This window comes from Actinosynnema sp. NPDC050801 (assembly GCF_040673975.1).
Lineage (GTDB): Bacteria > Actinomycetota > Actinomycetes > Mycobacteriales > Pseudonocardiaceae > Actinosynnema.
Genome location: NZ_JBFAQZ010000016.1, coordinates 57672 through 173014 on the forward strand (window position 1 = coordinate 57672; position 115343 = coordinate 173014).

Sequence of the window (115343 nt, forward strand, 5' to 3'; positions counted from 1 at the left end):
AACGGGTCGCCGAAGTCGAGCAGGGCTGCCTGGACAGCACTCTGCGGCAGGGCAAGGCCACCCTGTACCAGTACCTCACCGACGAGGTGGGCGCCTTCGCCCTGCTCTACACCGCGAGCGAGCAGCTCAGCTGCACCGTCGACGGGCCGACCACGCCGTACAACGCGAGTTCCGCGCTGGTGTGGGATTCCGGGTGGCTGCCGGGCGCCCTGGCGCTCGACGGCCTGGCCTCGGCCGCCGGCGGCGACGGCGGCAAGGCCGATCACGCGGGCCGGGCGGGGTACGACATGGCGGTGGGCCGGGTGACCGGGCAGGTCGCCAAGGTCGTCTACCTGCACGGCGGGCGGTCGGTGGAGGCGCGGATCGCCAACGGCACGTTCGTGGCCCGCATCGCGCACCCGGCCGACTGGGTGCCGCCGGACGGGTGGGACCGGATGGGGGTCGTGCACGCGTACGACGCGCAGGGCGCCCTGCTCGGCGAGTGGCGCAACGAGTGGGACCCGACCAGGTGCTGGGTGCGCCCGGACGGCGTGGTCGTCGCGGGCGCGCGCGACCTCGACCCGGCGAAGTGCCTGCCCGCCGTGGCCTGGCGGTAGTCGCGACCGGGGTGCGTCCTCAGGTCCGGGACACGCCCCGGTACGGCAGGGTCTGGCTGTAGACGATGTTGGTGGTCGTGCTGCCGAAGCCGGTCAGGTCGTTGACCACCTGCTCCAGGTGCGGCATGGACGTGGCGGCGACCTTGAGCGTGTAGCAGTCGTCGCCGGTGGTGCGCAGGCACTCCAGGATCTCGGGGCGTTCGGCGAGGAGCGCGTGCAGCGGCTCGTGCCGGTTGCCCGGGTACTTCAGGCGGACGACGGCGAGCACCGCGTAGCCGGCCTTGGCCAGGTCGACCTCCGCCCGGTAGCCGGTGATCACGCCGGTGGACTCCAACCGGCGCACGCGTTCGGTGGTCGCCGACGCGCTGAGGTTGACCCGGCGGCCCAGCTCGCTGAGCGCGATCCGACCGTCGCGTTGCAGCTCGTCGAGGATGGCCCAGTCGGTCGGATCGAGGTTCCCGGTCACCGGGGCAGATTACCGGGGAATCCACGGCGACCGGGCCGTTAGACCGCGCGAAGTCTCTTCAGCACGGCGGGGTCGCCGCCTAGTCTTGATCACGTGCAGATCGGTGTGAACGTCCCCAACTTCGGCCCTGGAACCTCGCCGGACGTGCTGCGGAACTGGGCGCGGACGGTCGAGGGCCTGGGTTTCGACCTGTTGATGGTGTCCGACCACGTGGCGGTGACGCCGGACGTGGCCGCGCAGTACCCGGCCCCGTTCTACGAGCCGTTCACCGCGTTGTCGTGGCTGGCGGGGGTGACGTCGCGGATCCGGCTCGGCACCACCGTGCTGGTGCTGCCGTACCGGCACCCGCTGCTGGTGGCGCGGATGGCGGCGAACCTGAACGAGCTGTCCGGCGGGCGGTTCGTGCTCGGGGTCGGGGTGGGGTGGGCGCGGCAGGAGTACGAGGCGCTGGGTGTGCCGTTCGGCGACCGCGGTCGGTTGACCGACGAAGGGCTGCGGGTCGTGCGGGCGGCGTGGCGCGAGGAGTCCGACTACCGGGCCGGGCGGATCCCGATCTGGGTGGGCGGTCACTCCGACGCGGCGCTGCGGCGGGCCGTGCGGCTCGGGGACGCCTGGCACGGGCTGCGGCTGACACCTTCGGGGTTCCGGGAAGCGGTGGGGCGGTTGGAGGTCATCGCGACGGCGGAGGGGAAACCGTTGCCCGCTTTGACCCCTCGGATCCTGCTGAACATCACGCCCGACGAGGTTCCAGGGCCGGAGCGGCGGTTGGGTGAGGGGACCGTCGCGCAGGTCGTGGGTGATCTGGTGGAGTTGCGTTCGCTGGGGGCGCAGGCGGTGGTGCTGGACCCGTTCGTCGGCGATCCACAGGAGACGGTCGAGCCGGAAATCGCGTGGCAGGCATTGGCCACCGTGCGGAAGGAGTTCCGATGAGCTTGCACAGGGCGATCGAACTGGCGGCGGAGGCGCGTGCGGCGGGCAACCCGCCGTTCGGGTCGTTGCTGGTGGGACCGGACGGGGCGGTGCTGGTGGAGGAGCGCAACACCAGCCTCACCGACGACGACATCACCGCGCACCCGGAGTTGAAGCTGGCGCGGTGGGCGGCCCGGTCGCTCACGCCGGAGGTGGCGGCGGGTACGACGATGTTCACCAGCTGCCAGCCGTGCGGGATGTGCGTCGGGGCGATCGAGCGGTCGGGGTTGGGGCGGGTGGTGTTCGCGCTGTCGACCGAGCAGCTGAACGCGCTGAAGCCGGGTGGCGGGTTCGCCCCCGTGCCGCAGGAGGGTCCGGCGCTGCTGGAGGAGGCCTCCGTGCCGGTGGCGGGCTACTACCGCTGATCGCGGCCGTGTTCCGAGCGTTGAACTCGGGTGTTCCGAACGTAGGACACGCGCGTTCTGAACGTAGGACATGCGCGTTCTGAACGTAGGACACGCGGGGGGGTGGAGGTTGGGGCGCGGGGGGTGGGGGCGCGGGGGTGGAGGGTGGGTTCTCGTGTTTGGAGGGGGGTGGGTTGGGCCGGTTGGTGGGCCGGGCGGGGCGAATAACCTTCGTGGCCGGATGGGGTTCACAGATTGTGCCCGGTTCGCTACCTTGAGATCTGGGAGCGCTCCCAGCCCGGTAGTCGGTAAATCCTCAACGTGGAGGACAACAGATGACCTTCAGACTCCGCTCGGTGATCGGCGTCTTCAGCTCGGTCCTGGCGGTCCTCGCCGCCAGTGTCGTGGTCCTGGTGGGAGCATCAGGCGTCGCGAGCGCACACGGCTCGGTCACCGATCCGCCGTCGCGCAACTACGGCTGTTACCAGCGCTGGGGTAGCGACCACCTGAACCCGAACATGGGTCAGACCGACCCCATGTGCGCGCAGGCCTGGAAGGCCGACCCGAACGCGATGTGGAACTGGAACGGCCTGTACCGCAACGGTGTCGGTGGCAACCACCAGGGCGCCCTGGCGAACGGCCAGCTGTGCAGTGGCGGCCTGGCCGAGAGCGGCCGCTACCGCGCGCTCGACACGGTCGGCGCGTGGAACACCGCCACCAAGCCGCGCCAGTTCACCCTCACGATCACGGACCAGGCGAGGCACGGTGCGGACTACCTCCGCATCTACATCACCCGCCAGGGCGTGAACACGGCGACCACGCCGCTGCGCTGGAGCGACCTGGAGCTGGTCACCTCGACCGGTCGCTACGGCACCACGGGCCTGTACCAGGCCCAGGTGAACGCGGGCAGCCGCACGGGCCGCCACGTGGTGTTCACGATCTGGCAGGCCAGCCACATGGACCAGGCCTACTACCTGTGCAGTGACGTGAACTTCCAGTAGTAGCACCACTTCGGGCACACGGGTGCGGCAGGACCTCCGCCGCGCCCGTGTGCTCGTCCACGTCGGGCGTGCGCCGCCTCAGCCGGTGAGGTTCGTGGTGGCCCAGAAGGCCTCGCCGTCGCCGGCGACCTCGGCCGCGTCGGTGCCGTGCGACAGGAACACCGACTCGCCACCGCCCAGCCCGACCTCTTCACCACCACGGCTGACCACGACGTGACCCTTGGTGCACAGCAGGAGTTGCGGTCCCCCGCCGGGCAGCACGGCACCCGGCCGCACGGCGTGCAGGCGGAACTCCGGGTCGGGCGTGCGGTAGGTCCGCAGCGGACCGTCACCCTCGCCGTCGAGCACGGCGGCGGGTCCGGCCTTGTGGTCGACCAGCGTCAGCACGGCGTGCACGTCCACCGGTTTGGTGGTCAGGCCCGCGCGGAGCACGTTGTCGGAGTTGACCATCAGCTCGACGCCCGTGCCGCGCAGGTGCGCGTGCAGGACGCCGGCGCCGACGTGGACGGCCTGGCCCGGCCGCAGCTTCACCGCGTTGAGCAGCAACGCCGCCACCACGCCGGCGTCGCCCGGGTAGGACTCGGCCAGTGCCGCGACGTGCGCCAGCGCGGGCACGCGGGCCGCCGCCGCGGCCACCTCGGCGACCAGGTCCGCGTCGGCCGTGTGCAACGCCCAGCGCAGCGCGCTCCACGTGTCGCAGACCGAGAGCGCGGCCCGCAGCGGCGCCAACGACGGCAGGTCCAGCTCGTCCAGCAGCGCCACCGTCTCGGCGGGCCGGCGGAAGCCGGACAGCGTCTCGAAGTCGGTCAGCGCGACCAGGACCTCCGGCTTGGCCCGGTCGTCGCGGTAGCCGTGCTCGGCGAACCCGACCACCGCCTGCTCGCGGTTCGGGTGCACCTGCAGCGACAGCGGCGCGTCGACGGCCAGCACCTTCAGCAGGAACGGCAGGCGCGGGCCGAACGCGGCCAGGCTGTCCGGTCCGAGCAGCCCGGCGGGGTTGGCGGCCAGGTAGGCGTCCAGCGGCACGTCGCAGTCGGCCAGCCGGGACGGGTCGTCGGGGTGCGCGCCGACCCACAGCTCGGCCTGCGGCCCGGCACTGGGCGACGGCTCGCCGCGCATCTCGGCGAGCGCGGTCCGCGAACCCCAGTGGTACTCCCGGACGATGGTCTCCAACTTGCGCACGGCGATCCCTCAGATTCCCACGGGCACGGACGGGACGCGGTCGCCCGCGAGCAGCGCCGCGGCGCCGATCAGGCCCGAGTCGACGCCCAACGTCGCCGGGCACACCTCGGCCCGGCGCATGAAGTCCAACCCCGCGTAGTCCGCGAGCGGCTCGGTGACGGCCGGTTCGAGCAGGTCCCAGGCCTGCGCCACACCGCCGCCGATGACCACGCGGTCGATCTCGCACAACGCGGAGGCGACCGTGATGACGTGGGCGACGGCCGCGCCGGAACGCCCGAACGCCGCCCGCGCGGTCGGGTCGCCCGCCCGTGCGGCGGCGGCGAGCGCGACGCCGTCCGCCGTGCCGCCCAGGGGTTGCCAGCCCTGGTCCAACGCCCAGCGCACCATGGAGGGGCCGCTGGCGATGGCCTCGGAGCAACCGTTCGCGCCGCAGCCGCACGGCGGACCGGCGGGGTCGACCACGAAGTGACCGACGTGGCCCGCGTTGCCGGTGGTGCCGAAGTGCGGCCGGCCGCCGAAGACGAACCCGCCGCCGATGCCGGTGGACACCACCATGCCGAGCAGGCACTCGCTGCCCCGGCCGTTGCCGTGGTGGTACTCGGCCAGCGCCATGCACAGCGCGTCGCCGCCGAGCCGGACGGGCAGGCCGGGCAGCAGGTCGCCGACCCGTGCGGTGATCGGGAAGTCGCGCCAGCCGGGGATGTTGACGGGGCTGATCGTGCCGGTGCGCAGGTCCATCGGGGCGGCCGAGGCGATGCCCGCGCCCAGCACGGTGCGGTCGGCGGCGAGGCCGAGCAGTTCGTCGAGCAGGCCCGCGAGGCCGCGCCAGACGGTGTCGGCGTCACCGGCGGGCGTCGGCGTGGTGCGGCGGGCCAGGACGGTGCCGTCGGACTCGACCAACGCCGCGGCGAGCTTGGTGCCGCCGATGTCGATGGCGACCGCGACCGGGTCGAGTGCTTGGCCCATGGACTTAGTTAAGCGGTTAAGCAAAGTTTCGTCAAGAGTCGTTGACGCGGCTGATCGGAGCAAGGTGAACCGGTTCACCCGGTGCCCGCGCGCACGACCGCCGCGACCGGTCCGCCACCGTCGACCGGGTGGCGGGCCGGCGTCGGCGGTGGCGGACCTCCGTCACAGGTGGCGTTCGATCTCGGCCAGCTCGTCGGCCTCGAACGCCAGGTTCGCCGTCGCGGCGACGTTGTCCTCCAGCTGCTTCACGCTGGAGGCGCCGATCAGCGCGGACGTGACGTTGCGCAGCACCCACGCGATCGCCAGCTGCGCCAACGTCTGCCCGCGCCGCTTGGCGACGTCGTTCAACGCCCGCACCTTCGCCAGCGTCGCCTCGTCCAGGTTGGCCTCGGACAGGAACGGCGAGGCGCTCGCCGCCCGCGAGCCCGCCGGCACGCCGTCCAGGTAGCGGTCGGTCAGCAGGCCCTGCGCCAGCGGCGAGAACGCGATGCTGCCCGCGCCGACCTCGGCCAGCACGTCGAGCAGGCCGTCCTCGACCCACCGGTTGAACATCGAGTACGACGGCTGGTGGATCAGCAGCGGCGTGCCCAGCTCGCGCAGCACCCGGGCCGCCTGCGCGGTCTGCTCGGCCGAGTAGTTCGAGATGCCGACGTAGAGCGCCTTGCCCGAGCGGACGACGTGGTCCAGCGCGCCCATCGTCTCCTCGATGGGCGTGTCCGGGTCGGGCCGGTGGTGGTAGAAGACGTCGACGTAGTCCAAGCCGAGCCGGGCCAGCGACCGGTCCAGCGAGCCGACCAGGTACTTGCGCGAGCCCCACTCGCCGTACGGGCCGTTCCACATGTGGTAGCCGGCCTTGGTGGACACCAGGATCTCGTCCCGGTAGGACCGGAAGTCCTGCGCGAACAGCCTGCCGAAGTTCTCCTCGGCGGAGCCGGGCGGCGGACCGTAGTTGTTGGCCAGGTCGAAGTGCGTCACGCCCAGGTCGAAGGCGCGGCGCAGGATCGCCCGCTGACCGTCCAGGTGCCGGTCGTGGCCGAAGTTGTGCCACAGGCCGAGCGACACGGCGGGCAGCTTGAGCCCGCTGCGGCCGGACCGGCGGTAGGGCATGGCGTCGTACCGCGACTCGGCGGCGTGGTGGGTCATGTGAATCCTTTACCGGGTGCTCTCCCGCGGGATGAGCGTGGGTTTGGGCGACCAGCGCTCGACGACCTCGACACCCGCGATGAGCTCCAGCACGGACTCGGCGACGGTCACGCCGAACTGGTGCACGTCGACGCTCATCGTGGTCAGCGCGGGCGAGGCGAGCCGGCACAGGGACGAGTCGTCCCACGCGACCAGGCTCAGCCGATCCGGCACGGCGATGCCGAGCTCCTTGGCGACGCTCAGGCCCGCGACGGCCATCACGTCGTTGTCGTAGAGGATCGCGGTGGGCGGCTCGGCCGCGTTGAGCAGCGCGGTGGTGAGCTTCGCCCCGGATTCCTCCGAGTAGTCGCCCTCCACCACCACGGGCTCGACGCCCGCCTCGGCGCAGCCTTCGAGCAGGGCGGCGGTGCGCGCCCTGGTGTGCAGCAGGGTGTCCGGGCCGCTGACCCGGGCGATCCGCCGGTGCCCGAGTTCGAGCAGGTAGGCCAGGGCCTCGCGGACGGGGCCCGCGTCGTCGGTGCGCACCGCGGGCACGGCCAGCTCGTCCGGCTCGCCGACGTACAGCGCGGGCAGCCCCATCTCCCGCAGCACCGCCGGGCGGTGGTCGTCCACGGTGCGGTTCACCACCACGACCGCGTCCACCACACCGCCCGCCGCCCACCGGCGGTAGGCGGCGATCTCGGCGTCCTGGTTGCCCACGATGTGCAGCAGCACCGACCGGTCGTCCTCGGCCAGCCGTTCCTCGATGCCCGCGATGAACTCCATGAAGAACGGCTCCGCGCCCAGCAGCCGCGCGGGGCGGGCCAGGACGAGGCCGACGGAGCCGGTCCAGCCGGTGGTCACGTGCGCACCGCGCTGAGGCTGTTGGCCGATCGCAGCACCAGCGGACCGGCGAGCGCCGACGGGTCGGCGAGCTCGGTCGCGGTCCGGACCAGGAACGAGTGCGCGCCGCCCGCGGCGAGGGTCACCAGGGTGTCGTCCACGACGGCGTCCTCGGCGACCCGGTCGGCCAGCACGGCGACGTCGCGGGCGAAGGAGGACGCGGTGACGTCCACCCGGTAGCCCTCGGCCACCCGGCGCACCTCGGCGGTCAGCGGCGCGGGGTCGTAGGACAGCTCCAGGTCTTCCCGGAACAGGTGCGCGGTGCGCGCGTCGGCCGTGCTCACCACCAGCACCTCCCCCTTCGGGTCGCCCGGCGTGCGGAGTTCGGCCGCCAGGTCGAGCCGCGCCACCGACCGGGCCGGCACGTCGAGCGGGAGTTTAACCGCCGCGAGCACCTCGCCCGCGAACGTCTGGCGTTCCAGCACGACGTCGCCGGTCCAGACCTCGTCGGTGTCGTTGACCGCGATCAGGGCGTCCACGCCGTCGCGCGGCTGGACGGTGAGCAGGCGCGGCGCGAAGGCGTGCTTGAGCGCGTAGTACAGCGGCTTGGGCCGCTCGTCGCCGTCGATCGCGGCCCACGACGTGACCGGCCAGCAGTCGTTGAGCTGCCACACCAGCGCGCCCGCCGTGCGGGGCCAGTGGGAGCGGAAGTGCTCGACGCCGAACGCGACCGCGCGCGCCTGGTTGAGCTGGGTCGCCCAGTGCCAGTCCTCGAACGGCCAGTCCTCGGCCGCGGCGGGCGCGGGCAGGTGCGGCGCGAGGCCGCGGTCGAGCTTGCCGTTGCCGTCCTCGGCCTTCTGGTGCAGCAGGAACGCGGGCGAGGTCGGCGTCATCGGCTCGTCGTGCACCCACTTGGTGAGCGTCGCCCAGGTCGGCGGTCCCTGGAAGCCGAACTCCGAGCAGAACCGCGGCGTGGCGTCGCGGTAGTGGGTGTAGTCGACCCGGTTCCAGACCTCCCACTCGTGGCGGGTGCCGTGGGTGTCCTCGTTGGGGTGCAGGTCGCCGGGGCTGTACGGGCTGCCCGGCGAGTAGTGCCTGGTCGGGTCGAGCTCGGCGACGACCTCCGGCAGCAGTTCGGTGTAGTAGCGCAGGCCCCAGGAGCGGCCCTGCAACTGCTCGCGCCAGCCCCAGTCGGCGAAGCCCCACAGGTTCTCGTTGTTGCCGTTCCACAGCGCCAGGGACGCGTGCGAGGTCAGCCGGGCGACGTTCTCGCGGGCCTCGGCCTCGACCTCCTCCCACAGCGGCGACTCCTCGGCGTAGGCGGCGCAGGCGAACAGGAAGTCCTGCCAGACCAGCACGCCGCGTTCGTCGCAGACGTCGTAGAAGTCCTCGGTCTCGTAGATCCCGCCGCCCCAGATCCGGAGCATGTTCATGTTCGCGTCGATGGCCTGCTCGACCCGGCGGACCAGGCGGTCGCGCGTGACGCGGGTGAGGAAGTGGTCGTCCGGGATCCAGTTGGCGCCCTTGGCGAACACCGGCTTGCCGTTCACCACGAAGGTGAACGGGGTGCCGACCTCGTCGGGCGTGGTGTCGACGATGATCGTGCGGAAGCCGATGCGGCGGTCGACGCGGTCGACGTCCTCGCCGCCGGACCGCAGAATGACGTCCAGGTCGTAGAGGGGGTGGTCGCCGTAGCCCACGGGCCACCACAGGTCGACGTCGGGCACCTCGACGGTCACCACGGCGGCGTCGCCCTCGACCCGCACGTGCCGCTCGACGCCGGCCACGGTCGCGACCGCGGTGAGCTCGGTGTCGCGGGCGCGGTCGACCTCGACGTGCACCTCGACCCGGCCGGTGCCGTCCTCGTCCACCGTGACCAGGGGGCGGACCCGCGCGAGCCGCGCCTCGGTCCAGCGCTCCAGCCGCACGGGCTTCCAGATGCCCGCGGTCTGCAGGTCGGGGCCCCAGTCCCAGCCGAACGAGCAGGCCATCTTGCGCACGGCGTTCATCGGGTGCGGGTAGGCGCGGTCGCGCCAACCCAGCGCCGCCTCCTGCTCCTCGGCGTAGGCGAGGGCGGAGCGGAACGTGACCACGAGCTCGTTCGGGCCGTCCACGAGGTGCTCGCGCACGTCGAAGCGGTACGAGCGGAACATGTTGGCCGTGCGGCCGAGGACGTGGCCGTTGAGGGTGATCGTGGCGACGGTGTCGAGGCCGTCGAAGGCCAGCTCGACCTTCTCGCCCGACTTGGCGGCCTCGGCCTCGAAGGTCAGGGCGTAGCGCCAGTCGGCGCGGTGCATCCAGGCCAGCTCGGCTTCGTTGGTGTCCAGGTACGGCTCGGGGATCAGACCCGCCGCGAGGAGGTCGAGGTGCGTGCTGCCGGGTACGGCGGCGGGCACCAAGCGGTCGGCGACGACCGCCGGGATCGGCCCACCCACCGCGCTCAGGCGCCACCCGTCGTGCAAGGTCGTGCGGATCATCGTTCCTCTTTCCCGGCGGGGGGCGGTGGGTTTCTGCCGTGTGACATCCAAGGTATGGCGATTCTTACGCCAGCAACTAAAGTAAGTCAACGAGGTTCACCACCAGAGAGGAAGACCACAAGTGGCAGACGTGACGCACCTGCGGGCCGCAGGTGTGAGCCTGGTGCTCGACTTCTCCGGGGGCACGCTGCCCCGGGTCCGCCATTGGGGCGCCGACCTGGGCGAGCTCTCCGAGTCCGAACTGGACGCCGTGCTGCTGGCACAGGCACCGCACCCCATCGGCTACTCGGTGGACGGCGCGGTCGACGTGGCGGTGCTCCCCGAGCAGTCGGCAGGCTGGCTGGGCACGCCCGGGGTCATCGGCAACCGGGGCGGACGGGACTTCTCGACCGCGTTCCGGGTCGTGTCGGTCGACGGGCCGGTCGTGCGCGCGGTGGACGAGGTCGCCGGGCTCGGGCTGGAACTGGTCGTCGAGCTGACCCCGTCCGGGCTGGTGCGGCAGCGGGCCGTGCTGTCCAACACCGGCTCCTCGGACTTCACCGTGGACGCGGTCAACCTGACCCTGCCGGTACCGGCGCAGGCGGTCGAGATCCTGGACTTCACCGGTCGGTGGACCCGGGAGCGCAGCCCGCAGCGCACCCAGTGGACGCACGGCCTGCGCGTGCGGGAGAACCGGACCGGTCGGACCGGCTACGACTCCGCGTACCTGTTCGCCGCGGGCACCGCCGGGTTCGGCAACCGCTCGGGCGAGATCTGGGCCGTGCACACGGCCTGGTCGGGCAACCACCGCACGTTCGCCGAGCGCACCTACCACTCGGTGTCGCTGCTCGGGTCCGGTGAGCTGCTGCTGTCCGGCGAGGTCGTGCTGGCGCCCGGCGAGTCCTACTCGTCGCCGTGGCAGTACGCGTCCTACGGGCACGGGTTGGACGAGGTGTCCGCGCGGTTCCACCGGCACCTGCGGTCGCGCCGGTCGCACCCGACGTCGCCGCGCCCGGTCGTGGCGAACACCTGGGAGGCGGTGTACTTCGACCACGACCTGGACCGGCTCAAGGCGCTGGCGGACGCCGCCGCCTCGGTCGGCGCCGAGCGGTTCGTGCTGGACGACGGCTGGTTCGGGTCGCGGCGCGACGACCGGCAGGGCCTGGGCGACTGGTACGTGTCGGACGAGGTGTGGCCCGACGGGCTGGGCCCGCTGACCGACCACGTGACCGGGCTCGGGATGCAGTTCGGCATCTGGGTCGAGCCGGAGATGGTCAACCCCGACTCGGACCTGGCGCGGGCGCACCCGGACTGGATGATGGCCGCGGGCGACCGGCTGCCCGGCTCGGCGCGGCACCAGCAGGTGCTGGACCTGGCCCGGCCGGAGGCGTTCGCGCACATCCTGGAGCGGCTGGACGACCTGCTGACCAAGTACCCGGTGTCGTACCTGAAGTGGGACCACAACCGGGACCTGGTCGACGCGGGGCACCGGCCGACCGGGCGCGCGGGCGTGCACGGGCAGACGCTGGCGGTCTACCGGCTGCTGGACGAGCTGCGGCGGCGCCACCCCGACGTGGAGGTCGAGTCGTGCTCGTCCGGTGGTGCGCGGGTGGACCTGGAGATCCTGGAGCGCACCGACCGGGTGTGGGTGTCGGACTGCATCGACGCGCTGGAGCGGCAGTCGATGCAGCGGTGGACCAACGCGCTGATCCCGTTGGAGCTCATGGGCACGCACGTGGGCGCCGGCGCGTCGCACACCACGCATCGGCAGCACCCGATCGACTTCCGGGCGGGCACGGCGCTGTTCGGGCACTTCGGCATCGAGTGGGACCTCACGGCGGCGTCGGCGGAGGAGTTGGCGCGGCTGACGTCGTGGGTGGCGCTGTACAAGGAGTTGCGCCCCCTGCTGCACACCGGCGTGTCGGTGCACGGCGACCACCCGGACCCGGCGATCGAGGTGCACGGCGTGGTGGCGCAGGACGGTTCGGACGCCGTGTTCGCCATCGTCGCGCTGGCCACGTCGGCGTCGTACCCGCCCGGCGCGGTCCGCCTGCCCGGCCTCTCCCCCGACCGCTCGTACCACGTGCGTCCTTGCGCGCCCGGTGACCTGCCGGACGGCAACGCGCACAACTGGGGCGTGCAGCTGCCGTGGTGGTCGCCGGAGGGCATCACGCTGCCCGGCCGGGTGCTGGACTCGGCCGGCGTGCAAGCCCCGGTCCTCTACCCGGAACGCTTGGTGCTGGTGCGCGCGACGGCGGTGTGATCAGACGGACGAAAAGCGGCGGCCGCGAGTGCTCTCCGGTACTCGCGGCCGCCGCTGGCGGTGGAACGGCCGGTGCGCGGGCTCCCGGCCGGTGTCGGGGCGTGCGACGGCGGTCTAGCGGCGGTCCGGTGCGATTGGTTACCGTCGACGCACGAAGCGTCAGCTGACCGACCAGGAAGAACCCGTGAACCCTCGACTCATCCTGGCCGGTGTCGCTGTCGTGGCGGCGGCCCTGACCGCCTGCGGCGGCCCGGCCGACGGTCCGCTCGGCCAGACCACCGAAGGCACCACACCCCAGAGCACACCCCAGAGCACCGCCACGTCGCAGAGCACCACCGCGCCGCAGGTCGGCCCCAGCAGAGGTGGCCTGCTGGACGGCGCCGACCCGTGCGACCTGCTCACCAAGGCCGAGGCGGAGCAGGTCACCGGCGCGCAGACCGCCGACCCGGTGGTGGAGCAGCTCGGCTCGGCGCGGGTGTGCAACTTCGCGCCGCAGGAGGCGCGGCTCGGCGTCGGTATCCGGACCACCTCCGGCCTGGACCAGGTGCAGTCCAACGGCAACGTGGTGCAGGACCTCGTGATCGGCCGGCACCAGGCCAAGCAGGCCGTCGGCGCCACGGGCAGCTGCGGGATCTTCATCGGCGTCACCGAGTCGTCCCGGGTCGACGTCGTGCTGAACTCGGGCAGCCCCGACGAGGACCCGTGCCCGGCGGCGATGCGGGTCGCCGAACTGGTCGAGCCGAGGCTGCCCTAGCACCGGTGCGGCGGTCAGGCCGCCCGGTGCGGCGGTCAGGCCGTCAAGCGCACCACGACCGCGGCCGGGGTGGCGCCGGTGTGGGTGGCACGCAGCACCGCGCGTTCCGCGTCCCACTCGAAGGCCCACTCCGGCGACGTCACCGGGAACACCGGGGACACCGCCACGTCCCGCCCGCGCAGGTGCGGCACCGGCAGGTCGACGGCCGGTGCGGCGTCGGGCAGGCGCCACACCGTCAGGTAGCCGTTCTCGGCGGCGCGCAGGCCCTGCGCCACCCAGGGACCGGTGCGGCCGGTCAGGCCCAACGGCCAGAACGGCACCGACGCGGCGATCTCCGGTCGCAGTCCCTTGTGGACGGTCACCGCCTCGCGGACCAGCCCCCGCTGCGCCGCGTCCATCAGGTCGACCCGGCCCGCCAGGTACAGCCGACCCAGGATGCCGGTCGCCAGCGTGAACGCGGCTTCCGACGTGGTCATCCCCGGTTGCGCGTAAGCCCAGTTGCCCGCCTGCTCCGGCAGCACGGACGCGGGCGCGGCGGCCGCGATCGGCGGGTACAGCAACGGGTTCTGCTGGTCCGAGGTGGACTGGAGGTGCAGCCGCGACATCATCGCGTAGTCCATCCGCATGGCGCCGGACGCGCAGTTCTCCAGCAACAGCCCGGGATGGCGCGCCAGCACCGCGTCCAGCCACGCCAGGTGCGCCCGGTTGTGCCCGAGCAGCCCGTCGCCCGGCGCGACGCCACCGACGTCGGTCCCGGCGCCGGGCATGATGTTGTAGTCCAGCTTGAGGTAGCCGATGCCGAACTCGCCGACGAGCCGGTCGACGACCTCGTCCACGTGGCGGACCGCCGCGGGGTGGCGGAAGTCCAGGTGGAACCGGCCGTGCTCGCCCACCCGCGCGCCCTGGCGCTGGAAGAAGGCCTCGTTCGGCAGGGACCTCGCCAACGCCGACCGCACGCCGACGACCTCCGGCTCCAGCCAGATCCCGGGCACCATGCCGCGCTCCCGGACGCGGTCGGCGACCTCGCCGAACCCGCCGGGGAACCGGGTCCGCGACGGGCGCCACTCGCCGACGCTGTCCCACCACTTGCCGTCCTCGTCGTACCACCCCGCGTCGACGCAGAAGTAGTCCGCGCCGACGTCGGCGGCGGCGTCGACCAGCGGCAGCAGCTTCTCCGTGGTCGGGTCGCCCATGAGGGTGTTCATGTAGTCGTTGAAGATCACCGGCAGCTCGGGCGCACGGCGGCTGCGGACCGTGGCGCGGCGCTGCCGCGTCAGCGCGGCGAACGCCTCGTCCACGCCGCCCGCCGCCACCGCGACCGACACCGGCACGGTGGTGAAGCCGTGCCCGGCCGACACGACCCGCGACCACTGGTGCTCGGCGTCGGTCGGCCCCAGGACCGCCACGTACGCGCCCGCGACGGTCTCGCCGACCTCCCAGTGCCACGCGCCGTTGTGCTCGACCTGCCACGCCATCGCCCAGCTGTCGTCCCGCGCCACCAGCACACCGGTGGGCAGGTGCTCACCGGTGGACCACGAACTGCGCGACGTCAACGCGAACCTGCTGCGCGACGCGTGGTGGTGCACGGTCGGGTCCATGGACACCAGACCGGCCTCGCGCAGCGGCGTGCGGTGCCAGCGCGACTCGGCGACCCAGTCCGAGTCGCCGTGCACGAGGTCGACCTCGTCCACCGAACGGCCGGCGTCTACCAGGAACGCCCCGGTCGACAGCGAGGTCACGGCTTGCAGGCAGACCTCGCCGTCGCCCTCGACGTCGACCTCGGTCCACGTCCGCACCGCGGGCACGCCGGCCACCCCCTGGAAGACCGACGTCACCACCAGCCCGCTCACCGGGTCGTGCTGCACGACCCGGAGCTCGTCGACCGAGGCGACGTGCGAGCGGTACCGCAGGCGCGCGCCGATCGTGGTGTCGGCGTAGCGGTGGCTGCCGGGGAACCGGCCGTGGCCGAGCGCCTGCACCTCGACCAGCGGCACGCCGACGCCGTCCGGCGGTCCGCCCGGCCGCGTCGAGACCAGGCTGACCGGCCTGTCCTCGGCGTGGCCGAGCACCAACCGGATGGCGCCGGTGGACCAGGTGACCGTCATGTGGCGACTTCCTCCCACACCCCGGTGTTGTGGTCGTACGCGGCGGCGGCGCCCGCCCGTTCCACGTCCGCGGGGTCGATCTCGACGGCCCGGCCGCGCGCCTCCGGGTTCGGTGCGGCGGAGGCGAGGATCTTGGTGTACGGGTGCTGCGGGTTGAGGATCACCTCGTCGGCGGGTCCCCGCTCGACCACGCGCCCCTTGTAGAGCACGAGGATGTCGTCGGAGAAGTGCCGCGCGGTGGCCAGGTCGTGGGTGATGTAGAGGACGGCCAGGTCCTCCTCGCGCTGCAACCGCGACATCAGGTTCAGCACGCCCAGCCGGATCGAGACGTCCAGCATCGACACCGGCTCGTCGGCCACCACGACCTTCGCGCCGGGCGCCAGCGCCCGCGCGATGGCCACCCGCTGCCGCTGACCGCCGGACAGCTCGTGCGGCCGGCGGCCGGCGATCTCGCGGCCGGGCAGCGACACGCGTTCCAGCAGGCGCACCACGTCGTTCCAGCCGTGCGGCTTGCCGTGCAGCTTCAACGGCCGCGCCAGGTGGTGCTCGATGGTGTGGAACGGGTTCAGCGAGGCGAACGGGTCCTGGAACACCATCTGCACGTTGTCCCGGTACTCCCGCTCGGGCACCCGGTCGCCGTCCGGCCCGGTCACCGTGATGGAGCCGGCGCTGGGCTTCTCCAGCCGGGCGATCATCCGGGCGATGGTCGACTTGCCCGAACCGGACTCGCCGACCAGCGCGACCGTGCGGCCGGGCGTGAGGGTGAACGACACGTTGTCCACCGCGCGCAGCCGCACCCGGCGCAGGCCCACCCGCACGTGGAAGTCCTTGACCAGCTCTTTCGCCGCCAACGTGGTCATCGGACGCCTCCGGAGGGGGTGGGCTCGCCGGACCGGTCGACCGGCGTCATCTGCTCGCCGGAGCGGACGAACGAGCCGCGTTCGCCGGTCAGGCTGGGGAACGAGTCGAGCAGCTGGCGGGTGTAGGGGTGCTCGGGCTGCTCGAACATGTCCTGCGCGGGCCGGTACTCGACGACCTCGCCCTCCTTCATCACCGCGATGCGGTCGGCGAGTTCGAGCAGCAGCGGCAGGTCGTGGGTGATGAACAGCACGGCGAAGCCGATCTCGTCGCGCAGCCGGAGGATCTCGCGCAGGATGCCGCGCTGCACGACCACGTCCAGCGCGGTCGTCGGCTCGTCCATGATCATGACCTGCGGGTCGAGCAGCAGCGCCATGGCGATCATCACGCGCTGCCGCATGCCGCCGGACAGCTCGTGCGGGAAGGAGCTGAGCCGGCGCACGTCCACGCCGACCAGCTTGAGCACCTCCTCGCACTTGGCCCTGCGCTGCGCCTTGGTCATCTCCGGCCGGTGCGTGGTGAGCACGTCGTCGAGCTGCGCCCGGACGGTGATGACCGGGTTCAGCGCGTTCATCGCGCCCTGGAACACCATCGACAGCTTCGACCAGCGGAACGCCCGCAGCTCGCCGGGCGTCAGCGCGAGCACGTCGACGTCGCCGCCCTCGCGGTCTTGGCCAGAACGATCGTGGAACGTGACGGAGCCGGTGGTCACCTCCGCGGGCGGCCGGTGCAGCCGGTTGATCGCGTAGGCCAGGGTCGTCTTGCCGCAGCCGGACTCGCCGGCCAGGCCGAGGATCTCGCCGCGCCGCAACGTGATCGACACGTCCTTGACCGCGTGCACCGGGTGCTCCACCTGGTAGACGACGGACAGGCCGTCCACGGTCAGCACCACGTCGTCGTCCGTGCGGTCCGCGGGCTCGGGCGTGCGCACGACCTCGGCCTTGCTGCGCCGGGGGATGTCGCGCAGCTTCGGGTTGATGATCTCGTCGATGCTGAAGTTGACCAGCGCCATGCCGCAGCCGAACAGGGCGATGACCAGGCCCGGCGGTACGAACCACCACCACGCCCCGCGTTGCAGCGCGAAGCTGTTCTGCGCGTAGTAGAGCATCGTGCCCAGCGTGGACGAGTTGGACGCGCCCAGGCCGAGGAACGACAGGCCGGCCTCGCTCAGGATCGCGTAGATCACCGAGAACACGAACTGCGAGGCCAGCAGCGGCAGCAGGTTCGGCAGGATCTCGACGGTGATGACCCGCCACGGCTTCTCGCCGGAGACCTTCGCGGCGGCCACGTAGTCCCGGTTGCGCAACGACAGCGTCTGCGCGCGCAGCACGCGGGCCGACGCGGCCCAGCCGGTGATCGCCAGCACCACCGCGATCGTCCACGTGCCGCGCTGGTCGGCGGGCACGAACGCGGAGATGACGATCACCAGCGGCAGGCCGGGGATCACCAGCATCACGTTGGAGAACAGGTTGAAGCCCTCGTCGACGTACCCGCCGATGTAGCTGCCGACGATGCCGAACAGCGCCGACAGGAAGGTCGCCATCACGCCGACCATCAGGCCGATGTAGAGCGATCCCCTGGTCGCGTGCGCGAGCTGCGCCACGACGTCCTGGCCGGTCCACGTGGTGCCCAGCCAGAACTCGCCGCCCGGCGGGGTCAGGCTGATGTCGCGGATCGCGTTCGGGTCGCCGACCAGCAGCGGGCCGACCACGCCGAGCAGCGTGATCAGCACGATCAGGACCAGGCCGACGCCGAGCTTGGGCGACCAGCGCGGCAGCATGGACCGCCAGCCGGCCCGGCCGCGTGGAGGCTCGACGGCGACAGCACTGAGATTCGTCACGGTGTCCGTTCTCCTTCTCAGCCGCTGACGCGGGTGCGCGGGTCGATGACGGCGTAGAGCAGGTCGACCACGAGGTTCGCGCCGAGCACGGCGACCGTGATCACCAGGAAGATGCCCTGCATGAGGGCGTAGTCGTTGTTCTGCACCGCTTGCAGGAGCTTGGACCCGATGCCGGGGTAGGAGAACACCTGCTCGGTGATGATCGAGCCGGACACCACGAACCCGAGCGAGATCGCGAAACCGGCCACCGACGGCAGCACCGCGTTGCGGGCCGCGTACCTGATCATGATCCGCGAGTCGCGCAGGCCCTTGGCCTTGGCGGTCAGCACGTAGTCCTCGGCGGTGGCCGACACCATCATGTTGCGCATGCCGAGCAGCCAGCCGCCGACGGAGGAGATGACGATGGTCAGCGCGGGCAGCGTGCCGTAGTAGATCGCCGAGCCGATGAAGTCGGCGTTCCAGCCGGGCCACAGCACGACGTCGTAGCCGCCCTGCAGCGGGAACCAGCCCCACGCGGAGGACAGCACCGCGACCAGGATCAGGGCCAGCCAGAAGTACGGCACGGCGGCCAGGACGGTGGTGGCGGGCACGAGGTTGTCCAACCACGTGCCGCGCCGCCACCCGACGAACGTGCCCAGCACGATGCCGAGGGCGAACGACAGGAACGTCGCGATGCCGACGAGCATCAGGGTCCAGGGCAGGGCCTCCGCGATGATCTGGGACACCGGTGTCGGGAACGAGCTCACCGAGATGCCCAGATCACCGCGGAACATGTTGCCCAGGTACGCGATGTACTGCTGGAGGAGCGGCTCGCCGCTGTTCGTGCCGAGCAGCAGCTCGTACGCCCTGCGGGCCGATGGGTCCACGGTGCCGCCGCGTTGCGCCAGCTTCGCCATCAGGATGTCCACCGGGTTGCCCGGCATGAGCCTCGGGATGAAGAAGTTCAGCGTCAGCGCCGCCCAGAGGGCGACCAGGTAGAACGCGAACTTTCGGGCGTAGTACCTCATCGGTCCGCCTATCGCCTCACTCAGTCGTTCACTGGCCGGCCGGCTTGAGCTTCAGGTAGATCTCGGAGTGCTCCGGGCGCGCCCAGACGGCCGGGAACGCGTAGAGGTCGTCCTTGGTGGGCCAACCGGTGAACTTCTTCGCGTTGAACTCGCTGGTGGTGCCGCCGGTCAGGACCGGGATGTACGGGATCGACTCCTCGATCCTGGTCTGGATGGTGTCGAAGTACGGCTGCCGGGCGGCGTCGTCCTCGGGGTCGATCCCCTTCAACGCGGCGAGCGCGGCGTCGACCTCGGGGTCGGAGAACCGGGCGAAGTTCGGGTTCGCCACCTCGCCGACCTTGGCCGTGGTGCCGGTGCTGAAGAAGTAGGAGGCGTTGTAGAACGGGTCGGGCGCGGGGCCCTGGTGCAGCGAGTCGATCAGCAGCTCGAACTCGCCGCGACCGCGCGCGTCGGACCACTCGTTCCAGGACAGCTGCTGCGCGGTGACCTTGATGCCGACCTTCTGCAGTTGCTGGCTCATCGTGTCGACGGCGGTGATGTAGTCGGTCCAGCCGGCGACGACCTTGAGGGTCAGGGCCAGCGGCTTGCCGTCCTTCTCGTAGACGCCGTCGCCGCCCTTGGTGTAGCCGGCGCTCTCCAGCAGCTGCGTGGCCTTGGCCTCGTCCGGCTGCATCGGCGCGGTCTTCTCCTTGAGCTTGCCGGAGATCTGGTCCTTGTCCCGGTCGAGCAGCGCCGCGCCGGGCGAGACCTCGCTGGAGGTGTTCTCGAACGCGAGCGCGTTGACCTGGGTGCGGTTGATCGCGTAGTAGATCGCCTTGCGCACGGCCACGTCGGTCTGCGGGCCCTGGCAGCCGAGGGCGGCGTTGGAGCAGGTGAACAGGGCCGTCTGGTTCATCGGGATGGTGATGGCCTTGTAGCCCGGGTAGTTCTTCTCGACGTTGGCGATGTCGGGCACCGGGCCGGTCTGCCAGTCGATCTGGCCCTGCCGCAGCGCGGCCTCACCGGACTGGTTGCCCGAGAGCGCCAGGTAGCGGACCTTCTTGAGGGCGGGCTCGCCGGAGTGGTAGCCCGGGTTGGCCTTGAGCGTGAAGGCCTGGGCCTTGAACTCGTCGAGCATGAACGGGCCGGTGCCCACGGGCTCCTTGACGACGTCCGCCGACGGGTTCGCGATGTCCTTCCACTTGTGCTCGGGGACCATCCAGATCCGGCCGAGGACCTGCGGACCCTCCATGTAGGACGGCTCGGAGAACTTGACCGACACGTGGGTGTCGTCCACGGCGGTCGCGACGCCCTTGTAGCCCGTGCCGTTCATGGCCGGGTTCTTGGTGATCATGTCGAGGGTGAAGACGACGTCCCTGGCGGTGAACTTCTGCCCGTCGGTCCACTTGGCGTCGTCGCGCAGCACGATGTCGAGCTGGGTGCCGTCGGCGTTCCACTCGAAGCTCTTGCCCAGCCGCGGCCTGGGTTCGACGTCGCGGATGTTGTTGAAGAAGAACAGCGGCTCGAAGATCGTGCCGGGGCCTTCGAGCATCGTCGGCGAGAACGGGTTGAAGTTCAGCTGCCAGTCACCGGACTGCCCGGTGTACACGATCAGCGTGTCCTTGTTCTCGTTACCGCCCGAGCTCGATCCGCCACACGCGGTTGCGAGCATGGCGACCGCGGCCAGTCCGGCCGCCGCCGTGCGCGCCCGTGAGAAGCGCCTTGCCTTCAGGAACATCGTCGATTCCTCTCGTGGCCCGAGACCGGCCGCGGTCCCGCGTTGAGGCAGATTGTTAAGTCATCGAAGAAACGAAGTCAACACCTCGGCGTCATCTACCGGTCAAGTTGCTACCCTTCGTCCAACGAACGAACTAAGACGGACGCGGGGGACCTGGTGAGCGGACCGGCGCGGGCGACGCAACACGCGAGCAGCAAGTCCGCCGTGCTCGACGTGATCCGCGCGGCGGGCACGATCAGCCGCGTAGGCCTGATCAACGCCACGGGTTTCACCGGTGCCACCATCTCGACGGTCGTCCGCAAGCTCATCGACGAGGGCCTGGTCGTGGAGACCGGCCGGGCGGAGTCGACCGGCGGCAAGCGGAGGGTGCTGCTCCAGCTCAACCACTCCTCCCGCTACGCCGTGGGCGTGCACCTGGACCACGCGGGCATCACCTACGTGCTGACCAATCTCGGCGGATCGGTCGTGGCGCGCATTTCGAGGGCGGGCGCGGGCGCGGCCGAACCGCGGACCGTGGTGGCGCGGATGGCCGCCGAGGTGAAGGGCCTGATCGACGGCGTCGGCGTGGACCGCACCACCGTGCTCGGCCTCGGCCTGGTCTCCCCCGGGCCGCTCAGCTCGGACACCGGCATGGGCCTGACCCCGCCGTCCATGCGCAAGTGGGAGGACTTCCCGCTCGACCAGGAGCTGGAGCGGGCCACCAGCCTGCCGGTGGTGCTCGACAACGACGCCACGGCGGCGGCGCTGGGCGAGCACTGGTCGGGCGGCATCGGCGGCACGGCCATCTCGGCGGCGCTGTACATGGGCACGGGCATCGGCGCGGGTCTGATCATCAACGGCATCACCTACCGCGGCAGCAGCGGCAACGCCGGGGAGATCGGGCACATCTGCGTCGACGCGAACGGGCCGCAGTGCTGGTGCGGCGCGCGCGGGTGCGTGGAGGCGCTGGCCGGGCCCGCGGCGGTGGTCGCGGCCGCGCGGGCGGACGCGGCGCTGGCCCGTTCCGCGGGGTTGACCGGTCGGGCGAAGTCGGTGTCGTCGGACTTCGCGGCGGTGAGCCGGGCGGCGCGGCGGGGCGAGCCGTCGGCGTTGGCGATCCTGGAGCGGTCCGCGCGGTACATCGCGGTGGCGGCGCGCACGTTGGCCAACATCATGGACCTGGAGGTCCTGGTGCTGACGGGGCCGAGCTTCGCCATCGCCGGGTCGGTCTACCTGCCGGTCGTGCGCGACGAGCTGGACCGGGCCTTCTTCTCCCGCGCCGCGCACGGCGTCGACGTGCGACTGTCCCGTTCGGCCGCCACGGCGTCCGCGATCGGTGGCGCGGCGCTGGTCCTGCAGTCCGAGCTCGTGCCGCTGCACGAGGGCCTGCGGCTGCCGGACAACCTGGCCGACTCCGAGCCCGCCGCGCTGCCCGCCTCGGGGGCGTGAGCGGGTTCAGCGGTGCGGAGGCGTGAGCGGGTTCGGCGGCGCGCGGGCGTGAGCGGGTTCAGCGGTACGGGGGCGTGAGCGGGTTCGGCGGTGCGGGGGGCTGACCGGCTGCCCGGGCGGGCCCGACGGTTTCCCGCGGTGTCAGTGCGCGGAGCGCGCGGCCCAGAGCAGGCCGCGTTCCACCATCGTGCGGACGGGCGGTAGGGCGAGGTCGGCGGGGAAGTGGCCGATCGTGCAGGCGAAGACCCGGCCCGCGCCCCAGCGGCGCGTCCACACCGCCGGCACGGTCAGCTGCGCGTGCCACGGCGCCTCGGCGGCGAAGGTGGTCGTCGCGTGGACGTCGTTGAGGCCGTCCGACAGCACCCAGTACTGCTCGGTCCGCAACGGGAACCCGGACAGGCCTTCCACCACGGGGTGCGTGGAGGTGATCTCCACCCGGTGGTCCACGAAATCACCCGGGTGGGCGACGAACTGGCCGCCGACCAACTGCATGTACCCGCGGGAGTGGCGGAAGGCGTCGACCAGCCCGCCGTGCCAGCCGGCCAGCCCCGTGCCGCCCCGCACCGCGGCCTCCAGGCAGGCGAACTGGTCGTCGGTCAGCACGCCGTCGCTCCAGCACTGCAGGACCAGGTCGTAGGCGCCGAGCCCGGCGTCGTAGACCTCCAGCGAGTCCGACACGTCGACGGCGAAACCCGAGGACCGCAGGAACGGCAGGAAGGAGTCGGTGGCCTCCACCGGCGAGTGCCCGGCCCAACCACCGCGAACCACGAGTGCCTTCACGGGACCGAACCCTAGGCGATCGACCGGTCGTGGCGGCGGTGCCCGCGTCGTGTTGCGGCGTGGGCGGTCGACCCGGCGCGCCCCGGCCGGGCACCTCGGCCCACCGCCCGGTGGTCACGTCGCGGCGCGGGCGACCAGGCCGACCAGTTGGTTGACCAAGCCCTCGGTCAGGCCGTCGCGGACCAGCTCGGCCGCCGTCGGCCCGCCCATCTCCCGCATCACCTGCGCGACCGCGTCGGTCGGGTTCGCGTGCGGCCACAGGCCGGCCGTCATCACCAGGACCGCACCGGCGAAGTGCCGCGCCGCCGCCTCGTCCAGCACGGGCACGCGTGCCCGCACGAGGTCCGCCAGCCGGGCGGTCCGAGCGTGCGCGCGCCGCTTGAACACCCGCGCGAAGTCGACCCGGATGTTGCGCTCCAGCACCCCTGCCATGCCGCTGACCAGCTCGCACAGCAGCCGCCGGCGCAACAACGACGTCGCGACCGCCGTCGCCACCTCGACCGGGTCGGACACCTCCGCCAGCCGCTCCTGCACCTCGTCCAGCCAGGCGCCCCACTCCTCGTCCAGCACCTCCAGGAAGATCGCCTCCCGGCTGTCGAAGTACCGCAGCACGTTCGACTTCGCGAGGCCCACCCGGTGGCTCAGCTCGCGCAGGCTGATGTCGGCGACGGGCCGCTCCCGCAGCATCGCGCACGCCGTGTCGAGGATCGTCCGCCGCCGCTGCTCCACCTGCTCGGGCCGCCTGGCGCGCTGGAACTCCACCGCAGCAGGCTAACAGCCCACCGGTCTTTTGCCTGCCGTCACCGGGGGTCATCGCCTGCCCGTGGCCCGGGGGCTTCGCCTGCCCGTCGCGGCGTCTCACCCGCCTGTCACCGGGGTCTTCGCCGGGCGGTGCGATTGAGCGCCGTCACGCGGGGTAGGTGCCGGGGGTGCAGACGTTCCTGCCGTGCGCGACCTTCGGCCGCAGCGCCGCCGCCCTCGACTCGCGGCGGTTGGGCAAGCAGCGCGTGGAGACCTTGCAGATCCTGCGGGCCCTGGTCTGGCCCGAGTACGGCTGGAAGAACCACCCGGCCGTGGTGATGTGGCGCGGCTTCACGCCCGCGCTGGTCGCCTACGGCGTGGCGGTGTGCGACGAGTGGCGACGCCGGGGGCACCGGGACGGCGTGCGGGCCGTGCTGCTCGACTACACCGGCGGCCGGGAGCCGTCGTGGTCGTGGTGCCTGGCCGAAGGTCTGCTCCCGCCCTGGCTCGGCGACGACGACCTGCACCGCAGCCACCGGTCGGCCCTGCTGCGCAAGGACCCCGACTTCTACCGCCCGCTGTTCCCCGACGTCCCGGACGACCTCGACTACGTCTGGCCCGGACCGGTGTTCCCGCTGGACCTGCCCGACACGCCCGGCCTGGTCGCGTGCCGGCTCGATCGCCCCGCCCTGCCCGACGAGCACCTCCCGCCGGCGCCACCGCTCGACCACCGACCCGGCCCGTCGGTCGCCCGCGTGCCCACCGAGGCCGACCTGGCGGCCATGCGGGCCGAGGCGACCGACCCGCGTCCGGTCCGGTTCTTCCGCCGCGGCCAACGCCTACCCACCCCGACCAGCCGTTTCACCCTGCGGGTGAATCTCCCGGAAAAAAGTTCGGCGTAGTTGTCGATCCGGTGGGGTCCCCGTTCGTCGCCTTGGTGAGACCACCGAGCAGGGGAGCCCGAGATGACCACCACGAACGACACCCGCGCCGCCGCCCGCACCACCGCCGTGAGCACCGCCACCGGCACCGGCAGGCGCAACGACCTGGTGCTCGCCGCGTTCCGCATCGTCGTGTCGTTCCTGTTCGGCTGCCACGGCCTGCAGGGCCTCGGTTTCCTCGGCGGGATCGACGGCCAGGGCACCGCGGTGCCGTTCGGCTCCTGGCCGGGCTGGTACGGCAGCGTGATCGAGCTGGTCGGCGCGGTCCTGGTGCTCGTCGGCCTGGCCGCGCGCCCGGCGGCGTTCGTGCTCTCCGGCGTGATGGCCTACGCCTACTTCACCGTCCACCAGCCCGAGGCGCTCCTGCCGGCGCACAACACGGGTGAGCTGGCCGCCGTCTACAGCTGGGTGTTCCTGCTGCTCGCCGCCTTCGGCCCCGGCGCCTTCTCGCTCCAGCGCGCCCTGCGCAAGCGGACGCGGACCGGCAGGTAGGCACGGAGCCGGAACGAACGCCCGCCGACGGCGCGCCTCCTCCCGGAGGTGCGCCGTCGGCGTGTTCAGGCCCCACGTGCGTGGGCACCCTGCGGGCATGGCCGAGACTCCGATCAAGTACCCAGGGTTGACCGACGACGTCCGCCCCACGCCGGACCACGGCGAGACGACCTACCGCGGCACGGGACGCCTGACCGACAAGAGGGCCGTGATCACCGGTGGCGACTCCGGCATCGGCCGCGCCGTCGCCCTGGCGTTCGCCCGCGAGGGCGCCGACGTGCTCATCACCTACCTGCCGGAGGAGGAGAAGGACGCCCGCGACACCGCCCGGCTGGTCGAGGAGGCCGGTCGCAAGGCGGTCACCGTCGCCGGCGACCTGACCGAGGAGTCGCACTGCGCGGCCGTCGTGGCCCGCGCCGTCGAGCAGTTCGGCGGCATCGACGTCCTGGTCAGCAACGCCGCCTACCAGATGGCGCAGGACGGCGGCCTGCTCGACATCACCACCGAGCAGTTCGACCGGGTCATGAAGACCAACGTCTACGCGATGTTCTGGCTGTGCAAGGCGGCCGTGCCGCACATGCCCGAAGGCTCCTCGATCATCACCACGTCGTCCATCCAGGGCTTCCAGCCCTCGTTCCAGCTGCTCGACTACGCCACCACCAAGGCCGCGATCGTGAACTTCACCAAGGGCCTGGCGCAGAACCTGGTCGACCGCGGGATCCGGGTGAACTCGGTCGCGCCCGGTCCGGTGTGGACGCCGCTCATCCCGGCGACCATGCCGCCGGAGAAGGTGGAGGGCTTCGGCGAGCAGTCGCCCATGGGCCGGGCCGGGCAGCCCGCCGAGCTCGCGCCGCTGTACGTGTTCCTGGCCTCGGCCGAGTCGAGCTACATCACCGGTGAGGTCATCGGCGTGACCGGCGGCTCGCCGATCACGTAGAACCGCTGGTCAGAGGCTCGTCAAAAAATCTTGGAAGAATTTCGGGCCGCGTGTCGATCCAGCACCCCGTCCGATCGTCGCGTCAGCAGGGCCAGGATGGACCGGCCGACGGACCCGACAGGGAGATCGAAATGCGTTTCATGGTGATCGTGAAGGCGACCGAGGAGACCGAAGCCGGCGCCCAGCCGACCGAGGAGCAGCTCAACGAGATGGGGGCGTTCAACGAGGAGCTGGTCAAGGCGGGCGTGCTGCTGGCGGGCGAGGGTCTGCACCCCAGCGCCAAGGGCGCGCGGGTCTACTTCTCCGGCGACCAGCGCACCGTCGTCGACGGGCCGTTCACCGAGACCAAGGAGCTGATCGCGGGTTTCTGGCTGCTGGAGCTCAAGTCGCTGGAAGAGGCGGTCGAGTGGGTGAAGCGGGTGCCGAACCCCACCGGCTCGGAGTCCCAGATCGAGATCCGGCAGGTCTTCACCGAGGACGACTTCGTCAACGCCTCCGAGGAGCTCAAGGCGCGCGAGCGCGAGCTGCGCGCCGAGCAGGAGGCCCGCGCCAACGGCTGACCCGACCGGCGGCGCGCGTGGCGTCCGCTTGCCGACGCGCATCGGTAGCTGATCTGATCCCGGGTCGTGATGGCTACCGATGCGCGTCGTGCGGTGGAGGCCGTGTGGCGGATCGAGTCCGCCCGCCTGATCGCCGGTCTGGCGCGGATGGTGCGCGACGTCGGCCTGGCCGAGGAACTGGCCCAGGACGCGCTGGTCAGCGCCCTGGAGCAGTGGCCGGAGCACGGCGTGCCGCGCAACCCCGGTGCGTGGCTGATGACGGCGGCGAAGAACCGGGCGGTCGACCAGTTCCGGCGCGGGCGGAACTACCAGCGCAAGCTCGCGGAGATCGGGCGGGACACCGCGTTCGACCACGCGCCGGACGCCGCCGCCGGGGTCGGTGAGATCGACGACGACCTGCTGCGGCTGGTGTTCACCGCGTGCCACCCGGTGCTGTCGACCGAGGCGCAGGTGGCGTTGACCCTGCGCATGTTGGGCGGCCTGACCACGGACGAGATCGCCCGCGCGTTCCTGGTGCCCGAGGCGACCGTGGCGCAGCGGATCGTGCGGGCGAAGAAGGCGCTGGCCAAGGCCGGTGTCCCGTTCGAGGTCCCGGCGGAGGACGAGCGGGACGCCCGGCTGGCGTCCGTGCTCGGCGTCATCTACCTGATCTTCAACGAGGGATACTCGGCCACCGCGGGCGAGGACTGGATGCGCCCGGCGCTGTGCGAGGACGCGCTGCGGCTGGCCCGCGTGCTGTCCGGCCTCATGCCGCGCGAACCCGAGGTGCACGGCCTGGTGGCGTTGCTGGAGGTCCAGGCGTCCCGGGCCAAGGCCCGCGTCGGGCCGGACGGCGAACCCGTGCTGCTGCTGGAGCAGAACCGGGCGCGCTGGGACCAGCTGCTGATCCGGCGCGGTCTGGCGGCGTTGGCGAAGGCCGAGTCGTTGGGCGGCGCGGACGGCCCGTACGCGCTCCAGGCGGCGATCGCCGCGTGCCACGCGCGGGCACGCGTGCCGGAGGACACCGACTGGACCCGCATCGCGGGCCTGTACGAGGCGCTGTCGCTGGTCGCGCCGTCACCGATCGTCGAGCTCAACCACGCGGTGGCGATCGGGATGGCGTTCGGGCCGGCGGTCGGCCTGGAACTGGTGGACGAGTTGGTGGACGAGCCCGCGTTGAAGGGCTACCACCTGCTGCCGAGCGTGCGCGGCGACCTGCTGGCGAAGCTGGGCCGGCACGGTGAGGCGCGGGAGGAGTTCGAGCGGGCGGCCGGGCTCACCCGCAACGAGCGGGAGCGCAAGCTGCTGCTCGACCGCGCGGCCGGCTGTTAGGCGCGATCGGCGGCCCGCGCGACCGGCGGGGGTGCCACCGGCGCCGGGTCAACGGCGGTCGAGGCGGATGCGCACGGCGAAGCCCGCGCAGAGGATGACCGCCAGCCCGCCCAGGGCGGTCGGCCAGGTCAACTGCTCGCGCAGCAGCAGCGCCGCCCACCCGATGGTCAGCACGGGCTGGACCAGCTGCACCTGGCTGACCTGCGCCATCGGGCCGACGGCCAGGCCGCGGTACCAGGCGAAGAAGCCCAGGAACATGCTCACCACGGCCAGGTAGGCGAACGCCGCCCACTGGACCGCGGTCCCCGCCGGCGGCTGCCGGACCGCCGAGACCGCCGCCAAGGTGATCATCACCGGCGAGGACAGCACGAGTGCCCAGGACACCGTCTGCCACGAGCCGAGCTCACGGGCGAGCAGCCCGCCTTCCGCGTAACCGACCGCCGCCGTGGCGACCGCGCCGAACAGCAGCAGGTCCGACCAGCGCGGCGGCCCGAACCCGCCGCCCGACAGCGACGCGAACACGAGCGCGGCGAGCACGCCCGCCGCGGCCGTGCCCCAGAACGCCGACGGCGGCCGTTCCTTGCCGCGCAGCACGGCCATGACCGCGGTCGCCGCCGGCAGCAGCGCGATCACGACGGCGCCGTGCCCGGCCGACGCGGTGGTGAGCGCGTAGGAGCTCAGCAGCGGGAAGCCGACGACGACCCCGCCCGCGACCACGGCCAGCCGCACCCACTGCGCGCCGGTCGGCCGGGGCTGCCGGGTCAGGGCGAGCGCGCCGGCGGCGAGCAGCGACGCGACGACCGCGCGTGCCGAACCGATGAACAGCGGGGACATGCCCACGACGGCGACCTTGGTGAAGGGCAGGGTGAACGAGAACGCCAGCACGCCGAGCAAGCCCCAGCCCAGGCCGTTCACGCGCGCTCGGGGAGTCGATAGCACCGGCGTCGAACGGGCAGTAACGCTATCGTGTGCCGACATGTCCAACGATAGCACCGCGCGCATCGTCGCCGGTCTGCGCGAGTGGGTCGCCCAAGCTCCGCCGGGCGCGCGCATGCCGTCCAACCGGGCGCTGACGGCCGAGTACGGCGCGAGCCCGGTGACGGTCCAGAAAGCGATGCACGCACTGGCCGCGCTGGGGCTCGTCGAGGCCCGTCCCGGCGTGGGGACGTTCGTCCGCGCGGCGCGGGCCGTGCGGCCACCGGACTACGGCTGGCAGACCGGCGCGCTGCGCTCGCCGCCGGCCCGCATCCCGGTCCTGGCCACGCCCCTGCGCGGGAACCCGCCGGACGCGATCGGCCTGCACGCGGGCTACCCCGACCGCGAGCTGCTCCCCGAACGGCTGGTGCGCGCCGCGCTCACGCGGGCCGCCCGCACCGAGGCGGCACTGGTCAAGTCGGACTCCGCCGGGCTGCCGGAGCTGCGGGCGTGGTTCGCGAGCGAACTCGCCCAGGCCACGCCGACCGGTGTCACCCCGCCCGCGCCGCGCGACGTCGTGGTGCTGCCCGGCAGCCAGAGCGGTCTGAGCTCGATCTTCCGCGCCCTGGTGGGTTCCGGGCAGCCGCTGCTCATCGAGTCGCCCGGTTACTGGGGAGCGATCCTGGCCGCGGCGCAGGCCGGCGTGCGGGTGGTCCCGGTGCCCAGCGGAGCGGGCGGACCGGACCCGGGCGAGTTGGCACGTGCCTTCGAGGAGACCGGGGCGCGGGCGTTCTACGCGCAGCCGAACTACGCCAACCCCACCGGCGCGCAGTGGTCCCCGGAACTGGCCGGTCGGGTCCTCGACGTCGTGCGCGCCCACGGGGCGTTCCTGGTGGAGGACGATTGGGCGCACGACTTCGGGATCGACACCAGCGCGCGGCCCGTGGCGGCGCACGACGACGCGGGCCACGTGGTCTACCTGCGCTCGTTGACGAAGAGCGCGTCACCGGCCGTGCGGGTCGCCGCCGTGATCGCCCGCGGCCCCGCGCGCGACCGCGTCCTCGCCGACCGGGGTGCGGAGTCGATGTACGTCAGCGGCGTGCTCCAGGCCGCGGCGCTCGACATCGTCACCCAGCCCGGGTGGCGCACCCACCTGCGCACCCTGCGCCACCGGCTGCGCGCCCGACGTGACCTGCTGGTCGGGAGCCTGGCCGAGCACGTGCCGGACGCGCACCTGGAGCACGTGCCGCCCGGTGGGCTCAACCTCTGGGCCCGGCTGCCCGACGCGACCGACCTGGACCGGCTCGTCCGCGAGTGCGAGGCCGAGGGTGTGGTGATCGCGCCCGGCGGGGAGTGGTTCCCGGCGGAGCCCTCGGGCGCCTTCATCCGCCTCAACTACTCGGGGCCGGACCCGGAGCGCTTCCCCGAGGCGGCCCGCCTCATCGGCCGGGTGCTGGGTCGGTCGTCGGACGGCCGGATCGGTGAGGTCGCTCGTTAGGGTGGCGGTCGGGGTGGCGTTTCCGCACCGCGCTGTGGACCGCCGTGGTCGGCCTGGTCGGGCAGGCGGCCTGGATCACCGGCTCCACCGTCCGCCACGCCCGGCTATAGCCTCGGGGCGGTGGAACCCCGCACCGCCGAGCCCGCCGACCTCGACCGGATCACCGCGCTGGACGACTCGTTCACCACCGACACCGTGTTCGAGGTGGTGGCCACGCCCGAGGGCTTCACCCTGCGCCCCACCCCGGTCGACCCGCCGTTGCACAAGGTGTTCCCGCCGGACGACGACCCGGGCGGCACGGTGTTCGTCGTCGCCGACGGGCCGCGGGTGCACGGGTTCGTCGTGGTCGACCTGGAGCACTGGCACCGGCGCCTGGTGATCCGGCAGGTCACCGTCGCGCCGGAGCAACGCGGGCGCGGCATCGGCCGGGCGCTGGTGGCCCACGCCTGTGCCCACGGCCGCGAGCACGGCGCGGTGACGGCGTGGTTGGAGACGTCGACGGTGAACGTGCCCGCCGTGCGCGCCTACCGCCGGATGGGCTTCTCCTTGTGCGGCCTGGACACCACGTTCTACCGGGGCACGCCCGCCGAGGGTGAGACCGCGTTGTTCTTCGCCCGCGACCTCTAGCAGTAGGTCGCGGCGGGCAGGTTCCCCGCCAGGTAGGCACCGGGCGGCACGCCCATCGTGGCCCGGAACTCGCGGGTCAGGTGCGCCTGGTCGTAGTAGCCGAGCTCGGCCGCCACCCGCGCCCACTCGCCGCGACCGCCCCGCGCCACCACCCGCCGCACCCGGTCGACCCGGGCGAACTGCTTGGGCGACAACCCGACCGCCTTGGTGAACAACGCCCGCAGGTGCCGTTCGCTGACGTCCAGCGCCCGCGCCGTCTCCGCCACGCCCCGCGTCCGCAGCAACCGCACCGCCGCGTGCACCAGGTCCGACCGCTTCGGGTCGGTCGACGTGATCCGGCTCAGCAGTGCCGAACGCAATGCGGCCACGTCGGGCACCGGCCGGCCCCACACCTCGCTCAACGGCACGGCCCGGTCGACCAGCTCGTCCACCGGCACGTCCAGCACCGCCTGCGCCCGCCCCGGCGTCAACCGCACGACCGTCCGCCGCGCCTGCCGCCCGGCGCTGTAGCGGGCCCGGGCGCGCGGCCCGATCACGTAGGCGCCCTCCGACTCCGTGCACAGCACCAGCGTGGTGGCCGCGTCCGGCGCGTGGACGTGCGTGTCGCCGTCGAACGACTGGGTCCCGATCCCGGCGACCCACGGCCGCAAGTGCTCTTCCACGTCCGACGACAACCACCGAAACGTCCAAGACCTTCCCGGCGCCGGGAACCGAGACTCGTCCCATGTTGCTGATCACGGGTGCCACCGGCACCACCGGCCGTGAAGTAGTCCGCCTCCTCACCGACGCCGGGACCGCGTTCCGCGCCATGTCGCGCACGCCGACCGGTGGCCAGGTGCACGGCGACCACACCGACCCGGCGTCCCTCGACCGGGCGGTGGAGGGCGTGGACGCGGTGTTCCTGCTCGGCCCGGGAACCCCCGACCTGCCCGCCTACGACCTGGCCGTGCTCGACGCCGCGAAGCGCGCGGGCGTGCCGAAGGTGGTGAAGCTGTCGTCGATCCCGACGGGCCCGGTCGCCGAGTGGCACCGTCCCGGGGAGGAGGCCACCCGCGCGTTCCCCCGGTGGACGTTGTTGCGCGCGAGCCTGTTCGCGTCGAACTCGCTGCAATGGGCACCGCACATCGCCGCCGGCGAACCGATCCCGAACCCGATGGGCACGACCGCGCTCGGCGTGGTCGACCCACGCGACCTCGCCGAGGTGGCGGTGCGGGCGCTGCTCGCCGACCACCACGGCCGGACCTACACCCTCACCGGCCCGGAACTGCTGAGCACCCCCGACCAGGTGACCGTCCTGTCCCAAGTCCTCGGCCGCCCACTGTCCACCGTGGACGTGCCCCTGGAGTCACTGCCCGAGGCCTACGCGGAGGGCGTGCGTGCCGTACGCCGAGGCGACGCATCCCTGCTGTCGGACGACATCGCCACCATCCTGGGACGCCCCGCCCGCACCTACGCCACCTGGGCCCGCCACCACTACCCAACCCCACCACCAAACCCCACCACCACCTCCTGATCCCTACCCCTTCCCCCAACCCTCCCCCACCCTTTTCCCACCCCAACCGCATCACCTTGACCCGCCCCATCCCCCGCCCTGTTCCATCCCTCGACCAACCGGACCACCACGCGAGGTCGCGTCGATCGCTCGCGCCTGATTTTTCGGCGATCACGCTTTTCGATCGCCGAAAAATCAGGCGCGAGCGATCGACTTCCAGGCGACCGAGCCCGCCGTCTGCGGAGCAGCGGCAAAAGATACAGCTTCCCGGGCGATGTCCGTGCGTGATCGCACGCCCAGTTTCGCGAGCACGTGCGAGACGTGGGTGGCCACCGTGCGGCCGGACAGGAAGAGGCGTTCGCCGATCTGGCGGTTCGACAGGCCGGACGCCACCAGTTCGGTGACCTTCAGCTCCATCGGTGTCAGGCTCTCCCACCCGTGCGTGGCCCGCCGGTGCTTGGCGTGCGGGCCGCGCCGGATGCCGTGCTCACGCAGCCGCGCGAGCAGCCGGGTGGAGTCCCACTCCGCGCCCAGCTCGGCGTGCACGTCGACGGCGTGGCTCAACGCCGCCCGCGCCGACGGCCGGTCGCCCGCCGCGGCGAAGACCTCCGCCGCCCCCGACAAGGCCTTGGCCCGGAACAGCGGCCGTCCCGCCACCCGGTACTCCTCCGCCGCGTGCAGCAACCCGACCGGGTCGGCCGACACCAGCGCCCGGCAGTAGGCGGCGGACGCGCGCCGGTGCGGGACGTCCAGTTCGGCGGCCAACGCCTCGGCGTGCGCGACCGCCGCCGCGGCGTCCTCGCCCAGCTCGACGGCCAGCCGCACGAAGTCGGGCAGCAGGTCCTCCACCGATTCCCACCCGGTCAGCACCGACCACGCCTCGCGCACCCGCCCGGCCTGCTCCAGCTCCAGGCTCACGGCCAGCGCCAACGGCCCGATCACGTGCCCTTCGAGGCGGGGCGCGGCGTCACCGTCGACGGAGTCGACCACCGGACCGAGGTGTCGCCGCGCGCCCGCCGCGTCACCCCGGTGCAGGTGGATCAACGCGGCCACGCCGTGGTCGCAGCGCGACACCATCGGGTGCTTCAGGTCGTCCGCCAGCAGGTCGACGTCGACCAGCGCCTCGTCCCACCGACCGGCGTCGAGCAACAACTGCCCCAGCGCGCTCTGCGCCTGCGCGAGCCGCACGAGGTTGCCGACCTGGTCGGCGGCGTGCCTGACCACCTGCGCGGACGCGATGGCCTCCGCGCCGCGGTCCAGCTCGCCCAACGTCACGGCCTGGTTGATCTGCAGCAGCAGCCGCAGGTCCGACGTCGCGGGCTCGCCCATGGCCACCGCCAGCGCCCGGTCGAACAGCGGCAGCGCCTCGGCCATCTGACCGCGCACCATGGCCACGATCGTGCGCACGTGCAGCGCCCAGCTCGTGGCCCACCGGTCGCCGTCGACCAACGCCGCGCGGGCGAGTCGTTCGGCGTCGTCCAGCTCACCGACGTCCCAGTGCGCGCGGGCGGCCAGCACCAGCAGCCGCGCCCGGTCCGACGAGGTGAGGTCCGGCGCGGCGAGGGCGCGGTCGACCTCGACCAACGTGTCCGCCGAACGCCCGGTCATGCTGCGGCACTGCGCCAACGTCCAGTGCAGGTCGACGAGCGTCCCGTGCTCCAGGCCGGCGAGCGCGACGGCTTCCGCGCCGTGGTGGTCGCCCAGCCGGAACCTGGCCTCGGCCAGGTGCGCCAGCAGCACACCGCGCCGCGCGCCCGCGTTCGGCGCGACCACGACCCGGCCGAACAGGTCGACGGCGGCCTCGGGCGCGTGCGCCACGAGCATCGCGCCGTGCACGACGAGCCAGTCCGTCACCCAGTCGGGCATCCGATCGTCGGCGGCGAGCAGTTGCCGGGTGACCCGGTCGACGCCGGCGCCCGTGTCGACCAGCGCCCGGGCCGCCTCGACGTGCCACGCGCCGCGGGCCGCCTCGGGCACCTCGTCGTACAGCGCGGTGCGCACCAGCGGGTGCCGGAACGACAGGCCGGCGGTGCCGTCCACCAGCACGCCCGCCACGGTCGCCTCCTGCAACGCGGGCAGCAGCTCCACCACGCGCATGCCGAGCACGGCGGCCAGGTCGGCGACCGGGAAGTCCACGCCGAGCAGGGCGGCCGCGACGAGCACCCGGCGCACGTCCGCGCCGAGGAACCCGATCCGGTCCGCGATCGCGGCCGACAGCGACGGCGGCACGCCGGAGTCGACCAGCCGGGCCGTGCCGGTGGCGTCGACCTCGATCGCCGCGCCGCGGGTCAACGCCTCGACCAGTTCGACCAGGTAGAGCGGGTTGCCGCCGGCGTCCTCGGCCAGCCGCGCCAACGCCTCGTCCGGCGTGCCGCCCGCCAGCTGACCGGTCAGCTCGACCACGGCGGTCGGCGCGAGGCGCGGCAGCGGCAGCCGGGCCAGGCCCTTGCGCAGCGCGGCCAGGTCGTCCCGGCGCGGCAACGCCCGCAGCACGCCGATCAGCAGCAGCGGCAGTTGCGGCACCAGGCCCGCCAGCCGGCGCCACACCGCGACGCTCGCCTCGTCCGCCCACTGCAGGTCGTCCAGCACCAGCACCACGGGCCCGATGGCGCACAGGTCGTCCACGCGCGCCAGCAGGCGTTCGGCGGTGACGGCGGCGCTCTCCGACCGGGCCACGGCGAGCGCGTCCAGCAGCGGCAGCAGCGGGAGGGGTCGGCCGAGCTCGTCGCCGGCACCCCGGCACACCCGGAAGCCGCGGGCCGCCGCGACGTCGCACGCGGCTCGGACCAGGGCCGTCTTGCCGATGCCCGGTTCACCCTCGACGAGCAGCGCGCTGCCCCGCCCCTGGGACAGGTCGTCCACCAGCGCCAGGAGGCGGCCCAGTTCACGCTCGCGGCCGGCGAGACGCAGGGTGACCGCACGCACACCGTGAGAATACGGCGCTAAGCCCAGGTTAACAAGATGTTACATTCTTTGCCAATTAACCTGATCGTCGCACAGTTGCCCGTTTGTTCACGCCGATTACGCTCCACGTCCCGTCGACTGCTGCCACGGTAATCGCCGGAATTCCCCGACCCCGTCGACTGGAGAACGCATGCGAATCGGACGAGTGCTCATCGCCACCCTCGTGGTCGCCCTCTTCACGACCGCCGCACAAGTGGCCACCAGCCCGTTCGGCGGAATGCCCTACAACTGACCGGCGATATTCCAACCCGCGCCGCGGGTATTCCACCCGGGTTGGCGAATAGCGACGAATAGGGGACGTCCGGACAACGGAGTCCGGCGCACCCCGTCGCACCCCGGGCATTCGGCCTTCTTCCGCCGTCCTCCCGCCGCTACGCTGCGGAAGCGTGGCACCGGCCCCGACCCGAGGCGCCGCGCGCGTGGTGCGCTGCGGTGCGGTCGGGCTGTCCACCGGTCTGCTCGCCGTGCTGGCCCACGCCGGGGGCGGCGGCCACCTGCCCTCGCTGCCGCACGTGCTGGTGTTCGCGCTGGCCATGGCGTGGACGTGCGTGCCGCTGACCGACCGGCAGCTCGGGTTCGCCGAACTGCTGGGCCTGGTCGGCGTGGTGCAGCTGGCCGCGCACGTGTTCCTGGCCGGGCTGTCCCGGCACCCGCGCGACGTGGTGCCGTCGCCGACGATGCTACTGACCCACCTCGTGGCCACCGCGATCGTCGTCGCGGCCCTGGCGGGCTTCGAGCAGGCCGTGTTCCGGCTGGCGGCCGCCCTGGCCGCGGTGCTGCCGCGCAGGCTCAGCCCGCGGCCCGCGTTCGCGCCGCTGCGCATCCCGATCGCCGCGCACCCGCCACAGCCGTTGGCGGAGGCGCTCCGCCGCCGCACGCTGCCCCGCCGCGGCCCGCCCCACTCCTAGGAACCGCACCTCCCCACCACCGTCCCGCGCTTCGGGGACCGGTGGCACATCCCCATACCTAGGAGTTCCTCGCCATGACCGAGTCCTGGCGCGGCCTCGTGCTGCGCTTCCACTTCTACGCGGGCGTGCTGGTCGGCCCGTTCGTGTTGGTAGCCGCCCTCACCGGCGTGCTCTACGCCGCGACTCCCCAGTTGGAGTCGTGGCTCTACTCCGATCAGCTGCGGGTGCCCGCGTCCACGTCGTCGGTGCCGCTGTCACAGCAGGTGAAGGCGGCGGTGGCGGCCCGACCCGGTGACCGGCTGGTCGCCGTCCGGCCCGCGCCCGAGCCCGGCGCGACGACCCGCGTGCTGTTCGCGAGCGACGGCGACGCGCGCCCCACCGTGTTCGTCGACCCCGCCGACGGCGCGGTGGTCGGCGACCTGATGACCTACGGCACCAGCGGGGTCCTGCCGCTGCGCACCACGATCGACGGCATCCACCGCAACCTGCTGCTCGGCGAACCCGGCCGGCTCTACAGCGAGCTGGCCGCGTCCTGGCTGTGGGTGGTGGCTCTGGGCGGTGTGTTCCTGTGGTTCAGCCGCCGCCGCGCGCAGCGGGTCAGGCCCACCACCAAGCGGCACGCCACGCTGGGCCTGTGGGTGCTGGCGGGCGCGCTGTTCCTGTCCGCGACCGGCCTGACGTGGTCGACCTATGCCGGCGAGAACGTCGCCGCCGTGCGCCAGGCGCTCGACTGGACCACGCCCGCCCTGTCCGGCGGCGGCGACCACGCCGGGCACGACATGACCGACCCGATCCCGGTGTCACCGGGCGAGGTGGACTCCGTGCTCGCCGCCGCCCGGGCGGCGGGCATCGACGCGGGCACCATCGAGATCGCCGTGCCGCCGATGGCGGGGATGCCGTACAACGTCACGGAGATCGAGCGCTCGTGGCCGACCCAGGTGGACGCGGTGGCCATCTCCGGCGGCGAGGTCGTGGACGAGGTGCGGTTCGCCGACTACCCGCTGGCGGCCAAGCTGACCAGGTGGGGCATCGACGCGCACATGGGCGTGCTGTTCGGCTGGCCCAACCAGCTCGTGCTGCTGGCGCTCGGGCTCGGCCTGGTGGCGCTGGTCGTGCTGGGTTACCGGGTGTGGTGGCTGCGCCGCCCGACCACCGGCTTCGGCCGGCCGGTGCCCCGCGGCCAGTGGCGGAAGGTGCCGCGGGCGCAGTTCGTCGCCGTGCTGGTCGTCGCCGCGGGCGTCGGCTGGTTCGTGCCGCTGTTCGGGCTGAGCCTGCTGGCGTTCCTGCTGGTCGACGTGGTGCTGAGCACGCGGGCGCGGCGCAAGGAGGTCACCGGGCCGGTCGAGCGGGTGTCCGGGTAAAACGGCGCGACGGCCGAGCCGGGTGCGGGTTAGCCTCAGCCATGCGCTTTGGTTGACGCCCCGTACCGCCCCCGGCTCGGCCGCTGGCCCGCCTCGCGGTGGGTTGGGCGGTGCTGGCCGACACCGTGCCGATCTACCCGCTGTACGCGCTGCTGTTCGTGTCCACCGGGTTGTCGGACGCCGAGGTCTCGGTGCTGTTCGCGATCTGGTCGACGGTCGCGGTGGTGGCCGAGGTGCCGTTCGGCGCGTTCGCGGACCGGTTCTCCCGGAAGTGGTCGATCGTCGGGGCCGGCGCGTGCCAGGCGGCCGGCTACGCGTTGTGGACCGTGCTGCCCGGGTTCACCGGTTTCGCCGTGGGTTTCGTGCTGTGGGGCGTGGGCGGCGCGATGTCGTCCGGTGCGGTCGAAGCGCTGCTGCACGACGGGTTGGCGGAGGTCGGTGCCGCCTCGCACTTCGGGCGCGTGCTCGGTCGCGTCACGGCGGTCGGGCTGCTGGCCCAGATCCCGGCCGCGCTGCTGGCGGTGGTGCTGTTCTCGTCGGGTGGCTTCGTGCTCGTCGGGTGGGTGAGCGTGGCGACGTGCCTGGGCGCGGCCCTGGTGGCGACCCGGTTGCCCGAGACGCCACGACCGGAACCGTCCGGGTACCTCACCCTGTTGCGGTCCGGCCTGGCGGAGACCGTGCGGGTGCCGGACGTGCGGCTCGCCGTGCTGGTGGTGGCGATGTTGGCGGCGATCGACGCGTTCGAGGAGTACTTCCCGCTGGTCGCGGCGGGTTGGGGCGTGCCGGTGGCGTTGGTGCCCGCGGCGACGTTGGCGATCCCGTTGGCCGGTGCGGCGGGGGCGGCGCTGGGTGGGACGCGGCTGCCGTTGGGCGTGCTGCTGGGTGGTTCGGCGGTGCTGCTGGGCGTGGTGGGCGTGGTCGCGCACCCGTTCGGACTCGCGGGCGTGGCCGTGTTCTACGGCGCGTACCGGCTGGTGTGGGTGAGCGCGGAGGCGCGGTTGCAGTCGCGGATCACGGGTGACGCGCGGGCGACCGTGACGTCGGTGGCGGGTCTGGGCAGCGAGGTGTTCTCGTTCGCCGTGTACGGGGCTTGGGTGTCCGGTGGCGTGGTCGCGGTGGCCGTCGTGGTGCTCGTGCCCGCGTTCGTCCTGCCCAGGGCGTTCTCCAGGCACAGGGTGCTCTCCGGCCGGTCGCGCTCCCGGCCGGAACCGGACGACACGGTCGTTTCACCACCGTGAACCTTGTTGACGAATGTGGTCCAGACCACACAAGCTCGTCGTCATGGTTGGGAAATCGGTCTTCACCGCCGTTCTGGTGGCGGTCGGCTTGGTGGTGGTGCCGTCGCAGTCCCCGGCGGCGCCGGCCACGTTCACCCATCCCGGGGTGTTGGTGAGCAGGGGACAGCTGGACTTCGTGCGGGCGGCGGTGAACGCGGGCACGCAACCGTGGCGCGGTGCGTACGACCAGATGATGGCGCACCCGTTCGCTTCGCTGTCGCGCGTGCCGAAGCCGCGTGCGGTGGTGGAGTGCGGGTCGTACTCCAACCCGAACTACGGGTGCACGGACGAGCGTGAGGACGCGTTGGCGGCGTACACGCTGTCATTGGCGTGGTACGTGACGCGGGACGACCGGTATGCGGCCAAGGCGATCGAGATCATGGACGCGTGGTCGGCCGCGATCCGCGACCACACCAACACCAACGCGCCGTTGCAGACGGCGTGGGCGGGGTCGTCGTGGCCCCGTGCGGCGGAGATCATCAAGCACGTGCGCGGCAACTGGCCGAACTCCGGCCGGTTCGCGACCATGCTGCGGGAGGTCTACCTGCCGGAGATCGTCAACGGCCGTGCGGCGACGAACGGCAACTGGGAACTGTCCATGATGGAGGCGACGCTCGGGATCTCGGTGTTCCTGGAGGACCGGGCGGTGTACGACCGGGCGGTCTCGACCTACCGCACCCGGATGCCCGCGTACGTCTACCTGACCACCGACGGCGCGCTGCCCCGCACGCCGCCGGGCAGCGGCATCGACACCCGGGACGAGATCATCTCGTACTGGCACGGCCAGAGCACGTTCGTCGACGGCCTGTCCCAGGAGACGTGCCGCGACTTCGCCCACACCGGTTTCGGCCTGGCCGCCGCCGCGCACATCGCCGAGACCGCCCGTCACCAGGGCCAGGACCTGTGGTCGGAGGTGCGCGAACGCCTGCGTCACGCCTACGGCCTGCACGCCAAGTACCAGCTGGGCACCGAACCGATGCCGTCCTGGCTGTGCGGCGGCACCCGCAAGCAGGCCCTGGGCCCGACCACCGAGGTCGCGTTCAACGCCCTGCACACCCGCCTGGGCATCGCCATGACCAACACCCAGGCCTTGACCGAACGCCAACGCCCGGCCGGCACCGACCGCCTGTTCGTCGCCTGGGAAACCCTGACCCACGCCACCAACCCCCACTAACCCCGCGAGTCGAACCCTCACGTCCCGCGAGTCGAACACTCGGGCCCCGCGAGTCGAACCTCCAGGACCCACGAGTCGAACCTCCAGGACCCATGAATTCAACGTTCAGCGCGAGCGGACATGTCCTGGGCGTTGAGTTCGGGGGTCCTGAGCGTTCGACTCGCGGGACCTTGAGGTTCGACTCGCGGGGACTGGAGGTTCGACTCACGGGGTGGTGAGGGAGTTGGTTTCGGGGTAGGAAGGGAGGTCGGTGGGGAGCGGGGTGTGGTCGCGGACGGCGTCGGCGGTGCGGACGGTTTCGGCCAGGGCGGCGCGGAAGAGGAGGGAGCCCGTGCTCACGCGGCGGACGCCCAGGTCGCGCAGGGTCGGGGTGGGCAGGTCGGGCAGGACGTTCAGCGGCACGGGCAGGGCGGCCACCGCCTCGGCGATCCCGTGCTCCTGCTTCAGGCCCGGGATGAAGACGCCGTCGGCGCCGGCGTCCACGTAGGCCCGGGCGCGACTCAGGGTGGAGGGCCGGTCCACGGCCAGCCAGTGCGTGTCCACGCGGGAGTTGACGAACAGGCCCGGTGCGGCCTCCTTGAACGCGCGGATGATCCCGACCTGCTCCTCGGGGTCCGCCAGACCGGCGCCACGCCCGTCCTCGACGTTCACGCCCGCCACGCCCAGCTCCCACAGCTCCGCCGCCAACGAACGCACGTCGCCGCCGAACCCCGCCTCCACGTCCACCGTCACCGGCACGGGCAGCCGCACCAGCAGCCGCGCCAACGCCACCGTCGCCTCACGCGCCACCCCCGCCGCGTCCGGCAGACCGTTCGCCACCGCCACGCCCAGGCTCGTCGTCCCGACCGCCGCGTACCCCGCCCGCACCAGCGCCGCCGCCGACGCGAAGTCCCACGCGTTCGGCAGCACGAGGAAGTCCTCGTGCAACCGGTGGAACGCCCGCGCCCCCTCCACCAGCGCCATCGCGTGCGCCTGCCCCGGGCACGCGTGCCGCCCAGCCCCGAACCACGCCTCGCCGAGGTCCACCTCGACCACCGACCCGTCCGGCGCGACCCGCCGCGTCAGCGGCACCGGCGGCTCCACCCCGGCGATCAACGCCCGGGTCGCGTCGCACGCCTGCACCAGCAACCCGATCCGGTTGGCCGTCTCCTCGTCCCACACCCCGCCGCACGCGGAGACCAGCCGTGCCACCGCCTCATCGGCCTCACGCGTCACGGGAACGTGCGGCTGGTAGCACGCGGCCACCACCGCGACGTCCGACGCGACCGACCCCGACAGCCCCGACGCCGAGGCCAGCACCGCCACCGGGTCGCCCGCCCGCCGCAACGACGAAAGATCCACAGTGGACAGCAGCCGCTCCGCCAACGCCCGCCGCCGCACGTGGTCCGCACCCTCGCTGAACCGCACCACGCCGGCCCGCAACCACGCCACCCCGGACGTCGCCGCAGGCACCGGCGTCACCACATATGCCTCATCCGACAGAACACGCATGCGGTCAACGTAAGCCCGGTTCACTTCGGCGGGCACCGAACCGTCCCCGACGCATAATGGCCCACGTGGCAGCGGACGAACTGGCAGACCTGGCCGCGCTGCTCGCCGACCGCAGCCGCGCCCGGTTCCTGCTCGCGCTCATGGACGGCCGCGCGTGGACCTCCGGTGAACTGGCCGCCGCCGCGGCGGTCGCGCCCTCCACGGCCAGCGAGCACCTGACCCGCCTGGTCGAGGGCGGCCTCCTGGTCGAACGCCGCCAGGGCCGCCACCGCTACGTCCAGCTCGCCGGGCCCGAGCAGGCCAGGCTGCTCGAAGACCTGCTCGGCTACCTCGGCCCCACCGCGTCCCCGGAGCGAACGCTCCGCGCGTCCGCCGCCGACCAGGCCCTCCGCCGCGGCCGGACGTGCTACGACCACCTGGCCGGACGCCTGGGCGTGGCCATCACCGACGCCATGGCGGCCCGCGGCCTGCTCACCGACGACCTCGCGGTCACCGACGACGGCCTCGCGTGGCTGGCGGACGAGCTCACCTTCACCCCGCCGTCCTCCCGCCGCCCGTTGGCCAAGGCGTGCCTGGACTGGACCGAGCGCCGTTCGCACCTGGGCGGCGCGGTGGGCGCGCACGTGTCCGCCCACCTGCACGCCCACGACTGGGTGCGCAGGATCGGCACGGGCCGCGCCGTGCGCCTCACCCCGACCGGCGAAGCGGCGCTGCACCGCCTGCTGGGCGTCCCGGCACCCTGAAGCCGGCCGTCAGACTGACCGCGTCAGCCACTTCGGCAGCCACGAGGAGTTCCCCGCCGGCAGCACGTCGACCACCACGCACGTGATGTTGTCCGGCCCGCCACCCGCGTTGGCCGCCTCGATCAACGCGCGCACGGTCTCGTCGCCGTCCGCGGACCCGGCGAGCAGCTCGGCGATCTCCGCCGCGCCCAGCACGTCCGACAGGCCGTCCGAGCAGATCAGGTAGCGGTCCCCCGCCTCGACGTCCTGGAAGAACAGGTCCGGGTCGTGGGCGCTCCCGGCCTGCAACGCGCGCATGAGCATCGAACGGCCGGGGTGCTCGGCGGCCTGCTCGGCGGCCATCCGCCCGTCGTCCACCAACGCCTGGACCATGGTGTGGTCCCGGGTGACCTGGCTCAGCGCGCCCTCGCGGACGACGTAGCAGCGCGAGTCGCCGATGTGCCCGACCGCGAACCGCTCGCCGTCCCACAGCAGCGCGGTGAGCGTGGTGCCCATGCCGCGCATGTCGAAGTTCTCCTCGGCCAGGTCGGTCAGCCGGATCGCGATCTCCCGGGCCGCGCCGGACAGCTCGCCGAGTGGGTCGTCGGCATCCACGTCGAGGTCGGCCAGCACCGCCACCGCGATCGAACTCGCCACTTCGCCGTACGCGTGCCCGCCCATGCCGTCGGCGACGGCGAACAGGCGTTCGCTGAAGTACACGGAGTCCTCGTTCGCTTCACGGCGCAGGCCGGGGTCGGTGCCGACGGCGTACCGGAGCGCATACATGCCGCACAGTGAATCACCCGCACGGGTGCCCGTGAGCAGGGCATGACCAATCCGGTCAGCGAGGACGGCCGTAGAACTCGCTCAGGAGGAGCATCGCCGCCCCCGCGGCGACCACGTCGTCACCCAACGGGGTGATCGACACGTCCACCGGGAGCCACTCGTCCTTCGGCAACCGGGCGCGCACGCCGTCGAGGTACGCGGCGGGTTCGGCGAGCACCGCGCGACCGGCCAGCACCACGTGGTCGATGTCGAGCAGCTGCACGAGGTCGGCCACGGCGACGCCCACGATGGACGTCGCCTCGACCAGGTCGCCGCGCGCGGCGGCGAGGTTGTGCAACGCCTCTATGCACCCGCTGCGCCCGCACACGCACGGCGGGCCGTCGAGCTGGATGGTGGTGTGCCCGTACTCGCCCGCGTTGGTGCGCACGCCCCGGTGCACCCGGCCGTCGAGCAGCATCCCGATGCCCAGGCCGGTGCCGACGAGCACGAGCACCGCGTCGCGCAGCTCCTCGCCGCGTCGCCACGCCTCGGCCACGACCGCCGTGTTGGTGTCCTTGTCGAGCACGACCGGCAGGCCGAGCCGCTGTTCGGCCAACGCGCGCAGCGGCACGTCGTGCCACGCGGTCAGGCCGGTCGGGTAGTGCACGACGCCGGTCCGGTGGTCCAGCGGGCCGACGAACCCGATGCCCACGCCGAGGAGCCGGTCGCTGCGCAGACCGTCGACCAGCCGGTTCAGCTCCTCCACGAACGTCGGCGGGTCGAAGTCGCGCGGCAGCGGCGCCACCGCGCGGTCCAGCACGGTGCCCGCGAGGTCGGTGAGCACGACCCGCAGTTCGTCGCGCTCGACCTGGGCGCCCAGCGCGAGCCGGGAGTCGGCGACGAGCTTGAGCAGGGTGCGCGGCTTGCCGACGCCCACGTTGCGGGTGCCGGACTCGACCAGCAGGCCGTCGTCGATGAGCCTGCTCACGACCTTGGACACCGCCTGCGGGGTGAGCCCGCTGCGGTCGGCCAGCTCGACCCTGGTCACGGCACCGGACCTGGCCAGCCCGAGCACCACCGCGTCGTTGTACCCCCGCAGGAAGCGCAAGTTGGCCACGGGTCCATCATCGCACCTGGCTTTTTACTACACACTGTTGCTTTAATCGGGTCATGCCTCTCCGCACCGGACTGCTCGGCTACGGCATCGCCGGCCGGGTGTTCCACGCACCGCTGATAGCCGCGACGCCCGGCCTGGAGCTGAGCGCCGTCGTCACCGCCGACCGGGCGCGACGAGCGCAGGCCGAGGCCACCTACCCCGGCGTGGCGCTGCCGCGCACGGTCGAGGAGCTGTTCGCGCTCGACCTGGACGTGGTCGTGGTCGCCACCCCCAACCGCACGCACGTGCCGCTGGCGCTGGCGGCGATCGAGGCGGGGCTCGCGGTCGTGGTGGACAAGCCGTTCGCGCCGACGTCGGCCGACGCCCGCCGGGTGCTCCAGGCCGCGCGGTACCGGGACGTGCCGGTGACGGTGTTCCAGAACCGGCGGTGGGACAGCGACTTCCGCACGGTCCGGTCGCTGCTGGCCGAGGGCGCGCTGGGCACCGTGACGCGGTTCGAGTCGCGGTTCGAGCGGTGGACGCCGGAGATCTGGGACAACTGGCGCGAGTTCGGGGACCCCGAGGAGGCCGGCGGGCTGCTCTACGACCTGGGCGCGCACCTGGTCGACCAGGCGTTGGAGCTGTTCGGGCCGGTGTCCTCGGTGTACACCGAGCTGGACCGGCGACGGCCCGGCGTCGAGGTGGACGACGACGTCTTCGTGGCGTTGACGCACGCGAACGGGGTGCGTTCACACCTTTGGGCCAGTTCCGCCGCGTCGCACCACGGGCCGCGGTTGCGCGTGCTGGGCTCGACCGGCGCGTACGTCTCGCACGGCTTGGACCGGCAGGAGGACGCCCTCGCCGCGGGCAAACCGTTTGACGATTTGTCGACAAATGGGCGGTTGGGGTTGCTGGACGACGCCGAGGAGGTCGTCGGGCTGCCCGGCGCGTACTCCGAGTTCTACCGGCTGCTGGTTGCCGCGCTCACCGAGGGCGGTCCGCTGCCGGTCGACCCGGAGTCGGCGGTGCGCGCGCTGGAAGTGATCGAGGCGGCCTTCACCTCCGCCCGGACCGGACAGGTGGTGTCGCTGTGAGCTTGCTGGAGACGTTGGCCGAGCAGGAGTCCCGGCTGGTGTTCACGTCGTTCGACAACGAGGTGGCGCTGGCGCTGGGCGCATTCCTGCTGGAGGCGGCGCGCGAGCGGTCGTTGCCGGTGACGATCTCGGTGCGACGGGGGCAGCAGCGCCTGTTCCACGCGGCGCTGCCGGGCACGTCGGCCGACAACGACGAGTGGATCGACCGCAAGAGCCGGGTGGTCGACCGGTACGGGCAGAGCTCGTTCCGGGTCGGCGAGAGCTTCCGCGCGAACGGCAGGACGTTCGAAGCCGACTCGCGCCTGGACTCCGACCGCTACGCCGCGCACGGCGGCGTGTTCCCCGTGACTGTGGCCGGTGTCGGCGTGGTGGGCACCGTCGGCGTGTCCGGCCTGCCGCAGGCCGACGACCACGCGTTCGTCGTGGAGCAGCTCGAGAAGTTCCTGGCCACCACGTAGACCGCGGGCGCACCGGCTGCCGCCCAGCCGCCGCGCCCCTCCCCACCCGACGGCCCGTCCTGCCCCCGGACGGGCCGTCGGGCGTCTACCCCCGGGCCCGGACGGGACGACGGGCCTGAGCCATCCGAAGCGGTGAGGGCGTCCGACCGGGTGCCCCCACCGCTCTCACCGCGTCACCGCTCTCACCGCGTCATCACCTCAGCGCGTCATCGCCTCAGCAGAACACCTCGTTCATCAGCTCCTCGTAACCCGAGACCGGACCGGGGTCGGGAGCGGAGGTCACCGACACCGTCAGGCGGGTCTTCGTGTCCGCCGTGCTGACCATCAGGCTGGCGTAGCCCGGGATGCCACCGCTGTGGCCCCAGACCTTGACGCCGCAGGGCAGTTCCCGCTCCTCGATGCCCAGCCCGTAGCCCCCGGTGATCGGCAGGACCGACGTCAGCTGCTCCTGCTGCGCCGGGCGGAGCAGCCTGCCGTCCAGCAGCGCGTCCGCGAACCGGTCGAGGTCGGCCGTCGTGGAGATCATCTCGCCCGCCGCGTACGCGACCGACGGGTTGATCTCGGTGATGTCGACGACCTGCCCGCCGGCCCGGATGTAACCGTGCGCGTGCGGGCCGGGGACCTCGGTGCGGGTGCCGGGCACGGACGTCGACCGCAGGCCCAGCGGACGCAGGATGCGCTGCTCCACCGCCGCGCCGTAGGGCTTGCCGGTGACCTTCTCCACCAGCATCCCGGCCACGACGTAGTTGGTGTTCGAGTACCGCCACTCGGTGCCGGGCTGGAAGTCCAGCGGCCGGGCCGTGGACAGGGCGACCAGCTCGGTGGGCGTCCACGCCTTGTACCGGATGGTCAGCAGGCCGTCCGGGGTGAGCGGGAGCGCGGACGTGTAGTTGTAGAGCCCGCTGGTGTGCTGCAGCAAGTGCCGCACGGTGATCCGGTCGCCGTCCGGCAGCAGGCCCGGCAGGTAGCGCTGCACCGGCGCGTCCAGCTCGACCTTGCCCTCGCCGACCAGCTGGAGCACGACGGTCGACACGAACGTCTTGGTGATGCTGCCGACCCGGAACCGGCCGTCGGTCGGCACGGGACGCGGTGAGTCGACCCGCGCCGTGCCGCTGCGGGCGGTGATCTCGCGCCGACCGTCGTTGACGCGGACCTGAACCCCTTGCGCCCCCGTGCGGGCCATGTCGTCCAACGCCCGCTGGACGACCTGGCGGTCGACGCGGCCGGCCTGGTCGACCGACGGCTCGGCCACCGCCGTCCCCCCGATGCCCACGACCGCCAGCCCGACGGCGGCGGCCAGGGCGATTCCCCTCTTGCCCATCAACGTGTTGCCTCCCTCAGTGACGTCGAGACCCCTCTCGACGAGATCGAGTCTTGCCGTCCGGCCGTGCCCCTACGTCCGCCTCTGGTCTTGGAGGTCACGCGACTTTAGGCTCATCCACCCCTAGTGGTCGTCGGGCTTCGGAACCGGTTCCGAAGGGTTCACCACTAGTCCGTTCGAGTGACGACAATGGTCTAGACCTTGACCGTGAAGTGGTCTGAACCACATGGTGACGTCAACCCTGCACTCCTTTCCTGACAAGGAGCACGATGTCCAAGATCCGATGGCATGTCACAGCGTTGTTCGTGGCGGTCGCCACGTTGGTGGTGGGGCTGGTCGTCGCGCCCGCGGCCAGCGGTGCGGGCGGCGTCTCGGCCACCTTCAGCAAGGGCTCGGACTGGGGCACCGGGTACGAGGGCAAGTACACGATCAAGAACGGCGGCACGTCCGCCCTGACCTCGTGGACGGTCGAGTTCGACCTGCCCACCGGACACAAGGTCAGCTCCCTGTGGGACGGCTCGTACACCGCCGCCGGCCAGCACGTGACCGTGAAGAACACGTGGAACGGCAACGTCGGCGTGGGCGGGTCGGTGAGCTTCGGCTTCAACGTGACGTACTCCGGCGCGTTCAGCGGGCCGGCCAACTGCAAGCTGAACGGCGCGTCGTGCGACGCCGGCGGGACCAACCCGACGACGACCACCACGACCACCACGACAACCACGACAACGACCACCACCACGACGACCACGGGTACGACCACGACCACGTCGAACCCGCCGGTCGGCACGCGGAAGAACCTGGGCTACTTCACCCAGTGGGGCGTCTACGGCCGCCAGTACTTCGTGAAGAACATCCACACCTCCGGCTCGGCCGCGAAGCTGACGCACATCAACTACGCGTTCGGCAACGTGCAGAACGGCCAGTGCACCATCGGTGACGCCTACGCCGACTACGACATGGCCTACACCGCCGCGAACTCGGTCGACGGCGTGGCCGACACCTGGGACACCGGTGCCCTGCGCGGTTCGTTCAACCAGCTCCGCAAGCTCAAGAGGATGTACCCGCACATCAAGGTGCTGTGGTCGTTCGGCGGTTGGACCTGGTCGGGCGGCTTCGGCCAGGCGGCGCAGAACCCGGCGGCGTTCGCCGAGTCCTGCCACCGGCTCGTCGAGGACCCGCGCTGGGCGGACGTGTTCGACGGCATCGACATCGACTGGGAGTACCCGAACGCGTGCGGCCTGACCTGCGACACCTCCGGCTTCAGCTCGATGAAGACGGTCTCGCAGGCCTTGCGCACCCGCTTCGGCGCCAACTACCTGGTCACGGCCGCCATCACGGCGGACGGCTCCAACGGCGGCAAGATCGACGCCGCCGACTACGGCGGCGCGGCGCAGTACCTCGACTGGTACAACGTCATGACCTACGACTACTTCGGCGCGTTCAACGCCAAGGGCCCGACCGCTCCGCACTCCCCGCTCACCTCCTACACCGGCATCCCGCAGGCGGGCTTCAACTCCGACGCGGCGATCCAGAAGCTGAAGGGCAAGGGCGTCCCGGCGGCCAAGCTGCTGCTCGGCATCGGCTTCTACGGCCGCGGCTGGTCCGGCGTGACCCAGTCCGCCCCAGGCGGCACGGCGACCGGCGCGGCGCCGGGCACGTACGAGGCGGGCATCGAGGACTACAAGGTCCTCAAGACCAAGTGCCCGGCCACCGGCACGATCGCGGGCACGGCGTACGCGCACTGCGGCGACCAGTGGTGGAGCTACGACACCCCGGCCACCATCGGCGGCAAGATGGGCTACGCCAAGACCCAGGGCCTGGGCGGCGCCTTCTTCTGGTCGCTCGACGGCGACACCTCGAACGGTGAGCTGATCACCGCGATGGGCAACGGCCTGAAGTAACCCGTTCCTGCACCACCCGAAGGGCCCTGCGGGCGTCTCCCCCGCAGGGCCCTTCGCCGTCCTGAACGGTGAACTCGGGTGTTCCGAACGTAGGACACACCTGACCTGAACGTAGGACTCGCGCGACCTGAACGTTCGACTCGCGCGTGTCCTACCTCCAGAACGCGCGTGTCCTACGTTCAGAACGCGCGTGTCCTACGTTCGCGTCGCGCGTGTCCTACGTTCAGGACCCCCGAGTTCAACGTTCAGGACGGCCGAGGTGGGCTTTCCGGTTCACTCGGGCGGTGGTGCCGGCGCCGATCAGCGTCACGGTCCACTGCCCGGAACCGCGCCACGTGACGGGGGCCCGCGTGCCGAGAGACACGCGGGCCCCCGGACGAGCGACTAGACGGTCAGGCTCCAGGAGTTGATGTACCCGGTGTCGGCCGAGTACACGTCCTGCACCTTCAGCTGCCACGCGCCGTTGCGCGCCTCCGAGGAGACGTTCGCCGTGTACGTGGTGTCGATGTTGTCGCCCGAGTCGTTGTTCGACGCCTTCAACCGGTACGACGTGCCGTCCGGCGCGACCAGGTCGATCACCAGGTCACCCCGGTAGGTGTGCACGATGTGCACCTCCACCTGCGACGTCGCCGAGGCGTTGCCCTCGCAGCCGGCGATCGTGATCGTGCTGGTGACGGCCGCACCGTTGTCCGGCACGCTCACGTCCGCGTCGTTGGTCGCCTTGGCGCACCCGACCGGCGGGTTGCCGCCGCCGCCGTAGGGGTTGGCCGCCTTCTTCGCCGCGTACATCAGCATCGGCTTCGTCTTCGGCCAGAACGTCGACGACTGGCACGAGAACGCCGGGAAGAACCCGGAGCACGTGCCCGACGACGGCCCGATCTCCCACACGAACGACGCCACGCCCAGGTCGTCGTACACCCAGTCGTCCGTCGCGCCGGCCGCGTTGTAGAGCACCTCGCCCGGCTGCCCGTACTGCCAACCGCCGGCCAACGTCGCCATGTCCTTGGCCATCCCACGCAGCGCCGCGTCGTTGCCGGTCTTGTACGACGTCGTCCAACCCCACGGGAACAGCACCAGGTTCGAGTAGCTGTGCATGGAGATCACGACACCGGTCGTGTCGGCGGGCGCGGCGTCGGTGTTGCCGGTGCCGCGACGGTCGCGGTAGAGGCTGCGCCACAACCCCTGCAGCGCCTTCGTCTCCACCTCGGAGTTCGCCGACGGGCCCTTGTAGGTCTGGTCGCACGGGTTGGAGGACGTGCCCGCGCCGCCCCAGTGGGAGTCGGTGTTGCGGTTGAGGTCGATGCCGATCTGCGACGACGACGTGCCCGAGCAGTTCGACCCGTTCGTGGTGTTGGCGTTCTTGCGCTGGTAGCGCGGCGAGTTGCCGCCCTGCTGCACGATGTTCACGCCGTCCGGGTTGGCGATCGGCACGACCCACACCTCGGTCGTGTCGAGCAGCGCGGTCACCTCCGCGTCGACGCCGTAACCGGTGGTCAGGTGGTCGATCCACTTCCACGCCGTGTCACCGGTGGTGAGCTCGCGGGCGTGCAGCTGGCCCATCACGAAGAACCGGGGCTTCGGCGCGGACGTGCTCAGCGCGCAGTCGCCGGCGTTCTTCTTGGTGATGCAGACGGCCCGCAGGTCGTACCCGCCCGCGCCCTGGGTCTTCTTCCACGAGTCGCCGTAGTCGACCAGGGTCGTCAGGTTCGGGTACTGCTGGCCGACCAGGTCGAGGTGCGACCAGTGGGCGTTGATGGTGCGGTAGCCGCCGTAGTAGGTCTCGTTGATGTCGGCCGCGTCGAACGTCGGCGACTGCGACTTCTTGGCGGGCGGCTGCCACTGCGGCGCGGGCAGCACCTCGTCGATGACGGCGGTGAAACCGGCCTGCTTGAGGCCTTGGCCGGTGCCGGCGTCGCCGAGCACGAACAGGTAGTCGCCGTCGCGGTCCTCCAGCACGTCGAAGCCGCGCCCGAGCAGGTTCTGGGCGGCGGCGCCGAGCGGCGCGTGGACCTTGTAGACGTAGGTCGGTCCGGCTTGGACCGCGGCGACCTCGGGTGCGGGACCGGCGGTGCCGGGGATGCCCCCGGTGACCACCGCGGCCGCCGCGACACCGGCTATGGCCAGCGTCAGCAGGGAACGTCTGGTCGACTTCACGGTTGTTCCTCCTAGGCAGGGTTGAGCTGGAGGATGCGGGACGAACCGCTGTCTTGCACACCCGCCATCCGGCCATTCCTCTCCGTTATGCCTCGGTGTTTTGACTGGTGGTGCTGAGGTACCCCGGCCCTTGGTCCGGATGGAGGAGGAGTCGTGACGGACGAAGAACTAGTCGAGCGCATCACCCGGCTGGTGGAGGAAGAGCACCGGTTGGAGGGATCCCGCATCGGCGAGGGCCTGAGCGCGGGCGACGCCAGGCGGCTGCGGGACCTCGAAGTCGCCCTGGACCAGACGTGGGACCTCCTGCGTCAGCGCCGCGCCCGCCGGGCCGCCGGCATGGACCCGGACGGCGCCAAGCCCCGCGACCCCGGCACCGTGGAGGGCTACCGGCAGTAGTGCGCGGCAGTCCGTGCTCGGCCGTCGTGCACGGCGGCAGTGCCCGCGCCGGCGCACGGGCTCTTGACCCAGCCCTTGGGGCAGCCCGCAGGGTCCTCGCCATGGAGGATGTGGGGGTGGCACGGCTACTGGGCACCGGTGAGTTCGCCCGCCGGTCACGGCTGTCGGTGAAGGCGCTGCGGCTGTACGAGCGCCAGGGCCTGCTGCGGCCGGCCCAGGTCGACGCGGGCAACGGCTACCGGCGCTACCGGGAGGACCAGCTGGTCGGTGCGCGCCTGGTGGCGCTGCTGCGCAGGCTGGACATGCCGCTGGCCGAGGTGGCGAAGATCGTCGCCGCGCCCGACGGCGAACGGGCCGGCCTGCTCGCCGACTACTGGGCTCGGGTCGAGCACCGGATGGCCGTCCAACGTGGTCTGGCCGCCCACCTCCGCGTCGTGTTGTCCGGAGGGAAGGGTTTGGTGGACATGTACGAGATCAAGCAGCGAGACGTACCCGAACAGGTGGTCCTGACCGAGCAGCGGCACCTGCTCCAGCCCGCGCTGGAGGAGTGGATCGCCGGCTCGATGGCCCGGCTGGTCAAGGCCGCCGAGGGCCACGGAGGCGTGTCCGACGCGCCGTTCGTCGTCTACCACGGCGAGGTGAACGAGGACAGCGACGGACCGGTGGAGTCGTGCGTGCCGATCGGCGCGGACGGGCCGCCGGCGGGGGTGGCGGCCCGGGTCGAGCCCGCGCACCGGGAGGCGTACGTGCGGCTGACCAAGGCGCAGGTGGTGTTCCCGCAGATCCTGTCCGCCTACGACGCCGTGGCCGTGTGGATCAAGGACAACGGGTTCGCGGTGCACGACGCGCCGCGCGAGGTCTACTTCGCGGACTGGGACACCGCGGGCCCGGACGACGAGGTCTGCGACGTGGCGTTCCCCCTGCGCCAGGCGGGTCAGACCAGCTGAGCGAGGCGGTGGTCCAGTGCCGTGTGGCGACGTCCGGCGCCCACGGTGCGGACCGCCTGCCCGATCGCCTTGCGCGACCCGACCAGCACCACCAGCTTCTTCGCCCGCGTCACCGCCGTGTAGAGCAGGTTGCGCTGGAGCATCATCCACGCGCTCGTCGTGATTGGGATGACGACGCACGGGTATTCACTGCCCTGTGAGCGGTGAATCGTCATGGCGTAGGCGTGGGTCAGCTCGTCCAGCTCGCCGAACTCGTAGTCCACGTCCTCTTCCTCGTCGGTCCGAACGGTCAGCTTCTGCTCCACCGCGTCGATCGCCGTGACGATGCCGAGCGTGCCGTTGAAGACGTTCTTGTCGTAGTTGTTGCGCATCTGGGTGACCTTGTCGCCGACGCGGAACACCCGGCCGCCGAAGCGGCGTTCCGGCAGGTCCGGTGTGGACGGTGTCAGGGCCTCCTGCAGCAGGGCGTTCAGCCCGCCCGCACCGGCCGGTCCCCGGTGCATCGGCGCGAGCACCTGCACGTCCGTGCGCGGTTTGAGCCCGAACTTGCGCGGGATGCGGTTGGCGACGACGTCCACCACCAGCGCCGCCGCGTCCTCGGCCTCCTCTGCGGGGAACAGGAAGAAGTCCGGCATCCCCTGCACGACGGGGTAGTCGCCGTTGTTGATCCGGTGCGCGTTGGTCACCACGCCGGACTGCTGCGCCTGCCGGAAGATGTGCGTGAGGCGGACGTTCGGGACGGGGCTGCGGTCGGACAGCACGTCGCGCAGCACCTCGCCCGCGCCGACCGACGGCAGCTGGTCGACGTCACCGACCAGCAGCAGGTGCGCGCCCGGCGCGACGGCCTTCACCAGCTTGTTCGCCAGCAGCAGGTCCAGCATCGAGGCCTCGTCCACGACCACGAGGTCCGCGTCGAGCGGTCGGTCGCGGTCGTAGGCGGCGTCACCTCCGGGCTTGAGCTCCAGCAGCCGGTGCACGGTGCGGGCCTCGTGCCCGGTCAGCTCGGTCAACCGCTTGGCCGCACGGCCGGTCGGCGCGGCCAGCACGACCTTCGCGCCCTTGGCCGTGGCCAGCTTCACGATCGACCGCACGGTGAAGCTCTTGCCGCACCCCGGACCACCCGTCAGCACCGCCACCTTGCGGGTCAGGGCCAGCCGGACGGCGTCGCGCTGCTTGTCCTCCAGTGACGCGCCGAGCCACCCGAACGCCCTGTCCCAGTCGACCTGCTGGAACGCGGGCATCCGCTCGTCGTCGGTCCGGAGCAGCCGCAGCAGCTGGTTGGCCAGGGAGATCTCGGCCCGGTGGAACGCGAGCAGGTAGATGCCCGGCTCGCCGTCCGGCATGATCTCGCGGACCACGCCCTCCTCCGCGACCAGCTCGGCCAGGCACTCGATCACCAGGCCGGCGTCGACCTGGAGGATCTTGATCGCGTCGCCGATGAGCTCGTTCTCCGGCAGGTAGCAGTTGCCGTCGCCGGTCGCCTCGGACAGCGTGAACTGCAACCCCGCCTTCACCCGCTGCGGGCTGTCGTGCGGGATGCCCACGGCTTTCGCGATCACGTCGGCGGTGCGGAACCCGATGCCCCACACGTCGTTGGCCAGGCGGTAGGGCTCCTCCCGCACGACGTCGATCGACTTGTCGTTGTACTGCTTGTAGATGCGCACGGCCAACGACGTCGACACGCCGACGCCCTGGAGGAAGACCATGACCTCCTTGATCGCCTTCTGCTCCTCCCAGGCGGCGGCGATCATCTTGGTGCGCTTCGGGCCGAGCTTGGGCACCTCGACCAGGCGTTGCGGCTCGTGCTCGATGACGTCCAGCGCGTCCACGCCGAAGTGGGTGACGATCCGGTCGGCCAGCACCGGCCCGATGCCCTTGATCAGGCCGGAGCCGAGGTAGCGGCGGATGCCCTGGATGGTGGCGGGCAGCACGGTCGTGTAGTCGTCGACGTGGAACTGCTTGCCGTACTGGGGGTGCGAGCCCCAGCGACCGCGCATCCGGATCGACTCGCCGGGCTGCGCGCCGAGCAGCGAGCCGACCACCGTGACCAGGTCACCGCCGCGACCGGGGTCGACGCGCGCCACCGTGTAGCCGGTCTCCTCGTTGGCGAACGTGATCCGCTCCAGCACCGCTTCCAGGACCGCGTCAGCCACCCGGTCACCCTAGGACGTGCCGCCGACCGGCTGACACCTGGCGCACCGACTTCGGCCCCGGCCACGAGCCGTGCGCGGTCTCCACAGGACGTTCACAAGTCACGCCGACCACCTCCACGGCTCGCACATAGAGTCGGTCGCATGACACGCCGGGTTCTGGTGGTCGAGGACGACCTGACCATCGCCGGGTCCGTGGCCGCGCGGCTGCGGGCCGAGGGGTTCGAGGTCGAGTTGGCGCACGACGGCCCCTCGGCCGTCTCACGTGCCCGTGACGTGCGGCCGGACCTGGTCGTGCTGGACGTGATGCTGCCCGGGTTCGACGGGCTGGAGGTGTGCCGGCGGATCCAGGCCGAGCGGCCGGTGCCGGTGCTCATGCTGACCGCCCGGGGCGACGAGACCGACCTGCTGGTGGGGCTCGCGGTCGGCGCGGACGACTACCTGACCAAGCCGTTCTCGATCCGGGAGCTGGCCGCGCGGGTGCACGCGCTGCTGCGGCGGGTCGAACGGGCCGCGTCGGCCGCGTCGGCCCGGATCGCGGTCGCCGACCTGGAGATCGACCTGGCCGAGCGGCGGGTGGTGCGCGCCGGCGAGGAGGCGCACCTGACGCCGACCGAGTTCGAGCTGCTGGTGCACCTCGCCGAACGGCCGCGCGCCGTGCAGTCGCGGGAGCGGCTGTTGAGCGAGGTGTGGGGTTGGGCCGACGGCACGGGGACGCGGACGGTGGACAGCCACATCAAGGCGTTGCGGCGGAAGTTGGGCACGGACCTGATCCGGACCGTGCACGGCGTCGGCTACGCGTTGGAGGTGCCCCGGTGAGCCTGCGATCGGCGTTCGAGACCACGGTCGAGCTGCTGCCGCGCCCGCTGGACCCGGTGCGGTCGATCAAGTTGAAGCTCGGGATCCTGCTGGTGTCGGCGATGGCGGCGGGGTTCACGTACTTCTGGTACCGCATCCAGTGGCTGGCGCCGGGCACCACGTTCGGCACGATCGCGATCGTGCTGGTGACGTCGCAGATCCTCGCGCACGGGATGACCCGCCCGCTGCGGGAGATGACGGCGGCGGTGCGGGCGATGCGGGCCGGCGACTACAGCAGGCGGGTGCGCGCGACGGCCCGGGACGAGGTCGGCGAGCTGGCCGGCGCGTTCAACCAGATGGCGGCCGACCTCCACGCGGCGGACCAGCAGCGGCGGGAGCTGATCGCGAACGTCTCGCACGAGTTGCGCACGCCGATCACTGCCTTGCAGAACGTGCTGGAGAACGTCGTGGACGGGGTCGCGCAGCCGGATGCGGCGACGATGCGGACGGCGTTGGCGCAGACCGAGCGGCTCGGCCGGTTGGTGACCGAGCTGCTGGACCTCTCGCGGATCGACGCGGGCGCGCACCGGTTGGACAAGGCGGACTTCGTGCTGGCGCCGTTGCTGGCGGACGTCGTGGCCGAGGCGTCGGTGGCCGCCCGGGGGGTGCGGTTCACCGTCGACGTCTCGCCGCCGGGGGCGACGGTCTACGCGGACGAGGCCCGGCTGGCGCAGGTGGTCGCGAACCTGCTGGACAACGCCGCCCGGCACGGCCCGGCGGGTGGCGAGGTGCGGGTGTCCGCGAAGGTGGGCGCGGACCTGGTGCTGGAGGTCGCCGACGACGGGCCGGGCATCGCGCCGCAGGACCGCGACCGGGTCTTCGAGCGCTTCACCCGCGGCGAACGCGCGGGCGGCGGCGGCACCGGCCTCGGCCTCAACATCGCGCGCTGGGTGGTCGACCTGCACGGCGGCACCATCGCCGTGGTCGACGGTCCGGGCTGCCGCATCCGGGCCACCCTGCCCGCCTCTCCCCCCACTACCTGACCCACCCGGCACCCGCGAGTCGAACGCTCAGCACACGCGAGTCGAACGCTCAAGTCCCGCGAGTCCGACGCTCAGGACCCCTGAATTCACCACTCGGAACACCGCCGCGCGTTCGGCGGGCGATGGCGCACGCCCTGGAGGCAACACCCGATGACCCCCACCCGCGCACTGCTCACCGGCGCCGCAGCCGGGATCGCGGCGGCCGTCCTGCTACCCCTGGACGAACCCGGCCTCGGCTGGTCGCTGACCGCCGTCGTCGTCTTCGCGCTGCTGCGCCGGGTCAGACCCGGCTGGGCCGTGCTGTCCGTCGCGCTGTTCGGGGTCGGCGCGTTCGTCGCGGCCGAGTGGTTCTTCACGCTCTGCGCGATCGCCGGTTGCGCCGCCGGATCACTCGCGGTCGTCGGCGGCCGGACCGCGCGCGGCCTGGTGTTCGGCTCCGGCGCCGTGCCGATCGCCGCCATCAGGGCGGTCCCGTGGGTGGCACGAGGCGTGAAGGAACGCGGCACGCCCGCCCTGGTCCGCCCGATCCTCATCACCGTCGGCCTGCTGCTGATCTTCGTCCCGCTGCTGGCGGGCGCCGACGCCGCGTTCGCCGACCTGCTGGGCTCCATCGCACCCGACGAGACCTCCGGTCAGCCGATCGTGCTGTTCCTGACCGTCGGCCTCGGCACGATGGGCGCGGCCTACCTGCTGGTCACCCGACCGGTCCTCGACGAGACCTCCGACCTGCCCCGCACGGTCGCGCGACGTGACTGGGTGCTCCCCGTCGGCGCGTTGGTGCTGCTCTTCGCCACGTTCGTGGCCGTGCAGATCAACACGCTGTTCGCGGGCGACGAGCACGTCATCACCACCCCCGACCTCACCTACGCCGACCACGCCCGGAGCGGCTTCTGGCAGCTGCTCGCCGTCGCCGTGCTCACCCTCGGCGTCATCGCGGTCGTCGCACGCCTCGCCCGGCTCGACTCGCCCGACGACCGCCGGTGGCTGCGCGGCCTGCTGGGCGCACTCAGCGCGCTCACCCTGGTGATCGTCGCCTCCGCCATCGCCCGCATGTGGCTCTACCAGCAGGCCTACGGCTTCACCGTGCTGCGCGTCCTGGTCATCGCCTGCGAGCTGTGGCTCGGCGTCGTCTACCTGATGGTCCTGGCCGCGGGCGTGCGGTTGCGGGCGGGGTGGCTGGCCCGCGCCGTGGTCGCCACCGGTTTCACCGCGCTCGTCGGTCTGGCCGCGCTCAACCCCGAGCGGTTCATCGCCGAGCGCAACGTCGACCGCTACCACGCCACGCAGAAGATCGACGTCCCGTACCTCGCCGGGCTGTCGGAGGACGCCGTGCCCGCGCTCGCCACGCTCCCGGAGGACCTGCGCGCCTGCGCGCTGGAGTTCCGCCGCGTCCAAGGCGACGACTGGCGCTCCTGGAACCTCGGCCGCAGCCAGGCCAGGGAGGCGCTCGCCGAGGTCAGGCGGGACGGCTGTGCGCGGTGACGTGGTCGGTGACGAGGGTCGCCACCTCACCGGCGTGCGTGAGCTGCACCCAGTGCCCGGCGTCGATCTCACGCCGCCGCACGTCCGACGCCCACCGCTCGACGTCCTCGCTCACGCCGGCCGTGACGTACTTGTCCCGCAACGGCTGCACCACCTGCACCGGCACGTCGGTCCGCCGCACGCGCGGTGAGCGCAGTCGCGGGATGAAGTTGGCCCGGTACAGCGCGATGCCCCGCTCGCCGTCCGGCACGATGGTCGGCGGCACGTGCGGCGCGACCCCCTCCAGCCGGCGCGCGATCGCCTCCCAGCGCGGTCCCACGAGGTACCGCCACACCAGGGGCGCGACGAACGGCAGGTGGAACACCACGATGTACCAGGAGTGGAGCAGCTGCTTGAGGTGGCGCGTGGTCGGCCGGCGGCGGATCCAGTGGCCGACGTGGTCCAGGCACGGCCCGGAGATCGAGGTGTACGACGCGATCGGCGCGCCGGGCGTGGTCACCGCCTCCCAGGACTGGATGGATCCCCAGTCGTGCGCGACCACGTGGACGGGCTCGTCCGGGCTGACCGCCGCGATCACCGCGAACAGGTCCCGCGCCAGCACCGGCAGCCGGTAGGCGGCCAACCCGCGCGGCGAGGACGACGCGCCCGCGCCGCGCACGTCGTAGGTGACCACGTGGAACCGCTCGGCCAGAAGCGGCACGACCTCGTCCCACACGCGGTGCGTGTCCGGGTAGCCGTGCACCAGGACGACGGTCGGTGCGGACCGGTCGCCGTGCTCGTACACGGCGAGCCGCACGCCCTCGGACTCCACGAACACCGTTGCCTCCGAGCGCCGTGCCACGCCTGCTTACTACGCCTGCGTAGCTTTGTGAAAGCTACGCCACCGTAGCAATATGGTCCGGTGAGCACAACGCGCCGGAAGTACGCACCGCGCATGCCACCCGGGCAACGGCGCGACCAGCTGCTGGACGGCGCGCTCGACCTCATCGCCGACGGCGGTTTCGACGCGTTGACCATGGAGGCCGTGGCACGGCGGTCGGGCGTGACCAAACCGGTGGTCTACGAGCTGTTCGCCAACCGCGCCGAGGTGATCGCCGCGTTGCTGCGCCGTGAGGCCGACCGCGCCACCGCCCAGGTGCTCGACGCGATCCCGACCGCCGACTTCGGCGACCGCGCACCGGAGGACGTCTACACCGACACCGTCCGCGCGTTCATCAACGCGGTCGTGGCGTCACCGCAGCGGTGGCGGCTGGTGCTGCTGCCGCCCGAGGGCACGCCGGTCGAGTTCCGCCGCCAGGTGGAACTGGTGCGCGCGCAGGTGTCGGAGCAGGTCAACGCCCTGGCGGAGCTGGGGTTGCGGTCGTCGGGCAGCGCCGGGGCGGACGCCGAACTGCTCGGCCACACCATGCTCGCGCTGGCCGAGATGGCGGGTCGGTTGGCCATCACGGACCCGGCGCGGTTCACGCCGGACCGGCTGGTCGGGTTCGTCGGCCAGGTCGCGCACTCCCTGCCGGCGAGCACCCCGCCCGGGTCCTGAGCACGCGTGGGGAATCTCGCAATCGTGCGGCCACCCGCCTGAGTTACTCCGTTCGTGGGTACGGATCACCGGACGTACCCACGCAGAGGAGGTGCCCGTCCATGCTCGCAGCCGTCACCACGTTCGCCGGCTCGCTGCTGGTCGCGCTGCTCGCCGTCGCGCTCGTCCACCGGGTGGTCCGCCGCATCGGCCGCCGGTCGGCCCTGTTCGCCGGGTTGGCGCGGCACGCGCACAAACCCGCGCTGGTGGTGGCGGTGCTGGTGGCGACCCAGTTCTCGCTCGGCGTGGCGGCGCGCGGCGACTGGCGGCCGGTCGCGCTGCACGTGACGGGTATAGCGCTGATCCTCGCCGGCGCGTGGCTGCTCGCCTCGCTGCTGGTGGTGATCGAGGACGCGACGCTGGCGCGCATCCGGGTCGACGTGTCGGACAACCGGCACGCACGCCGCGTGCACACGCAGATCACCCTCGTCCGACGGGTCACCGTGGTGGTGGTGAGCGTCCTGGCGGCGGCCGCGGTGCTGATGACGTTCCCCGGCGCCCGTGCCGCCGGGACGAGCCTGCTGGCCTCGGCCGGTGTGATCGGCGCCATCGCCGCGCTGGCGGCGCAGTCGTTGCTGGGCAACGTGTTCGCGGGCGTGCAGATCGCGTTCAGCGACGCGTTGCGGCTGGACGACGTGGTGGTCGTGGAGAACCAGTGGGGCCGCATCGAGGACATCACCCTGACCTACGTGGTCGTGCACCTGTGGGACGACCGGCGCCTGATCCTGCCCACCGCCTACTTCCTCAAGACGCCGTTCGAGAACTGGACGCGGACCCAGTCGGCGCTGCTGGGCACGGTCGAGCTGGACCTCGACTGGACGGTGCCGGTGGAGGAGCTCAGGCAGGAGCTGCGGCACGCGCTGGAGACGAGCGACCTGTGGGACGGCCGGGTCTGCGTGGTGCAGGTGACCGACGCGGTCGGGTCGTTCGTGCGGATCCGCGCGCTGGTGAGCGCCTCGGACGCCGGGCGGCTCTGGGACCTGCGGTGCGTGGCGCGTGAGCACCTGGTCGGCTGGCTGCGGTCGCGGCACCCCGGCGCGCTGCCGCAGGTGCGGGTGCGCGACCTGCCCCGCGCCGCCGGCCACTCCCCGACGCCGGCGGCGAACGGCTCGTCGGACAACCGGGTGTTCGGCGAGAGCGCGGACGGCCAGGAGCGGGTGCAGGCGTTCAGCGGCCCCGACCAGGTCGTGCAACCTCGCTGACCTCCCGTTCCGTCCTGGTAGCAGAATCGGCCGCAGGAGGGCGCATGCGAAGGATCGCGGTACTGGTGCTGACGGGGTTGGCGCTGGCGGGCTGCGCCGAACGACCGGCGGACACCGGCTCGACCGGCCCGGAGCCCGCGACCACGTCGACCGCCGTACCGTCGGCACCCGTGCACCCGACCAGGCTCAGCCCGCACGGACTGGACGTGCTCAAGGACGCCGAGCGCAACGGCGCGAGCACGATCGGCCTGACCGTCTCCACCGAACCCGGCCGGGCCGCCGAGGTGGCCGCCGCCGTGCAACGGCTCGGCGCGACGGTGGAGACCACCGACCCCGCCATCGGCTACGTCCGCGTCACCGCCCCGGTCGGGGCGGTCGCGGAGCTGGCCGGCATCGAGGGCATCAGCCGGGTCGACGTGGACGAACCGCTGTCCAACGGCGACCCCACCCCCTGACCGGTCCGGGAAAGGCTCAGGGCCACCCCCGCGTTGCGCGGAAGTGGCCCTGAGGTCTCTCGGGTGGCGTCAGGCCACGTTCTTCAGGATCACCGCGCCGCGGCCGACGACCGCGCCTTCCGAGGTCTGCACGGTCAGCTCACCGCGCAGCACCCGACCGGCACCGGCCTGGCCGGCGGCGGTCACCGTGGCGGGGACCGTCCACGTCGCACCGGCGGTGCGCTCGGCGTCCGCGTCGGTCACCGCGACCGTGCCCAGGCCCGCGGCGGTGAACAGGTCGATGTAGTCGTACTCCGTGGTGCCCGCGGGCACCTCGAAGCCGTCGACCTGCACCCGCCACGCACCGGCGGCCGGGTTCGCGATCGTGACCGACTCCTCCGAGTCGCCGTCCGCCGCCTGACCGGCCAGCACGCAGGTGCCGGACGTGCAGTTGTAGACGAACAGGTCGAGGTCGGCGGACACGTCGCTGGTCTTGCCGATCGTCGCGCGCAGCGACGTCGAGCCGGGCGCCACGGTCAGGTCGTAGTTCTGGACCGCGGCGTTCGCGATGGTCGGCCGGTCGATCCTGGCGCTGGCCAGGGAACCGCCGACGAGCTTGCCGGTGAACGCGGCCATCGAGTTGGTCACCGCGTACTCACGGCTGATCGGCGTGCCGATCACGGCCGACTCGATGGTGTCCGGGTTCGGGCTGATCGTCGTGCCCAGCACGGACGCGGTCACCGAGTACGGCGCGGCGTCGGCGTCGGAGGTGCGCCGGGCCTCGACCACGACCTCCCACACGCCCGGCAGCGGGTTGCTGACCGTGCGGCTGGTCGGCGAGCCACCGGCACAGCCGGCGCCCGCGTCGGGGTTGTAGCAGTTGGTCGACGACGTGGTGTCGAACGGCACGCCGTACGGGTCGTAGCGCAGGAACCGCACCTGGCCCTTGCCCGGCTCGGTGCCGCCCGCCGCCAGGTCGATCTTCAGCGCGCTCGTGCCCACGGGCACCCGCACGAAGAAGCTCTTCGACTGGTTGCGCGCGATCGTGCCGGTCTTGGTCACCGCGTACTTGCCCGCCGCGGTGAACTCGTCCGCCGCGAACACGGTGTTCAGGGTGAACACGTCGATGCCGCGGGTGAGCACGTTGTCCAGCCGCAGCACGGCCGAGTGCGCGCCCGCCGCGGTGGGCTTGACCTTGACGTCGAACTTCACCGGCGTGTTCAGCGGCAGCGTGACCGAGGCCTTGGACGAGAACGTGCCGTCGTTGCCCTGCCAGTTCACCACGAAGCTCTGGTTGCGGTTCGGGCCCGTGGTGCGGGTCAGGGTGTAGGTGCGGGTGTACTCCTTGCCCACGACGACGCCCTCGCGGTCGTGGATGCCGACACCCGTGTTGGGGGTGGCCAGCAGGCCCGACAGCGCGGTGTTCACGGTCACCGAGGTGCTGACCGCCTGCGTCTCCGGGTGCGCGTTGAGCTGCGTCCACGCGCGCTTGGTGTCGAACAGGCCCGCGCCCTGCTCGTACGCCTGGAGGGTGGAGACCCACTTGGCGCCGGACTGGATCGCGTTGCGCAGCGCCGCGACGGGCGGGCGCTCGCCGTTGTGCTCGGCCTTGTACGCGCTCACGAGCAGCGCCGCGGCGCCGGTCGCCTGCGGTGCGGCCATCGACGTGCCGTTGAACATCGCGTAGCCGGCGGGCAGGGCGTAGGTGCCGGCCACCGGGCCGGGCGCCTGCCACTGCGGCGTGGTCGAGATCGCCGAGCCGGGCGCGACGATCTGCGGCTTGAACCCGCCGTCCTCACGCGGACCGCGGGAGGAGAAGCCGTGCAGGCCCTCGCGCTGCGCCGTCACCGAGCCGTAGTTGGACAGCCAGGTGTCCTTGGTGATGTACGAGCCGACGCTCACCGCGTCCGTGGTCACCGACGGGTCGCCGACGGTGTTCGCGCCCGCGCCGCTGTTGCCCGCGGAGATGAACACCTGCACGTTGTACTCGGCGATGGTGCGGTTGTAGAGCTCCGAACGCGCGTTGTTGCCGTCGTTGAGCGCCGGCAGGCCGCCGATGGAGATGTTGACCACGTCCGCGCCGTTGCGCGCCGCGTACAGCAGGCCGTCGATCAGACCGCTGTTGGTGCAGGACGGCGTCGACAGGCAGACCTTGATGCCCATCAGCTTCGCGCCGGGCGCGGCGCCCGCCATCTTGCCGCCGAACATCTTGTTGGCGGCGGTGATGCCCGCGACGTGCGTGCCGTGCGCGGCGGCGGAGATGCCGATGTTGACCCACGCGGCACCGGCCGCGTCGTAGATCGACTTGTCGGTCTGCACCACGAACGCCACGGTGTCCAGCACCGGCGTGGCCGGGTTGTCCGCGCCGAAGTGGCCGACGTCCTTCTTGTACTTGTAGTCGATCATCGCGGTCTGGTCGGTGAAGTCACCGTCACCGTCGACGTCGACCCGGACTTCCTTGGTGGTGATGTCCTGGAGCACGCCGAAGGTGTCCACGCGGTCGCCGTCGCGGTTGATGTCACCGCCGGTCTCGCTGTTGGCCAGGCCCAGGTCGCCCGCGGTCTCGCGGAACGAGCCGAAGCTGAACGGGCCGCCGGTGGCCGGGGCGGTGTAGGTCGCGCCGCCCGCGGTGAACGTGCCGTTGTAGCGGCCGGAGACCTGGAGCCAGGTGCCGTCGCCGGAGTTGGTGGCGTTGGCGTTGTACCAGTCGACGATCTTGCGCTCACCGGTCGTGGTGGTCGCCAGCGCCGGGTGGTCCAGGTCGATGCCGGAGTCCATGATGGCGATCGTCGTGCCGCGGCCGTCCCACTTGGGGTGCTCGTCGGTGAAGTGCGCCGCCTTGGTGTCCTGCGTCGGCATGTACGGGTTCTTCTTGGGCGTGGACGCGCCCGGCGCCGGCTGCGGCAGCGGGGTCGTCGCGCCCTCGGGACGCGGGTTGTCGAGGACGACCAGCCCGTCGACGTCCACCGCGTTCACCGAGGCGAGCCCGGCGGCCTTCTCGGCCTTGTCCCGCGGCACCGAGACCTTCAGGTAGTCGACGTCACGCTCGGTGGACTCGACCACGCCACCGAGGGCCTTGAGGTCGTTGGCGGCGGAGTCCAGCTTGCCCTCTTCGGCGGCGACCAGGAGCGTGACGTTCGCCAGACCGGCCTGCTCGGCCTCGACGATGCGCTCCCGGTCCTGCTTGTCGAGCTTGTCGGCGGGCGCGGGCGCGCTCGGCGCCTCCTGCGCGACGGCCGGGGCGGCGGCGAAGCCGAACCCAGTGGTGCCCAGCACGGCGGCCAGCAAGGCCGCGCTGGTGCGGTGTCTCCACCGGCTTGCTGAGTTGATCACGGCGCAAACCCTTCGTGGGGAAAGATTGGCGCAAGCACATCCCCCCGGCACCCGGGTAACAATCGGACGAACAGCCCAACAATAAAGTCCACATTGGACTGAACGGACTATTGCGCAAACGTGCGAGAAGTGCCGCAGAACACCGGAACGGGCGCGACCACTCCAGTCAAGAGCCGACCGGCCGGAATGTCAAACACTGTCAACGGTGAACCGCCCGCGAGCACCGGAAATCGGTAACAAATCGCACATCACCGCGATGGCGAGCACACTGGGCGACATCGTGGACACCGCGCCGATCGACCGGATAGCCGACGAGCTCTACGCCCTGCCGCCGGCGGACTTCGTCGCGGCCCGGGACGCCCACGCCCGCACGGCCGCCGAGCGCGGCGACAAGGCGTTGGCCAAGCAGGTCTCGGCACTGCGCAAGCCGACCTCGTCCGCGTGGGCGTTGAACCGGCTGGCCCGCGAGGACCCGGCCGACCTGGCCGAGGCGCTCGCTCTGGGTGACGAACTGCGCACGGCTCAGGAGGAGTTGCGCGGCGGGGCGCTGCGGCAGTTGAGCGCGCGCCGGCGGGCCGTGCTGAGCGCGCTCGTGCGTCGGGTGGAAGTGCTGGCGAGCCACGCCGGTCAGCCACTCGGACCGGACGCCGTGCAGCAGGTGCGCACCACGTTGACCGCGGCCCTGGCCGACGCCGTGCTGGCCGCGCGGATCAGGGCGGGGCGGCTGGTCAAGCCGGTCGAGCAGTCCGGCTTCGGGCCGCTGAGCGAGACCGCCACCCCGGTGCGCGACGACCTGGCCCCGCGCCGCGAGCAGCGGCGGGAACGGCAGCTGGCGCAGGCGCGTGAGGACATCGACGCGGCGCAGGAGGAGGTGCGCAAGGCGGACGCCGTCGTGACCGAGGCCGAGCAGACCCTGGCCGAGCGCGAGGAGCACACCGCCACGCTGCACGCCGAGCTGCGGCGGGCCCAGCAGGCCGAGCAGGAGGCGACCACCAGGCTGGCGCGGGCCAAGCGCCGCGCCGAGACCGCGCGGGGCAAGCTCGCGGGCGCCGAAGCCAGGATGACCGAGCTGCGCGGGGATGCCTGAGACCGCGCGACCCGGCCGTTCCAGAGCTTCGCGATGACGCCCGACGCCGCCTCTTCGACACTCTGCGTGACGCCCGACACCCCCGGTCGATCCGGGGAACACCCGCCCGACACCACCCGTTCTACTGCTGGTCGGCGCGATGGACGCCGCACCGGACGTCAGCCCCGCGGGCACGACCCCCAGGCCCGTGCGGCACCCCTCCCCGAGGCGTTGCAGGTGCGCCCACGCATGCCCGACCGCCGCCGGCCGAACGGTCACCCCCCACCGAACGGCCGGCGGCCTGCCACCTCTCCACCGTGGCCGCTCACCCCCTGTCGCCGCAGCTCAGACCATGTACTGGTCGTGCCTGGCGAACAGCTCGGTCCACTCCTGCGGGCTCAACTGCCGGCCCGATTCCCCGATCTCGGCCAGTTCCCGGAAGTACTCCTCGCGCGGCGGCGCGGGCGCGAAGAGGATCAACATCGACGCGGGCTCGTCGGCGTCGTTGCGGAAAGCGTGGACACCGCCCTCCGGCACGTAGAGGAAATCGCCCGCCACGGCGTTCACCCACGTCTCGCCGTTGAACAACCGGACCGTTCCGGAGATCACGTAGAACGACTCCGAGAACGTCTTGTGGAAGTGCGCCGCCGGACCGCCCGCGTGCGGCTTCATCCGCCACTCGAACAATCCGAACTGCTTGCGCGTGACGTCACCGGTCCCCACCAACCTGGCCTGGGTCAGCGGCCGGTCGATGGTCGGCACCTCCGCCACCGGCCGCCACACCGCGTTGACCTCGCCGACGTCCCCCGTGTACGACACCGTCACCACTCCCTAAAGTGAACTTTCTTCAACTCTCGTCCATCCTGGCACTTCGATCTAGACTCGCCCGATGGCACATCACGACGCGGATGTCATCGTCGTCGGCGCGGGTTTGGCAGGCCTGGTGGCCACCGCCGAGCTCGTCGACGCCGGCCGCAAGGTCATCCTGCTCGACCAGGAGCCCGAGGCCTCGCTCGGCGGTCAGGCGTTCTGGTCGTTCGGCGGGTTGTTCCTGGTCGACAGCCCCGAGCAGCGGCGGTTGAAGGTCAAGGACTCGGCGGAGCTGGCCCTGCAGGACTGGCTGGGTTCGGCCGCGTTCGACCGGGACGCCGACCACTGGCCGCGTCGGTGGGCCGAGGCGTACGTGGACTTCGCGGCGGGCGAGAAGCGGTCGTGGCTGCACGCGATGGGCGTGCGCTGGTTCCCGCTCGTGCAGTGGGCCGAGCGCGGCGGGTACCTCGCCGACGGCCACGGCAACTCCGTGCCGCGCTTCCACGTGACGTGGGGCACCGGGCCGGGCATCGTGGCGCCGTTCGAGCGGCGGGTGCGCGAGGGCGTGGCGCGCGGGCTCGTGCAGCTGAAGTTCCGGCACCGCGTGACCGGGCTGACCACGACCGGCGGTGCGGTGGACGGCGTGCGCGGCGAGGTGCTGGAGATCAGCACGGCCGGTCGGGGCGAGCCGAGCTCGCGGGCCGTGTCCGGTGACTTCGAGCTGCGCGCGCAGGCCGTCGTGGTCACGTCCGGCGGCATCGGCGCGAACCACGACATGGTGCGCCGCAACTGGCCGTCGCGCCTGGGCACGCCACCCGAGCACATGCTGTCCGGGGTGCCCGACCACGTGGACGGCGAGATGCTCAAGGTCGTGCAGGACACCGGCGGCGAGATCATCAACGAAGACCGGATGTGGCACTACCCCGAGGGCATCGCCAACTACGCGCCGATCTGGAACCGGCACGGCATCCGCATCCTGCCCGGACCGTCGTCGCTGTGGCTGGACGCGACCGGTTCCCGGCTGCCGATCCCGCTGTTCCCGGGGTTCGACGCGCTGGGTGCGTTGGAGCACATCGTGAAGACGGGGCACGGCTACTCGTGGTTCGTGCTCAACCAGAGGATCATCGGCAAGGAGTTCGCGCTGTCCGGGTCGGAGCAGAACCCCGACCTGACCGGCAAGGACGTCAAGGCGGTGCTGAAGCGCGCGATGCCGGGTGCCGTGGCGCCGGTGGAGGAGTTCGCCAAGCGGTCCGAGGAGTTCATCTTCGGCCGCACGCCCGAGGAGCTGGCGGCCGGCATGAACAAGCTGACCGGCACGTCGTTGATCGACGCGGGAGCGTTGCGGCGCACGATCGTGCAGCGCGACCGGCAGGTGATCTCGGGGCTGGGCAAGGACATGCAGATCAACGCCATGCGCGAGGCCCGGAAGTTCATCACCGACAAGCTGATCCGCGTGGTGGAACCCCACCCGTTGCTGGACCCGAAAGCCGGCCCGCTGATCGCCGTGCGCCTGTCCGTCCTCACCCGCAAGACCCTGGGCGGCCTGCACACCGACCTCTCCGCCCGGGTCCTGAAGGACGACGGCACTCCGCTGGAGGGCGTCTACGCGGCCGGTGAGGCGTCCGGCTTCGGCGGGGGCGGCGTGCACGGCTACCGCGCCCTGGAGGGCACGTTCCTGGGCGGCTGCATCTTCTCCGGCCGGGTGGCCGGCCGTGCGGCGGCCGAAGCGACCGGCTGAGGCTGGACAACAAGCGGCCAGAAAGTGGCCAATCGCCGCACCGGGTGCCGCGGCGACGAGGCCGGGGCTAGCGTGGTCTGTCTTCTCGCCACGACCACGGCAGGGACACCCCATGAACGTCTGCGGCAGGTGCGGCGCCGGTCGGATCCCCGACCACCGGTACTGCACGGCCTGCGGCGCGGACCTGGAGGCCTGGTCCACGCGGGTGGGGCCGGACGGTCCGCGCCTGCCGCTGCCGCTCGTGGTCACCGCGGCGGTGGTGCTCGCGATCACGGTGGCGGTCGCGTCCACGGCCGCGGTGCGCTACTCGAACCGACACGTCACCGGTGTCGCCGCCGCGGCGGAGGTGAGCACCGCGACCGTCCAGCCGCCGACGTGGACGCCCGCGCCGAACCCCACCACCACCACCACCACCCAGCGGCCCACCACCAACGCGATCCCGCCCGACGAGGTCGCGCGCGGACGCCTGGACGCACAGGTCGCGGCCGACCGGGCGGCGGTCGAGGCCCTCGTGGACCGGTGGGTGCCGCAGCTGTCGTCGAAGCGTTTCGGGCTCGTGGTCCACGGGGTCCGGTTCACCCACGAGGACATCTGGTGGGACTTCCAGCTCACCCGGGCGCGGTACCCGGGGGCGCTGCTGCTGTCCTCCGCGCACTTCGTCAGCTTCGACAGCGACGACTTCTGGGTCACCGTGGTGCCCTACACCTACGCCACCGGGGCGGAGGCCAACGCGTGGTGCGACCGGGAACTCATCGGTCCGGACGACTGCTTCGCCAAGCGCCTCACCCACACCGGGACGTCCGCCGGCACCACGGTGCCGCGCCGCTGACCGCGTCACCCGCCGGGCACCTCCGGCCGCCAGCGGATCCCGTAGACGTGGCCGGCGCGCAGGTCCTCGAAAGCGGCGTGCGCCTCGCGCACCGCGTCGACCACCACCTCCTCGCCGCCGGTCGCCCAGTCGTCGGCCGCCCAGTCGTCGGCCGCCCAGTCGTCGGCCGCCCAGTCGTCGGCCGCCCAGTCGTCGGCCGCCCAGTCGTCGGCCGCGAGTGATCCCCGGACGGGGCTGATCTCGGTGGGCACGTGCGCACCCGGGAACCGGACCGTCAGCTCGAAGGACTCGCACCGCCGCTGCGGGCGGTAGAGGTGCTGCGAGCGCGCGCCACCACCGGCCGCGGTGACGACCAGGCCGCACTCGTGCCGCTGACCCGCGTGCAGGGTGCGCGGCAGGCGCAGGTCCAGCAGCAGGCGACCGTTCGGCGCGCGCTGCTCACCGGCCACCTCGACGCCGAAGAACGGGACGGCGCGCAAGCCGTGGCCGTCGGGGGCCGGCCCGCACGGCGGGGTCACCGCGACCCGGACGTGGTCACCGATGTCGCGATCGGCCACGATCGTCCAGCGCTCGACGCACTGCGGCTCGGGCACGTCGAGACGGACCAGCGCCTCCAGCCGCTCGACGTGCCAGTGGTCGACCTCGCCACCGGGCGGTGGGCGGGCCCCGGCCGCGGCGTCCTCCGCGACCAGGTCGATCGCCTCTTCGACGCGCCGCCGGATGGTGCGGACGTCGCGGTGGCACGCGACCGCCAGCGACCGCTCCCGCTCGCCCAGGAACTTGCCGGCCACGTCGACGTCCAGCGCGAGCGCGGCGGCGAACACCGCCCGCAGGTCGACCGGCAACCTCGCGCCCCACCCGCGCAGCGTCGTGCGGACCTTCTCCCGGACCGCGGCGTGCGAGTCGGTCTCGCGGACACCGCACAGCGCCCGCAACGCCGGACCGACCTCGTCGCCGAGGCGCGCCGCCTGGGCCCCGCGACCGCGGCGGAGCCTGCGCAAGTCGGCCGCGAGTTCGGCCGGGGAGACTTCCACGCGACTCTCCATCCGGTCCACCGAACCGACCTCCAGTGTCGGCACGTCCCACCGGCCGCGCCGATCCGTCACCGGATCGAGTGACCACCCCAACCACCCAACCCTCGCGTGTCCTACCTCCAAAACCCGCGTGTCCTACCTCCAGAACCCGCGAGTCCTACGTTCAAAACGCGCGTGTCCTACCTTCAGAACGCGCGTGTCCTACGTTCAGAACACGTGAGTTCAACGCTCAGGGCGTGGGGCAGGTGGTCCGGTCGAGCTTGCGGGCCCGAAGGCCGGCCCGCTGATCGCCGTGCGGCGGCCGACTCGGCCGCGGACTCGGCGATCGACTCGGTGGTCGGCCGGTGGCACACCACGGTGTCGTCCCCCGGCAAGCCGCCGACCAGGGTCGTCATCGTGTTCCGCACCGACCACCGGGTCGAGATCACCGGCCAGACCAGCATCGCCGGCGCGCCGGCCTGCGTCGGCGGAGGCAGTTGGTGGACCACGTCGGCGGACGGGCTCGGCTTCGAGGTCACCCACCCGTTGCCCTCACCCGGTGGCGGCGTGCTGGGCACCGTTCGCAGCCACCAGGAGGGCGCGTTGTCGGCCGACCGCTTCAGCACTTCAGGCGAGGCGTTCGTGGACCAGCCGGACGGCTCCACCGCCGGCCCGTACCCCGTCTCGACGGTCGGCACCCCCGCCCGCCGCTGACCTGAGCGTTGAACTCGGGGTACCTGGACGTAGGACACGGTCGTTCCGAACGTAGGACACGCGGGACGCGAACGTACGACTCGCCGGTGTCCTAGGTCGGGCAGGTGGTCAGGTCGAGCTTGCGGGCCAGGTCGTCGGCGTCCGGCAGGCGCAGGTCGCGGTAGAGCTGGTAGGCGGCCAGCCAGTGCGGGCGGGCGGCCGGTGGGCCCTCCGACTGCTCCAGCACGTCACCGATCGCACGGTGGCACAACGCCTCCTGGTAGCGGTCGCCCAGCCGGGCCGCCAGCGCCAACCCCGCCCGGTACGACTCCAGGGCCTCGTCGGCACGGCCCAACTGCTGGGACGCGGTGCCCACGGTGTGCAGCGTCGCCGTGTGGGCCTTGGACGGCGCCGACGGGAACAGGCTCAACGCCTCCCGCGCGTGCCGCAACGCCTCCTCCGGCTGGTGCTTGCGCAGCAGCACGTTGGCCAGGTTGTTCTGGATGCTCGCCTGCGACCGGTCGTCCCCGACCTCGCGCGCCACCTCCAGCGCCTCCAGGATCGTCGCCTGCGCGCGGTCCAGCTGGTCGTCCGCCATCAGGCAGTACCCGAGGTTCGCCAACGCCGCCAGCTCCAGGTGCCGGTCACCGTCGGCCAACGACGCCGCCCGCGTGCACGCCTCGATCGCCTCGTCGATCCGCCCCAGGTCGGCCAACGTCGAACCCAACCGCAGCAGGAACGTCGCCTCCGCGTACCCGTCACCCAGCGCGCGCGTCGCCGCCAACCCGATGCGGCACAACGCCAGCCGGTCCAGCCGGTTGCCCCGGCGGAAGTGGAACGCGTCCAGGCACAGCGCCAGCTGCCACGTCCGCTCCCGCTGCCCGCCGTTCACCGCGATGTCCAGCGCCAGCCCGAGGTTCGCCTCCTCCAGCGTGAACCAGTCCAGCGCCGCCGCGTGCGAAGGCAGCTCCGGGAACGACGCGGGCCGGTGCTCGGCCGGTCCGAACGGCCGCACGTGGTCGGACAGGTGCGCCCGCGCCCGGTCCGCCACGTGCAGGTAGTAGTCCAGCAGCCGGTTGGTCGCCACCTGGTTGTCCACTTCGGACTCCGTGGCCGCCAGGTGGTGGGTGAACAGCCGCACCAGGTCGTGCCGCGAGTACCGGTCGGGCGTCGACTCGTGCAGCAGGTTCGCGTACGCCAACGTGCGCAGGTGCGTGCGCGCGCTGACCACGTTAATGTCCAGCAACGCCGCCGCCGTGTAGCTGTCCAGGTCCGTGCCCGGGTGCAGGCCCAGCCGCCGGAACAGCCGCGCCGCGCCCTCGGGCAGTTCCCGGTAGCTCACCGCCAGCGCCGCGTGCACACCGCGCCCCGCCTCCGGCAGCGACAACGCCGACAGCCGCCCCTGCTCGTCGCGCAGCTCGTCCACCAGCGACTGGATCGTCCACCGCGGCCGTGACGCCAACCGCGCGCCCGCGATCCGCAACGCCAGCGGCAGCCGGTCGCACAGCTCCACCAGCTCCGCCACCGCCTCCGGCTCCTGCTCGATGCGCGGACGGCCCAGCACCGCGGCCAGCAGGTGCTCGGCGCTCTCCTCCGGCAACGTCGGCACGTGCAGCGACGACGCGCCCTCGGTGACCACCAGGTCGTCCAACCGGTGCCTGCTGGTCACCAGCACCAGGCAGCGCGACGAGCCGGGCAGCAGCGGCCGGACCTGCGCGGCCGACCGGGCGTTGTCCAGGAACACCAGCACCCGCCGCCCGGCCAGCAGCGACCGGTACTGCGCGGCCTGGTCCTCCAGGTCCACCGCGATCTGCGAGTCGGCCAGCCCCAGCGCCCGCAGGAAGCCGACCAGGGCCGTGCGCGGGTCGAGCGGCTCGGTCTCGTCGAACCCGCGCAGGTTCACGAACAGCTGCCCGTCCGGGAAGTCGGCGGCCACCCCGTGCGCCCAGCGCAACGCCAACGCGGTCTTGCCCACCCCGGCCGGACCGACCAGCAGCCCGATCGCCGAGTCGTGCCCGGTCAGGCTCGCGCCGAGGTCCGACAGCTCCAGCTCCCGCCCGACGAACCCGCGGTGCTCGCGCGGCAACTGGGCCGGGGCCCGGTGCTCACGGGGCAGCTGCGCGGGCGTGCGGTCCACCGGCGCGGCGTCACCCGCCAGCACGGTCCGGTAGGCCTCGCGCAGCTCCGGCCCGGGGTCGACGCCCAGCTCCTCGGCCAGCCGCTCCCGCGTCCGGTGGAACAACGCCAGCGCCTCGGCCTGCCTTCCGGTCCAGTGCAACGCCAGCACGAGCCGCGACACCAACGCCTCGCGCAGCGGGTTGGCCTCCACCGCGTCACGCAGCCCGGACACCGCCTCGGCCGCCCGGTCCAGCCGCGACAGCCGGGTCGCCAGCTCCTGCACGGCCACCAGCCGCAGCTCCTCCAGCCGCGCCGACACCGCCTCGCGCAGCTGGTCGCCCGGCACGTCGGCCAGCACCGGGCCGCGCCACAACGCCAACGCCTCACCCAGCAGCCGCACCGCGTCCTCGTCCGACGCCTCGCGGGCGGTCACCAACAGGTCCTCGAACCGGAACACGTCGACGGCCGCGCGTTCGCCGGTCAGCACGTAGCCGGGCGCGCGGGTGACGAGCGCTACACCGTGGTCGAGGACCTTGCGGAGCTGGGCGATATGTCCCTGGAGGGCGGCTTTGGCCTGCGGCGGTGGTGAGCCGTCCCACACCAGCTCCAGCAGCCGGTCGCCGGACACCACGCGGTTCAGCTCCAGCGCGAGCGCGGCCAGCACGGTCCGCCGCTTGGCCGCACCCAGGCGGACGGCCTCCCCACCTGGGGAAACAAGCTCAACAGGGCCAAGCAGGTTCACCCGCATCCGCAACCCTTTCGGCGTTGTCACCCTGTAGTCGAAGAGTTTCCCACAGTTGTCACCGCATTCCGGCGGGCCGCGTTGGGCGCGCGTTGGCCGGGCGTTGGAGCGGACCGGGATGGTGGGTTTCGTCCAGCAGGCTGCCTTCGCGAGGGATACCGATGTACATCGCCGAGAACGGGGATGAAGTGGCCCCGCCCCAGGGAGTCCCGACCGCCAGCGGTCAGGTCGTGGCACTCCAGGAGACCGTGAACTCCGGCCGGGTGTCGCTCGATCCCGCCACCGGCGAGGAACTGCGCAAGATGCTCCTGGAGCAGATGGACCAGGTCGACTCGTGGCTGGAGCGCGCCGGTCGGCTCGCCCGTCCCGCGCCGATCGGCGCGAACCCCGTCGGCGACCGGTTGGCGCGCAAGTTCGAGACGCGCGCGGACGGCGACCCGCGGTCGTTCGTGGCCGTGATGACGGCCTACCGCGAGGTGTTGCAGCAGACGCACGACTCGGTGCAGAGCGCGATCCGCAACTTCACCTCGGTCGACGAGGAGAGCGGCGTCGCGTTGACCAGGCTGAGCGGGAACTAGGGGGCGGCGGCGATGGCGGACGAGCAGGTGGCGCAGGTGGCCCGGGCGATGCAGGTGGGCCAGGTGAGGCGGCTGACGCGGGACGAGCGCGAGGTCGACCTGGTGCTGACCGACACCCAGAACTGGGCGTCCCGGTCGCACCGCGAGCTGTACGAGGCGGTGCACAACAACAACGACCCCGGCCAGACGGGCGAGATCGGCGCGGAGTGGGGCCAGTTCGGCACCGAGCTGACCGAGTCCGCGCGGCTGATCAACGAGCGGGTCGCGGTGAGCGAGTCCGGCTGGACCGGTGACGCGGCGGACGCGGCGCGGCTCGCGATCAAGGGCCTGGCGGACTGGGTCACGCACACCGCCGAGACCGCGGTCGAGGTCGGCAAGCGGGTGCAGGACGAGAGCCAGATCATGGAGAACGCCCGGGCCAGCATGCCCGAGCCGGTCGACTTCGACTGGAACCAGGCCACCGGCGTGTTCACCGCGGGCGGCATCCAGGGGTTGGCGAGTTCCGCCGCGGACGTGCAGGCGGCCAACGACCACGCGCGGGCGCTGCACGAGCACGCCGTGACGGTCATGAGCACGATGGAGCGCGAGTCGCAGGCGGTCGACCAGACCACGCCGCAGTTCAGCGCGCCGTTCAACCCGGTCACCGGTCGCACCGAGGAGCCGCAGGTCGCGCTGATGCGGGCGGTGTCGACGGCGACGTTGGCGGGCGCGGCGGCGGACAGCGCCGGTGGCGCGGGCGGCGCCACGGCGCCCTCGGCCTACACGGCGACGCAGCCGGCCCAGCCGATGCAGGCGGCGCAGGCGATGGAGCGTTCGCAGGCCTACCAGCCCGCCCAGACGACCTCGGCCACGCACCCGGCCGGGTACTCGCCCGCCGCGGCCTCGTACCAGACCGCTCCCGGGTCCTACGGTGGCGCGGGCACCGGCACGTACGCCGCCGGCTCGGCCCCGGCCGCGCCGCAGCCGATCTACCGGCCCGAGGGCACCACGGCCGCCGCCGCGGCGGCCCAGGTGCCGGTGGCGAACCCGTACGCGGCGCCCACCAGCCCGGGCTACCAGGGCAGCGGTTACACGCCTCCCGCCGGTGGCGGCTACAACCCGCCCGGCAGCAGCGGTTACGTGCCGCCGTACCAGCCGGCCAACCCGAACACGCCGCCGCGCCAGGGTGGCGGCACCCTGCCGCCGGGCGTGAAGCCGCCGAGCTACATCCCGGCCGGCAGCCCCGGCACGCCCCCGGTGACCGGCATGCCCGGCGGCGGTGGCGGTGGTGGTGCTGCCGGTGGCGGTGGCGGTGGCGGCGCCCGGATGCCCGGTGGTGGCATGCCGCCGGGTGGCTTCGGCGGCGGCGCGGGCGGCTTCGGCGGTGGCGGCGCCGGCGGCTTCGGCGGTGGCGGCGCCGGCGGCTTCGGCCCGACGGGGTCCGGCGGTGCGGGCGGTGGTGGCGGCGGCGCGCTGGCGGCCGGCGGCTCGACCGGCGCGGTCGGCGGTCCCGGCGCGCGTGGCCCGATGCCCGTCGGCGGCTTCGGCCCCGGCGGCGCGGCGGCGGCGTCCCCGATGGCGGGTGGCGCGCCGATGGGTGGCGCACCGGCCGGCGGTCAGCAGGGCGAGGACAAGGAGCACCGGGCCGCGGCGTACATCCGCGGTGAGGACATCTTCGAGGTGCCCGGCGAGAACCTGCCGCCGTCGGTGATCGGTGGCGCCAAGCCGCGCAAGAAGGGCGACCAGTCGTGATCGAGCCCGAGTTCGTGCTCACGCCACGCGAGCTGGACGTGCTGTGGCACCACCTCGGCCTCGGTCGGCTGCCCTACCCGCTGGACGTGCCGAGCCACGGCTCCACCGAGGAGGAGCGCAAGCGCGTGCGGGACGAGGTGCTCGCCGCGTACGGCGAGCCCGACCCCCGGCTGGTGGGCCTGCTCCGGTTGCTCGGCGAGCACGAGGTGGCCGTGGACGCGGTCGCCCAGGTGGACCGGTCGGTGCGCGCGGTGGCCGTGTCCGGCGGCGGGCGGGGCGCGTTGGCGGTGATCGACGGCGGCTCGATCGGGGTGCTGGAGATCCGGCCGACGGCGTTGGCCCGGTCGATCGTGGAGGTGCTGCCGGACGGGTCCGCCGGGCCCGGCGCCGCGCTGTCACTGCGGGTGGAGGCGTTGAACGCGGCCGTGGCGATGCAGGGCGAGCCGCAGGACGCCGAGGACGACGACCCGTGGGGCAGCGGCGAGCTGGACGAGCGGGAGGCGTTGCAGAAGGCCGGGTTGTCGCGGGAGGACGCGACGGTGGTCAGCGAGCTGGCCACGAGCCGGGTCGCGGGCGGCCAGTTCGGCGTCACCGTGGGCGGCGGCTACCGCCGCACCCGGGCGGGCGCGCTGATCACCTGGTTCGACACCCACCAGGGCCGCTACCTGATGGTCAACGAGGACGGCTGGCTCAGCCTCGCCCCGACCGACAACGACCGCATCGCCACCCGGATCGCCTCCGTCCTCGCCACCGTCTCCTGACCACCCGCCCGAGAGTCCAACCCTCACACCGCGCGCGTGTCCTACCTCCAGAACGCGCGAGTCCTACGTTCGCGTCGCGCGAGTCCTACGTTCAGAACGCGCGAGTCCTACGTTCAGGACCCCCGAGTTCAACGCTCAGAACGTCGAGCGGGGCCCCGGGTGCGCTCGCGAAGTGCTGATCGTCTTGCCGAAGGCAGGTCCCAGCCAAGTAAGCTGGCTGGGACCTGCGGTCCCGAGTTGCACCATTCGAGTGACGGTGGGCCGGAAATACCACGTCGGTGCACCACCGTGATCCGTTCACGCGACACGCCGACAACACGGTGCCCTTCGACGACAGGCCCGCAGAGCTGAATGACGATGGCCGAACAGGCAGGCGCGGCGAGACTCGGTGACGAACCCGGGCAAACCCGGGACGCGTTCGCCTGCCGCTGGGCCGACGCCGTCGTCGACACCGTCCCGGCCTCCGCCCTCGCCGACCTGCCGCCGCACCGGCTGCAAGCCCTGCTCACCGAGTACACCGACGAGCTGCGCGCCGCCGTCCGGCCGAACGGGCCGACGTCCGCCGCGCACGCGGTCGGCCGCGGCCTGGTCGAGCACGGCCTGGTGGCCCCCGAGACGCTGGAGCGGACGCTCACGCTCGTCGGTGAACACCTGGACGTCGACCCCACCGACTCGCAGCGCGTGATCGCCGTGCTGGGCGCGGTGGCCGCCGGGTTCGCCGACGCGGTGCGCCGACGCGCGCTGGACGACCAGGAGCAGCGTCACGCCAACGCGTTGAGGTCCACCCGATCAGCCGAATCGGCGGTGCGGGCGGGTGAAGCGAAGTTCCGCGCCGTGTTCCAGACCTCGGCGCTGGCCATCACGGTCTCCGACGTCGACGGCGTGATCCTCGACTGCAACGACGCCATGTTGACCATGCTCGACCGCACCGCCGAGGAGCTGGTCGGGTCGATCAGCCGCGACCTGGTCCACCCGGACGAGCGCGACCTGATCTCACGGGTCGCCCAGCGGTTGCACGCCGGGCAGGAGCACGTGCGGGTGGAGACGCGGCTCGTGCGCGCCGACGGCGAACCGGTCGACGTGCTCGTCGCGCTCGCCCTCCTGCGCGACGACGAGGGCGAACCCGCCTTCTACGTGACCATGATCGAAAGCCTGGACGAGGTCCGGGCGCTCCAGTCGCAGCTGGTCCGGCAGAGCCTGCACGACGTGCAGACCGGGCTGGCGAACCGGGCGCAGTTCGTGGGCTGGCTGGAGGGCGCGGTCGGCCCGCGCGGCCCCGCGGAGCTCGCGCTGGTCGTGTTCGACCTCGACGGGTTCCGAGTGGTCAACGACGCGTTCGGGCACGAGGTCGGCAACCGGGTCCTCACCGCGGTCGCCGGGCACCTGCGGGCGGTGTTCGACGGGATCGGGCGGCTGGCCCGGATCGGACCGGACGAGTTCGGCGTGCTCGTCGACGACCCGCACGACGTGGCGTCCATGGTGGCGCTGGCCGAGTCGGCCCTCGAACGGCTCGTGGAACCGGTGTGGGTCGGTGACGACGGCATCGGCGTGACCGCCAGCGTCGGCATCGTGGTGCGGAAGGCCCGCGGTGCGGACGCGGCCGAGCTGCTGCGGTGCGTCGACCTGACCGTGCGGTGGGCCAAGGACGACGGCAAGGCGCAGTGGGCGCTCTACGACCAGGCGCGCGACGAGCGGGAACGTGCCCGGATGCGGTTGGCCGCGTCGATCTCCGGCGGGTTGGAGCAGGGCGAGTTCCGGGTCGACTACGAGCCGGTGCGCTCGCTGGCCGACGGGTCGCTGCTGGCCGTCGAGGCGCGGGTGCGGTGGGACCACCCGACCGAGGGCGTGCTCGACCCGCAGGAGCTGGTGTCGCTGTCCACGTGCACCGGCATGGCGGCACGGCTGGGCCGGTGGGCCATCGGGCAGGCGTGCGAGGACGCGGGCCGGTGGCACGCCGAGTTCGGCGACGCCGCGCCCGTGGTGAGCATGGACCTGACCGCCCGGCAGTGCCAGGAGCCGGAGCTGGTGGCGACCGTGCGGCAGGCGTTGCGGGAGGCCGGCCTGCCCGCGCGGCTGCTGCAGTTCGAGCTGGGCGAGCAGCTGCCCGCGCTGATCAACGAGGACCAGGTGGAGGAGCTGACGTACCTGGCCGGGCACGGCGTGCGGCTGGTGCTCGACCAGGTCGGCGGCGGCAACCTGCCGCTGGACCGGTTGCGGCGGATCCCGTTGACGGCGGTGAAGTTCCAGGGCTCGCCGGTCTACGGGCTGGCGGAGGGCGCGAACCGGCTCGAGGAGAGCGCGGCCGTGGCGCTGCTCACGTGGACGCGGACGTTGGGCCTGCCCCTGTACGCGGCGGGCGTGCGCACGGAGTTCGAGGCGCGGCGGCTGGTGGAGCTGGGTGTGACGGGGGCGCAGGGCCCGCTGTTCGGCTCGGAGCCGCTCTCGGCCGACGAGGTCGCCGCGATTCTTGGCAAGTCCTGATGGGACGCTCAGCCTGCTCATAGGCTCGGGGTCGACGCTGAGGTCATGACGACACAGGACTTCCCCGCGCTGCGCGGGTCGTTGGAGGAGCGGGCGCCGTTCTGGCGGCGGCGCACCGGCACGGTCGTGACTTCGGCGGCGCTGGTCGCCGCGCTGTTCGGCGGGGTCACCGGCGGTGTGGTCGGCGCGGTGAACGCGTCGGGCGCCGCGGTGGCGACCACGAGCGGCAGCCCGGTGGCGCTCAACGCGACGTCCACTTCGGACGTCTCGGCGATCGCCGCCCGGGTGCTGCCGAGCGTGGTGCAGGTGAACGTCGTGTCGGCACAGGGCCAGGGCCTCGGCTCGGGCGTGGTGCTGACCTCCGACGGGCGGATCCTGACCAACAACCACGTGGTCGCGGGCGCCCAGCAGGTGACCGTGACGTTGAGCGACGGTCGGACCGTCGACGCCACCGTGGTCGGCACCGACCCGTCGAGCGACCTGGCGGTCGTGCAGGCGTCGGGGGTGAGCGGGCTGACGCCCGCGAAGTTCGGCGACTCCGACCAGGTCAAGATCGGTGACCAGGTCGTGGCGATCGGTTCGCCCGAAGGCCTCCAGGGCACCGTGACGTCGGGGATCGTGAGCGCGCTCGACCGCACGGTCACCGTGCCCGGCACGTCGACCGGTCGCCGCGGCTCGTCGTCGGTGAGCTACCAGGCGATCCAGACCGACGCCTCGATCAACCCGGGCAACTCGGGCGGGCCGTTGGTCGACTCGGCCGGCGAGGTCGTGGGCATCAACTCGGCGATCTACTCGCCCGCGTCGGACAGCGGTGCGGCGGGCAGCGTGGGCATCGGCTTCGCGATCCCGGCCAACCAGGTGCGGCAGATCGTCAACGGGCTGTCGTGAGTGGTTGGATCGGGTCGTGGACGTGGGAATCGTGCCGGTCGACGCGGTCGACAAAGTGGTGTTGGCGAACCTCGTCCAGCTCTACCAACACGACTTCTCGGAGATCCGGGACCTGCCGCTCAGCCGGCACGGCACCTTCGGCTACCCGTACCTGGACCACTACTTCACCGAGCCCGCGCGCGAGGCGTACTTCATCGAGGTCGGTGGCGGGCTCGCCGGCTTCGCCCTGGCCCGCGGCGACGTGGACGACGACGGCTCGTGGAACGTCGCCGAGTTCTTCGTCGCCCGCGGCCACCGGCGGCGGGGCGTGGCCCGCGAGGCGGCACGACGGCTGTTCGCCCGGCACCCCGGGCTCTGGACGTTGTCCTTCGACCACGCCAACCCGGTCGCGGCCGCGTTCTGGCGGTCGGTCGTCGCCTCGGTCGCGACCGGCGCCGTCACCGAGGTCGACCGGGTGGAGCCGGTGCCGTCCACGCGGCTGCGGTTCCGGGTGCGGTGAGGGCCGGCGTCGCGCGACGGGGAGCCGCGCGACGCCGACCCGCGTCACCTCACCTCAGCTCAGCCACTCCGGGCGCAACGGCATGTGCGACGTGGTGCCGTCCAGCTTCACGCCCAGCACCTGGTGCAGCTGGATGTTGTTGCGCTCGAAGCCCAACCGGGACGCCGCCAGGTACAGCCGCCATACCCTGGCGCGGCCGAGCCCGACCTCGGTCACCGCGTCGTCCCAGTGCTTCTCCAGGTTCTCGCACCACCCCGCCAGCGTCATGGCGTAGTGCTCGCGCAGGTTCTCCTCGTGCCGCACCTCGAAGCCGGTGTCGTGCATCAACGACACGATGTGCCCCGGCCCGACCAGCTCACCGTCCGGGAACACGTACCGGTCGATGAACCCGCCGGTCCGCGCCCGCTGCTTGTTGTCCGGCCGGGTGATGCAGTGGTTGAGCATCCGCCCGCCGGGCTTCAGCTTCCCGTACAGCGACCGGAAGTACGCGGGCAGCTTGGCCTTGCCGATGTGCTCGGTCAGACCGATCGAGCTGACCGCGTCGAACCCGGTCTCCCGCACGTCCCGGTAGTCGAGGTAGCGCACCTCGGCGAGGTCGGACAGGCCCGCCTCGACGATGGCCTTCTGCGCCCACTCCGCCTGGTTGCGCGACAACGTCACGCCCAGCGCCTTGACGCCGTACTCGCGCGCGGCGTGCATCACCATGCCGCCCCAGCCGCAGCCGACGTCGAGCAGCCGCATCCCCGGCTTCAGCCCCAGCTTGCGCGCCACCAGGTCGTGCTTGGTGAACTGCGCCTCCTCCAGGGTGGACTCCGCGGTCGGGTACACGGCGCACGTGTACGCCATGGACGGTCCGAGGATCCACTCGTAGAACGTGTTCGACACGTCGTAGTGGTGCGCGATCGCCTCGCGGTCGCGCGCCTTCGAGTGCCGCAGGCCGCGCAACCGGCGCTCCTGCGGCGGGACCTCCACCCGCGTACCCAGCCTGGTGCGGCCGAGCGTGGCCAACAGCTCCACCCGCTCGCCCCAGGGCACCTCCCGCAACGACATTTCGGACAGGTGCTTCAACGCCCCGTACACGTCACCGATGATCTCCAGGTGCCCGGTCACGTACGCGCGCGCCAACCCCAGTTCGCCCGGCGCCGACGCCAGGTACGACAACGCCTCCGGTGAACGCACCTCGATGCGCACACCCGCGTCGGCCGGCCCCGCGCGGCTGCCGTCGTACGCGCTGAACCCCACGGACGCGTCGCCTCCGACCGCCCGCTGGAACACCTCCGCCAACCGCATGGCCGCGGCTCCCTTCACCTACGGAGAACACACTTGGCGTACAGATCCGGCAGCCGACCCGCCGGGTCGTACCGCTTCTTCAGGTCGTCGTAGATCGGACCGTTGTAGTTGTCCCAGAACTCCTCCTCGCCGTAGTACGAGTCGGAGTAGAGCGACTTGTGGCCGCCCAGCTCGGTGACCTTGTCCTCGATCAGCCGGTTCCGGCTGCCCAGCTCCTCGTCGGGCCGCAACGACACCGTCGACCAGAAGCCGACGTTGACGTAGAGCACGTCCGGGTCCATGGGGTACAGCGGCCAGCTCGGCGGGCGCCCGTCCTCGCGGCTCCTGAGCCGCACCGGGCACAGCCACACCGGGCTGATCCCGATCTCCCGGTGGAAGAAGTCCAGGAACTCCGCGAGCCGGTCCACCGGGATCTCCACGTCCTGGATCACCGGTTCCTGCACCGCCTTGCTCAACCGGTCCGACAGCTTGTGCCGCCGGTCCCAGGCCACGACCTTGCGGTACACGTCGGACCGCAGGTAGCGCTTGGGCACCAACCGCCGCACCACCGGGTGCTGCACGCCGAACGCGCGCGAGCACCAGAACCAGTCGGTGTCCCACCGCCACAGGTAGTCCCGCACGGTGAGGTAGTCGAAGCTGCGCTGCTGCACGGACCGGTAGTAGATGTGGTTGCCGGTGTAGTCCGAGACCCACGGCGCGGTGTCGGCCCAGTTCGCCAGCGTCAGGTACTGCTCGCCACCGGAGAACACCGTCCCGTCCACGAAGTCGACCGGTTCGCCCTGGTAGGAGCCCTCGGCGCAGACCTCGGCGATGGTTCGCGCGCACTCGGCCGCGTCCGCGAACGGCACGTGCCGCAGCCGCACGTACGGTTTGACCGGTTCGAGCTCGATGTCCAGTCGCAACGTGTAGCCGAGCGTGCCGTACGAGTTCGGGAACCCGCGAAAGAGGTCGTCCTCCGGACCCACGACGACGACCTCGCCGTCGCCGGTCATCACCTCCAGCTCGCGCACGGACTCGTGCGGCAGGCCGTTGCGGAACGAGCTGGACTCGATGCCGAGGCCCGCCACCGCGCCGCCCAGCGTGATCGTCTTGAGCTGCGGCACGACCAGTGGCATCAGGCCGTGCGGCAGGGTCGCGTCCACCAGGTTCTCGTAGGTCGTCATGCCCTGGACCTGCGCCGTCCGCGCGGCCGGGTCGACCGAGAGGACCCGGTCGAACCGGGCGACGTCGAGTCCCCCGGACTGGTCGGCGCGGAACCGGAACAGGTTCGACGTCGACTTGGCCAACCGCACGGGTGCGCCCGCCGGGATCGCCGCGTACTGACCGCGCAACGCGGCCACCGCCCGCTCGTGGTCCTGGCTCTGCCGCTGATCCCTCACGGCACCGACGTTAGGCGGCCGGAGCTTGATCAGCACCCCCAAATTTCACGGCTGTCTAAGTTACCGGTGGGTAGTAGTCTACGTGGTTATGACCCACGCCACTCACGAGGTGACCAACCAGGCGCCGCCGCTGGCGGGCCACGACGTCTCCGCCGACCCGGCGTTGCTGGACGGCCTGCGGCGCGGTGGCGCGGAGTGGGCCGAACCCGAGGTCCGCGCGCTCGGCGTGCTCGCCGGCACCGCGCACGTCCAGGACCTGGGACGGCTGGCCAACGTTCACCCGCCCGTGTTGCACACCCACGACCGGTACGGGCACCGGGTGGACGAGGTCGAGTTCCACCCCTCGTGGCACGAGCTGATGCGGACCGCCGTCTCCAACGGCCTGCACGCCGCGCCGTGGCAGGACGACCGGCCGGGCGCGCACGTCGCCCGCGCGGCGAAGTTCTACGTGTGGAGCCAGGCCGAGGCCGGCCACGGGTGCCCGATCTCGATGACGTACGCGGCCGTGCCCGCGTTGCGCGCGACGCCCGAGCTGGCGGCGCGGTACGAGCCGCTGCTGGCGTCGCGCGAGTACGACTTCGGGCTGCGCGCGCCGTCGACCAAGCGCGGCCTCATCGCGGGCATGTCGATGACCGAGAAGCAGGGCGGCTCGGACGTGCGGGCGAACACGACGCGGGCCGTGCCCGTCGGTGACCACTACCTGCTGACCGGGCACAAGTGGTTCACCTCGGCGCCGATGTCGGACCTGTTCCTGACCCTGGCGCAGGCGCCCGGCGGCCTGTCGTGCTTCGTGCTGCCGCGCGTGCTGCCCGACGGGACGCGCAACGCGATGTTCCTCCAGCGGCTCAAGGACAAGCTCGGCAACAAGTCGAACGCGTCCGCGGAGCTGGAGTACGACGGCGCGGTCGGGTGGCTGGTCGGCGAGGAGGGGCGGGGCGTGCGGACCATCATCGAGATGGTCAACACGACCAGGTTGGACTGCGTGCTCGGCTCCGCGTCGGGGATGCGGCTGGGCTTGACCCAGGCCACCCACCACGCGGCGCACCGCAAGGCGTTCGGGTCGTACCTGGTCGACCAGCCCGCGATGCGCAACGTGCTGGCCGACCTGGCGGTGGAGTCGGAGGCGGCGACCACGGTCGCGTTGTGGCTGGCCGGCAACCGCAGCCGGCTCGGCCTCGCGGTGAGCAAGTACTGGGTGTGCAAGCGGGCTCCGACGCACGCCGCCGAGGCGTTGGAGTGCCTGGGCGGCAACGGGTACATCGAGGACTCCGGGATGCCCCGGCTGTTCCGCGAGTCGCCGTTGATGTCCATCTGGGAGGGCTCGGGGAACGTGGCAGCGCTGGACGCGCTGCGCGCCCTCGGGCGTTCGGCGGAGGCGGTGGAGGAGTTCTTCGGCGAGTTGGACGCGGCGCGCGGTGCCGATCGGCGGCTGGACGCAGCGGTCGACGGGATCAAGGATGAGCTGACCGACCTCGCCGACCTGGAAGTGCGGGCGCGGAGGTTGGTGGAGCGGATGGCGCTGGCGTTGCAGGGAGCGTTGCTGGTCCGGTACGGCCACCCGGCGGTGGCGGACGCGTTCTGCGCGTCGCGGCTGTCCGGTGACTGGGGCGTGGCGTTCGGCACCCTGCCGCGCGGTGTCGACTTCGGGGCGATCGTGGAGCGGGGGCGGCCGAAGCCGTGAGCGCGGTGCGGGTGGAGCGGTCGGGGCCGGTGTTCACCGTGCTGCTGAACCGGCCTGCGGTGCGCAACGCGGTGGACGGCCCGACCGCGCACACGTTGACCGAGGTGTTCCGCGAGTTCGACGAGGACCCGACCGCGGCGGTGGCCGTGCTGCACGGGGAAGGCGGCACGTTCTGCTCGGGCGCGGACCTGAAGGCGCTGGGCACCGCCCGGAGCAACGACCCGCGGTCGACGTCCGGTCCGATGGGGCCGACCCGGCTGCGCCTGTCCAAGCCGGTGATCGCCGCCGTCTCCGGGCACGCGGTGGCGGGCGGGTTGGAGCTGGCGCTGTGGTGTGACCTGCGGGTGGCCGACGAGGACGCGGTGTTCGGCGTGTTCTGCCGACGTTGGGGCGTGCCGCTGATCGACGGCGGGACGGTGCGGTTGCCCCGGTTGATCGGTGCGTCGCGGGCGATGGACCTGGTGCTGACCGGCCGTGCGGTGTCGGCCGGGGAAGCGCTGCACATCGGCCTGGCGAACCGGGTGGTGCCGCCGGGGACGTCCCGTTCGGCGGCGGAGGCGCTGGCGCTGGAACTGGCCGCGTTCCCCCAGGTGTGCTTGCGCGAGGACCGCCTGTCCCTGCTCGAACAGGAGGGCCTGTCCGAGCAGGACGCCCTGACCAACGAACTGGACCACGGCCTGACCTCGCTGACCGAGGTCGAACAGGGCCTGCGCCGCTTCCACTCCGGCGAGGGCCGCCACGGCCACTTCTGACCCCCGCGCGTGTCCTACCCTCAGAACGCGCGTGTCCTACGTTCAGAACGCGCGTGTCCTACGTTCGCGTCCCGCGTGTCCTACGTTCAGGACCCCCGAGTTCAACGCTCAGGACAACCGGCCGCCGTTCCGAGCGTTCAACTCGGGTGTTCCGAACGTAGGACACGCGCGTTCCGGACGTAGGACACGCGCGTTCTGGGGGTAGGACACGCGGGTTAGCGGAGGCCCAGTTCGCGGGCGATCAGCATCTTCTGGACCTCGCTGGTGCCCTCGCCGATCTCCAGGATCTTCGCGTCGCGGTAGAAACGGCCCACCGGGTACTCGTTCATGAAGCCGTAGCCGCCGAAGATCTGGGTCGCCTCACGCGCGTTGTCCATCGCCGCCTCCGACGACACCAGCTTGGCGATCGCCGCCTCGCGCTTGAACGGCTCACCGCGCAGCATCTTGGCCGCCGCCTGGTAGTACGCCAACCGCGCGGTGTGCGTGCGCGCCTCCATCTCGGCGATCTTGAACTGGATCGCCTGGTACGCACCGATCTTGTGCCCGAACGCCTCCCGCTCACCCGCGTACCGCACGCACTCGTCCACGCACCCCTGCGCCAGCCCGACGCCGACGGCCGCGATCGCCACCCGACCCTCGTCCAACGTCTGCAGGAACTGCGCGTACCCACGCCCGCGCTCGCCGACCAGGTTCGCCACGGGCACCCGGCAGTCCTGGAACGACAGCTCACGCGTGTCCGACGCGCTCCACCCGACCTTGGAGTACTTGCGCGACACCGAGAAACCGGGCGTCCCCGACGGCACGATGATCGCCGACACCTCCGGCTTGCCGTCCTCACGCCGCCCGGTCACCGCCGCCACCGTCACCAGCCCGGTGATGTCCGTGCCCGAGTTGGTGATGAACGCCTTGGTCCCGTTGATCACCCACTCGTCACCGTCGAGCCGCGCGGTGGTCCGCATCGCGCCCGCGTCCGACCCGCTGCCGGGCTCGGTCAGCCCGAACGCGCCCAGCACCTCGCCCGAGCACAACCGGGGCAACCACTCGGCCTTCTGCTCCGCCGAACCGAACCGGAACAACGGCACCGCACCCAGCGAGACGCCCGCCTCCAGCGTGATCGCCACCGACGAGTCGACCCGCGCCAACTCCTCCAGCGCCAGGCACAACGCGAAGTAGTCGCCGCCCATGCCGCCGAACTCCTCCGGGAACGGCAGCCCGAACAGGCCCATCCGCCCCATCTTGGCGACGATCGCGTACGGGAACTCCTGGCGCTCGTAGAACTCGCCGATCACCGGCGCGACCTCGTCGCGGGCGAACTCCTCGACGGTCTTGCGCAGCGCCTCGTACTCTTCGTCAAGGCGGAAGTCCAACATCGCTCACTCCTGGTGGGGCACGACGACGGCTAGGGTCTGGTCCAGCGCGACCTGTTGGCCTGCCTGGACGTGCACTTCGGCGAGCACGCCGTCCACGGGTGACGTGACGGTGTGCTCCATCTTCATCGCTTCGACCACGAACAACGCCTGTCCGGCGGTCACGTGGGCGCCCTGGGCGGCTCGCGCCACCAGCACCGTGCCGGGCATCGGGCTGGTCACCGGGCCACCGCTGCCGGCCGCCGACGACGACGCGACCTCCGACGGCAACGTCTCGGTCAACGCCCACGCGTGGCCGTCCGCGCCGAGCCACAGCACGTTGCCCGCCCGGGCCATTGCATACCGTCGACCGCCTACGACCAACCACTCGCCGTCGACGGCGGCGGCGAGCCGCATCGGTACTTTGTCTGCAATAGACACTTCGTCGCCGCGGACCCGGACCTCGACCCCGTCGATCAGCCACCTGGTCCACGCGTGCTCGCCGATCCGCCACCCGCCGACGTGCTCCCACGGGTCGTCACCGCGCGCCGCGAGCTGCCGCTCCAACGCCGCCGCGGCCAGCACCTCGTCCGGCACGTCGTGGCGCACCAACGACTCCAGCTTCCGCTCCACCAACCCGGTGTCCAACGCGCCCGCCCGCACGTCCGGGTCGGTCAGCAACGCCCGCAGGAACGGGATGTTGGTCGTCACGCCGAGCAGCACCATCCGCCCCAGCGCGGCGTCCAGCCGGCGCAACGCCTCCTCCCGCGTGGCCCCGTGCGCGATCACCTTGGCCAGCATCGGGTCGTAGTCGCTGCCCACGGTCAGCCCGACGCGCAGCGCCGAGTCCACCCGCACGTCCGACGGCTCGTGCAGCGCCAGCACCGTGCCACCGGTCGGCAGGAAACCGCGCGCCGGGTCCTCCGCGTAGACGCGGGCCTCCACGGCGTGGCGCGACATCGTCACCTCGCCCAGCGCCAGCGGCTCACCCGCGGCCACCCGCAACTGCCACTCGACCAGGTCCACGCCGGTCGCGAGCTCCGTGACCGGGTGCTCGACCTGGAGCCGGGTGTTCATCTCCATGAAGTAGTAGTCGCCGGACGCGCCGTCCACGATGAACTCGACCGTGCCCGCGCCGACGTACCCGACGGCCTTCGCCGCCTCCACCGCGGCCGTGCCCATGGCGTCCCGCATCTGCGGGGAGACCAGCGGCGACGGCGCCTCCTCGATGATCTTCTGGTGCCGCCGCTGGAGGCTGCACTCGCGCTCGCCGAGGTGGACCACCCCGCCGCGAGCGTCGGCCAGCACCTGGATCTCGATGTGCCGCGGGTTGCCGATGAACCGCTCGATCAGCAACGCGTCGTCGCCGAACGACCCGCGCGCCTCACGCCGTGCCGACTCGATGGCGTCCCGCAGGCCGTCGGCGGCCTCGACCAGCCGCATCCCCTTGCCGCCACCGCCGGCGGACGGCTTGAGCAGCACCGGGAAACCGATCTCCGCGGCCGCCTCGACCAGGTCGTCGTCGGTCATGCCGACCTCGGTCCGCCCCGGCACCACCGGCACGCCGGCCGCCGCGACGGTGAGCTTGGCGCGGATCTTGTCGCCCATCGCCTCGATCGCGTCGGCGGGCGGCCCGATGAACACCAGCCCGGCCTTCTCGCACGCCCGCGCGAACTCCGCGTTCTCGGCCAGGAACCCGTAACCGGGGTGCACGGCCTGCGCGCCCGTCGACAGGGCGGCCTCGATGATCCGCTCGATCGACAGGTAGCTCTCCCGGGCCGACGCGGGCCCGATCCGCACCGCCACGTCGGCCTGCCGCACGTGCAGCGCGTCGGCGTCCGCGTCGCTGTAGACGGCCACCGACCGGATGCCGAACCGCCGCAACGCGCGGATCACGCGCACCGCGATCTCGCCCCGGTTGGCGATCAGGACGCTGTCGAACATCCCCCGGCGCGACATCCCCTCGTGGACCATCTCCTGGCGGACCGTCTCCTGGCGCGACATCTCCTGGTGCTCCATCGTCATCACATCCGGAAGACGCCGTAGGAAACCGGCTCGATCGGGGCGTTCGCCGCCGCGGACAGGGCCAGGCCGAGCACCATGCGGGTGTCGAGCGGGTCGATCACACCGTCGTCCCACAGCCGTGCCGTGGAGTAGTACGGGTTGCCCTGGTCCTCGTACTGCTGCCGGATCGGCGCCTTGAACGCCTCTTCCTCCTCGGTCGACCACGCGTCGCCGAGCTGGTCGCGCCGCACCGTCGCCAGCACCGACGCGGCCTGTTCACCGCCCATCACCGAGATCCGGGCGTTGGGCCACATCCACAGGAACCGGGGCGAGTAGGCCCGCCCGCACATCGAGTAGTTGCCCGCGCCGAACGACCCGCCGATGACCACGGTGAACTTCGGCACCCGCGCGCACGCCACCGCCGTCACCATCTTCGCGCCGTGCTTGGCGATGCCCGCCGCCTCGTACTCGCGGCCGACCATGAACCCGCTGATGTTCTGCAGGAACACCAGCGGCACGCGGCGCTGGTCGCACAGCTGGATGAAGTGCGCGCCCTTCAACGCCGACTCGCCGAACAGCACGCCGTTGTTGGCCACGATGCCGACCGGGTGGCCGTGGATCCGGGCGAACCCGGTGACCAGCGTGGCGCCGTACTCCTTCTTGAACTCCTGGAACCGGCTGCCGTCCACGACCCGGGCGATCACCTCGCGCACGTCGTAGGGCGTGCGGCTGTCCGTCGGCACCACGCCGTACAGCTCGGCGGGGTCGACGGCGGGTGCCACGGTCGGCTCGACCTGCCACGGGCGCGGCTCGCGCGGACCCAGCGTGCTGACGATCGAGCGCACGATCCGCAGCGCGTGCGGGTCGTCCTCCGCCAGGTGGTCGGTGACGCCGGACGTGCGCGAGTGCAGCTCACCGCCACCGAGCTCCTCGGCCGTGACGACCTCACCGGTCGCGGCCTTCACCAGCGGCGGGCCGCCGAGGAAGATCGTGCCCTGGCCGCGCACGATCACCGCCTCGTCCGACATCGCGGGCACGTACGCGCCGCCCGCCGTGCACGAGCCGAGCACGGCGGCGATCTGCGGGATGCCGCGGGCGGACATGGTGGCCTGGTTGAAGAAGATCCGGCCGAAGTGGTCGCGGTCCGGGAACACCTCGTCCTGCCTGGGCAGGAACGCGCCGCCGGAGTCCACCAGGTAGACGCACGGCAGGTTGTTCTGCAACGCCACCTCTTGCGCGCGCAGGTGCTTCTTGACCGTCATCGGGTAGTACGTGCCGCCCTTGACCGTGGCGTCGTTGGCGACGACCACGACCTCGCGACCGGACACGCGGCCGACGCCCGTGATGACGCCCGCGGCGGGCGCCTCGTCGCCGTACATGCCGTTCGCGGCCAGCGGCGCGAGTTCGAGGAACGGCGAACCGGGGTCGAGCAGCGTGTCGACGCGGTCGCGGGGCAGCAGCTTCCCGCGCTCGACGTGGCGGGCGCGTGCCCTCTCCGGACCGCCGAGGGCGGCTTGGCCGAGCTTCGCGCGCAGGTCGTGCACGAGGCGCGCGTGCTCGTCGTGGTAGCGCCGGAAGGCGTCGGCCGACTTGTCGGCCGTGCTGCGCAGCACCGGGGCGTCCATCGGGCTCCTCGCGGTTAGCAGTCGTTAACCTGAGGAGATGTTAGCGCTTGTTAACGTCGGTTCACAAGCCGGAGGGGGCCGCGGGTGCGGCCCCCTCCGGGTGGTGCTGCGGTGCGTGTTGCGGGTGCGTGCCGCGGTGCGTCAGCCCGTGACGGCGGTGAGCTGCGGCAGGTAGCCGAGGCGCTGGCCGTTGCGGTTGGGGTGGTAGGACTCCTCCACCGGCCAGGACAGGCTGTTCAACCACCAGTCCGCCGAGCAGATCTCGTGCCCGGTGAACGCCGTGCGCAGGTCGCGGTAGGCGAACGACCTCGCGCCCGCCCGGGCGGAGATGACCTGGTGCAGGGTGTCGGCGGCCGAGTTGATCGCCGCGCGCTTCGTGTCGCTCAGGCCGACCGAGCAGCTGCCGGGCACCTTGTACAGGCGCGGGTAGCCGAGCACGACGACCGTCGCGGACGGCGCGCGGGTGCGGATCTGCGTGTAGACGTTGTCCAGCAGGCCGGGCAGGGTCCCGGTGGCGTAGGCCTTGGCCTGGTTGACCCGGTTCACGCAGGTCGAGTCCGAGCCGAACGTGCAGGTGGTGATCACGTCCGTGAAGCCGGCGTCGTTCCCACCGACCGAGATGCTGACCAGGGAGGTGGTCGCGCTCAGCGCGGCGACCTGGTTGGCGAGCACGTCACCGGTCTTGGCGCCGGAGCAGGCCACGAACTTGAACGACGCGGGCGCGTGCGACGCCGCCCAGAGGGCGGGGTAGCTGTACTGGCTGCGCTTGCAGCTGCCGGAGTCGCTGTAGTACGAGCCGGTGCCCGTTCCGGACGAGTAGGAGTCGCCGAGCGCGACGTAGTTGGCGGCGGCGGCTTGGGCCGGCACGACGAGCGCCAGCGAGGCGACTAATGCCAGCGCGGCGCTGGACAGGGTTCGGACAAGGCGCATCGGAGCCTCCCGGAGGGAAACAACGCAGGGTGTGATGCGGAGCACAACAAGAGTTACCAGCAAGTAGTCCTATATAAAAAGAGTGGGTCAAGAGTTAACTACGCGTTTCGACCGGTGCTCGGTGATCGTTGGCGTACGGCGAGGTTAACGTCCGTTTACGTGCACTGGGCTGGGCGTTTAAGATGGGCGACGTGCCAGACGAGCCAGCGAAGCAATCCCGCCGGGAGCAGATCCTGGCCGCCGCCGCCGAGCTGTTCGCCAGGCACGGCTTCCACGGCGTCGGGATCGACGACATCGGTGCCGCCGTGGGGATTTCCGGGCCGGCGCTGTACCGGCACTTCCGCAGCAAGGACGCGATGCTGGGCGAGATGTTGACGTCCATCAGCGAGCGGCTGCTGGAGGGCGGGGTGAGCCGGGTCGCCGCGTCGCAGGACCCGGAGCACGCGCTGCGGGAATTGATCCGGTGGCACGTCGACTTCGCGTTGGACGACCCCGCGTTGATCACCGTGCAGATCCGCAACCTGGCGAACCTGACCGACCCCGACCGGCGGCGGGTGCGAGCGCTCCAGCGGCGTTACGTCGAGGTGTGGGTGGAGACCATCCGCAAGACGTCGCCGGAGGTGGACGAGCCGACCGCCCGTGCCGCCGCGCACGCGGTGTTCGGTCTGATCAACTCCACGCCGCACAGCGCCCACCTGGACCGCGACCAGATGGCCGCACTGCTCTCGCAGATGGCGCTGGCTTCCCTCTCCGGCGCGCTCCCCGTGTCGTCCCGCTTGCCCTGAGCGTTGAACTCGGGGGTCCTGAACGTAGGACATGCGCGACGCGAACGTAGGACATGCGCGACGCGAACGTAGGACACGCGCGACGCGAACGTAGGACACGCGCGTTCTGAACGTAGGACACGCGCGACGTGGAGGTACGACTCGCGCGGTGTGGGGGTAGGGCGCGGGTGACGCGGATGTGGGGAACGCGCGGGTGTGGAGGTGGGGGTTTCGCGTACGCTGGGCGGCCGATGGGTGACGTGGCGGTGAACACCACCGGGGGGTGGCCGGGGCTCCGGTTGCTCGCCCGCCTGCCCGCCTGGTTCAGGTTCGTCCTGGTGGCGTCAGCCGTGTTCGTGTGCGGGGTGATCGCGTCCCGGCCCGCCGGCGCCACCGACACCACACCGCTCACCGGCGACATCGCCACCGCCGCCAGGGCGGTCGAGGCGATGGCCGACCCGTCCGACGCCAACCCGCTCGTCGCCTTCCCCGCCGACTTCAACGAGGTGACCAACCGCGACCCCGTGGTGGCCACCGGGCCGGACGGGACCACGCGCGCCATCGACCCCAACGGCGGCTGCTCCGGACCCGCGGGCAACACCGAGTGGGACTTCGGCACCGGCTGCAAGGCCCACGACCTGGGCTACGACCTGCTCCGCTACGCCGAGCACAAGGGCCGCCCGCTCGACCAGGACGCCCGCAAGTCCCTCGACGCCCGCCTGGCCCGGGACATGCACGCCCAGTGCGACGTCAACCCGCGCGGCCACGCCACCCGGTGCCACGCCACGGCGCAGCTCTACGCGGCGGGCCTGGAGTTCAACTCGTGGCGGCAGCGCTGGGGCCCGCCCGGTCACGAACCGGTCCTCGCCTGGGGCTTCGGCAGCGCGGTCGTCGTGTTCCTCCTGCTCGCCCGGCTGCCCCGCCGGCAGCAGCCCGACGGGCCGGTCGGCGCACCGCGCCCCCGGGCCACCCACGACCGCTACGCCACGTTCCTGCGGCTGGGCGCGCTCGCCCTGGTGGTCGTCGGGCAGTCCCTGATCACCGTGTTGCACTGGGCGGGCGTGAGCGCGACCTGGCTGTGGCTGCTCACCTGGGCCTTGCAGGCCATCCCCGTCTTCTACTTCGCGGGCGGCCACGCCAACCTGACCAGCTGGTACGCCGTGCAGGCCGACCACGGCGGTTACGGCCGCTACCTCGCCGCCCGCATCTCCTGGCTGCTGCGCCCCGTGCTGGCGTTCGTGCTGGCCTGGCTGGTCCTCCCGCTGCCCCTGGAACTGCTCGACGTGGACAAGTCGCGGGTCGAGATGTTCGGCAGGCTCATCGCGCACCCGCTGTGGTTCCTCGGCCTGTACCTGGTCGCGGTCGCCGCCACCCCGGTCATGGCCTGGCTGCACCGCCACGCCCGCCTGGCCACGCCGGTGGCGCTGGTCGCCCTCATGATCGTGGTCGACCTCGCGCGCATCGGCTTCGGCTGGCGCACCGGCGGCTACCTCAACCTCGTGCTCGGCGCGCTGCTGCTGCAACAACTCGGCTTCTACTACGCCGACGGCAGCCTGCACCGCGTGTCGCGCAAGGTGCTCGGCGCCCTGGCGCTCGCTGCCGTGCCCGTGCTGCTGGCGCTGATCACGTTCGGCGGCTACCCGCGCACCATGATGCCGCTGCCGGGCGAGGGCAGCTCGAACCTCAGCCCGCCCACCGTGTGCCTGCTGGTGCTCGGCCTGGTCCAGATCTGCCTGGTGCTGCTGCTCAAACCCCGCGTCACGGCGTGGCTCGCGGGCGAGCACCGGTGGCGGGTCGTGGAGTTCGCCCGCTCCGCGCCCATGACGGTCTACCTCGGCTACCTGACCGTGCTGGCCGCCGTGGTCGGCGTGCTGGGCCTGCTGGACTCACCGGCCGCGTTCGACTGGGTCACCACCCGACCCCGCTGGCTGGCCGTGCTGGTGGTGCTGCTCCTGCCGGTCCTGCTGGTGTTCCACCGCTTCGAGCGCAACGCCGCGCTCAGCCCCTGCCGCACCCGCGAGACCCACCGCACCCGGCTCGCCGTCACGCTCGGCGCCGGTTACGGCGTGCTGGGCGTCCTCGGGTTCGTGGTGACCGGGTTCGCGGGCGCCGCGGGCACCCTGGTCGTGTTCAAGGTCGACCCGCTGCAGAACCTGATCCACCTGCTGCTCGGCTGGTACCTCCTGCACGCCGCGCACGCCGGCACGTGCGACCGCCGCCGTCCCTGGCTGCTCACCGCGCTGGCCTGCGTCCCACCGCTGCTGGCGCCGGAGCCGACCGGCGCGATGGTCGTCCTGCACGGCGCGACGATCGCGATCGCCCTGCTCGCGGCGATACCGAAGCAGGACCAGGCACACGCCGGTGAACACCGGCAACCACGTCCCGCGCTCCAACACCCATAGCGCGTCCGACGGCACCGTGTTCAGACCGCGCAACGAACCGAACGCCGAGCCGACCAACACCACCACCAGCAACGCGCTCTGGTGCACCAGGAAGATCGGCAGCGCCCGCGCGTTCAGCGCCCGTGCGATCGACCACCGGGCCAGGAACGACGGCCGCACCAGCAGCACCAACCCCACCTGCGCCAACGCCAGCGCGAGCGCGGCGGCCGACGGCGGCGACAGGTTCGACTCCGCCGCACCGGGCACCCCCACCGCGCTGGCCGGGTAACCGGCGCCCAGGAGCACCGCGAACGCACCCGCGCCCGCCACCAGCAACGCCGCACCCCACGAGCGGTGCCGGGCGGGCCCGCCGCGGGCGACGAGCACGCCCACCTGCCACGGCGCCCACCACACCGCGACCACGTTCACCCAGCCGAGGTCCACCAGGGCGGCGTCCACCGCCACCAGCACGACCGGGATCGCCACGCCCCACCACCCCAGCCGGCGCAACAGCGGCGTGAACGCCGACAGCACCACGTACACGGCCAGGAACCACAACGGCGTCACGACGAGGTACCCGACGGTCATCACCGTCTGCTGCGGCAGACCGCGCACCGACAGTCCGAACAGGACCGCGGCCCACGCGCCGAGCAGCACCGCCACCGGCAGCACGAGCTTGCGCGCCCGCGGCCACCACGGCGCGCTCGACCGAGCCGCGCCGAAGCCGCCGGTGAAGAAGAACAGCCCCAACGTCTGCAGCACCCAGCTCGCCGGGGCCAGTTCCGGCACCCACCGCAGCGGGCTGTCCACCACCAGCCCGTCACCGGTCAGCACCACGGCCGTCACCAGCCAGTGCCCCAGCACGACACCGACGATCGCGACGGCCCGCGTCGCGTCGATCACCGGATCCCGGGTCGTCACGGCGTCTCCCCCACCGCGATCCGGGTCAGGGCGCGCAACGACGGCGTGCCCTCCCGGAAGTACTCGTCGTGCCCGATGTCGCCCGCGTCGAACACCCGTGCGCCGAACGCCGGGTCGACCGGGTCCGCCCCGTGCCCCAGGTCGCCCAACCGGACCGCGGGCACCCACCGGGTCCAGTCCCGCCCGCCGCGCGCCGCCCACACCCGCGCACCGGGCTCGACCGAGTCGACCCGAACGCCGGGCGACCCGAGGAACACCACGTCGGCCACGGCGGGCCGGGCCAGCCCGCACACCACCGACCCGTAGCTGTGGCACATCAGGTGCACGTGACCGGGCAACGTCCGCACGTACCCGTCCAGCGCGACCGCACCGGCCCGCGCCAGCCGACCGCCCGCCGCGTCCACCCCGAGCCCGGACGGCGTCCGGTACCCCAGCCACGCGACCACCGCGACGTCGTCGCGGCCGACGGACGCGTGCAGGTCGCGCGCCATCCGCCCGACCGTCGCGCCGAACCGCCGCTCGTCCACATCGGACCCCGGCACCACGACCGCGACGTGCGCGGCGCGCGTCAGGTCGCCGTGGACCTCGATCCGGGGCTTGAACCCGGGCGGGTCGCCACCCGGCGCCGCCAGGACCAGCAGCGCGGCCACCAACGCGATCTTCTTCGACATGACGCCGACGCTAGGAAGACCACGGCGCCGCGATCGTCACCCCGGGGTGCCCATCCGCGGGCCCTACCGGGGTACCACCAGACCGGACTCGTACGCCGCGATCACCGCCTGCGCGCGGTCGCGCAGCCCGAGCTTCATCAGGATCCGGCTCACGTGCGTCTTCACCGTCTGCTCGGCCAGCACGAGGTGACCGGCGATCTCGCCGTTCGACAGGCCCTGCGCGATCAGCAGCAGCACTTCGGTCTCGCGCTCGGTCAACGCGCCCAGCGCGGCCGGTCTCACCACGCGCACCGGCTGGGCCTTCACGAAGTCCTCGATGAGCCGCTTGGTCACCGACGGCGCGAGCAACGCGTCGCCACGCGCCACCACCCGCACCGCGGTCAGCAGCTCGCTCGCGGGCGCGTGCTTGAGCAGGAACCCGCTCGCACCCGCCCGCAGCGCCTCGTACACGTAGTCGTCCAGGTCGAACGTGGTCAGCACGAGCACCTTGACCGGGTCGTCGACCAGCAGCCGGGTGGCGGTCAACCCGTCCATCTCGGGCATCCGCACGTCCATCAGCACCACGTCCGGTCGCAGCCGGCGGACCTCGCCGACGGCCGCGACGCCGTCACCGGCCGACCCCACCACGGTGATGTCGGGCTGGGCGTCCAGCAGCGCGGAGAAGCCCTCCCGCACCATCTCCTGGTCGTCCGCCACCAGCACGCTGATCATCGTCGGCCCACCGGGACCACCGCTCGCACCTCGAACCCCCCGTCCTCGGTCGGTCCGGCGGTCATCGAACCGCCGTGCACCGCCACCCGTTCCCCCATGCCGGTGAGACCGTGCCCGCCGCCACCACCCAGCGACGGCCCGCCCGCCGTGTTGCGCACGACGACCCGCAGCTCCTCGGCCACCAGCTCGACGGCGACCGACGTCGTCGAGCCCGGCGCGTGCCGACCGGCGTTCGTCAGCGCCTCCTGCACGATCCGGTACGCGGTCAACCCGACCGCCTCCGGCACCTCGACGTCCGGCACCGACGCGTCGGGGTGCAGGGACCGGATGTCGGCCAACCCCGGCTGCGGCGTCCGGTCCGCCCGCTGGTCCGAGGCCCGCAGCACGCCCAGCAGCTGCTGCATGTCGGTGATCGCGGACCGCGCCGCAGCGCCGAGCTCGGCGAACTCCTCCTTGGCCGCCTCGGGCAGGTCCGGGATCCGGTAGGGCGCGGTCTCGCACCGGACCACCACCAGCGACATGTGGTGCGCGACCACGTCGTGCATCTCGCGGGCGATCCGGGCGCGTTCGACCAGCGCCGCCTTCTCGTCCTGCTCGGCGTGGAACCGCCGCTCGGCCCGCCCGCGCGCGCCGACCGCGTAACCGAGCAGGAGCACCGGGAGCAGGAAGCCGATCGTCTCCAGGACGTCGCCCGGCTGCCCCATCGCGAACAGCACGCCCGACGTGATCAACGCCACGAGCAGCACGACCCGGCCGCGGTGCACGGTCGCGACCGCCAGCAGCACCGGCACGTACCACCACCACTGCCAGCTGCCCAGCACCGAGGGTTCGGAAGGCACCAGCAGCCGCATGACCACCAGGCCCGCCGTGGCCAGCCGCCACGCCAGGAGCGTGGAGCGCAACGTCAGGGCGGTGCTGCCGGCGACGATGGCGAACAGCAGCGGCCACCAGCCGTCCGGTTCCTCCCGCGAGACGTAGTCGGAGCTCACCCCGATCGCGATGACGAAGCCGTAGAGCAGCACCGACGCCATCAGCGGGTGGCGGAAGCGGAAGCCGTCGAAGATCCGCGCGCGGTCGCGGAACAGCACGACCTGGAGGAGGGTGCGGATCACGGCCCGATGCTATGCGGCGACGTGCCCGGGCACATGAGCCCGAGGTCTGTCATACCCGGGTAGCACGCGAGCGAAACACCGGCCCATACCCGAGAGGCGGGACCACGGACAAGCCGTTGCGGTGGGCGAACACCACCGGGTAGGCAATATGCAGAGCTGTGCGCCCCTACTCCGTGATGGAAGATGGCTGAATGCACCCGCAGCAAGATCCGGATCGCTGGTCGCGGCTCCAGGCCGTGGCCGGCGAGGCCCTGACCGCCGCCAAGGTCGGGGAGGACGCTGTCGCGGTCGACCTGGTCACCGGATACCTCAGCGGTTCGCCGGAGGGCAACGAGGAGATCCGCGAGCTGGTCCTCCTGCTGTTCTCCGAGTGCAGCGCCATGGTCGCCGCCCTCGGCTCGGGCGGGGCGACACCGGTCAAGATGCAGGTCTTCGACGAGGACGGGCAGGAGGTGCCGATCGACGACGCCGACCCGCCGGTCCGCACCGCGATCCGCACGCTGCTGGCCGAGGTGCACGGCGACCAGGCGGCCGCCGCCGAGCAGATCGAGATCGCGCTGGCCAACGGGCAGCCGCAGGAGCTGGCCACGGTGGTGCTCCAGGCGCTGCGGTGGACGGTGAAGCTGGCCGTCGAGTGCGGGATGCGCGACCTGCCCGTGTCGCCGTGGATCGCCACCGCGCTGGAGGAGTAGCCCGGGTTCGCCGCGGGAGGTGGCGATCACCCGGACGTGGACCGCACCACGGCCGGGGTGCTAGACCCCGTCGAGCAGCTCGGCGACCAGCTTCGACACCTGGTCCACCTCGATGAGGAACGCGTCGTGGCCATGCGGCGAGCTCACCACGCGCAGCTCGCCGGCACCGGGCACGGCGTCGGCGACCTCGGCCTGCTGGCGCAGCGGGTAGAGCCGGTCGGAGTCGATCCCGGCCACGACGGTGCGGGCCGTGACGCGGCCCAGCGCCGCCCGCACCCCGCCCCGGTCACGTCCCACGTCGTGGCTGTTCATCGCCTCGGTCAGGGTGGCGTAGCTGGCCGGGTCGAACCGGCCGACCAGCTTGGCCGCGTGGTGGTCGAGGTAGGACTCCACCTGGAACCGGCCGTCCGCGCGCACCTCGCGCCCGAACCGGGCGGCCAGCTCCCGCTCGCTGCGGTAGCTGACGTGCGCGATCCGCCGCGCCACGCCCAGGCCGCCGACCGGGTCCAGCCGGATGGCGTGCAGCTGGGCGGAGGCGAGTGCGATGTGCTCGGCCGTGGACGCGGCGGGCGCGGCCAGCACGAGCAGGGCCCGGACCCGGTCCGGCTCGGACACCGCCCACTCCAGCGCCCGCATCCCGCCCATGGAGCCGCCCAGCACGGCGGCCCACGCGTCGACGCCCAGCGCGTCGGCCAGCAGCACCTCGGCGGCCACCTGGTCGCGCACCGTGATCCGGGGGAACCGCGCGCCCCACGGTTCGCCGTCCGGCGCGGTCGCCCACGGCCCCGTGGTGCCCTGGCAGCCGCCCAGCACGTTGGGCGCGACCACGAACCAGCGCTCCGGGTCCAGCGCGCGTCCCGGCCCGACCAGCCCGTCCCACCAGCCGGGCGTCGGGTGGCCGGGTCCGGCCGGGCCCGCGACGTGGCTGTCGCCGGTCAACGCGTGCAGCACCAGCACCGCGTTCGACCGGTCCGCGTTCAGCTCTCCCCAGGTCTCGTAGGCGATCGACACCGGCAGGCCCGGCAGCGCGCCGCGCACCCACTGCCGTCGCCCGTTCGGGTCCCCCTCCCGCCACCCGCCGGCGGCGGGAGGGGTCTCACCGGCAGTGGACCCGGAACCTCTGGCGGACTCCGACCTCACTGCACCGACTTGGCGGCCCGGAAACCCGCCTCCAGGTCGGCCTTGAGGTCTTCCACGCCCTCGATGCCCACCGACAGCCGCACCAGCCCCGGCGACACGCCGCTGACGAGCTGCTGCTCCGGCGTGAGCTGGCTGTGCGTGGTGCTGGCCGGGTGCACGATGAGGCTGCGCACGTCACCGATGTTCACCAGCCGGCTGAACAGCTCGACGCCGTCCACGAACGCGCGGCCCGCCGCCACGCCGCCGCGCAGCTCGAACGACACCACGCCGCCCGCGCCGCCGGGCAGGTACTTCCGCGCCAGGTCGTGCCAGCGGCTCGACGGCAGGCCCGCGTAGTGCACCCGCTCCACCTCGTCCCGCGCCTCCAGCCAGCGGGCCAGCTCCAGGGCGTTCGCCGAGTGCTTGTCGATGCGCAGGGACAGCGTCTCGATGCCCTGGAGGATCAGGAAGCTGGTCAACGGGGCGATGGCGCCGCCGGTGTCGCGCAGGCCCTGCACCCGCAGCTTCGCGGCGAACGCCCCGTGGCCGAGCGCGGGCCAGTACCGCAGGCCGTGGTAGCTGGGGTCGGGCTCGGTGAAGTCGGGGAACTTCGCCGCGTCGGAGAACTCGAACGTGCCGCCGTCCACCACGACGCCCGCAACCGCTGTGCCGTGCCCGCCCAGGTACTTGGTGGCCGAGTGGACCACGATGTCGGCGCCGTGCTCGATCGGCCGCAGGAGGTACGGCGTGGGCACGGTGTTGTCCACCACCAGCGGCACGCCCGCCGCGTGCGCCACCTCGGCGACCGCCGCGATGTCCAGCACGTTGCTGCGCGGGTTGGCCAGCGACTCGGCGAAGAACAGCTTGGTGTTCGGCCGGACCGCGGCGCGCCACGCCTCCAGGTCGTCCGGGTCGTCCACGAAGGACACCTCGATGCCGAGCTTCGGCAGCGTGTAGTGGAACAGGTTGTACGTGCCGCCGTAGAGGGAGGCGCTGGACACCAGGTGGTCGCCCGCGCGGGCCAGGTTGAGCACGGTGGCGGTCTCGGCGGCCTGGCCGGACGCGAACGCCACCGCCGCGACCCCGCCCTCCAGCGCGGCGACCCGCTGCTCCAGCACGTCCTGGGTGGGGTTGTTGATGCGGGTGTAGATGTTGCCCGGCTCGGCCAGGCTGAACAGCGCCTCGCCGTGCGCGGAGTCGCGGAACACGAACGACGTGGTCTGGTAGATCGGGGTGGCGCGCGCGCCGGTCGCCGGGTCGGGCGCGGCGCCCGCGTGGACCTGCGCGGTGTCGAAGGACCAGGACATGCTGACGTCTCCTGTCTGGCAGGGAGGTTTTTCGGGCACGCCGAAGACACCGGGCGCGCGCGGTGGGGAGGTGGGTCAGCCGAGTCGACAGGCCATGCTGGTGACGCGCACGTAGTCCACGTGCCGACGGGTCACGAGCGGGATCATGGGTCCGACGGTAGCGCCGGGTGACGGTCCGCGACAGGGCGTCCATGCCGTGGGACGCTTAGGGTTGGCGGTCATGCGCACCGCACTGATCGGCTACGGGCTCGGTGGAGCCGCGTTCCACGCACCGTTCCTGTCCACCACGCCCGGACTGGAGCTGGCCGCGGTCGTGACCGGCAACCCGGACCGGCGCGCCGAGGTGGCGTCGCGCTACCCGGGGGCCGAGCTGATCGCGTCGGTGGCGGAGGTGTGGCGGCGGGCGGACGAGTTCGACCTGGTCGTGGTGACCACGCCGAACCGGTTGCACGCCGAGCACGCCCGCGCGGCGCTGGAGCACGGGCTGAACACCGTGGTGGACAAGCCGTTCGCGTCGTCGGCCGCGCAGGCGCGCGAGTTGGCCGAACTCGCCGCGGCGCGGGGCGTGCTGCTCGCGCCGTTCCACAACCGGCGCTGGGACGGCGACTTCCGCACGGTCGCACGGCTGGTCGGCGAGGGCGCCCTGGGGCGGGTGCACCGGTTCGAGTCGCGGTTCGAGCGGTGGCGGCCGGAGGTGAAGGAGAGTTGGAAGGAGTCCGGCGACCCGGCCGACCTGGGCAGCATCGTGTTCGACCTCGGCACCCACCTGGTGGACCAGGCGGTGGCGTTGTTCGGTCGTCCGACGAGCGTGTACGCGGAGGTGCGGACGCTGCGGCCGGGCGCGCGGGCGCACGACGACGCGTTCCTGGCGCTGAACCACCCGTCGGGCGCGGTGTCACACCTGTGGGCGTCGGCCTTGGTGGCGTCGCTCGGGCCGCGGTTCCGCGTGCTGGGTGACCGTTCGGCGTACGTCAAGCACGGGATGGACCCGCAGGAGGAGGCGTTGAAGGCGGGCGAGGTGCCCGGCGGCGCGGGGTGGGGCGAGGACGCGGTGGAGCTGTGGGGCGTGCTCGGCACGGAGCCCGTGCGCACCGAGCCGGGGTCGTACCAGGACTTCTACGCGGCCGTCGCGGCTGGTCAGGCGCCCGTTCCGGTGGCCGACGCGATCACCGGGCTGGAGGTCTTGGAGGCGGCGTTCGAGTCGGCGCGGACCGGGGGCGTCGTCCCGCTGGCCTGACTCCTCTTGCTAGGTGAATCTCTTAGTGACTAAGATTCTTGGTCATGGGAGACAAGCGTGTGCAGGTATTGGTGGTCGGTGCAGGGCTCGGCGGGCTGTCCGCCGCGTTGTTCCTCGCGCAGCAGGGGGTCGAGGTGCTGGGCATCTCCAAGCACCGGGGGACGTCGCCGCACCCGAAGGCGACCGGGCAGACCCACCGGACGATGGAGTTACTGCGCCGGGCGGGCGTCGCCGACGAGGTGCTGGCGGGTGGCGCGGGGCTCGACGGCGGACTGGTGATCAAGGTCGCGGAGAGCCTGCGCGGGCGGGTGTTTCACACGATCGTGCACGAGGACCAGGACTGGGCCACCGCGCTCAGCCCCGAGCGCTCGGGGATGGCGAGCCAGGACCACGTCGAGCCGGTGCTGCTGCGGCGGGCGCGTGAACTGGGCGCGGAGGTGGAGTTCGAGACGGAACTGGTGTCGTTGGCGCAGGACGCCGACGGCGTGACCGCGCGGGTCCGGTCGGCCGGGCGGGAGCACACCGTCCGGGCGGACTACGTGATCGGCGCGGACGGGCACCGCGGGGTGGTGCGCGGGTTGGTGGGCATCGGGCGGCAGGGGCCCGGCGAGTTGTCGCACCACATCGGGGTGGTTTTCAACGCCGACCTGAGGGCCCACATCGTGCCCGACCGGTTGACCCTTTACTACTTGCAGAACCCGGCGTTCACCGGCGCGTTCGTGGGCACCAACACGGCACGGCGCAACGTGCTGACGGTCGAGTACGACCCGGCGGTCGAGTCCGCGGCGGACTACCCGGTGGCGCGGTGCGTCGAGCTGTTGCGGATCGCGACGGACGCGCCGGACCTGGAGGCGGAGGTCCTGGAGGTCACGGCGTGGGAGATGGCGGCGTGGGTGAGCGACCGGTTCCGGGCGGGGCGGGTGTTCCTGGTCGGTGACGCGGCGAAGGTGACGCCGCCGACCGGCGGGCTCGGCGGGAACACCGCGATCGGCGACGGGTACGACATCGCGTGGAAGCTGGCGGCGGTGTTGCGCGGTGAGGCGGGCGAGGGCCTCCTGGACAGCTACGAGGCCGAGCGGCGGCCGTACGCGCAGCTCGTGGTGGACGGGTCGTACGCCAACTACGTGCAGCGGTTCGCACCGCACCTGGCAGGCCCCGACGTGCCGGACGAGGTCGACCACCTGTGGTTGACGTTGGGCTACCGGTGCCGTTCGAACGCGGTGCTGGCCGAGGACACCGACCCGGCGCCGATGGAGGACCCCGCCGACCCCAGCGGCCGACCGGGCTTCCGCGCCCCGCACGTCATGGTGGAGCACGAGGGCACCCTGATGTCCACTTTGGACCTCTTCACCACCTGGACCCTGCTGACCGTGAACCCGTCGTGGCGTGCCGCGGACGTCCCGTCCCTGCACGTCCCCACCATCACCGACCCGACCGACGACCTGACCAAGCGCTACGGCATCGGCCCCGACGGCGCCGCCCTGATCCGCCCCGACGGCGTGATCGCCTGGCGCACCACCACCTCCCCTTCTCCCACCTCCCCTTCTCCCACCCCCACCTCCCACCTCTCCACCATCCTCACCACCCTGAAATCCCTCTAACCCCCGAGAGCCCAACCCCCAACCCGCGCGAGTCGTACCTTCACGTCCCGCGTGTCCTACGTTCAGAACACCCGAGTTCAACGCTCAGAACAGTCGATCTTGTTTTGAGCGTTGAACTCGGGGTACGCGAACGTAGGACACGCGCGTTCTGGAGGTAGGACTCGCGCGGTTTGGAGGTAGGACACGCTGGTCAGGTCGGGGACTTGGCGGGGTGGCGGAGGGTTTCGCCGATGGCCAGCAGGGACAGGGTGCTGATCAGGGCGCCCGCGATCAGGTACAGCGAGATCGGCCACGAGTCGTGCGTCGGCGTCACGCCCAACAGCCACGTGGCGACGACCGGCGACAGGCCGCCACCCAGCACGGCGCCCAGCTGGTAGCTCAACGACACCCCGCTGTACCGCACCCGCGTGCCGAACAGCTCCGCGTAGTAAGCGGGCATCGGGCCGAACACCGCCGCCGACCCGGCGAACGCCAGCACCATCGCCAGCACCACCAACCCCGGCGACCGCGTCTCCAGCAACCAGAACAACGGGAACGCGAACACACCCAGGAACGCCGCACCGCCGAGCATCACCGGCAGCCTCCCGACCCGGTCGGACAGCCGCGCGAACACCAGGATCGCCACCGCCTGCGCGAACGCCCCGATCAGCCCCGCGTTCAGCAACGTGCCGCGCGTCATCCCGAGCTGGCGCGTCCCGTACGACACGGCGAACGTCGCCACCACGAAGATGAACATGTTGAACCCCAGGTTCACCCCCGCGCCCAGCAGCACCTTCCGCCACGACTCCCGCAGCACCGCGGCCACCGGCGCCCGCACCACCCCCGCCGACGCCCGCGCCTCGCGGAACGCCGGGCTCTCCTCCACCGACAGCCGCACGTACAGCCCCACACCCACCAGCACCAGGCTGAACAGGAACGGCATCCGCCAGCCCCAGCTCAGGAACGCGTCGCCGGACACCGCGGTCGACGCCGCCATCGCGCCGTTGGCCATCAGCAGCCCGATCGGCGAACCCAGGAACGTCCAACTGCCGTACCACCCGGTCCGCCCGACCGGGGCGTGCTCGACCGCCATCAGCGTCGCGCCGCCCTGCTCACCGCCCAGGAAGAACCCCTGCACCAACCGCAGCAGCACCAACGACAGCGGCGCGGCCAACCCGATGGACTCGTACGTCGGCAGCAGGCCGATCGCGGCCGTGCACAGACCGGTCACGGTCAACGTCAGCACCAGCATCGACCGCCGCCCGACGCGGTCACCGAAGTGACCGATCACCACCCCGCCGAGCGGCCGGGCCAGGAAACCCGCGCCGAACGTGGCGAACGCCAGCAGCGTGCCGATGCGCGGGTCGAAGGACGGGAAGAACAGCTTGTCGAACACCAGCGCCGACGCGGTGCCGTAGAGCAGGAAGTCGTACAACTCCACCGCGTTGCCCGCGGAACTGGCGAGCGCCACCCGGCGCACGTCGGAAGCCATTCGTCCACCCTGGCCTGCCCGCCCAAAGAGCCGAACCCGACAGTGATCTACGTCACACGCATGACCTCGCGATATGACGGCAGGACGACGTCATCGCGGCGTTCCCGGGCCGGCTCGGGAAACCACACGATCCGGTGAGAATCCTAGAGAGAGCGTTGCCAGGCGGTCACGCTGTGAACCATGGCACCACTTCCCCTCCTCGCGGCGATCGCCACCCTGATCCCCGCGTTCTCCGCCCCGGAGTCGAGCTTCGTGCTCAGCGTGCAGCGCGGCGAGTCGCTCCAGCTCTCGAACCTGACCTGCGAGCCGACCGGCGGCCTGCACCCCAGGGCCGACGAGGCCTGCCTCGCGCTGTCCGGTGTGGACGGACAGATCGACGGCATGTCGACCGGCCCGGCCCTGTGCACGCTGGAGTACGACCCGGTGCGGGTCAAGGCGACCGGCACGTGGCGGGGCGAGACCCGCACGTTCGAGGCCGAGTTCGCGAACTCGTGCGCGATGCGCGCCCAGACCGGCCCCGTGTTCGACTTCTGATCGAAGGTCGGAAGCCGGACGCTCGCAGCGGACAGGCGGAAGCCGACAGGTCGAAGCCGGAAGCTGGAGGCGGGCGGCGACGACCGGAAGCCCGAAGGTGAAGGCCGGGCCGCGACGTGCCCGTGGAGGGCCCTCGACACCGCCGCCGAAGTCGTGGCCCCTCCACGGGATCGCGCAAAGGTCCTCGGACCTCTGAGGCGACCGTAGGGACTCCGCGACCTGTTCGTCAACATCCTTCACATTCATGAATTGGGGCGGTTACCGGGCTTCGCACAGACCATTACCCGTTGGAGCACCCCGCCTGAGCCATTCGTGTGGTCGGAGCTCTGGTCACGCCACGGACCGTCTCAGGAAGGCCGTTCTATCCTCCGCGCGAACCGCTTGGGGGAAGACGCATGGGTGATTTCCTGCTGTACACGATCGCCGTTCCGGCGACGTTCCTGGCGCTGGTGCTGGGCATGGCGCTGGCCGCGCGACGCATCCTGGGCCTGCGCGTCGGCCTGGTCCGCACCACGCTCGCGTGCATGGTCGGCCTGTCGTCCAGCGAGGCCGCGCTGAGCGCCATGCCCGGCCCGGAGACGACGCCGGCGCTGGCGACCGTGCAGGTCGGCGTCGCGCTGCTGATGATGATCGCGCTGCTCACGTTCGCCGAGATCGTCGTGCCGACCGGGTCGATCCCACCGCCCACCGAGTGGTGGCGCGCGCTGCGCAGGAGGGTCGCGCGCACCCGCCGGTACTCGCGCATCACCGCGATCGCGTTCCGGCACGGCCTCGGCCCGTACCTGCGCGGCCGGGAACGCACCGACACCCGGGTGGCGCGGTCGCTGCGGCTCGCGCTGGAGGAGGGCGGGGTCACCTTCGTCAAGCTCGGCCAGGTGCTGTCCACGCGCCCCGACCTGCTGCCGCCGGACGTGGTGGACGAGTTGACGCTGCTGCAGGACAAGGTGCCCGCCGCGCCGTGGCCCGCGGTGCGCGAGGTGCTGGTGGCCGAGCTGGGGCAGCCGCCGGAGGACGTGTTCGCCGAGTTCGACGAGCGGCCGATCGCCGCAGCGTCCGTGGCGCAGGTGCACCGGGCCCGGCTGAGGTCCGGCGAGGACGTGGTGGTGAAGGTGCAGCGGCCGGACGTGCGGCGGGTCGCCGAGGGCGACCTGGACATCGTGAACCGGCTCGCGTCGACGTTGCACGACAGGACGCGCTGGGGCAAGGCGATCGGCGTGCGCGACCTGGCCGCCGGGTTCTCCGCCGCGTTGCGCGAGGAGCTGGACTTCCGGGTCGAGGCGCGCAACCTGGCCGCCGTGCGGGCCGCGTCCGCCGACACCGACGTGGTGCTCCCCGCCGCGCACGAGGACCTCTGCACGGCACGCGTGCTGGTGATGCAACGGCTGGACGGCGTGCCCGTGCGGTCGGCGTCGCTGGAGTCGGTCGACCGGGACGCGCTGGCCCGCGCGCTGCTGGACGCGCTGCTGCGCCAGGTGATGATCAACGGCGTCTTCCACGCCGACCCGCACCCGGGCAACATCATGCTGCTGCACGACGGCAGGCTCGGCATGCTGGACTTCGGTTCGGTCGGGCGGATCGACGCGCAGCTGCGGTCGGCGTTGGGCAAGCTGCTGCTGGCCGTCGACCACGCCGACCCGGCGGGCCTGCGCGACGCGTTGCTGGAGCTGGTGGCCAGACCGGACGAGATCGACGAGCAGCAGTTGGAGCGCGCGCTCGGGCAGTTCATGGCACGGCACCTGAGCACCGGCATGAGGCCGGACGCGGGGATGTTCGGCGACCTGTTCAAGCTGGTCTACCGGTACGGGTTGAGCATCCCGCCGGAGATCGCGGCGGTGTTCCGGGCGTTGGCGACGGTGGAGGGCACGTTGGCCGCGCTGTCGCCGGGGTTCGACATCGTGGTCGAGTCGCGGTCGTTCGCCGACAAGCAGTTCAGCGCGCACCTCACGCCGGAGTCGCTGCGGCGCACGGTGACCGAAGAGCTGCACGCGATGCTGCCGATGCTGCGCCGGCTGCCGCGGCGGGCCGACCGGATCTCCGCCGCGTTGGAGCAGGGGCGGTTGGGCATGAGCATGCGGCTGTTCGCCGACGAACGGGACCGGCAGTTCATCGTCTCGCTGCTGCACCAGGTGATGCTGACCGTGCTGGGCGCGACGGCGGGCGTGATGGCGGTGCTGCTGATGGGCGCGGACGGCGGTCCGGAGGTGGGCCCGGACCTGTCGCTGTTCCAGTTGTTCGGCTACAACCTGCTGGTCATCAGCGTGCTGCTCGGGTTGCGGGTGGTGGTGACGATCTTCCGGCCGCGGGGTTGACGCGGTTGGTTTGCGCTGCAAACCTGACTGGGTGGCAGACCTGCTGGGTGACCTGGCCGAGCTGCGCCGTCGAGCGCGCGAGGACCGGCACGCCTACTCGTTCCCGCTGCTGTTCTTCGGCGTCGCGTCGTTCCTGGCCCTGCCGCTGTACGCGCCCGCCGAGCCGCCGAGCCGGGGGTTCGAGGTGCGCTACCCCGTGCTGCTCGGCCTGTTCTGGCTGGTCGTGCTGCTGGCGGGCGGTCTGGCGACGGTGTGGTGGTACCGCAGGCGCGGCACGCGGGTGGGGATCGAGACGTCCACGCGGGGCTACCTCGGCGCGACGGTGATCGGCCTGAGCGGTCCGGTGGTCGGGTTGGCGCTGGAGCACCTGCCGTTCCGGTTCTACTCCGGCACGGGTGCCGGCTTGATCGTCCTGGCGGTGGCGACCGTGCTGTGGCACCGGGGCGCGCCGCGGGCGGTGACGTCGACGGCGGCCGTGCTCGGCACGGCGGTGCTCCAGCACGACCAGCCGGCGATCGCGCAGTTCATCGCGATCGGCCTGGGCCTGGTGGTGCTGGCGGCGCTGGAGCGCAGCACCCGGTTCACCACGATCACCGCCGCGTACCTCGTGGCGCTGTGCGTGTCGGCCGCGTTCACGCCGCTGGTGGTGTCCCAGCCCACCGCCTGGTCGCTGGGCAGCGTGGTCGTGCTGCCCGGGTCGGTGCTCCTCGTCGGCGGCTTGGTGGGCCTGCGGCGTGGCTGAGCACCCGACCGCGTCACTGGACGACGTGGTGCACCAGCGGCACCGGCTGGGCATCCTCACCGTGGCGGCGGAGGCGAAGCGGGTCGGGTTCGGCTACCTGCGGTCCACTTTGGAGCTGACGGCGGGCAACCTGTCGCGGCACATCGCCGTGCTGGAGCAGGCCGGCCTGGTGGCGGTGGAGAAGGACTACGACGGCAAGCGGCCGCGGACGTGGGTCGGCGTCACCCCGGCGGGACGTGCCGCGCTGGCGGTGGAGATGGCGGCCCTGCGTGCGCTGGTGGAGCGGCACGTAGCCTCGCAGGCATGAGCATCCACGACATCCCGCTGCACACCCTGTCCGGTGAGCCGTCGACCCTCGGCGCGTTGGCGGGCAAGGCGCTGCTGGTGGTGAACGTCGCCTCGAAGTGCGGTCTGACGCCGCAGTACCAGGGCTTGGAGCGGCTGCACGAGCGGTACGCGGCGCAGGGCTTCTCCGTGGTCGGGTTCCCGTGCAACCAGTTCGCCGGGCAGGAGCCGGGCACGGCGGAGGAGATCGCCACGTTCTGCTCCACCACGTACGGCGTGACGTTCCCGCTGTTCGAGAAGGTCGAGGTGAACGGCCCGTCCCGGCACCCGCTGTACGCCGAGCTGACGGCGTTCGCCGACACCGACGGCGCGGCGGGCGACGTGCAGTGGAACTTCGAGAAGTTCCTGCTCGCCCCCTCCGGCGAGGTCGTCGCCCGCTTCCGCCCGTCCACCGAGCCGGAGGACGAGGCGGTCGTGAAGGCGATCGAGTCCGTGCTGCCGTAGTCCGGCGCGCGGGAGGTGACCGACCGGCCACCTCCCGCGCCCGGATCAGCACTCGATGACGTTCACCGCGAGCCCGCCGCGCGCGGTCTCCTTGTATTTGACCTTCATGTCCTTGCCCGTCTCACGCATGGTCTTGATGACCTTGTCCAGCGACACGAAGTGCGAACCGTCGCCGCGCAACGCCATCCGCGCCGCCGTGATGGCCTTGATCGACGCCAGCGCGTTGCGCTCGATGCACGGGATCTGCACCAGCCCGCCGATCGGGTCGCAGGTCAGCCCGAGGTTGTGCTCCATCGCGATCTCGGCCGCGTTCTCGACCTGCTCGGGCGTGCCGCCCATCACCTCGGCCAGCCCGCCCGCCGCCATCGAGCAGGCAGAGCCGACCTCGCCCTGGCACCCCACCTCGGCGCCCGAGATCGACGCGTTCTCCTTGAACAGCACGCCGACCGCGCCCGCCGTCAGCAGGAACCGCACCACCCCGTCGTCGGACGCGCCGGGCACGAACCGCGAGTAGTAGTGCAGCACTGCCGGCACGATGCCGGCCGCGCCGTTGGTCGGCGCGGTCACCACCCGACCGCCGGCGGCGTTCTCCTCGTTCACCGCCAAGGCGAACAACGTCACCCAGTCCATCACCCGCAACGGGTCCGTGGCGTAGTGCTCGGCGGCCATCCGCTGCCGCATCTCGGCCGCGCGCCGCCGGACCTTCAGCCCACCGGGCAGCACGCCGTCCATGGTGCAGCCGCGCTCGACGCACGCCTGCATCACGTCCCAGATGTGCAGCAGCCCCGAACGCACCGAGGCCTCGTCACGCCAGGACAACTCGTTGGCCAGCATCACCTCGCTGATCGACAACCCGGTCTCGCGGCACCGCGCCAACAGCTCGTCACCGGTGCGGAACGGGTGCGCGAGCGGCGTCTCGTCGGCCTTGATCCGGTCGGTGCCGGTGGCCGTGTCGTCCACCACGAAGCCGCCGCCGACGGAGTAGTACACCGCCGAGTCGACCACGGCATCACCCGAGTGGGCGGTGAAGCTCATGCCGTTGGGGTGCAACGGCAACGACTTCCGCCGGTGCATCACCAGGTCGGGGTCCTCGCGGAACGCGATCTCCCGCACGCCGCCCAGCCGCAACCGCCCGGTGGCGCGGATCTCCGCCAACCGTCGCTCGGCCTCCGCCGGGTCGACGTCCTCCGGCCGGTGGCCCTCCAACCCGAGCATCACCGCCTTCGGGCTGCCGTGCCCGTGCCCGGTCGCGCCGAGCGACCCGAACAGCTCCACGTGCACGCGGTCGACGGACTCCAGCACCGGCCGCAGCCGGTCGGCGAACATCATGGCCGCGCGCATCGGACCGACGGTGTGCGAACTGGACGGTCCGATCCCCACGGAGAACAGGTCGAACACGCTGATCGCCATGACGTCAGTCCCCGGTCAGTTCCGCGTACTTGGCGGCGGTCAGCAACCCGGTCGCGTCGGTCACGGCCACCTTGAACAGCCAGCCGGCGCCGTACGGGTCGTTGTTGATCAACGACGGGTCGTCGGCGGCCGCGGTGTTGACCTCCACCACCTCGCCGCTGACCGGCGCGTACAGGTCGCTCACCGACTTGGTCGACTCCAGCTCGCCGCACACCTCGCCGGACGTGACCACGGCGCCGAGCGCGGGCAGCTCCACGAAGACGATGTCACCCAACGACTCCGCCGCGTACGACGTGATACCGACCGCCACGGGGTCCTGGGTACCCGGCGCCCAGTCCACCCACTCGTGCTCGGGCGTGTACAGCAGGTTGTCCGGAAAAGTCACGACAGCGCTCCCTTGGGCGAGGTCCGGATCCCCACTCTGTCCTGGGACCTGAGAGCTTCGCCGCGCCGGCGCGACGGCTGACCGTCGATCCGACCCGGCTTGCACCGTGGGTGCGCGCCGAGGGGCACGCTTTCCAGAGTCGCCTCACCCGAGCGGTTCTCGCTGCCTGAGAGTGTGCGGGGGACTTGCTCCTTCGGCGCCCCGGCACGCTCACCGAGGTCTCTCCCGCGCGGGTTCCGGCGCTCATCCTGCGCCGCGGCCGATGTTCAGTTGGTGGCCCGAACGCTAGGTGCCGAGGTCGACGGGTGTCAACGCGACCGCCGACTTGTTCGATCCGCACAACACCGCACCGGTCCGTTGGTGCCGGCGGCACGATGACACCGAAACCCCGTTACCGGACCTTTGGTGTAACAACGGCCGAAGGAGTCCACCGTGCGGATCGCAGTCCCCCGGGAGATCAAGAACCACGAGTACCGCGTCGCGCTGACCCCGGCGGGCGCCCACGAGCTGACGCAGCGCGGTCACGACGTGGTGGTCGAGACCGGTGCGGGCCTCGGATCGGCGATCACGGACGAGGAGTACCTGGCCGCCGGCGCCAAGGTGCTGGCCACGGCGGACGACGTGTGGGCCGAGGGCGACCTGGTGCTCAAGGTCAAGGAGCCGATCGCCGAGGAGTACCCGCGGCTGCGCAAGGGCCAGGTCCTGTTCACCTACCTGCACCTGGCCGCCGACCGACCGCTGACGCAGGCGTTGCTGGACTCCGGCACCACCGCGATCGCCTACGAGACCGTGCAGACCGCGAACGGCGCGCTGCCGCTGCTGGCGCCGATGTCCGAGGTCGCCGGCCGCCTCGCGCCGCAGGTGGGCGCGTTCGCGCTGATGAAGCCCTCCGGCGGCCGCGGCGTGCTGCCCGGCGGCGTGCCCGGTGTGCACCCGGCGCGCGTGGTGGTCATCGGCGGCGGCGTGGCGGGCCTGAACGCGGCCGCGATCGCCGTCGGCATGGGCGCGGACGTGCAGATCCTGGACACCAACGTGGACCGGTTGCGCCACATCGACGCCCTCTACCAGGGCCGCCTGCGCACCGTGACGTCCAACCGCTACTCGGTCGAGCAGGCCGTGCGCGAGGCCGACCTGGTGATCGGTGCGGTGCTGGTGCCCGGTGCGAAGGCGCCGAAGCTCGTGGGCAACGAGCTGGTGGCCGACATGAAGCCCGGCTCGGTGCTGGTGGACATCGCGATCGACCAGGGCGGCTGCTTCGCCGACTCGCGGCCGACCACGCACGCCGACCCGACCTACCATGTGCACGACTCGGTCTTCTACTGCGTGGCGAACATGCCCGGCGCGGTGCCGCGCACGTCGACCTACGCGCTGACCAACGTGACCCTGCCGCACGCCGTCGCGCTGGCCGACCAGGGCTGGGAAGCGGCGCTGCGCGCGGACGCGTCGCTGGCGCTCGGCCTGAACGCGCACGACGGCCTGCTGGCCAACCTGCCGGTGGCGCAGGCCCACGGGATGACCCACACGCCGCTCGACCTCTGAGGCGACCGCTCCGCCAAGTGCGAAGGGCCCCGCTCACGTGCTGTGAGCGGGGCCCTTCGACGATAAGACGGCCCGCTCAACCAGCCTGGGGGTCACTGGGAGCGGGCCGCGTCACCAATCTTAGCCGGGAACACGGCGCCGTGCCCAGTGACCCCACCGATCCGGACGACTTTTCGCCCGGCGGTGGCGACTCGCTGTGTGCGCGCTCAAGCAAACGAGTGAATTCACGTCGTAACAGGTAAGTCACGACGGCCCGGTGACCGATGCACAGGGCGGGAACTCCGCAGCTACGCAGCGGGGTCGTCCGCTCGCGCGGCGTCTGCCGCGCACCTGGCGATCGGAGCGCAGATGGCTGAGCCTGAGGGTTGGATCGACTGCCACGACCCGTTCGGACGGGACCGGTCGATGACCGTGCTCGTCGAGGACGACCGGGTTCTGCTGGTCGCACCGCCGGGCGAGTCCGCCGTGATGTCGGTCACACAGACCCGCAGGTTGCACCGCCTGCTCGACCAAGCCGCCGACAGGATGTGAGGCGCGTGGACGAGGCACTGCGGGCCGCCGTGCTGCGCCGGTTGGCGTTGCTGGACGAGGTGGCCGAGAGCGGTGAGGCGGACGCCCTCGTGCCGCTCGCGCGCTCCGAGATCCACCGCCTGGCCGACGGTTGGCGGCTGTTGTTGACCGTGCACCAACCGGATCCGGACGGCCGCTGCGGCGCGTGCCCCGGGATCCTGCGGCACCGGAAGTGGCCGTGCCAGGTGTGGACGATGGCCCACCAGCACCTCATCGGCGACGGCCTGCCGCACCGCGAACGCCGCCGCCCGCTGCGCACGTTGCGCCGTTCGACGGAGGTGGAGACGACCACCGAGATACCGAGAGTGGCGTCGAAACCGCGACACGCCCTCCCCGAGTGATCCGCCTAGGGCAGGATGACGCCCGGTAGGAGTACTCGGGAGGGACGCGTGCACGACGGCACTGGCCGCATCGTGGTGCAGAACTTGACCAAGCAGTTCGGTCCGGTCGCAGCGGTGCAGAATCTCAGCTTCACGGTGGAACCCGGTTCGGTGACCGGTTTCCTCGGCCCCAACGGGGCGGGCAAGACGACGACGCTGCGCATGCTGCTCGGCCTGGTGACCCCGACGGCGGGCACCGGACTGATCAACGGCAGGCCGTTCAGCCACCTGGGCAACCCGGCGCGGGTGGTCGGCGCGGTGCTGGAGGCGCAGGGCTTCCACCCCAAGCGCACGGCCCGCAACCACCTGCTGGTCTACGCCGCCGCGATCGGCGTGCCGGACTCGCGCGCCGACCAGGTGCTCCAGCTCGTCGGCCTCGGCGCGGCGGGTGACCGCAAGGCGGGCGGGTTCTCGCTGGGCATGAAGCAGCGGTTGGCGCTGGCCACCGCGCTGCTGGGCGACCCGCAGGTCCTGGTGCTCGACGAGCCGGCCAACGGGCTGGACCCGGAGGGCATCGCGTGGCTGCGGACGTTCCTGCAGTCCTACGCCCGCGGCGGGCGGACCGTGCTGATCTCCAGCCACCTGCTGGCCGAGGTCGAGCAGACCGTCGACCAGGTGGTCATCATCAGCCGCGGCCAGACCATGTACCACGGGCCGCTGGACCACCTGCGCGACCAGCAGCAGGCCAGGGTGCTCGTGCAGCCGTCCGACACGGGCGCGCTGGTCGCGGCGCTGCGCGAGGACGGCGTCGGCGCGATCGAGCAGCTGCCGGACGGTCGCATCGCGATCAGCGGGGTGACCGCCAAGCAGGTCGCCGACATCGCGTTGAAGGCGGGCGTGTCGATCTACGGCATCCAGGAGGAGAAGGCCGACCTGGAGCGGCTGTTCTTCCAGCTCACCAACGGCCAGTACGCGGCGCCGGGCCAGTACGCGCAGCCGGTCGCTTACCAGCAGCCGGGGTATCAGCAGCCTTACCAGCAGCAACCGGGTTACCAGCAGCCCTACCAGCAGCAGCCCGGTTACCAGACCCCGCCGCAGCCGTTCCAGCAGCAGCCGTACCAGCAACCGCCGGCCGGCTACCAGCAGCAGTACCAACAGCCCCCGCAGGACCAGCCGGGCTACCAACCACCACCGCCGGGATCCCAGCCGCCGCCGCAGGACAACCCGTACGGTCCACAACAGGGTCAGGGCGGCCTGGGGGGCGGCGCGTGATGGGCAACCTGATCAAGTCGGAGTTCCGCAAGACCACCAGCACGGGTCTGTGGTGGGGTCTGATGATCCCGACCGTGCTGCTGGCGTTCGGTTGGGCGCTGGGCACCGGCGCCATCTTCAAGACCATCACGGACTTCATGAGCAGCTCCGAGGCCGAGGAGCTGACCACGCTGCTCGGCGTCGACGCGTCGCAGTGGCAGATGTCGGTGTTCGGGATGGCGCGCAGCATCAACGTGGCCACGATCTTCCCGATGATCTTCGGCGGCCTGGCGAT

General features: G+C 72.1%; 99 protein-coding genes, 1 pseudogene and 1 riboswitch (2 of these 101 cut by a window edge). Of the genes and pseudogenes, 58 read left to right on the forward strand and 42 right to left on the reverse strand.

Annotation, left to right across the window (positions count from 1 at the left end):
* On the forward strand, window positions 1-596 hold the 3' portion of the coding sequence (locus tag AB0K14_RS29455; protein ID WP_360446679.1) for a hypothetical protein. Its footprint begins 283 nt before the window's first position; only the last 596 of its 879 coding nucleotides appear in the window; its start codon lies beyond the left edge, outside the window; the stop codon is at window positions 594-596.
* A 19-nt stretch (window positions 597-615) separates the two neighbouring features.
* Here the strand turns inward: AB0K14_RS29455 and AB0K14_RS29460 are convergent, their stop codons facing one another.
* On the reverse strand, window positions 616-1062 hold the full coding sequence (locus tag AB0K14_RS29460) for an Lrp/AsnC family transcriptional regulator (RefSeq protein ID WP_360446677.1): 447 nt from the start codon (window positions 1060-1062) through the stop codon (window positions 616-618).
* A 93-nt stretch (window positions 1063-1155) separates the two neighbouring features.
* Between AB0K14_RS29460 and AB0K14_RS29465 the strand changes: the two genes are divergently transcribed.
* From AB0K14_RS29465 to AB0K14_RS29475, 3 genes are all read left to right on the forward strand, one after another.
* Window positions 1156-1992 carry an LLM class flavin-dependent oxidoreductase gene (locus tag AB0K14_RS29465; protein ID WP_360446675.1) on the forward strand — a complete coding sequence of 279 codons (837 nt, stop codon included), beginning with the start codon at window positions 1156-1158 and terminating at the stop codon, window positions 1990-1992.
* On the forward strand, window positions 1989-2396 hold the full coding sequence (locus AB0K14_RS29470) for a nucleoside deaminase (RefSeq protein WP_360446673.1): 408 nt from the start codon (window positions 1989-1991) through the stop codon (window positions 2394-2396). Before AB0K14_RS29465 ends, AB0K14_RS29470 begins: the two co-directional genes overlap by 4 nt.
* 314 nt (window positions 2397-2710) lie before the next feature.
* Entirely contained in the window at window positions 2711-3376 is a 666-nt protein-coding gene (locus tag AB0K14_RS29475) for a lytic polysaccharide monooxygenase (RefSeq protein ID WP_360446671.1), read from the forward strand.
* A 78-nt stretch (window positions 3377-3454) separates the two neighbouring features.
* Here the strand turns inward: AB0K14_RS29475 and manA are convergent, their stop codons facing one another.
* The 5 genes from manA to AB0K14_RS29500 all read right to left on the reverse strand — a co-directional run bounded on the left by manA (window position 3455) and on the right by AB0K14_RS29500 (window position 9966).
* Window positions 3455-4558 (reverse strand): mannose-6-phosphate isomerase, class I, encoded by a 1104-nt coding sequence (gene manA, locus AB0K14_RS29480; protein WP_360446669.1) that lies wholly within the window; start codon window positions 4556-4558, stop codon window positions 3455-3457.
* A gap of 9 nt (window positions 4559-4567) precedes the next feature.
* Entirely contained in the window at window positions 4568-5524 is a 957-nt protein-coding gene (locus tag AB0K14_RS29485; protein ID WP_360446667.1) for an ROK family protein, read from the reverse strand.
* Window positions 5525-5686: 162 nt separating this feature from the next.
* Window positions 5687-6667 (reverse strand): L-glyceraldehyde 3-phosphate reductase, encoded by a 981-nt coding sequence (gene mgrA / locus AB0K14_RS29490; RefSeq protein WP_360446665.1) that lies wholly within the window; start codon window positions 6665-6667, stop codon window positions 5687-5689.
* A 9-nt stretch (window positions 6668-6676) separates the two neighbouring features.
* Window positions 6677-7510 carry a substrate-binding domain-containing protein gene (locus tag AB0K14_RS29495; RefSeq protein ID WP_360446664.1) on the reverse strand — a complete coding sequence of 278 codons (834 nt, stop codon included), beginning with the start codon at window positions 7508-7510 and terminating at the stop codon, window positions 6677-6679.
* Complete coding sequence (locus AB0K14_RS29500) at window positions 7507-9966, reverse strand: sugar-binding domain-containing protein (RefSeq protein ID WP_360446662.1); 2460 nt, start codon at window positions 9964-9966, stop codon at window positions 7507-7509. The genes AB0K14_RS29495 and AB0K14_RS29500 overlap by 4 nt, the downstream gene beginning before the upstream one ends.
* A gap of 121 nt (window positions 9967-10087) precedes the next feature.
* Here AB0K14_RS29500 and AB0K14_RS29505 point away from each other — a divergent pair, with 121 nt between their 5' ends.
* Both AB0K14_RS29505 and AB0K14_RS29510 read left to right on the forward strand, forming a co-directional pair.
* Window positions 10088-12208: an alpha-galactosidase gene (locus AB0K14_RS29505; protein WP_360446661.1), complete on the forward strand. Its 2121-nt coding sequence runs from the start codon at window positions 10088-10090 to the stop codon at window positions 12206-12208.
* A 184-nt stretch (window positions 12209-12392) separates the two neighbouring features.
* Window positions 12393-12962, forward strand: coding sequence for a DUF3558 domain-containing protein (locus AB0K14_RS29510; protein WP_360446660.1), 570 nt, complete (start codon window positions 12393-12395; stop codon window positions 12960-12962).
* 35 nt (window positions 12963-12997) lie between these two features.
* Here the strand turns inward: AB0K14_RS29510 and AB0K14_RS29515 are convergent, their stop codons facing one another.
* From AB0K14_RS29515 to AB0K14_RS29535, 5 genes are read right to left on the reverse strand one after another with little or no spacing between them, the layout of a single operon-like run.
* Window positions 12998-15067: a glycoside hydrolase family 36 protein gene (locus tag AB0K14_RS29515; RefSeq protein ID WP_360446658.1), complete on the reverse strand. Its 2070-nt coding sequence runs from the start codon at window positions 15065-15067 to the stop codon at window positions 12998-13000.
* Complete coding sequence (locus AB0K14_RS29520) at window positions 15064-15927, reverse strand: ATP-binding cassette domain-containing protein (RefSeq protein WP_360446657.1); 864 nt, start codon at window positions 15925-15927, stop codon at window positions 15064-15066. The genes AB0K14_RS29515 and AB0K14_RS29520 overlap by 4 nt, the downstream gene beginning before the upstream one ends.
* Window positions 15924-17765 carry a dipeptide/oligopeptide/nickel ABC transporter permease/ATP-binding protein gene (locus AB0K14_RS29525; RefSeq protein WP_360446655.1) on the reverse strand — a complete coding sequence of 614 codons (1842 nt, stop codon included), beginning with the start codon at window positions 17763-17765 and terminating at the stop codon, window positions 15924-15926. The genes AB0K14_RS29520 and AB0K14_RS29525 overlap by 4 nt, the downstream gene beginning before the upstream one ends.
* Before the next feature lie 17 nt (window positions 17766-17782).
* Entirely contained in the window at window positions 17783-18772 is a 990-nt protein-coding gene (locus AB0K14_RS29530) for an ABC transporter permease (protein WP_360446653.1), read from the reverse strand.
* 28 nt (window positions 18773-18800) lie between these two features.
* Window positions 18801-20489, reverse strand: coding sequence for an ABC transporter substrate-binding protein (locus AB0K14_RS29535; RefSeq protein WP_360446651.1), 1689 nt, complete (start codon window positions 20487-20489; stop codon window positions 18801-18803).
* 156 nt (window positions 20490-20645) lie between these two features.
* Here AB0K14_RS29535 and AB0K14_RS29540 point away from each other — a divergent pair, with 156 nt between their 5' ends.
* A complete protein-coding gene (locus tag AB0K14_RS29540; protein ID WP_360446649.1) occupies window positions 20646-21917 on the forward strand; it encodes an ROK family transcriptional regulator in 1272 nt (423 codons plus the stop codon).
* Between the two features lie 141 nt (window positions 21918-22058).
* Here the strand turns inward: AB0K14_RS29540 and AB0K14_RS29545 are convergent, their stop codons facing one another.
* Together AB0K14_RS29545 and AB0K14_RS29550 are read right to left on the reverse strand one after the other, a co-directional pair.
* Complete coding sequence (locus AB0K14_RS29545) at window positions 22059-22697, reverse strand: ThuA domain-containing protein (protein ID WP_360446647.1); 639 nt, start codon at window positions 22695-22697, stop codon at window positions 22059-22061.
* 114 nt (window positions 22698-22811) lie between these two features.
* Entirely contained in the window at window positions 22812-23459 is a 648-nt protein-coding gene (locus tag AB0K14_RS29550; RefSeq protein WP_360446646.1) for a TetR family transcriptional regulator, read from the reverse strand.
* Window positions 23460-23626: 167 nt separating this feature from the next.
* On the opposite strand from AB0K14_RS29550, the gene AB0K14_RS29555 reads away from it, so the two are divergent.
* The 5 genes from AB0K14_RS29555 to AB0K14_RS29575 all read left to right on the forward strand — a co-directional run bounded on the left by AB0K14_RS29555 (window position 23627) and on the right by AB0K14_RS29575 (window position 27679).
* Entirely contained in the window at window positions 23627-24340 is a 714-nt protein-coding gene (locus AB0K14_RS29555; protein WP_360446644.1) for an MSMEG_6728 family protein, read from the forward strand.
* Window positions 24341-24403: 63 nt separating this feature from the next.
* Entirely contained in the window at window positions 24404-24871 is a 468-nt protein-coding gene (locus AB0K14_RS29560) for a DoxX family protein (protein ID WP_360446642.1), read from the forward strand.
* 97 nt (window positions 24872-24968) lie between these two features.
* The gene (locus AB0K14_RS29565; RefSeq protein ID WP_360446640.1) at window positions 24969-25808 is read left to right on the forward strand and encodes an SDR family oxidoreductase; all 840 of its coding nucleotides are present in this window, start codon (window positions 24969-24971) and stop codon (window positions 25806-25808) included.
* 131 nt (window positions 25809-25939) lie between these two features.
* The gene (locus AB0K14_RS29570) at window positions 25940-26368 is read left to right on the forward strand and encodes a YciI family protein (RefSeq protein WP_360446638.1); all 429 of its coding nucleotides are present in this window, start codon (window positions 25940-25942) and stop codon (window positions 26366-26368) included.
* 69 nt (window positions 26369-26437) lie between these two features.
* Entirely contained in the window at window positions 26438-27679 is a 1242-nt protein-coding gene (locus AB0K14_RS29575; RefSeq protein ID WP_360446636.1) for an RNA polymerase sigma factor, read from the forward strand.
* 48 nt (window positions 27680-27727) lie between these two features.
* On the opposite strand, the gene AB0K14_RS29580 is transcribed toward AB0K14_RS29575, so the two are convergent.
* Complete coding sequence (locus AB0K14_RS29580; protein ID WP_360446634.1) at window positions 27728-28594, reverse strand: DMT family transporter; 867 nt, start codon at window positions 28592-28594, stop codon at window positions 27728-27730.
* A gap of 61 nt (window positions 28595-28655) precedes the next feature.
* On the opposite strand from AB0K14_RS29580, the gene AB0K14_RS29585 reads away from it, so the two are divergent.
* The gene (locus AB0K14_RS29585; protein WP_360446632.1) at window positions 28656-30092 is read left to right on the forward strand and encodes a PLP-dependent aminotransferase family protein; all 1437 of its coding nucleotides are present in this window, start codon (window positions 28656-28658) and stop codon (window positions 30090-30092) included.
* 120 nt (window positions 30093-30212) lie between these two features.
* Window positions 30213-30719 (forward strand): GNAT family N-acetyltransferase, encoded by a 507-nt coding sequence (locus tag AB0K14_RS29590; protein ID WP_360446630.1) that lies wholly within the window; start codon window positions 30213-30215, stop codon window positions 30717-30719.
* Here AB0K14_RS29590 and AB0K14_RS29595 read toward each other — a convergent pair.
* Entirely contained in the window at window positions 30716-31381 is a 666-nt protein-coding gene (locus AB0K14_RS29595) for a helix-turn-helix domain-containing protein (protein ID WP_360446628.1), read from the reverse strand. The two genes, AB0K14_RS29590 and AB0K14_RS29595, sit on opposite strands and share 4 nt — an antisense overlap.
* Window positions 31382-31443: 62 nt before the next feature.
* Between AB0K14_RS29595 and AB0K14_RS29600 the strand changes: the two genes are divergently transcribed.
* Window positions 31444-32232: an NAD(P)H-binding protein gene (locus tag AB0K14_RS29600; RefSeq protein ID WP_360446626.1), complete on the forward strand. Its 789-nt coding sequence runs from the start codon at window positions 31444-31446 to the stop codon at window positions 32230-32232.
* 174 nt (window positions 32233-32406) lie between these two features.
* Here AB0K14_RS29600 and AB0K14_RS29605 read toward each other — a convergent pair whose 3' ends face one another.
* Window positions 32407-35136 carry an AAA family ATPase gene (locus tag AB0K14_RS29605; RefSeq protein WP_360462832.1) on the reverse strand — a complete coding sequence of 910 codons (2730 nt, stop codon included), beginning with the start codon at window positions 35134-35136 and terminating at the stop codon, window positions 32407-32409.
* Window positions 35137-35561: 425 nt separating this feature from the next.
* Here AB0K14_RS29605 and AB0K14_RS29610 point away from each other — a divergent pair, with 425 nt between their 5' ends.
* The 4 genes from AB0K14_RS29610 (at window position 35562) to AB0K14_RS29625 (ending at window position 39895) form a co-directional block, all read left to right on the forward strand.
* A complete protein-coding gene (locus AB0K14_RS29610) occupies window positions 35562-36083 on the forward strand; it encodes a hypothetical protein (protein ID WP_360462829.1) in 522 nt (173 codons plus the stop codon).
* Between the two features lie 74 nt (window positions 36084-36157).
* Complete coding sequence (locus AB0K14_RS29615) at window positions 36158-37444, forward strand: PepSY domain-containing protein (RefSeq protein ID WP_360462826.1); 1287 nt, start codon at window positions 36158-36160, stop codon at window positions 37442-37444.
* Window positions 37445-37554: 110 nt separating this feature from the next.
* The gene (locus AB0K14_RS29620; protein WP_360462823.1) at window positions 37555-38682 is read left to right on the forward strand and encodes an MFS transporter; all 1128 of its coding nucleotides are present in this window, start codon (window positions 37555-37557) and stop codon (window positions 38680-38682) included.
* Between the two features lie 43 nt (window positions 38683-38725).
* A complete protein-coding gene (locus AB0K14_RS29625) occupies window positions 38726-39895 on the forward strand; it encodes an alginate lyase family protein (protein WP_360462820.1) in 1170 nt (389 codons plus the stop codon).
* A 204-nt stretch (window positions 39896-40099) separates the two neighbouring features.
* Here the strand turns inward: AB0K14_RS29625 and AB0K14_RS29630 are convergent, their stop codons facing one another.
* Complete coding sequence (locus tag AB0K14_RS29630) at window positions 40100-41386, reverse strand: isocitrate lyase/phosphoenolpyruvate mutase family protein (protein WP_360462817.1); 1287 nt, start codon at window positions 41384-41386, stop codon at window positions 40100-40102.
* A 56-nt stretch (window positions 41387-41442) separates the two neighbouring features.
* Here AB0K14_RS29630 and AB0K14_RS29635 point away from each other — a divergent pair, with 56 nt between their 5' ends.
* Window positions 41443-42129: a winged helix-turn-helix domain-containing protein gene (locus AB0K14_RS29635; RefSeq protein WP_360462814.1), complete on the forward strand. Its 687-nt coding sequence runs from the start codon at window positions 41443-41445 to the stop codon at window positions 42127-42129.
* 9 nt (window positions 42130-42138) lie between these two features.
* Here the strand turns inward: AB0K14_RS29635 and AB0K14_RS29640 are convergent, their stop codons facing one another.
* The gene (locus tag AB0K14_RS29640) at window positions 42139-42894 is read right to left on the reverse strand and encodes a protein phosphatase 2C domain-containing protein (RefSeq protein WP_360462811.1); all 756 of its coding nucleotides are present in this window, start codon (window positions 42892-42894) and stop codon (window positions 42139-42141) included.
* A gap of 55 nt (window positions 42895-42949) precedes the next feature.
* Entirely contained in the window at window positions 42950-43990 is a 1041-nt protein-coding gene (locus AB0K14_RS29645) for an ROK family transcriptional regulator (protein WP_360462808.1), read from the reverse strand.
* A gap of 53 nt (window positions 43991-44043) precedes the next feature.
* Between AB0K14_RS29645 and AB0K14_RS29650 the strand changes: the two genes are divergently transcribed.
* Window positions 44044-45063, forward strand: coding sequence for a Gfo/Idh/MocA family oxidoreductase (locus tag AB0K14_RS29650; RefSeq protein WP_360462805.1), 1020 nt, complete (start codon window positions 44044-44046; stop codon window positions 45061-45063).
* The gene (locus tag AB0K14_RS29655; protein ID WP_360462802.1) at window positions 45060-45521 is read left to right on the forward strand and encodes a heme-degrading domain-containing protein; all 462 of its coding nucleotides are present in this window, start codon (window positions 45060-45062) and stop codon (window positions 45519-45521) included. The genes AB0K14_RS29650 and AB0K14_RS29655 overlap by 4 nt, the downstream gene beginning before the upstream one ends.
* Before the next feature lie 214 nt (window positions 45522-45735).
* Here the strand turns inward: AB0K14_RS29655 and AB0K14_RS29660 are convergent, their stop codons facing one another.
* Entirely contained in the window at window positions 45736-46842 is a 1107-nt protein-coding gene (locus AB0K14_RS29660) for a serine hydrolase domain-containing protein (RefSeq protein ID WP_360462799.1), read from the reverse strand.
* A 269-nt stretch (window positions 46843-47111) separates the two neighbouring features.
* Here AB0K14_RS29660 and AB0K14_RS29665 point away from each other — a divergent pair, with 269 nt between their 5' ends.
* Window positions 47112-48743 (forward strand): glycosyl hydrolase family 18 protein, encoded by a 1632-nt coding sequence (locus tag AB0K14_RS29665; protein WP_360462796.1) that lies wholly within the window; start codon window positions 47112-47114, stop codon window positions 48741-48743.
* A gap of 384 nt (window positions 48744-49127) precedes the next feature.
* Here AB0K14_RS29665 and AB0K14_RS29670 read toward each other — a convergent pair whose 3' ends face one another.
* Window positions 49128-50897 carry a M14 family zinc carboxypeptidase gene (locus tag AB0K14_RS29670; RefSeq protein WP_360462793.1) on the reverse strand — a complete coding sequence of 590 codons (1770 nt, stop codon included), beginning with the start codon at window positions 50895-50897 and terminating at the stop codon, window positions 49128-49130.
* A 153-nt stretch (window positions 50898-51050) separates the two neighbouring features.
* On the opposite strand from AB0K14_RS29670, the gene AB0K14_RS29675 reads away from it, so the two are divergent.
* Complete coding sequence (locus AB0K14_RS29675) at window positions 51051-51293, forward strand: DUF2630 family protein (RefSeq protein ID WP_360462791.1); 243 nt, start codon at window positions 51051-51053, stop codon at window positions 51291-51293.
* Window positions 51294-51409: 116 nt separating this feature from the next.
* Window positions 51410-52240 carry a MerR family transcriptional regulator gene (locus AB0K14_RS29680; protein ID WP_360462788.1) on the forward strand — a complete coding sequence of 277 codons (831 nt, stop codon included), beginning with the start codon at window positions 51410-51412 and terminating at the stop codon, window positions 52238-52240.
* Here AB0K14_RS29680 and AB0K14_RS29685 read toward each other — a convergent pair.
* Complete coding sequence (locus AB0K14_RS29685) at window positions 52228-54393, reverse strand: ATP-dependent RecD-like DNA helicase (protein ID WP_360462785.1); 2166 nt, start codon at window positions 54391-54393, stop codon at window positions 52228-52230. The two genes, AB0K14_RS29680 and AB0K14_RS29685, sit on opposite strands and share 13 nt — an antisense overlap.
* 141 nt (window positions 54394-54534) lie before the next feature.
* On the opposite strand from AB0K14_RS29685, the gene AB0K14_RS29690 reads away from it, so the two are divergent.
* From AB0K14_RS29690 to AB0K14_RS29700, 3 genes are all read left to right on the forward strand, one after another.
* Window positions 54535-55209 (forward strand): response regulator transcription factor, encoded by a 675-nt coding sequence (locus AB0K14_RS29690; RefSeq protein ID WP_360462782.1) that lies wholly within the window; start codon window positions 54535-54537, stop codon window positions 55207-55209.
* Window positions 55206-56231, forward strand: coding sequence for a HAMP domain-containing sensor histidine kinase (locus AB0K14_RS29695; protein ID WP_360462779.1), 1026 nt, complete (start codon window positions 55206-55208; stop codon window positions 56229-56231). The genes AB0K14_RS29690 and AB0K14_RS29695 overlap by 4 nt, the downstream gene beginning before the upstream one ends.
* Before the next feature lie 150 nt (window positions 56232-56381).
* A complete protein-coding gene (locus AB0K14_RS29700) occupies window positions 56382-57713 on the forward strand; it encodes a DUF4173 domain-containing protein (protein WP_360462776.1) in 1332 nt (443 codons plus the stop codon).
* Here the strand turns inward: AB0K14_RS29700 and AB0K14_RS29705 are convergent.
* Window positions 57688-58554, reverse strand: coding sequence for an alpha/beta fold hydrolase (locus AB0K14_RS29705; protein WP_360462774.1), 867 nt, complete (start codon window positions 58552-58554; stop codon window positions 57688-57690). The genes AB0K14_RS29700 and AB0K14_RS29705 overlap by 26 nt on opposite strands.
* Before the next feature lie 60 nt (window positions 58555-58614).
* Here AB0K14_RS29705 and AB0K14_RS29710 point away from each other — a divergent pair, with 60 nt between their 5' ends.
* From AB0K14_RS29710 to AB0K14_RS29720, 3 genes are all read left to right on the forward strand, one after another.
* Window positions 58615-59250 carry a TetR/AcrR family transcriptional regulator gene (locus AB0K14_RS29710; RefSeq protein ID WP_360462771.1) on the forward strand — a complete coding sequence of 212 codons (636 nt, stop codon included), beginning with the start codon at window positions 58615-58617 and terminating at the stop codon, window positions 59248-59250.
* Window positions 59251-59351: 101 nt separating this feature from the next.
* Window positions 59352-60491, forward strand: coding sequence for a mechanosensitive ion channel domain-containing protein (locus AB0K14_RS29715; RefSeq protein ID WP_360462768.1), 1140 nt, complete (start codon window positions 59352-59354; stop codon window positions 60489-60491).
* Window positions 60492-60535: 44 nt separating this feature from the next.
* Complete coding sequence (locus AB0K14_RS29720) at window positions 60536-60946, forward strand: hypothetical protein (protein ID WP_360462766.1); 411 nt, start codon at window positions 60536-60538, stop codon at window positions 60944-60946.
* A gap of 69 nt (window positions 60947-61015) precedes the next feature.
* Here the strand turns inward: AB0K14_RS29720 and AB0K14_RS29725 are convergent, their stop codons facing one another.
* On the reverse strand, window positions 61016-64258 hold the full coding sequence (locus tag AB0K14_RS29725) for a S8 family serine peptidase (protein ID WP_360462764.1): 3243 nt from the start codon (window positions 64256-64258) through the stop codon (window positions 61016-61018).
* A gap of 256 nt (window positions 64259-64514) precedes the next feature.
* On the opposite strand from AB0K14_RS29725, the gene AB0K14_RS29730 reads away from it, so the two are divergent.
* The gene (locus tag AB0K14_RS29730; RefSeq protein WP_360462761.1) at window positions 64515-65345 is read left to right on the forward strand and encodes a hypothetical protein; all 831 of its coding nucleotides are present in this window, start codon (window positions 64515-64517) and stop codon (window positions 65343-65345) included.
* Window positions 65346-65669: 324 nt separating this feature from the next.
* Here the strand turns inward: AB0K14_RS29730 and AB0K14_RS29735 are convergent, their stop codons facing one another.
* Window positions 65670-66143 carry a cupin domain-containing protein gene (locus tag AB0K14_RS29735; RefSeq protein WP_360462758.1) on the reverse strand — a complete coding sequence of 158 codons (474 nt, stop codon included), beginning with the start codon at window positions 66141-66143 and terminating at the stop codon, window positions 65670-65672.
* Window positions 66144-66213: 70 nt separating this feature from the next.
* On the opposite strand from AB0K14_RS29735, the gene AB0K14_RS29740 reads away from it, so the two are divergent.
* A complete protein-coding gene (locus AB0K14_RS29740; protein WP_360462755.1) occupies window positions 66214-67872 on the forward strand; it encodes an FAD-binding dehydrogenase in 1659 nt (552 codons plus the stop codon).
* Window positions 67873-67984: 112 nt separating this feature from the next.
* Window positions 67985-68701, forward strand: coding sequence for a zinc ribbon domain-containing protein (locus AB0K14_RS29745; protein WP_360462752.1), 717 nt, complete (start codon window positions 67985-67987; stop codon window positions 68699-68701).
* A 5-nt stretch (window positions 68702-68706) separates the two neighbouring features.
* Here the strand turns inward: AB0K14_RS29745 and AB0K14_RS29750 are convergent, their stop codons facing one another.
* A complete protein-coding gene (locus AB0K14_RS29750; protein ID WP_360462749.1) occupies window positions 68707-69735 on the reverse strand; it encodes a hypothetical protein in 1029 nt (342 codons plus the stop codon).
* A gap of 216 nt (window positions 69736-69951) precedes the next feature.
* Between AB0K14_RS29750 and AB0K14_RS29755 the strand changes: the two genes are divergently transcribed.
* Window positions 69952-70428 carry a hypothetical protein gene (locus tag AB0K14_RS29755; RefSeq protein WP_360462747.1) on the forward strand — a complete coding sequence of 159 codons (477 nt, stop codon included), beginning with the start codon at window positions 69952-69954 and terminating at the stop codon, window positions 70426-70428.
* A gap of 91 nt (window positions 70429-70519) precedes the next feature.
* On the opposite strand, the gene AB0K14_RS29760 is transcribed toward AB0K14_RS29755, so the two are convergent.
* Window positions 70520-73273, reverse strand: coding sequence for a BTAD domain-containing putative transcriptional regulator (locus AB0K14_RS29760; protein ID WP_360462744.1), 2754 nt, complete (start codon window positions 73271-73273; stop codon window positions 70520-70522).
* A gap of 224 nt (window positions 73274-73497) precedes the next feature.
* On the opposite strand from AB0K14_RS29760, the gene AB0K14_RS29765 reads away from it, so the two are divergent.
* The 6 genes from AB0K14_RS29765 (at window position 73498) to AB0K14_RS29790 (ending at window position 80205) form a co-directional block, all read left to right on the forward strand.
* Window positions 73498-73845: a hypothetical protein gene (locus AB0K14_RS29765; RefSeq protein WP_360462741.1), complete on the forward strand. Its 348-nt coding sequence runs from the start codon at window positions 73498-73500 to the stop codon at window positions 73843-73845.
* A 12-nt stretch (window positions 73846-73857) separates the two neighbouring features.
* A complete protein-coding gene (locus tag AB0K14_RS29770) occupies window positions 73858-75576 on the forward strand; it encodes a PPE domain-containing protein (protein ID WP_364339381.1) in 1719 nt (572 codons plus the stop codon).
* Window positions 75573-76337, forward strand: a complete 765-nt coding sequence (locus tag AB0K14_RS29775; protein ID WP_360452493.1) for an ESX secretion-associated protein EspG — start codon at window positions 75573-75575, stop codon at window positions 76335-76337. The genes AB0K14_RS29770 and AB0K14_RS29775 overlap by 4 nt, the downstream gene beginning before the upstream one ends.
* Before the next feature lie 357 nt (window positions 76338-76694).
* On the forward strand, window positions 76695-78818 hold the full coding sequence (locus tag AB0K14_RS29780; RefSeq protein ID WP_360452491.1) for an EAL domain-containing protein: 2124 nt from the start codon (window positions 76695-76697) through the stop codon (window positions 78816-78818).
* A gap of 45 nt (window positions 78819-78863) precedes the next feature.
* A complete protein-coding gene (locus AB0K14_RS29785; protein WP_360452489.1) occupies window positions 78864-79706 on the forward strand; it encodes a trypsin-like peptidase domain-containing protein in 843 nt (280 codons plus the stop codon).
* Between the two features lie 16 nt (window positions 79707-79722).
* Window positions 79723-80205 carry a GNAT family N-acetyltransferase gene (locus tag AB0K14_RS29790; protein ID WP_360452487.1) on the forward strand — a complete coding sequence of 161 codons (483 nt, stop codon included), beginning with the start codon at window positions 79723-79725 and terminating at the stop codon, window positions 80203-80205.
* A 54-nt stretch (window positions 80206-80259) separates the two neighbouring features.
* Here the strand turns inward: AB0K14_RS29790 and AB0K14_RS29795 are convergent, their stop codons facing one another.
* Both AB0K14_RS29795 and AB0K14_RS29800 read right to left on the reverse strand, forming a co-directional pair.
* The gene (locus AB0K14_RS29795) at window positions 80260-81495 is read right to left on the reverse strand and encodes a class I SAM-dependent methyltransferase (protein ID WP_360452485.1); all 1236 of its coding nucleotides are present in this window, start codon (window positions 81493-81495) and stop codon (window positions 80260-80262) included.
* 14 nt (window positions 81496-81509) lie between these two features.
* The gene (locus tag AB0K14_RS29800; protein WP_360452483.1) at window positions 81510-82874 is read right to left on the reverse strand and encodes an FAD-binding oxidoreductase; all 1365 of its coding nucleotides are present in this window, start codon (window positions 82872-82874) and stop codon (window positions 81510-81512) included.
* A gap of 88 nt (window positions 82875-82962) precedes the next feature.
* Between AB0K14_RS29800 and AB0K14_RS29805 the strand changes: the two genes are divergently transcribed.
* Window positions 82963-84555 carry an acyl-CoA dehydrogenase family protein gene (locus AB0K14_RS29805; RefSeq protein ID WP_360452481.1) on the forward strand — a complete coding sequence of 531 codons (1593 nt, stop codon included), beginning with the start codon at window positions 82963-82965 and terminating at the stop codon, window positions 84553-84555.
* Window positions 84552-85307: a crotonase/enoyl-CoA hydratase family protein gene (locus tag AB0K14_RS29810; protein WP_360452479.1), complete on the forward strand. Its 756-nt coding sequence runs from the start codon at window positions 84552-84554 to the stop codon at window positions 85305-85307. The genes AB0K14_RS29805 and AB0K14_RS29810 overlap by 4 nt, the downstream gene beginning before the upstream one ends.
* A gap of 215 nt (window positions 85308-85522) precedes the next feature.
* Here the strand turns inward: AB0K14_RS29810 and AB0K14_RS29815 are convergent, their stop codons facing one another.
* The 4 genes from AB0K14_RS29815 to AB0K14_RS29830 form a co-directional block, all read right to left on the reverse strand.
* Window positions 85523-86677 carry an acyl-CoA dehydrogenase family protein gene (locus AB0K14_RS29815; protein WP_360452477.1) on the reverse strand — a complete coding sequence of 385 codons (1155 nt, stop codon included), beginning with the start codon at window positions 86675-86677 and terminating at the stop codon, window positions 85523-85525.
* A 3-nt stretch (window positions 86678-86680) separates the two neighbouring features.
* Window positions 86681-88597: an acetyl/propionyl/methylcrotonyl-CoA carboxylase subunit alpha gene (locus AB0K14_RS29820; protein ID WP_360452514.1), complete on the reverse strand. Its 1917-nt coding sequence runs from the start codon at window positions 88595-88597 to the stop codon at window positions 86681-86683.
* 80 nt (window positions 88598-88677) lie between these two features.
* Window positions 88678-90282, reverse strand: coding sequence for a carboxyl transferase domain-containing protein (locus AB0K14_RS29825; RefSeq protein WP_360452475.1), 1605 nt, complete (start codon window positions 90280-90282; stop codon window positions 88678-88680).
* 141 nt (window positions 90283-90423) lie between these two features.
* Window positions 90424-91212 (reverse strand): SGNH/GDSL hydrolase family protein, encoded by a 789-nt coding sequence (locus tag AB0K14_RS29830; RefSeq protein WP_360452473.1) that lies wholly within the window; start codon window positions 91210-91212, stop codon window positions 90424-90426.
* A 191-nt stretch (window positions 91213-91403) separates the two neighbouring features.
* On the opposite strand from AB0K14_RS29830, the gene AB0K14_RS29835 reads away from it, so the two are divergent.
* Both AB0K14_RS29835 and AB0K14_RS29840 read left to right on the forward strand, forming a co-directional pair.
* Entirely contained in the window at window positions 91404-91997 is a 594-nt protein-coding gene (locus AB0K14_RS29835) for a TetR/AcrR family transcriptional regulator (RefSeq protein WP_360452471.1), read from the forward strand.
* Between the two features lie 230 nt (window positions 91998-92227).
* A complete protein-coding gene (locus AB0K14_RS29840) occupies window positions 92228-94378 on the forward strand; it encodes a phospholipase A2 (protein ID WP_360452469.1) in 2151 nt (716 codons plus the stop codon).
* 3 nt (window positions 94379-94381) lie between these two features.
* Here the strand turns inward: AB0K14_RS29840 and AB0K14_RS29845 are convergent.
* The 4 genes and pseudogenes from AB0K14_RS29845 to AB0K14_RS29860 form a co-directional block, all read right to left on the reverse strand.
* Window positions 94382-95278, reverse strand: a pseudogene (locus AB0K14_RS29845) (acyltransferase family protein); the annotation flags it as partial.
* Window positions 95275-95949: an alpha/beta hydrolase gene (locus tag AB0K14_RS29850; RefSeq protein WP_360452467.1), complete on the reverse strand. Its 675-nt coding sequence runs from the start codon at window positions 95947-95949 to the stop codon at window positions 95275-95277. The pseudogene AB0K14_RS29845 and the gene AB0K14_RS29850, both read right to left, overlap by 4 nt.
* Before the next feature lie 63 nt (window positions 95950-96012).
* Entirely contained in the window at window positions 96013-96660 is a 648-nt protein-coding gene (locus AB0K14_RS29855) for a response regulator transcription factor (protein ID WP_360452465.1), read from the reverse strand.
* Window positions 96657-97772, reverse strand: coding sequence for a histidine kinase (locus tag AB0K14_RS29860; protein ID WP_360452463.1), 1116 nt, complete (start codon window positions 97770-97772; stop codon window positions 96657-96659). The genes AB0K14_RS29855 and AB0K14_RS29860 overlap by 4 nt, the downstream gene beginning before the upstream one ends.
* A 191-nt stretch (window positions 97773-97963) precedes the next feature.
* Between AB0K14_RS29860 and AB0K14_RS29865 the strand changes: the two genes are divergently transcribed.
* Entirely contained in the window at window positions 97964-98464 is a 501-nt protein-coding gene (locus tag AB0K14_RS29865) for a hypothetical protein (protein WP_360452461.1), read from the forward strand.
* Window positions 98465-98524: 60 nt separating this feature from the next.
* Here AB0K14_RS29865 and AB0K14_RS29870 read toward each other — a convergent pair whose 3' ends face one another.
* Together AB0K14_RS29870 and AB0K14_RS29875 are read right to left on the reverse strand one after the other, a co-directional pair.
* Window positions 98525-99502 carry a homoserine O-acetyltransferase gene (locus AB0K14_RS29870; protein ID WP_360452459.1) on the reverse strand — a complete coding sequence of 326 codons (978 nt, stop codon included), beginning with the start codon at window positions 99500-99502 and terminating at the stop codon, window positions 98525-98527.
* A gap of 98 nt (window positions 99503-99600) precedes the next feature.
* A complete protein-coding gene (locus AB0K14_RS29875) occupies window positions 99601-100890 on the reverse strand; it encodes a bifunctional o-acetylhomoserine/o-acetylserine sulfhydrylase (protein WP_360452457.1) in 1290 nt (429 codons plus the stop codon).
* A 220-nt stretch (window positions 100891-101110) separates the two neighbouring features.
* Here AB0K14_RS29875 and AB0K14_RS29880 point away from each other — a divergent pair, with 220 nt between their 5' ends.
* Complete coding sequence (locus tag AB0K14_RS29880; RefSeq protein ID WP_360452455.1) at window positions 101111-102127, forward strand: Gfo/Idh/MocA family oxidoreductase; 1017 nt, start codon at window positions 101111-101113, stop codon at window positions 102125-102127.
* 44 nt (window positions 102128-102171) lie between these two features.
* A complete protein-coding gene (gene rdmE / locus AB0K14_RS29885) occupies window positions 102172-103728 on the forward strand; it encodes an aklavinone 12-hydroxylase RdmE (RefSeq protein ID WP_360452453.1) in 1557 nt (518 codons plus the stop codon).
* Window positions 103729-103918: 190 nt separating this feature from the next.
* Here the strand turns inward: rdmE and AB0K14_RS29890 are convergent, their stop codons facing one another.
* Window positions 103919-105199: an MFS transporter gene (locus tag AB0K14_RS29890; protein WP_360452451.1), complete on the reverse strand. Its 1281-nt coding sequence runs from the start codon at window positions 105197-105199 to the stop codon at window positions 103919-103921.
* A gap of 180 nt (window positions 105200-105379) precedes the next feature.
* On the opposite strand from AB0K14_RS29890, the gene AB0K14_RS29895 reads away from it, so the two are divergent.
* From AB0K14_RS29895 to AB0K14_RS29915, 5 genes are all read left to right on the forward strand, one after another.
* A complete protein-coding gene (locus AB0K14_RS29895) occupies window positions 105380-105733 on the forward strand; it encodes an SSI family serine proteinase inhibitor (protein ID WP_360452449.1) in 354 nt (117 codons plus the stop codon).
* A 395-nt stretch (window positions 105734-106128) separates the two neighbouring features.
* Window positions 106129-108042 carry an AarF/UbiB family protein gene (locus tag AB0K14_RS29900; protein ID WP_360452447.1) on the forward strand — a complete coding sequence of 638 codons (1914 nt, stop codon included), beginning with the start codon at window positions 106129-106131 and terminating at the stop codon, window positions 108040-108042.
* Window positions 108043-108073: 31 nt separating this feature from the next.
* Window positions 108074-108784: a hypothetical protein gene (locus tag AB0K14_RS29905; protein WP_360452445.1), complete on the forward strand. Its 711-nt coding sequence runs from the start codon at window positions 108074-108076 to the stop codon at window positions 108782-108784.
* Window positions 108777-109091, forward strand: coding sequence for a transcriptional regulator (locus AB0K14_RS29910; protein WP_360452443.1), 315 nt, complete (start codon window positions 108777-108779; stop codon window positions 109089-109091). The genes AB0K14_RS29905 and AB0K14_RS29910 overlap by 8 nt, the downstream gene beginning before the upstream one ends.
* Window positions 109088-109573 carry a glutathione peroxidase gene (locus AB0K14_RS29915; RefSeq protein WP_360452441.1) on the forward strand — a complete coding sequence of 162 codons (486 nt, stop codon included), beginning with the start codon at window positions 109088-109090 and terminating at the stop codon, window positions 109571-109573. Before AB0K14_RS29910 ends, AB0K14_RS29915 begins: the two co-directional genes overlap by 4 nt.
* A 45-nt stretch (window positions 109574-109618) precedes the next feature.
* Here the strand turns inward: AB0K14_RS29915 and AB0K14_RS29920 are convergent, their stop codons facing one another.
* Together AB0K14_RS29920 and gcvH are read right to left on the reverse strand one after the other, a co-directional pair.
* Complete coding sequence (locus AB0K14_RS29920; protein ID WP_360452439.1) at window positions 109619-110983, reverse strand: L-serine ammonia-lyase; 1365 nt, start codon at window positions 110981-110983, stop codon at window positions 109619-109621.
* A gap of 4 nt (window positions 110984-110987) precedes the next feature.
* Window positions 110988-111368 (reverse strand): glycine cleavage system protein GcvH, encoded by a 381-nt coding sequence (gcvH, locus tag AB0K14_RS29925; RefSeq protein ID WP_360452437.1) that lies wholly within the window; start codon window positions 111366-111368, stop codon window positions 110988-110990.
* Window positions 111369-111511: 143 nt separating this feature from the next.
* Window positions 111512-111606, reverse strand: a riboswitch (glycine riboswitch).
* A gap of 194 nt (window positions 111607-111800) precedes the next feature.
* Here gcvH and ald point away from each other — a divergent pair.
* The 5 genes from ald to AB0K14_RS29950 form a co-directional block, all read left to right on the forward strand.
* Complete coding sequence (gene ald, locus AB0K14_RS29930; protein ID WP_360452435.1) at window positions 111801-112907, forward strand: alanine dehydrogenase; 1107 nt, start codon at window positions 111801-111803, stop codon at window positions 112905-112907.
* Window positions 112908-113255: 348 nt separating this feature from the next.
* Window positions 113256-113438: a hypothetical protein gene (locus AB0K14_RS29935; protein WP_360452433.1), complete on the forward strand. Its 183-nt coding sequence runs from the start codon at window positions 113256-113258 to the stop codon at window positions 113436-113438.
* Window positions 113439-113443: 5 nt separating this feature from the next.
* Entirely contained in the window at window positions 113444-113818 is a 375-nt protein-coding gene (locus AB0K14_RS29940; RefSeq protein ID WP_360452431.1) for a hypothetical protein, read from the forward strand.
* A 48-nt stretch (window positions 113819-113866) separates the two neighbouring features.
* Window positions 113867-115069 carry an ABC transporter ATP-binding protein gene (locus tag AB0K14_RS29945; protein WP_360452429.1) on the forward strand — a complete coding sequence of 401 codons (1203 nt, stop codon included), beginning with the start codon at window positions 113867-113869 and terminating at the stop codon, window positions 115067-115069.
* Window positions 115069-115343, forward strand: partial view of a hypothetical protein gene (locus AB0K14_RS29950; protein ID WP_360452512.1) — the 5' end (the start) only. The gene runs 598 nt beyond the window's last position; only the first 275 of its 873 coding nucleotides appear in the window; the start codon lies at window positions 115069-115071; its stop codon lies off the right edge, out of view. Before AB0K14_RS29945 ends, AB0K14_RS29950 begins: the two co-directional genes overlap by 1 nt.

Bases quoted from the DNA above. Each gene is read 5' to 3' on its own strand.
- AB0K14_RS29915 (WP_360452441.1), top strand. From the start codon at position 109,088: ATGAGCATCCACGACATCCCGCTGCACACCCTGTCCGGTGAGCCGTCG.
- AB0K14_RS29740 (WP_360462755.1), top strand. From the start codon at position 66,214: ATGGCACATCACGACGCGGATGTCATCGTCGTCGGCGCGGGTTTGGCA.
- AB0K14_RS29770 (WP_364339381.1), top strand. From the start codon at position 73,858: ATGGCGGACGAGCAGGTGGCGCAGGTGGCCCGGGCGATGCAGGTGGGC.
- AB0K14_RS29640 (WP_360462811.1), bottom strand. From the start codon at position 42,894: ATGTATGCGCTCCGGTACGCCGTCGGCACCGACCCCGGCCTGCGCCGT.
- AB0K14_RS29665 (WP_360462796.1), top strand. From the start codon at position 47,112: ATGTCCAAGATCCGATGGCATGTCACAGCGTTGTTCGTGGCGGTCGCC.
- mgrA (WP_360446665.1), bottom strand. From the start codon at position 6,667: ATGACCCACCACGCCGCCGAGTCGCGGTACGACGCCATGCCCTACCGC.
- AB0K14_RS29720 (WP_360462766.1), top strand. From the start codon at position 60,536: ATGCGAAGGATCGCGGTACTGGTGCTGACGGGGTTGGCGCTGGCGGGC.
- AB0K14_RS29825 (WP_360452475.1), bottom strand. From the start codon at position 90,282: ATGGACGCCCCGGTGCTGCGCAGCACGGCCGACAAGTCGGCCGACGCC.
- AB0K14_RS29475 (WP_360446671.1), top strand. From the start codon at position 2,711: ATGACCTTCAGACTCCGCTCGGTGATCGGCGTCTTCAGCTCGGTCCTG.
- AB0K14_RS29630 (WP_360462817.1), bottom strand. From the start codon at position 41,386: ATGCGTGTTCTGTCGGATGAGGCATATGTGGTGACGCCGGTGCCTGCG.
- AB0K14_RS29815 (WP_360452477.1), bottom strand. From the start codon at position 86,677: ATGTTGGACTTCCGCCTTGACGAAGAGTACGAGGCGCTGCGCAAGACC.
- AB0K14_RS29565 (WP_360446640.1), top strand. From the start codon at position 24,969: ATGGCCGAGACTCCGATCAAGTACCCAGGGTTGACCGACGACGTCCGC.
- AB0K14_RS29730 (WP_360462761.1), top strand. From the start codon at position 64,515: ATGGCGAGCACACTGGGCGACATCGTGGACACCGCGCCGATCGACCGG.
- AB0K14_RS29935 (WP_360452433.1), top strand. From the start codon at position 113,256: ATGGCTGAGCCTGAGGGTTGGATCGACTGCCACGACCCGTTCGGACGG.
- AB0K14_RS29785 (WP_360452489.1), top strand. From the start codon at position 78,864: ATGACGACACAGGACTTCCCCGCGCTGCGCGGGTCGTTGGAGGAGCGG.
- AB0K14_RS29890 (WP_360452451.1), bottom strand. From the start codon at position 105,199: ATGGCTTCCGACGTGCGCCGGGTGGCGCTCGCCAGTTCCGCGGGCAAC.
- AB0K14_RS29700 (WP_360462776.1), top strand. From the start codon at position 56,382: ATGACCCCCACCCGCGCACTGCTCACCGGCGCCGCAGCCGGGATCGCG.
- AB0K14_RS29850 (WP_360452467.1), bottom strand. From the start codon at position 95,949: ATGTCGAAGAAGATCGCGTTGGTGGCCGCGCTGCTGGTCCTGGCGGCG.
- rdmE (WP_360452453.1), top strand. From the start codon at position 102,172: ATGGGAGACAAGCGTGTGCAGGTATTGGTGGTCGGTGCAGGGCTCGGC.
- AB0K14_RS29650 (WP_360462805.1), top strand. From the start codon at position 44,044: ATGCCTCTCCGCACCGGACTGCTCGGCTACGGCATCGCCGGCCGGGTG.
- AB0K14_RS29635 (WP_360462814.1), top strand. From the start codon at position 41,443: ATGGCCCACGTGGCAGCGGACGAACTGGCAGACCTGGCCGCGCTGCTC.
- AB0K14_RS29840 (WP_360452469.1), top strand. From the start codon at position 92,228: ATGGGTGACGTGGCGGTGAACACCACCGGGGGGTGGCCGGGGCTCCGG.
- AB0K14_RS29690 (WP_360462782.1), top strand. From the start codon at position 54,535: ATGACACGCCGGGTTCTGGTGGTCGAGGACGACCTGACCATCGCCGGG.
- AB0K14_RS29900 (WP_360452447.1), top strand. From the start codon at position 106,129: ATGGGTGATTTCCTGCTGTACACGATCGCCGTTCCGGCGACGTTCCTG.
- AB0K14_RS29895 (WP_360452449.1), top strand. From the start codon at position 105,380: ATGGCACCACTTCCCCTCCTCGCGGCGATCGCCACCCTGATCCCCGCG.
- AB0K14_RS29780 (WP_360452491.1), top strand. From the start codon at position 76,695: ATGGCCGAACAGGCAGGCGCGGCGAGACTCGGTGACGAACCCGGGCAA.
- AB0K14_RS29570 (WP_360446638.1), top strand. From the start codon at position 25,940: ATGCGTTTCATGGTGATCGTGAAGGCGACCGAGGAGACCGAAGCCGGC.
- AB0K14_RS29760 (WP_360462744.1), bottom strand. From the start codon at position 73,273: ATGCGGGTGAACCTGCTTGGCCCTGTTGAGCTTGTTTCCCCAGGTGGG.
- AB0K14_RS29530 (WP_360446653.1), bottom strand. From the start codon at position 18,772: ATGAGGTACTACGCCCGAAAGTTCGCGTTCTACCTGGTCGCCCTCTGG.
- AB0K14_RS29865 (WP_360452461.1), top strand. From the start codon at position 97,964: ATGCACCCGCAGCAAGATCCGGATCGCTGGTCGCGGCTCCAGGCCGTG.
- AB0K14_RS29535 (WP_360446651.1), bottom strand. From the start codon at position 20,489: ATGTTCCTGAAGGCAAGGCGCTTCTCACGGGCGCGCACGGCGGCGGCC.
- AB0K14_RS29615 (WP_360462826.1), top strand. From the start codon at position 36,158: ATGACCGAGTCCTGGCGCGGCCTCGTGCTGCGCTTCCACTTCTACGCG.
- AB0K14_RS29500 (WP_360446662.1), bottom strand. From the start codon at position 9,966: ATGATCCGCACGACCTTGCACGACGGGTGGCGCCTGAGCGCGGTGGGT.
- AB0K14_RS29560 (WP_360446642.1), top strand. From the start codon at position 24,404: ATGACCACCACGAACGACACCCGCGCCGCCGCCCGCACCACCGCCGTG.
- AB0K14_RS29470 (WP_360446673.1), top strand. From the start codon at position 1,989: ATGAGCTTGCACAGGGCGATCGAACTGGCGGCGGAGGCGCGTGCGGCG.
- AB0K14_RS29880 (WP_360452455.1), top strand. From the start codon at position 101,111: ATGCGCACCGCACTGATCGGCTACGGGCTCGGTGGAGCCGCGTTCCAC.
- AB0K14_RS29625 (WP_360462820.1), top strand. From the start codon at position 38,726: ATGGTTGGGAAATCGGTCTTCACCGCCGTTCTGGTGGCGGTCGGCTTG.
- AB0K14_RS29515 (WP_360446658.1), bottom strand. From the start codon at position 15,067: ATGACGGTCACCTGGTCCACCGGCGCCATCCGGTTGGTGCTCGGCCAC.
- AB0K14_RS29805 (WP_360452481.1), top strand. From the start codon at position 82,963: ATGACCCACGCCACTCACGAGGTGACCAACCAGGCGCCGCCGCTGGCG.
- AB0K14_RS29820 (WP_360452514.1), bottom strand. From the start codon at position 88,597: ATGTTCGACAGCGTCCTGATCGCCAACCGGGGCGAGATCGCGGTGCGC.
- AB0K14_RS29715 (WP_360462768.1), top strand. From the start codon at position 59,352: ATGCTCGCAGCCGTCACCACGTTCGCCGGCTCGCTGCTGGTCGCGCTG.
- AB0K14_RS29575 (WP_360446636.1), top strand. From the start codon at position 26,438: ATGGCTACCGATGCGCGTCGTGCGGTGGAGGCCGTGTGGCGGATCGAG.
- AB0K14_RS29485 (WP_360446667.1), bottom strand. From the start codon at position 5,524: ATGGGCCAAGCACTCGACCCGGTCGCGGTCGCCATCGACATCGGCGGC.
- AB0K14_RS29855 (WP_360452465.1), bottom strand. From the start codon at position 96,660: ATGATCAGCGTGCTGGTGGCGGACGACCAGGAGATGGTGCGGGAGGGC.
- AB0K14_RS29520 (WP_360446657.1), bottom strand. From the start codon at position 15,927: ATGACCACGTTGGCGGCGAAAGAGCTGGTCAAGGACTTCCACGTGCGG.
- AB0K14_RS29585 (WP_360446632.1), top strand. From the start codon at position 28,656: ATGTCCAACGATAGCACCGCGCGCATCGTCGCCGGTCTGCGCGAGTGG.
- AB0K14_RS29600 (WP_360446626.1), top strand. From the start codon at position 31,444: ATGTTGCTGATCACGGGTGCCACCGGCACCACCGGCCGTGAAGTAGTC.
- AB0K14_RS29920 (WP_360452439.1), bottom strand. From the start codon at position 110,983: ATGGCGATCAGCGTGTTCGACCTGTTCTCCGTGGGGATCGGACCGTCC.
- AB0K14_RS29660 (WP_360462799.1), bottom strand. From the start codon at position 46,842: ATGGGCAAGAGGGGAATCGCCCTGGCCGCCGCCGTCGGGCTGGCGGTC.
- AB0K14_RS29795 (WP_360452485.1), bottom strand. From the start codon at position 81,495: ATGCGGTTGGCGGAGGTGTTCCAGCGGGCGGTCGGAGGCGACGCGTCC.
- AB0K14_RS29745 (WP_360462752.1), top strand. From the start codon at position 67,985: ATGAACGTCTGCGGCAGGTGCGGCGCCGGTCGGATCCCCGACCACCGG.
- AB0K14_RS29875 (WP_360452457.1), bottom strand. From the start codon at position 100,890: ATGTCCTGGTCCTTCGACACCGCGCAGGTCCACGCGGGCGCCGCGCCC.
- AB0K14_RS29830 (WP_360452473.1), bottom strand. From the start codon at position 91,212: ATGCGCCTTGTCCGAACCCTGTCCAGCGCCGCGCTGGCATTAGTCGCC.